This is a genomic window from Empedobacter sp. UBA6745 (assembly GCF_002453775.1).
GTDB classification, from domain to species: domain Bacteria; phylum Bacteroidota; class Bacteroidia; order Flavobacteriales; family Weeksellaceae; genus Empedobacter; species Empedobacter falsenii_C.
This window is the reverse complement of the sequence record NZ_DKHL01000038.1, coordinates 1-115,343: the sequence shown is the minus strand read 5'-3', so window position 1 is coordinate 115,343 and position 115,343 is coordinate 1. Positions and strand designations below refer to the sequence as shown.

107 protein-coding genes and 1 tRNA gene (1 of these 108 running past the window's edge) are annotated in these 115,343 nt (G+C 31.7%); 56 read left to right on the top strand and 52 right to left on the bottom strand.

Features of this window, described 5'->3' with window-relative positions:
• From B4H69_RS11385 to B4H69_RS11375, 3 genes are all read right to left on the bottom strand, one after another.
• Positions 1 to 237, bottom strand: the 5' portion of a protein-coding gene (locus tag B4H69_RS11385) for a hypothetical protein (RefSeq protein ID WP_180906173.1). The gene continues 153 nt to the left of window position 1, outside the view; 237 of the gene's 390 nt are visible here — the first part of the coding sequence; its start codon is at positions 235 to 237; the stop codon falls past the left edge of the window.
• A 6-nt stretch (positions 238 to 243) separates the two neighbouring features.
• Positions 244 to 522 carry a hypothetical protein gene (locus tag B4H69_RS11380; protein ID WP_038337307.1) on the bottom strand — a complete coding sequence of 93 codons (279 nt, stop codon included), beginning with the start codon at positions 520 to 522 and terminating at the stop codon, positions 244 to 246.
• Positions 523 to 625: 103 nt separating this feature from the next.
• On the bottom strand, positions 626 to 2,137 hold the full coding sequence (locus B4H69_RS11375) for a succinate CoA transferase (RefSeq protein WP_180906174.1): 1,512 nt from the start codon (positions 2,135 to 2,137) through the stop codon (positions 626 to 628).
• Positions 2,138 to 2,332: 195 nt separating this feature from the next.
• On the opposite strand from B4H69_RS11375, the gene B4H69_RS11370 reads away from it, so the two are divergent.
• Entirely contained in the window at positions 2,333 to 3,154 is an 822-nt protein-coding gene (locus tag B4H69_RS11370; RefSeq protein WP_180906175.1) for an AraC family transcriptional regulator, read from the top strand.
• 8 nt (positions 3,155 to 3,162) lie between these two features.
• Positions 3,163 to 3,825 (top strand): alpha/beta fold hydrolase, encoded by a 663-nt coding sequence (locus B4H69_RS11365; protein WP_114999497.1) that lies wholly within the window; start codon positions 3,163 to 3,165, stop codon positions 3,823 to 3,825.
• A gap of 39 nt (positions 3,826 to 3,864) precedes the next feature.
• On the opposite strand, the gene truB is transcribed toward B4H69_RS11365, so the two are convergent.
• From truB to B4H69_RS11345, 4 genes are read right to left on the bottom strand one after another with little or no spacing between them, the layout of a single operon-like run.
• Positions 3,865 to 4,575, bottom strand: a complete 711-nt coding sequence (gene truB / locus B4H69_RS11360) for a tRNA pseudouridine(55) synthase TruB (protein WP_180906176.1) — start codon at positions 4,573 to 4,575, stop codon at positions 3,865 to 3,867.
• Position 4,576: 1 nt separating this feature from the next.
• The gene (locus B4H69_RS11355) at positions 4,577 to 5,461 is read right to left on the bottom strand and encodes an undecaprenyl-diphosphate phosphatase (RefSeq protein WP_038332434.1); all 885 of its coding nucleotides are present in this window, start codon (positions 5,459 to 5,461) and stop codon (positions 4,577 to 4,579) included.
• Positions 5,461 to 5,763 (bottom strand): DUF3098 domain-containing protein, encoded by a 303-nt coding sequence (locus B4H69_RS11350; protein ID WP_052217597.1) that lies wholly within the window; start codon positions 5,761 to 5,763, stop codon positions 5,461 to 5,463. The genes B4H69_RS11355 and B4H69_RS11350 overlap by 1 nt, the downstream gene beginning before the upstream one ends.
• On the bottom strand, positions 5,763 to 6,656 hold the full coding sequence (locus B4H69_RS11345) for a cell division protein FtsX (RefSeq protein ID WP_291094020.1): 894 nt from the start codon (positions 6,654 to 6,656) through the stop codon (positions 5,763 to 5,765). Before B4H69_RS11345 ends, B4H69_RS11350 begins: the two co-directional genes overlap by 1 nt.
• Before the next feature lie 106 nt (positions 6,657 to 6,762).
• On the opposite strand from B4H69_RS11345, the gene rsmA reads away from it, so the two are divergent.
• From rsmA to B4H69_RS11330, 3 genes are read left to right on the top strand one after another with little or no spacing between them, the layout of a single operon-like run.
• A complete protein-coding gene (rsmA, locus tag B4H69_RS11340) occupies positions 6,763 to 7,530 on the top strand; it encodes a 16S rRNA (adenine(1518)-N(6)/adenine(1519)-N(6))-dimethyltransferase RsmA (RefSeq protein ID WP_038332430.1) in 768 nt (255 codons plus the stop codon).
• A gap of 3 nt (positions 7,531 to 7,533) precedes the next feature.
• Positions 7,534 to 8,889 carry a magnesium transporter gene (gene mgtE / locus B4H69_RS11335; RefSeq protein ID WP_038332427.1) on the top strand — a complete coding sequence of 452 codons (1,356 nt, stop codon included), beginning with the start codon at positions 7,534 to 7,536 and terminating at the stop codon, positions 8,887 to 8,889.
• A gap of 11 nt (positions 8,890 to 8,900) precedes the next feature.
• Positions 8,901 to 9,350 carry a GyrI-like domain-containing protein gene (locus tag B4H69_RS11330; RefSeq protein WP_185096031.1) on the top strand — a complete coding sequence of 150 codons (450 nt, stop codon included), beginning with the start codon at positions 8,901 to 8,903 and terminating at the stop codon, positions 9,348 to 9,350.
• Between the two features lie 83 nt (positions 9,351 to 9,433).
• On the opposite strand, the gene B4H69_RS11325 is transcribed toward B4H69_RS11330, so the two are convergent.
• From B4H69_RS11325 to B4H69_RS11315, 3 genes are all read right to left on the bottom strand, one after another.
• Complete coding sequence (locus B4H69_RS11325; RefSeq protein WP_038332425.1) at positions 9,434 to 9,727, bottom strand: type II toxin-antitoxin system RelE/ParE family toxin; 294 nt, start codon at positions 9,725 to 9,727, stop codon at positions 9,434 to 9,436.
• A complete protein-coding gene (locus B4H69_RS11320) occupies positions 9,717 to 9,953 on the bottom strand; it encodes a hypothetical protein (RefSeq protein ID WP_038332423.1) in 237 nt (78 codons plus the stop codon). The genes B4H69_RS11325 and B4H69_RS11320 overlap by 11 nt, the downstream gene beginning before the upstream one ends.
• A 91-nt stretch (positions 9,954 to 10,044) precedes the next feature.
• Entirely contained in the window at positions 10,045 to 11,196 is a 1,152-nt protein-coding gene (locus B4H69_RS11315) for a sensor histidine kinase (protein ID WP_291094016.1), read from the bottom strand.
• Positions 11,197 to 11,353: 157 nt separating this feature from the next.
• On the opposite strand from B4H69_RS11315, the gene B4H69_RS11310 reads away from it, so the two are divergent.
• The 3 genes from B4H69_RS11310 (at position 11,354) to B4H69_RS11300 (ending at position 16,955) form a co-directional block, all read left to right on the top strand.
• Positions 11,354 to 14,143, top strand: coding sequence for a 2-oxoglutarate dehydrogenase E1 component (locus B4H69_RS11310; protein WP_291094014.1), 2,790 nt, complete (start codon positions 11,354 to 11,356; stop codon positions 14,141 to 14,143).
• An 18-nt stretch (positions 14,144 to 14,161) separates the two neighbouring features.
• Entirely contained in the window at positions 14,162 to 15,394 is a 1,233-nt protein-coding gene (odhB, locus tag B4H69_RS11305; RefSeq protein WP_280046025.1) for a 2-oxoglutarate dehydrogenase complex dihydrolipoyllysine-residue succinyltransferase, read from the top strand.
• Positions 15,395 to 15,671: 277 nt separating this feature from the next.
• Positions 15,672 to 16,955 (top strand): T9SS type A sorting domain-containing protein, encoded by a 1,284-nt coding sequence (locus B4H69_RS11300; RefSeq protein WP_280046024.1) that lies wholly within the window; start codon positions 15,672 to 15,674, stop codon positions 16,953 to 16,955.
• Between the two features lie 41 nt (positions 16,956 to 16,996).
• Here the strand turns inward: B4H69_RS11300 and B4H69_RS11295 are convergent, their stop codons facing one another.
• The 4 genes from B4H69_RS11295 to mtaB all read right to left on the bottom strand — a co-directional run bounded on the left by B4H69_RS11295 (position 16,997) and on the right by mtaB (position 20,866).
• Positions 16,997 to 18,127, bottom strand: coding sequence for a carboxypeptidase-like regulatory domain-containing protein (locus B4H69_RS11295; protein WP_291094011.1), 1,131 nt, complete (start codon positions 18,125 to 18,127; stop codon positions 16,997 to 16,999).
• A 54-nt stretch (positions 18,128 to 18,181) separates the two neighbouring features.
• Positions 18,182 to 18,790: a porin family protein gene (locus B4H69_RS11290; protein ID WP_221855012.1), complete on the bottom strand. Its 609-nt coding sequence runs from the start codon at positions 18,788 to 18,790 to the stop codon at positions 18,182 to 18,184.
• A gap of 98 nt (positions 18,791 to 18,888) precedes the next feature.
• Positions 18,889 to 19,419 carry a DUF4136 domain-containing protein gene (locus B4H69_RS11285; RefSeq protein WP_114999525.1) on the bottom strand — a complete coding sequence of 177 codons (531 nt, stop codon included), beginning with the start codon at positions 19,417 to 19,419 and terminating at the stop codon, positions 18,889 to 18,891.
• Positions 19,420 to 19,528: 109 nt separating this feature from the next.
• Positions 19,529 to 20,866, bottom strand: a complete 1,338-nt coding sequence (mtaB, locus tag B4H69_RS11280; RefSeq protein WP_280046021.1) for a tRNA (N(6)-L-threonylcarbamoyladenosine(37)-C(2))-methylthiotransferase MtaB — start codon at positions 20,864 to 20,866, stop codon at positions 19,529 to 19,531.
• A gap of 59 nt (positions 20,867 to 20,925) precedes the next feature.
• Here mtaB and B4H69_RS11275 point away from each other — a divergent pair, with 59 nt between their 5' ends.
• Together B4H69_RS11275 and B4H69_RS11270 are read left to right on the top strand one after the other, a co-directional pair.
• Positions 20,926 to 22,509 carry an ABC transporter substrate-binding protein gene (locus B4H69_RS11275; RefSeq protein ID WP_291094008.1) on the top strand — a complete coding sequence of 528 codons (1,584 nt, stop codon included), beginning with the start codon at positions 20,926 to 20,928 and terminating at the stop codon, positions 22,507 to 22,509.
• Between the two features lie 232 nt (positions 22,510 to 22,741).
• On the top strand, positions 22,742 to 24,325 hold the full coding sequence (locus B4H69_RS11270) for an FMN-binding glutamate synthase family protein (RefSeq protein WP_280046019.1): 1,584 nt from the start codon (positions 22,742 to 22,744) through the stop codon (positions 24,323 to 24,325).
• A gap of 48 nt (positions 24,326 to 24,373) precedes the next feature.
• On the opposite strand, the gene B4H69_RS11265 is transcribed toward B4H69_RS11270, so the two are convergent.
• Positions 24,374 to 25,843, bottom strand: a complete 1,470-nt coding sequence (locus B4H69_RS11265; protein WP_180906186.1) for a helix-turn-helix domain-containing protein — start codon at positions 25,841 to 25,843, stop codon at positions 24,374 to 24,376.
• Positions 25,844 to 26,072: 229 nt separating this feature from the next.
• On the opposite strand from B4H69_RS11265, the gene B4H69_RS11260 reads away from it, so the two are divergent.
• Both B4H69_RS11260 and mtgA read left to right on the top strand, forming a co-directional pair.
• Complete coding sequence (locus B4H69_RS11260) at positions 26,073 to 28,385, top strand: outer membrane beta-barrel family protein (protein ID WP_291094005.1); 2,313 nt, start codon at positions 26,073 to 26,075, stop codon at positions 28,383 to 28,385.
• Between the two features lie 62 nt (positions 28,386 to 28,447).
• Entirely contained in the window at positions 28,448 to 29,119 is a 672-nt protein-coding gene (mtgA, locus tag B4H69_RS11255) for a monofunctional biosynthetic peptidoglycan transglycosylase (RefSeq protein ID WP_291094003.1), read from the top strand.
• A gap of 43 nt (positions 29,120 to 29,162) precedes the next feature.
• Here mtgA and B4H69_RS11250 read toward each other — a convergent pair whose 3' ends face one another.
• Positions 29,163 to 29,645, bottom strand: a complete 483-nt coding sequence (locus B4H69_RS11250) for an N-acetyltransferase (protein WP_180906188.1) — start codon at positions 29,643 to 29,645, stop codon at positions 29,163 to 29,165.
• A 33-nt stretch (positions 29,646 to 29,678) separates the two neighbouring features.
• A complete protein-coding gene (locus B4H69_RS11245) occupies positions 29,679 to 30,434 on the bottom strand; it encodes a glycerophosphodiester phosphodiesterase (RefSeq protein WP_052217751.1) in 756 nt (251 codons plus the stop codon).
• A gap of 169 nt (positions 30,435 to 30,603) precedes the next feature.
• Between B4H69_RS11245 and guaA the strand changes: the two genes are divergently transcribed.
• From guaA to B4H69_RS11210, 7 genes are all read left to right on the top strand, one after another.
• Positions 30,604 to 32,136, top strand: coding sequence for a glutamine-hydrolyzing GMP synthase (guaA, locus tag B4H69_RS11240; protein WP_180906189.1), 1,533 nt, complete (start codon positions 30,604 to 30,606; stop codon positions 32,134 to 32,136).
• Between the two features lie 73 nt (positions 32,137 to 32,209).
• Entirely contained in the window at positions 32,210 to 32,779 is a 570-nt protein-coding gene (gene xpt, locus B4H69_RS11235; protein WP_038334617.1) for a xanthine phosphoribosyltransferase, read from the top strand.
• Between the two features lie 74 nt (positions 32,780 to 32,853).
• Positions 32,854 to 34,026, top strand: a complete 1,173-nt coding sequence (locus B4H69_RS11230) for a hypothetical protein (protein ID WP_180906190.1) — start codon at positions 32,854 to 32,856, stop codon at positions 34,024 to 34,026.
• A 278-nt stretch (positions 34,027 to 34,304) separates the two neighbouring features.
• Positions 34,305 to 34,375: transfer RNA gene (locus B4H69_RS11225), tRNA-Gln, on the top strand.
• A gap of 162 nt (positions 34,376 to 34,537) precedes the next feature.
• Entirely contained in the window at positions 34,538 to 35,080 is a 543-nt protein-coding gene (locus B4H69_RS11220) for an RNA polymerase sigma factor (RefSeq protein ID WP_291093997.1), read from the top strand.
• A 44-nt stretch (positions 35,081 to 35,124) separates the two neighbouring features.
• Positions 35,125 to 35,682, top strand: a complete 558-nt coding sequence (locus B4H69_RS11215) for a C40 family peptidase (protein WP_038334631.1) — start codon at positions 35,125 to 35,127, stop codon at positions 35,680 to 35,682.
• Positions 35,683 to 35,690: 8 nt separating this feature from the next.
• Positions 35,691 to 37,517, top strand: a complete 1,827-nt coding sequence (locus B4H69_RS11210) for a hypothetical protein (RefSeq protein WP_291093994.1) — start codon at positions 35,691 to 35,693, stop codon at positions 37,515 to 37,517.
• A gap of 46 nt (positions 37,518 to 37,563) precedes the next feature.
• On the opposite strand, the gene B4H69_RS11205 is transcribed toward B4H69_RS11210, so the two are convergent.
• Both B4H69_RS11205 and rbfA read right to left on the bottom strand, forming a co-directional pair.
• Positions 37,564 to 38,748, bottom strand: a complete 1,185-nt coding sequence (locus B4H69_RS11205) for an ABC transporter permease (RefSeq protein WP_125349036.1) — start codon at positions 38,746 to 38,748, stop codon at positions 37,564 to 37,566.
• Positions 38,748 to 39,107, bottom strand: coding sequence for a 30S ribosome-binding factor RbfA (gene rbfA / locus B4H69_RS11200; RefSeq protein WP_038334637.1), 360 nt, complete (start codon positions 39,105 to 39,107; stop codon positions 38,748 to 38,750). The genes B4H69_RS11205 and rbfA overlap by 1 nt, the downstream gene beginning before the upstream one ends.
• 94 nt (positions 39,108 to 39,201) lie before the next feature.
• On the opposite strand from rbfA, the gene B4H69_RS11195 reads away from it, so the two are divergent.
• Positions 39,202 to 39,600 carry a group III truncated hemoglobin gene (locus B4H69_RS11195; protein WP_180906194.1) on the top strand — a complete coding sequence of 133 codons (399 nt, stop codon included), beginning with the start codon at positions 39,202 to 39,204 and terminating at the stop codon, positions 39,598 to 39,600.
• 56 nt (positions 39,601 to 39,656) lie between these two features.
• On the opposite strand, the gene B4H69_RS11190 is transcribed toward B4H69_RS11195, so the two are convergent.
• The 4 genes from B4H69_RS11190 to B4H69_RS11175 all read right to left on the bottom strand — a co-directional run bounded on the left by B4H69_RS11190 (position 39,657) and on the right by B4H69_RS11175 (position 45,387).
• On the bottom strand, positions 39,657 to 41,030 hold the full coding sequence (locus B4H69_RS11190) for an NAD-dependent succinate-semialdehyde dehydrogenase (RefSeq protein WP_180906195.1): 1,374 nt from the start codon (positions 41,028 to 41,030) through the stop codon (positions 39,657 to 39,659).
• 408 nt (positions 41,031 to 41,438) lie between these two features.
• Positions 41,439 to 42,998, bottom strand: a complete 1,560-nt coding sequence (gene dnaB, locus B4H69_RS11185; protein ID WP_115001280.1) for a replicative DNA helicase — start codon at positions 42,996 to 42,998, stop codon at positions 41,439 to 41,441.
• A 99-nt stretch (positions 42,999 to 43,097) separates the two neighbouring features.
• Positions 43,098 to 44,051: an acetyl-CoA carboxylase carboxyltransferase subunit alpha gene (locus B4H69_RS11180; protein ID WP_038334644.1), complete on the bottom strand. Its 954-nt coding sequence runs from the start codon at positions 44,049 to 44,051 to the stop codon at positions 43,098 to 43,100.
• 157 nt (positions 44,052 to 44,208) lie between these two features.
• On the bottom strand, positions 44,209 to 45,387 hold the full coding sequence (locus B4H69_RS11175; RefSeq protein WP_180906196.1) for a thiolase family protein: 1,179 nt from the start codon (positions 45,385 to 45,387) through the stop codon (positions 44,209 to 44,211).
• A 192-nt stretch (positions 45,388 to 45,579) separates the two neighbouring features.
• Between B4H69_RS11175 and B4H69_RS11170 the strand changes: the two genes are divergently transcribed.
• The 3 genes from B4H69_RS11170 to B4H69_RS11160 all read left to right on the top strand — a co-directional run bounded on the left by B4H69_RS11170 (position 45,580) and on the right by B4H69_RS11160 (position 48,484).
• Positions 45,580 to 46,884 carry a M28 family metallopeptidase gene (locus B4H69_RS11170; protein WP_280046004.1) on the top strand — a complete coding sequence of 435 codons (1,305 nt, stop codon included), beginning with the start codon at positions 45,580 to 45,582 and terminating at the stop codon, positions 46,882 to 46,884.
• 463 nt (positions 46,885 to 47,347) lie between these two features.
• Positions 47,348 to 47,920 (top strand): hypothetical protein, encoded by a 573-nt coding sequence (locus tag B4H69_RS11165; protein ID WP_280046002.1) that lies wholly within the window; start codon positions 47,348 to 47,350, stop codon positions 47,918 to 47,920.
• Positions 47,921 to 47,968: 48 nt separating this feature from the next.
• Positions 47,969 to 48,484 (top strand): hypothetical protein, encoded by a 516-nt coding sequence (locus B4H69_RS11160; RefSeq protein ID WP_286475897.1) that lies wholly within the window; start codon positions 47,969 to 47,971, stop codon positions 48,482 to 48,484.
• 60 nt (positions 48,485 to 48,544) lie between these two features.
• Here the strand turns inward: B4H69_RS11160 and B4H69_RS11155 are convergent, their stop codons facing one another.
• Positions 48,545 to 49,498 (bottom strand): isopenicillin N synthase family dioxygenase, encoded by a 954-nt coding sequence (locus B4H69_RS11155; RefSeq protein WP_280046000.1) that lies wholly within the window; start codon positions 49,496 to 49,498, stop codon positions 48,545 to 48,547.
• A 275-nt stretch (positions 49,499 to 49,773) separates the two neighbouring features.
• Between B4H69_RS11155 and B4H69_RS11150 the strand changes: the two genes are divergently transcribed.
• Entirely contained in the window at positions 49,774 to 50,214 is a 441-nt protein-coding gene (locus tag B4H69_RS11150) for a hypothetical protein (protein ID WP_280045998.1), read from the top strand.
• A 57-nt stretch (positions 50,215 to 50,271) separates the two neighbouring features.
• A complete protein-coding gene (gene hemF / locus B4H69_RS11145) occupies positions 50,272 to 51,174 on the top strand; it encodes an oxygen-dependent coproporphyrinogen oxidase (RefSeq protein ID WP_180906200.1) in 903 nt (300 codons plus the stop codon).
• 43 nt (positions 51,175 to 51,217) lie between these two features.
• Here hemF and B4H69_RS11140 read toward each other — a convergent pair whose 3' ends face one another.
• The 4 genes from B4H69_RS11140 to B4H69_RS11125 are packed head-to-tail and all read right to left on the bottom strand — an operon-like array spanning position 51,218 to position 55,557.
• Positions 51,218 to 52,663 carry an RtcB family protein gene (locus B4H69_RS11140; RefSeq protein WP_280045996.1) on the bottom strand — a complete coding sequence of 482 codons (1,446 nt, stop codon included), beginning with the start codon at positions 52,661 to 52,663 and terminating at the stop codon, positions 51,218 to 51,220.
• Positions 52,650 to 53,717, bottom strand: coding sequence for a DNA polymerase beta superfamily protein (locus B4H69_RS11135; RefSeq protein ID WP_280045994.1), 1,068 nt, complete (start codon positions 53,715 to 53,717; stop codon positions 52,650 to 52,652). The genes B4H69_RS11140 and B4H69_RS11135 overlap by 14 nt, the downstream gene beginning before the upstream one ends.
• Positions 53,714 to 54,469: a nucleotidyltransferase domain-containing protein gene (locus B4H69_RS11130; protein WP_280045992.1), complete on the bottom strand. Its 756-nt coding sequence runs from the start codon at positions 54,467 to 54,469 to the stop codon at positions 53,714 to 53,716. Before B4H69_RS11130 ends, B4H69_RS11135 begins: the two co-directional genes overlap by 4 nt.
• Complete coding sequence (locus B4H69_RS11125) at positions 54,466 to 55,557, bottom strand: slipin family protein (RefSeq protein WP_280045990.1); 1,092 nt, start codon at positions 55,555 to 55,557, stop codon at positions 54,466 to 54,468. Before B4H69_RS11125 ends, B4H69_RS11130 begins: the two co-directional genes overlap by 4 nt.
• Positions 55,558 to 56,434: 877 nt before the next feature.
• On the opposite strand from B4H69_RS11125, the gene B4H69_RS11120 reads away from it, so the two are divergent.
• Both B4H69_RS11120 and B4H69_RS11115 read left to right on the top strand, forming a co-directional pair.
• A complete protein-coding gene (locus B4H69_RS11120) occupies positions 56,435 to 57,454 on the top strand; it encodes a helix-turn-helix transcriptional regulator (protein ID WP_280045988.1) in 1,020 nt (339 codons plus the stop codon).
• Positions 57,455 to 57,494: 40 nt separating this feature from the next.
• Positions 57,495 to 58,244: a polysaccharide deacetylase family protein gene (locus B4H69_RS11115; protein WP_291093983.1), complete on the top strand. Its 750-nt coding sequence runs from the start codon at positions 57,495 to 57,497 to the stop codon at positions 58,242 to 58,244.
• A gap of 64 nt (positions 58,245 to 58,308) precedes the next feature.
• Here B4H69_RS11115 and B4H69_RS11110 read toward each other — a convergent pair whose 3' ends face one another.
• The 3 genes from B4H69_RS11110 to B4H69_RS11100 form a co-directional block, all read right to left on the bottom strand.
• Positions 58,309 to 58,650, bottom strand: coding sequence for a phage holin family protein (locus B4H69_RS11110; protein ID WP_180906207.1), 342 nt, complete (start codon positions 58,648 to 58,650; stop codon positions 58,309 to 58,311).
• A gap of 133 nt (positions 58,651 to 58,783) precedes the next feature.
• A complete protein-coding gene (locus B4H69_RS11105; protein ID WP_135836741.1) occupies positions 58,784 to 60,319 on the bottom strand; it encodes a glycine--tRNA ligase in 1,536 nt (511 codons plus the stop codon).
• Positions 60,320 to 60,457: 138 nt separating this feature from the next.
• On the bottom strand, positions 60,458 to 61,213 hold the full coding sequence (locus B4H69_RS11100) for a GH25 family lysozyme (protein ID WP_291093980.1): 756 nt from the start codon (positions 61,211 to 61,213) through the stop codon (positions 60,458 to 60,460).
• Positions 61,214 to 61,268: 55 nt separating this feature from the next.
• Here B4H69_RS11100 and B4H69_RS11095 point away from each other — a divergent pair, with 55 nt between their 5' ends.
• The 6 genes from B4H69_RS11095 (at position 61,269) to B4H69_RS11070 (ending at position 67,587) form a co-directional block, all read left to right on the top strand.
• Positions 61,269 to 61,787: a hypothetical protein gene (locus tag B4H69_RS11095; protein ID WP_291093977.1), complete on the top strand. Its 519-nt coding sequence runs from the start codon at positions 61,269 to 61,271 to the stop codon at positions 61,785 to 61,787.
• A gap of 100 nt (positions 61,788 to 61,887) precedes the next feature.
• Entirely contained in the window at positions 61,888 to 62,334 is a 447-nt protein-coding gene (locus B4H69_RS11090) for an HYC_CC_PP family protein (protein WP_180906210.1), read from the top strand.
• Between the two features lie 126 nt (positions 62,335 to 62,460).
• A complete protein-coding gene (locus B4H69_RS11085; RefSeq protein ID WP_291093974.1) occupies positions 62,461 to 64,710 on the top strand; it encodes a TonB-dependent receptor in 2,250 nt (749 codons plus the stop codon).
• A 21-nt stretch (positions 64,711 to 64,731) separates the two neighbouring features.
• Entirely contained in the window at positions 64,732 to 65,097 is a 366-nt protein-coding gene (locus tag B4H69_RS11080; RefSeq protein WP_286513485.1) for a heavy-metal-associated domain-containing protein, read from the top strand.
• A gap of 166 nt (positions 65,098 to 65,263) precedes the next feature.
• Positions 65,264 to 65,791 (top strand): tRNA methyl transferase PRC-barrel domain-containing protein, encoded by a 528-nt coding sequence (locus B4H69_RS11075; protein WP_180906212.1) that lies wholly within the window; start codon positions 65,264 to 65,266, stop codon positions 65,789 to 65,791.
• An 11-nt stretch (positions 65,792 to 65,802) separates the two neighbouring features.
• Positions 65,803 to 67,587, top strand: coding sequence for an endonuclease (locus tag B4H69_RS11070; RefSeq protein ID WP_180906213.1), 1,785 nt, complete (start codon positions 65,803 to 65,805; stop codon positions 67,585 to 67,587).
• Between the two features lie 307 nt (positions 67,588 to 67,894).
• Here the strand turns inward: B4H69_RS11070 and B4H69_RS11065 are convergent, their stop codons facing one another.
• The 5 genes from B4H69_RS11065 to B4H69_RS11045 all read right to left on the bottom strand — a co-directional run bounded on the left by B4H69_RS11065 (position 67,895) and on the right by B4H69_RS11045 (position 74,531).
• On the bottom strand, positions 67,895 to 68,287 hold the full coding sequence (locus tag B4H69_RS11065; protein ID WP_180906214.1) for a hypothetical protein: 393 nt from the start codon (positions 68,285 to 68,287) through the stop codon (positions 67,895 to 67,897).
• Between the two features lie 174 nt (positions 68,288 to 68,461).
• Positions 68,462 to 69,586 carry a molecular chaperone DnaJ gene (gene dnaJ, locus B4H69_RS11060; RefSeq protein ID WP_180906215.1) on the bottom strand — a complete coding sequence of 375 codons (1,125 nt, stop codon included), beginning with the start codon at positions 69,584 to 69,586 and terminating at the stop codon, positions 68,462 to 68,464.
• A gap of 14 nt (positions 69,587 to 69,600) precedes the next feature.
• On the bottom strand, positions 69,601 to 70,158 hold the full coding sequence (locus B4H69_RS11055; protein ID WP_038335626.1) for a nucleotide exchange factor GrpE: 558 nt from the start codon (positions 70,156 to 70,158) through the stop codon (positions 69,601 to 69,603).
• Positions 70,159 to 70,453: 295 nt separating this feature from the next.
• On the bottom strand, positions 70,454 to 72,892 hold the full coding sequence (locus tag B4H69_RS11050) for a TonB-dependent receptor (RefSeq protein ID WP_180906216.1): 2,439 nt from the start codon (positions 72,890 to 72,892) through the stop codon (positions 70,454 to 70,456).
• Positions 72,840 to 74,531, bottom strand: coding sequence for a M23 family metallopeptidase (locus B4H69_RS11045; RefSeq protein ID WP_180906217.1), 1,692 nt, complete (start codon positions 74,529 to 74,531; stop codon positions 72,840 to 72,842). The genes B4H69_RS11050 and B4H69_RS11045 overlap by 53 nt, the downstream gene beginning before the upstream one ends.
• Before the next feature lie 237 nt (positions 74,532 to 74,768).
• On the opposite strand from B4H69_RS11045, the gene B4H69_RS11040 reads away from it, so the two are divergent.
• The 7 genes from B4H69_RS11040 (at position 74,769) to B4H69_RS11010 (ending at position 82,092) form a co-directional block, all read left to right on the top strand.
• The gene (locus B4H69_RS11040) at positions 74,769 to 75,593 is read left to right on the top strand and encodes a hypothetical protein (RefSeq protein ID WP_180906218.1); all 825 of its coding nucleotides are present in this window, start codon (positions 74,769 to 74,771) and stop codon (positions 75,591 to 75,593) included.
• A gap of 121 nt (positions 75,594 to 75,714) precedes the next feature.
• Complete coding sequence (locus B4H69_RS11035; RefSeq protein WP_019975371.1) at positions 75,715 to 76,059, top strand: hypothetical protein; 345 nt, start codon at positions 75,715 to 75,717, stop codon at positions 76,057 to 76,059.
• A gap of 8 nt (positions 76,060 to 76,067) precedes the next feature.
• Complete coding sequence (locus B4H69_RS11030; RefSeq protein WP_038335658.1) at positions 76,068 to 76,358, top strand: cell division protein ZapA; 291 nt, start codon at positions 76,068 to 76,070, stop codon at positions 76,356 to 76,358.
• 251 nt (positions 76,359 to 76,609) lie between these two features.
• A complete protein-coding gene (gene rny / locus B4H69_RS11025) occupies positions 76,610 to 78,184 on the top strand; it encodes a ribonuclease Y (protein ID WP_180906219.1) in 1,575 nt (524 codons plus the stop codon).
• 383 nt (positions 78,185 to 78,567) lie between these two features.
• Positions 78,568 to 79,527 carry a ribonucleotide-diphosphate reductase subunit beta gene (locus B4H69_RS11020; protein WP_180906220.1) on the top strand — a complete coding sequence of 320 codons (960 nt, stop codon included), beginning with the start codon at positions 78,568 to 78,570 and terminating at the stop codon, positions 79,525 to 79,527.
• 79 nt (positions 79,528 to 79,606) lie between these two features.
• Positions 79,607 to 81,307, top strand: a complete 1,701-nt coding sequence (locus B4H69_RS11015) for a ribonucleoside-diphosphate reductase subunit alpha (protein ID WP_180906221.1) — start codon at positions 79,607 to 79,609, stop codon at positions 81,305 to 81,307.
• A gap of 590 nt (positions 81,308 to 81,897) precedes the next feature.
• On the top strand, positions 81,898 to 82,092 hold the full coding sequence (locus B4H69_RS11010) for a hypothetical protein (protein ID WP_180906222.1): 195 nt from the start codon (positions 81,898 to 81,900) through the stop codon (positions 82,090 to 82,092).
• Positions 82,093 to 82,126: 34 nt separating this feature from the next.
• Here B4H69_RS11010 and B4H69_RS11005 read toward each other — a convergent pair whose 3' ends face one another.
• The 3 genes from B4H69_RS11005 to B4H69_RS10995 form a co-directional block, all read right to left on the bottom strand.
• Positions 82,127 to 82,465, bottom strand: coding sequence for a DUF6150 family protein (locus tag B4H69_RS11005; protein WP_280045967.1), 339 nt, complete (start codon positions 82,463 to 82,465; stop codon positions 82,127 to 82,129).
• A gap of 112 nt (positions 82,466 to 82,577) precedes the next feature.
• Positions 82,578 to 83,240: a DUF2490 domain-containing protein gene (locus B4H69_RS11000; RefSeq protein ID WP_180906224.1), complete on the bottom strand. Its 663-nt coding sequence runs from the start codon at positions 83,238 to 83,240 to the stop codon at positions 82,578 to 82,580.
• A gap of 70 nt (positions 83,241 to 83,310) precedes the next feature.
• Positions 83,311 to 84,342 carry an Atu2307/SP_0267 family LLM class monooxygenase gene (locus B4H69_RS10995; protein WP_180906225.1) on the bottom strand — a complete coding sequence of 344 codons (1,032 nt, stop codon included), beginning with the start codon at positions 84,340 to 84,342 and terminating at the stop codon, positions 83,311 to 83,313.
• Between the two features lie 109 nt (positions 84,343 to 84,451).
• Here B4H69_RS10995 and B4H69_RS10990 point away from each other — a divergent pair, with 109 nt between their 5' ends.
• Entirely contained in the window at positions 84,452 to 85,096 is a 645-nt protein-coding gene (locus B4H69_RS10990; RefSeq protein WP_180906226.1) for an MgtC/SapB family protein, read from the top strand.
• A gap of 5 nt (positions 85,097 to 85,101) precedes the next feature.
• Positions 85,102 to 85,482 (top strand): hypothetical protein, encoded by a 381-nt coding sequence (locus tag B4H69_RS10985; protein ID WP_180906227.1) that lies wholly within the window; start codon positions 85,102 to 85,104, stop codon positions 85,480 to 85,482.
• A gap of 42 nt (positions 85,483 to 85,524) precedes the next feature.
• Here B4H69_RS10985 and B4H69_RS10980 read toward each other — a convergent pair whose 3' ends face one another.
• The gene (locus B4H69_RS10980; protein WP_115001228.1) at positions 85,525 to 86,106 is read right to left on the bottom strand and encodes a tRNA-(ms[2]io[6]A)-hydroxylase; all 582 of its coding nucleotides are present in this window, start codon (positions 86,104 to 86,106) and stop codon (positions 85,525 to 85,527) included.
• 70 nt (positions 86,107 to 86,176) lie between these two features.
• Positions 86,177 to 86,578: a hypothetical protein gene (locus B4H69_RS10975; RefSeq protein ID WP_180906228.1), complete on the bottom strand. Its 402-nt coding sequence runs from the start codon at positions 86,576 to 86,578 to the stop codon at positions 86,177 to 86,179.
• A gap of 98 nt (positions 86,579 to 86,676) precedes the next feature.
• Between B4H69_RS10975 and B4H69_RS10970 the strand changes: the two genes are divergently transcribed.
• Complete coding sequence (locus B4H69_RS10970) at positions 86,677 to 87,918, top strand: glycosyltransferase (protein WP_180906229.1); 1,242 nt, start codon at positions 86,677 to 86,679, stop codon at positions 87,916 to 87,918.
• A gap of 19 nt (positions 87,919 to 87,937) precedes the next feature.
• Here B4H69_RS10970 and B4H69_RS10965 read toward each other — a convergent pair whose 3' ends face one another.
• The 5 genes from B4H69_RS10965 to B4H69_RS10945 all read right to left on the bottom strand — a co-directional run bounded on the left by B4H69_RS10965 (position 87,938) and on the right by B4H69_RS10945 (position 92,058).
• Positions 87,938 to 88,456, bottom strand: a complete 519-nt coding sequence (locus B4H69_RS10965; RefSeq protein WP_180906230.1) for a hypothetical protein — start codon at positions 88,454 to 88,456, stop codon at positions 87,938 to 87,940.
• 34 nt (positions 88,457 to 88,490) lie between these two features.
• On the bottom strand, positions 88,491 to 89,003 hold the full coding sequence (locus B4H69_RS10960) for a hypothetical protein (protein WP_180906231.1): 513 nt from the start codon (positions 89,001 to 89,003) through the stop codon (positions 88,491 to 88,493).
• Between the two features lie 78 nt (positions 89,004 to 89,081).
• Complete coding sequence (locus B4H69_RS10955) at positions 89,082 to 90,521, bottom strand: MBL fold metallo-hydrolase (protein ID WP_180906232.1); 1,440 nt, start codon at positions 90,519 to 90,521, stop codon at positions 89,082 to 89,084.
• Between the two features lie 137 nt (positions 90,522 to 90,658).
• Entirely contained in the window at positions 90,659 to 91,246 is a 588-nt protein-coding gene (locus B4H69_RS10950) for a methyltransferase domain-containing protein (RefSeq protein WP_180906233.1), read from the bottom strand.
• Between the two features lie 8 nt (positions 91,247 to 91,254).
• The gene (locus B4H69_RS10945; protein WP_180906234.1) at positions 91,255 to 92,058 is read right to left on the bottom strand and encodes a sulfite exporter TauE/SafE family protein; all 804 of its coding nucleotides are present in this window, start codon (positions 92,056 to 92,058) and stop codon (positions 91,255 to 91,257) included.
• 221 nt (positions 92,059 to 92,279) lie between these two features.
• On the opposite strand from B4H69_RS10945, the gene B4H69_RS10940 reads away from it, so the two are divergent.
• Positions 92,280 to 93,602, top strand: a complete 1,323-nt coding sequence (locus tag B4H69_RS10940) for a M16 family metallopeptidase (protein WP_180906235.1) — start codon at positions 92,280 to 92,282, stop codon at positions 93,600 to 93,602.
• Positions 93,603 to 93,616: 14 nt separating this feature from the next.
• Entirely contained in the window at positions 93,617 to 95,662 is a 2,046-nt protein-coding gene (locus B4H69_RS10935) for a M16 family metallopeptidase (RefSeq protein ID WP_244958025.1), read from the top strand.
• Between the two features lie 214 nt (positions 95,663 to 95,876).
• Here the strand turns inward: B4H69_RS10935 and ccsA are convergent, their stop codons facing one another.
• Positions 95,877 to 99,167: a cytochrome c biogenesis protein gene (ccsA, locus tag B4H69_RS10930; protein WP_180906236.1), complete on the bottom strand. Its 3,291-nt coding sequence runs from the start codon at positions 99,165 to 99,167 to the stop codon at positions 95,877 to 95,879.
• A gap of 270 nt (positions 99,168 to 99,437) precedes the next feature.
• Between ccsA and B4H69_RS10925 the strand changes: the two genes are divergently transcribed.
• The 4 genes from B4H69_RS10925 to B4H69_RS10910 all read left to right on the top strand — a co-directional run bounded on the left by B4H69_RS10925 (position 99,438) and on the right by B4H69_RS10910 (position 102,204).
• Complete coding sequence (locus B4H69_RS10925) at positions 99,438 to 99,866, top strand: CC0125/CC1285 family lipoprotein (protein ID WP_180906237.1); 429 nt, start codon at positions 99,438 to 99,440, stop codon at positions 99,864 to 99,866.
• A gap of 93 nt (positions 99,867 to 99,959) precedes the next feature.
• Positions 99,960 to 101,216 carry a Y-family DNA polymerase gene (locus B4H69_RS10920; protein ID WP_180906796.1) on the top strand — a complete coding sequence of 419 codons (1,257 nt, stop codon included), beginning with the start codon at positions 99,960 to 99,962 and terminating at the stop codon, positions 101,214 to 101,216.
• Complete coding sequence (locus B4H69_RS10915; RefSeq protein WP_280045956.1) at positions 101,189 to 101,686, top strand: LexA family protein; 498 nt, start codon at positions 101,189 to 101,191, stop codon at positions 101,684 to 101,686. Before B4H69_RS10920 ends, B4H69_RS10915 begins: the two co-directional genes overlap by 28 nt.
• Positions 101,687 to 101,742: 56 nt before the next feature.
• Entirely contained in the window at positions 101,743 to 102,204 is a 462-nt protein-coding gene (locus B4H69_RS10910; protein ID WP_180906239.1) for a hypothetical protein, read from the top strand.
• A 34-nt stretch (positions 102,205 to 102,238) separates the two neighbouring features.
• On the opposite strand, the gene B4H69_RS10905 is transcribed toward B4H69_RS10910, so the two are convergent.
• Complete coding sequence (locus B4H69_RS10905; protein ID WP_244958026.1) at positions 102,239 to 103,627, bottom strand: hypothetical protein; 1,389 nt, start codon at positions 103,625 to 103,627, stop codon at positions 102,239 to 102,241.
• Between the two features lie 294 nt (positions 103,628 to 103,921).
• Between B4H69_RS10905 and B4H69_RS10900 the strand changes: the two genes are divergently transcribed.
• Both B4H69_RS10900 and B4H69_RS10895 read left to right on the top strand, forming a co-directional pair.
• Positions 103,922 to 104,170, top strand: coding sequence for a type B 50S ribosomal protein L31 (locus tag B4H69_RS10900; protein ID WP_180906240.1), 249 nt, complete (start codon positions 103,922 to 103,924; stop codon positions 104,168 to 104,170).
• A 132-nt stretch (positions 104,171 to 104,302) separates the two neighbouring features.
• Positions 104,303 to 105,475, top strand: coding sequence for a proline dehydrogenase family protein (locus tag B4H69_RS10895; protein WP_180906241.1), 1,173 nt, complete (start codon positions 104,303 to 104,305; stop codon positions 105,473 to 105,475).
• Positions 105,476 to 105,526: 51 nt separating this feature from the next.
• Here B4H69_RS10895 and B4H69_RS10890 read toward each other — a convergent pair whose 3' ends face one another.
• Together B4H69_RS10890 and B4H69_RS10885 are read right to left on the bottom strand one after the other, a co-directional pair.
• Positions 105,527 to 105,835 carry a hypothetical protein gene (locus B4H69_RS10890; protein WP_180906242.1) on the bottom strand — a complete coding sequence of 103 codons (309 nt, stop codon included), beginning with the start codon at positions 105,833 to 105,835 and terminating at the stop codon, positions 105,527 to 105,529.
• A gap of 67 nt (positions 105,836 to 105,902) precedes the next feature.
• Positions 105,903 to 106,214, bottom strand: a complete 312-nt coding sequence (locus tag B4H69_RS10885) for a hypothetical protein (RefSeq protein ID WP_180906243.1) — start codon at positions 106,212 to 106,214, stop codon at positions 105,903 to 105,905.
• Positions 106,215 to 106,362: 148 nt separating this feature from the next.
• On the opposite strand from B4H69_RS10885, the gene priA reads away from it, so the two are divergent.
• On the top strand, positions 106,363 to 108,822 hold the full coding sequence (gene priA / locus B4H69_RS10880; protein ID WP_180906244.1) for a replication restart helicase PriA: 2,460 nt from the start codon (positions 106,363 to 106,365) through the stop codon (positions 108,820 to 108,822).
• Between the two features lie 42 nt (positions 108,823 to 108,864).
• Here priA and B4H69_RS10875 read toward each other — a convergent pair whose 3' ends face one another.
• Positions 108,865 to 109,239 (bottom strand): membrane protein, encoded by a 375-nt coding sequence (locus B4H69_RS10875; RefSeq protein WP_038335690.1) that lies wholly within the window; start codon positions 109,237 to 109,239, stop codon positions 108,865 to 108,867.
• 412 nt (positions 109,240 to 109,651) lie between these two features.
• Positions 109,652 to 110,152, bottom strand: a complete 501-nt coding sequence (locus tag B4H69_RS10870; protein ID WP_180906245.1) for a GbsR/MarR family transcriptional regulator — start codon at positions 110,150 to 110,152, stop codon at positions 109,652 to 109,654.
• A 174-nt stretch (positions 110,153 to 110,326) separates the two neighbouring features.
• Between B4H69_RS10870 and B4H69_RS10865 the strand changes: the two genes are divergently transcribed.
• The 4 genes from B4H69_RS10865 to B4H69_RS10850 are packed head-to-tail and all read left to right on the top strand — an operon-like array spanning position 110,327 to position 114,717.
• Positions 110,327 to 111,016, top strand: a complete 690-nt coding sequence (locus B4H69_RS10865; protein WP_135836687.1) for an ABC transporter ATP-binding protein — start codon at positions 110,327 to 110,329, stop codon at positions 111,014 to 111,016.
• Positions 111,017 to 111,073: 57 nt separating this feature from the next.
• Complete coding sequence (locus B4H69_RS10860) at positions 111,074 to 112,303, top strand: ABC transporter permease (protein WP_038335694.1); 1,230 nt, start codon at positions 111,074 to 111,076, stop codon at positions 112,301 to 112,303.
• The gene (locus B4H69_RS10855) at positions 112,303 to 113,559 is read left to right on the top strand and encodes an ABC transporter permease (RefSeq protein WP_180906246.1); all 1,257 of its coding nucleotides are present in this window, start codon (positions 112,303 to 112,305) and stop codon (positions 113,557 to 113,559) included. The genes B4H69_RS10860 and B4H69_RS10855 overlap by 1 nt, the downstream gene beginning before the upstream one ends.
• A gap of 24 nt (positions 113,560 to 113,583) precedes the next feature.
• A complete protein-coding gene (locus tag B4H69_RS10850) occupies positions 113,584 to 114,717 on the top strand; it encodes an efflux RND transporter periplasmic adaptor subunit (protein WP_115001196.1) in 1,134 nt (377 codons plus the stop codon).
• Positions 114,718 to 115,343: the final 626 nt, after the last annotated feature.

Below are 115,343 nucleotides of genomic sequence, written 5' to 3'. Positions count from 1 at the left end.
ACGAAAAGCCATAAACCAAAGCAACGAACTTCCCATTCCGCCGTGATGTGAACCACCAGAATGCGACGAATAATTTGACGTAACATCTGTGTAAGGCGCAGTAGAATCTGCACGCATATATACCTTTTGCGCATTGTTCGTAACGGGTGCTTCTTCACGATTCATACATGAACTAAGAACCGAAGAAATTAACACTAAAGTTACAACTTTACTTGCTCTTTTTTCTTTTTTATTCATGGTAGATTATTGAATGGTTACGTAAATAGGAATTTTAGTAGAATCGGTAGGTGTATATTGTTTGTGCGTAATCAACGTATCTACTTTTTCTGCAATCATCAAATCGTTTGACCAAATTTTTTGTTTAGTAATATGTAAAACAGAATCGCCTTTTGTTTCGGTTGTTAAAACAACTTCACGAGCCGATTTTTTATCAATTTGTTCTAAATTCTGATTTTCGTTTTGATTAGATTGACACGCGAAAAAAGTTGTCAATGGTAGTGTTATTAAAAGTATTTTTTTCATGTTTCTTAGACTTCTAACAAAGTTACATTATTTCACAAAAAAAGCACAATCCAGAAATTCTGAATTATGCTTTAAAAAAAGTATAGTCTTATTATTTATTATTCTAATGATTTAAAACTAATAATTCTTCTTTTTTCATAGAACCTGTTTGTTTCAATCTTGTGTGCCAAGAGAACGCTTCTTCTAAGATATGTGGCGTTTGACCACCTCTTTCTGCACAAGCTCTTTCGAAGTAAGATAATAATTCTGCTTTATAATCTGGGTGAACACAGTTATTGATGATTTCGATGGCTCTTTCGCGTGGCGCTAAACCTCTCAAATCAGCTAAACCTTGCTCTGTTACAATAATATCTACATCGTGTTCTGTGTGATCTGTGTGAGAAACCATAGGAACGATAGACGAAATATTACCACCTTTTGCGATAGAAGCTGTAACGAAGATTGAGATAAATGCATTACGAGCAAAATCTCCAGAACCTCCAATACCGTTCATTATATGAGTACCAGAAACGTGAGTTGAGTTTACGTTACCATAAATATCACACTCTAAAGATGTATTGATTCCGATAATTCCTAAACGACGAATAACTTCGGCAGAGTTAGAAATAGATTGTGGACGTAAAACAATTTTATCTTTATAATTGTCGATGTTTCCAATTACACGATCGTAACATTCTTGTGAAACTGTCATAGAAGATGCTGAAGCAAATTTCATTTTTCCAGAATCGATTAAGTCAAATGTAGAATCTTGTAAAACTTCTGAATACATGACTAAATCTTCAAAATCAGAATGTTCTAAACCACCTAAAACAGCGTTTGCAACTTTACCAATACCACATTGTAATGGCATTAATGATTTTGTAAGACGACCTTCTTCGACTTCATTTTCGAAGAATTTTACAATGTTTTGAGCGATTGCAGAAGTCGCTTCATCAGCTGGTTGAATGTCTCCAGGAGCATCTTGAATGTCGTGAAAAACAATTCCAACAATTTTAGAAGGATCTACTTTTATTGTTTCTGTTCCAATTTTTGTATCACAAGCAGTGATGTTAATTGGAGTACGTTTTCCATATTCTTCTACACTATAAATATCGTGAATACCTTTGATATTTGTAGGAATAGACGTGTTAATCTCGATGATTAATTTGTCTGCATTTGCAGCAATTTCAGCATTATTACCGATAGAAGTTGTAGGTACTAAAGAACCATCTTCTAAAATTTCAGCAACTTCTAAAACACCTAAATTAATTTTAAATTGTCCATCTAAAATATGTTCAGCAGTTTCTCCTAAATGCTGATCGATAAATAAAACATTACCTGCATTTATATTTTTACGCATTACAGTGTCTACTTGGAATGGTAAACGTTTTTTTAATGCTCCACTTTCTACTAAAGCTGCGTCTGTACCATGTCCTAATGAAGCTCCTGTTACTAAAGTGATTTTTAAATTTTCAGATTTGGCACGCTCCGCAACAGCTTTTAATACAACTTTTGTATCGCCTCCTCTTGTAAAACCACTAGAACCAACAGTCATTCCATCTTCAAAAAATTTGGCAGACTCCTCTGCTGTCATTACTTTTGACTGTAAGTTAGTTAATTTTATTCTTTCCAACATAATGCAACTTTTTCTTTCTAATACTATTCAATAATTGTTCCCTTCTGAACGAAGGGAATTACAAATATTGGATTAATTAATAAAAAGTTAATATTAAAAATAGTCAAATAATTATCTATTTCGGACATTTTTATTTGTGTACATTATACATCATATCAAATAAATTATTATATTAGTTCGCAGATTAAAGAAACTATGAATATACATTTGGATAATAAGTTCGAAACACGATATTACCTAACCGAAATTGACAAATTACCAACCTCAATTTTCTGTTACCATAAGGAAATTTCGGAAGCATACGTGGTAGAACATAAACATAACAAAGCGCAATTTCTTTATTGTGAGGGAGGAATAGTTTATGTAAAAATAGGAAAAGATACTTTTTATTTACCTGCAAGACACTATATGTGGATACCGCCTCATGTGGAACATAGTATACACCCAAATACACCAGAGGTGATTATGAGAAATTTATATTTCCCTATTAATGAAAGTGATAATTCGTTTTATAAAAAAGTAGGAATCTATCCTGCTGATGGATTGTTGTTAGAGCTTTTATTATTTTCTAACCAATGGAAAGGAGATATTGTTCCAGAAAACAGAAGCGAATATGTAATTGCACAAGCTTTTAAAGAAATATTACCTAAAGTAAGCAAAAGTAGTTTACGATTAGCTCTTCCATTACCACACGACGAACGTCTGAAAAAAATCGTTCAATTCTTAGATGATAATATGGATTCTTCGATTACAATGAAGAAAATTACAGCCGAATTCGGTTTCTCTGAACGATCATTATCACGATTATTCCAAAAAGATTTGAATATGACATTTGTTCAATATTTCACTATTTTAAGAATGTTACGCGCTTTACAATTGTTAATTGATAATACGTATTCAATCAGTGAAATTTCGACAATGGTTGGTTACAATAGTTTACCAACATTTAGTAATACATTCCAAAAAGTAATTGGAGTTCGTCCAACAGATTACTCAAAGAAAAAAGATATATTATAAATTAAGGTATGAAAATTTATCAAGTAAGTGGATTAGGCGCAAACGCAAATGCTTTTCGAAATCTACGCTTGGAACAAGATTTTGAGCAAGTTTATATTCCTTGGTTAGATCCAGAGAAAGATGAAACTTTGGCTCATTATACCGAAAGATTATTAGATAAAATAAATCCCACAGAAGATTTTCTTTTGATGGGATTATCTTTTGGTGGAATAATTGTGCAGGAAATGAATCGTTTTATTAATCCAAAACATACATTTCTGATTTCGACAGTGAAGAATAGGGCAGAGCTTCCGAAGTTATTTCGATTCTCGGCTTCTATTAATGCACACAAAATAATTCCGATGAGTTTCTTAACTTCGGATCGGACATTTTCGTACATGATGATGCGAAAATTATATTATACTGATCGAGAAAAAGATAATATTGACGATATTTTTGAGTTTCGAAACAAAGAATATTTAAGTTGGTCGATTCATAAGATTGTAAACTGGGAACATTCTACAGCTTATCACGAAGAAAATATCACACATATTCATGGTACAAAAGATATTGTTTTTCCGATTGAATATATCAAAGATGCAATACAAATAGAAGGCGGAACACATATTATGGTGATGCAAAAGCCAAAATTAGTGAGCGATGAAATAAATAAAGTATTAATCACTTTATAACTAAAAAAAGCTTGAACATTTGTTCAAGCTTTTCTGATTTTATACTTCTTCTGTTGTATTTTCTTCTTCAAAATAGCTTTTTTCTAAAGCGAAATTTTCAGCATTGATGACATCAAATTCGCCAATTTTTGTACGACGAAGTGCTGTTAAATATCCACCAGAATTGACTGCTTTTCCAAAATCAAAAGCCAAAGAACGAATGTAGGTTCCTTTGCTACAATTCACTTCAAAATCGACAAAAGGTAAATCTATTTTTGTAATTTTAAAATCGTGAATCGTTATTTTACGTGCTTTACGTTCTATTTCTTGACCTTCGCGAGCTAATTCATACAAACGTTTTCCATCTACTTTTACTGCTGAATGCATTGGTGGAAATTGTTCAATCTCTCCAATAAATTGCTTCGTTGCTTCGTGAATGATTTCTTCTGTGATATGTTCAGTAGGAAAAGTATGATCTTCTTCCGATTCCAAATCATATGTAGGCGTCGTTACACCTAATTTAATTGTACCAGTATAAGTCTTTTCTTGCGCCTGAAATTCATCAATGCGTTTTGTCCATTTCCCTGTACAAACCAATAAAAGTCCAGTAGCTTTTGGATCTAAAGTCCCAGCATGTCCAACTTTTATTTTCTTTAAGTTATATGCTTTTCTAATGTTCCAACGAATCTTATTTACGACATCAAAAGATGTCCAATCAAGTGGTTTATCAATCAAAAAAACGTGACCTTCTTGTATTTTTTCTACGTTCATCTTATTTGTGCTGAATCATTGTAGTTTCTACTGAAGCGGCATTATCTTTTTCTGCTTGTGTTGGAGAATTGTATGAGAAATAAATCAGTAAAATAATACCGATGATAATTCTGTACCAACCCCAAAATTTGAAACCGTATTTTGTTAAAACTGCGATAAATGTTTTTACTGCGATTAATGCCACAATAAATGCGACAACATTTCCAATTACGAACAATATAATATGGTTTTGATCTTGCAAAATCATTTCGTAACCTTTCATTGGTGTTGCTGTATCTTCTCCCCAAGTTTTCACAAAAATAGAATAAACTGTAACCGCTAACATTGTCGGAACAGCCAAAAAGAAAGAAAATTCTGCAGCTGCTTTACGCGATAAACCTTGCGTCATACCACCAATAATAGAAGCGGCAGAACGAGAAGTTCCTGGCATCATCGCCAAACATTGCCAAAAACCGATAATAATGGCTTGTTTTAATGTAATATCTTTTTCATCATCAATTTTAGGATTTTTGAACCATTTGTCTACAAATAATAAAATGATTCCTCCGAAAACTAACATTCCAGAAATAGCAACTTGATTTCCTAAAACCGCCTCGATTTTATCATCAAATAATTTTCCTAAAACAAGTGCAGGAATAACCGCACAAGCTAATTTGATGTAAAAATTGAAATTGAAATTTTTGAAGTCAAAGAATTTTTTCCAATATAAAACGACAATTGATAAAATTGCTCCAAATTGTATAGAAACTTGAAACATTTTTAAGAATTCACTTTCTGGCATTCCCATCAAAGCTGCTGTGAATCCCATGTGTGCTGTAGAAGAAATTGGTAAATATTCGGTAAGACCTTCTATAATAGCAATAATAATTGCTTGTAAAGTATTCATTATTTTTCTTTATTCGGATTGATTAAAATGGCATAAATCTCGACTATGAAACCTACGACAACTAAAAATGGAGCTAATCTAATTCTACGAAAAGAATAGATTTCGTCGTTCCAATAATTTGCATCCCATGTTCCGTCTGGTCTTGTGTTCGCATCATGTCCTGTCATCAATAAAAATCCAAGACCAATTAGCGCAACACCAATTGCCATGAAAATGTAATTTCTTTTTCCAAATAAAAAAGTAAAACCAGCATCATTTGTAGATGCTGATTTTTTTGTTGTATCGATAGAATTTGATTTCATTAATAAAGTTGATCAGTTTTTAATCTTAAATAACGCCATGCAGCAAACAATGTACTGAATACGGCAATAACAACTCCAATTCCAATTAAAATAAGGATAAGTGGAGTAAAACTTGGATTCCAAAGTACTAAACCAACTTTTGTTGCTAAAATGTACCATAAGAAACCTAATCCTACAGCTGCAATAAATGCTGCTAAGAAACCTAAAATCGCAGCTTCTATCAAGAAAGGTTTTACAATAAAACGTCTACGTGCACCAACTAATTGCATTGTTTTGATGCTGAAACGTTTTGCATAAATTTTCAGACGAATAGAGTTGTTGATTAATACAACAACGATTACTAAGAAAATAACAGCAAAAATCATAATCCAGAAAGTAATTTTGTTGATGCTGTGGTAAATCGTTACCATCGCTTCTTTGTCACTTTTTACTTCGTCTACAATAGGATTTTTTGCCAATACCTTATTAATAGAATCAATTTGTTCAACTGATTGTATTAATGCAGGGTTCAATGTGATTTGAACTGATGCAGGGAAAATACTTTCTTCGAAGAAATCACTACCATCCGTACCCAAATCTTTTTTCGCAATTTTAGCTGCATCCTCTTTGCTGATATACTGTGTAGCTTCAACAAAAGAATACTTCACTTTCAACGAATCGATATAAGATTTCTGTAAATCAAGCTCCTTATCTTTTAATTTTGGATCTTCGACATCTTTAAAATATGCCTCGATTTTTAACTCTCTTTTTAGATGTTCTGCGTAACTTTGTGCATTAATGACAATTAAGCCGAAAATACCTAATAGAAATAAAACAAGCGAAATACTAATCACAACAGTGATGTTTGAAGATCGCAGTCTTTTTTTCTCAAATTTATCGTTCGTTTTTGACATTTGGGTTAATTTTGGGGCTAATATAAAAAAAACTTATTTCGCAAGAAAGATATTCCGTATATATTCTACGGTAAGTTGGTTAAAGAAAACTTAAAATTTAGAATTTTTGAAAGTAAAAGCTAAAAAACATTTAGGTCAGCATTTTTTGAATGACGAAAATATTGCACGAGACATCGCCGAAGGATTAACTTGGGAAGGCTATGATCGTGTCTTAGAAATTGGTCCAGGAATGGGCGTGTTGACAAAATATATTTTACAAGCAAAGAAAAATATAGAGGTTGTGGAGATTGATACAGAATCAGTCGAATATTTAAAAGAATATTATCAACCATTTTATCCAGGATTTAAAATTCATTCCGAAGATTTCTTGAAAATGGACTTTTCATCAAAGTTTGATGAACAAATTGCTATTTTAGGAAATTTTCCGTATAATATATCTTCGCAAATTATTTTTAAAGCTTTAGAAGAGCGTTACACTGTTCCCGAAGTTTGTGGAATGTTTCAGAAAGAAGTTGCCGAACGTATTGCCTCAAAAAAAGGGACAAAAGATTATGGTATACTTTCTGTATTAGCTCAAGCTTATTATCATTGTGAATATTTGTTCACTGTTCCAGAGCACGTTTTTACACCACCACCAAAAGTAAAATCGGGCGTAATTATTATGAAACGCTACCGAACAGAAATTGAAGGAGTTGAACAAAAACGATTTTTTCAAGTGGTAAAAGCTGGTTTTGGACAAAGAAGAAAAACGCTTCGTAATTCGTTGAAAGCTTTGGGGATTCCTGAGGATCTAAACGATCACGAGTTTTTGAACATGCGCGCAGAGCAATTATCTGTCGAAGATTTTATTGAGTTAACGAAAAGAATGAAATAGATTATGGAGGTAAAAATTACAAAAGATTTTATTGAACATTTAAACGAAAGTATTAATCAACAAAATGCTAAAGCGGTTAAGGAGATGTTGCAAGATTTGCACCCCGCTGATATTGCTGAATTGTTTGATGAGCTTTCGACCAAAGAACAATCTTTTGTAATTGATTTACTCGATAATGAAATTTCTGCAGATATCCTTCTTGAATTAGAAGAAGATGATCGACGCAAATTCCTGAAAACGCTTACTGCAAAAGAAATTGCTGAAGATGTCATTAATGAGATGGATACCGATGATGCTGTTGACGTTATTAATGAGCTTTCTGATGAAAAGAAAGATGAGGTAATTGCGCAATTAGAAGACCAAGAACACGCCCGCGAAATTGTAGATCTTTTACGTTATGACGAAGATACGGCTGGAGGTTTGATGGGAAAAGAGTTGATAAAAGTCAACAAAGATTGGTCGGTAATTACAGCGGTAAAACAAATGCGAAAACAAGCTGAGGATTTAGAAGAGGTTTTCTCAATTTATGTGGTTGATGAAGATGAAAAATTACTTGGAACTTTGAGTTTGAAGCGTTTGTTGACGACTTCTGCGAATACAAAAGTGGCAGATGTTTACAATGAAAAGATCCAATATGTAAAGACCTATACAAAAGATATGGAGGTTGCGAAAGTAATCGAAAAATATGATTTGTACGAAGTGCCTGTTGTAGATGAATTAATGCGTTTGGTTGGTGTAATTACGGTGGATGATGTGATTGATGTGATTCGTGAAGAAGCTGAAGAAAATTATCAATTAGCAGCCGGGATTACTCAAAATGTCGATTCTGATGATAATATCTTAAAATTAACTCGCGCTCGTTTGCCCTGGCTTTTATTGGCTTTGGTAGGTAGTTTTGTTGCAGTTAATGTGTCGCAAAGTTTTAGTGATGCGATGAATTTGTATCCGCAATTATTCTTTTTTACGCCGCTTGTTGCTGCCATGGCGGGAAATGTAGGTGTGCAATCTTCTGCGATTATTGTACAAGGTTTGGCGAATAGCAATATTTCGGGTTCTATTTGGAAAAGATTAGGAAAAGAAATGTTATTGGCTCTATTAAATAGTACATTATTAGCTTTTGTACTTTTATTGGCGACACATTTCTTAATGAGTACGAGTTACGAAATTTCCTCAACCATTGTATTAGCTTTAGTTATTGTGATGATTTTAGCAAGTTTGATTGGGACATTTATTCCAATTATGTTACATAAATATGGTGTTGATCCTGCGATTGCGACAGGTCCATTTATCACAACAAGTAATGATATTTTTGGTTTGTTGATTTACTTTTCGATTGCGAAAATGATTTTAGGATTTTAAAAACTTTATAAATGAATAAGTTGAAAATTATAGGAATAGCAACTCAAACGTCTAATAACGATAGTCAAGCGATTGAAGATTTAGGAAAATTGTGGCATCAATTTTTTGGTGAGAATATAATGACTAAAATTCCAAATGCAATTAGTTCTAATATTTATTCTGTTTACACAGATTATGAAAGTGATTTTACAGGAAAATATACGACAATCATTGGTTTAGAAGTTTCTTCATTAGATGAAATTCCAGAAGGTATGGTTGGTCGTGAATTTGAGCCACAAACATTCAAAAAATATATTGCCAAAGGAGAATTACATGAAGCAGTTGGAAAAACTTGGGCAGAAATTTGGAATGATGATGCAAACCTAAATCGCACGTATAAATATGATTACGAATTGTACACCGAAAAAGCTCAAAATCCAGCTGATGCAGAAATTGAGATTTATATTGGTGTGAAAGAATAGTAATTCGTACTGAGATGCTAGAATTTAGATATTAGAAAATGATATTTAAAAAATGAGTTGAAGTTTTACTTTCAGCTCATTTTTTATTTTGGATATTTTGTAGGATTTCTATGTGTATTAAAAACTGCATAAATAAATACAGTTTTTTCTTCTCCATTAGTTTCAAATAAAACCAAATAAGGAAAAGATTTAAAAGGTTTTGCACGCAAATTTCTATATTTTACTTGATAAAAAGGATTTATTTCCAAAGCTTCCAAAACTTTTGTCAATTCAGCTAAATATGATTTTGCAGCAGATGTAGAAAAGTTTGAATAATAAGAAATAGCTTGTTCAATATCTTGGGCAGCTTCGGAAGAAATTCTAATCTTATAAATCATATTTTCCGTGCAATTCTTTCAATACATCTTTTGCATTCAAAAAATTTTCTTTTGGCTCGTTAAGTCGATTATCCAAAATTTCCTTTTGTTCGTCACTTAACTCAAATTCAATTTCTTGATTGTGTTTATAAGTCAAAAAATCAATATAACGCTCAACTTCTTCCAAAAGTGATTCAGGAAGTTGTTTCAATTTAGAATTCACTTGTTCAATAGTCGTTGCATTCATAATTATTAATTTTACAAAACAGTTGTCGTTCTAACAAAGTCACAAAAAGTATACCTTATTATATAATCAAGATTTTGTGTAATATTTCTGATTATTTTTTCAATAAAATCTTAAACTCAGTTCCGATTTCTTTGGATGATTTGGCAACAAATATTTTTCCTTTGTGGTAATCTTCGATAATTCGTTTGGCTAATGATAATCCCAATCCCCAACCGCGTTTTTTGGTTGTAAAACCAGGTTGAAAAATCTTTTTTTGTAATTTGGTCGGAATTCCAGAACCTGTATCAGCAATAGAAATTTCGACAAATTTACCCTTCGTTTTTATATCGATATCCAAAACGCCCTTATTTTGCATGGCGTCAGCTGCATTTTTCATCAAATTTTCGATAACCCAACTATATAAAGAAGAATTAAGATTAATATTAAATTCTTCTACATCTGTAACAAAATTTACTTCAATTCCTTTAGAAATGCGTTGGGAAATATAATCCACTGTTTGTTTGGAAGTTGAAATAATATCAGTTTGTTTGAGTTCAGAAGTTGAACCAATTTTCGAGAAACGTTCGGCAATATGTTTCAATCGGTCCACATCTTTTTCAATTTCTATGACAGAAGTTTGATCGATTTCTTCCAATTTCAATAATTCGACCCAACCCATTAAAGAAGAAAGTGGAGTTCCAATTTGATGCGCTGTTTCTTTTGCCATTCCGGCCCATAAATAACTTTTTTCGGTGTCACGAATTGTTTTGAAATACCAATACGAAAATCCAAAAAACAATAAAATCAATAAAATAATGATGAGTGGATAATATTGTAATTGATTGAGAAGTTTTGAATTTTTGAAATAAACATAATTTTTAGTTCCGATTAATTCAACATCGATTGTTTGTTCGGACGATTTCATTTTGTTGACATATTTTTTTAATTGAACCGAATCTTTTACGATCGATTCATCAATATTTTTGGTGTCTACAATAATGCCTTTTTCGTCTACAAGTGCAACAGGAATTGATTTGTTGTCTTCAATTAATTTGAATAGAAAATCTTGCGTTTTCGGATCTAAAAATTCGGATGAGCTTATCAACTCTAACGATCGCGCATAATTCTCTACACGTTTGTGTTCTTCACGCTTTAGCTCTTGTACAATTTTGTTACTCGACCATATTGTAATAGCGAAAATCACAAATATTATAAAGAAGCCAATCCAACGTTTGTTTATTTTTTTTGTTAGAAAATTTATCATCTAAATGTAAAATCTTTCTTAAATTTATATCAAATGTAATGATTATTTGATTATAATATATTTTTATGGCGAGATAAGATAAATATGATGAAAGTAATTTTTTTTAAAGCCTTAAATAGTTTATTTTTGTAGCTAAATCTCATAGAGAGTAAAATTTATGGATCGTTTTTCGTTTTTAAATGCCGCTCATTTAGAGTTTATAGGCGACTTATATGATCAATACGTCCAATATCCGGATAGTATTGAACCAAGTTGGAAAGCTTTTTTCCAAGGGTATGACTTTGCGAATGCAACATATGATGGAGAGCCATTATTTGCACCAGCAACACAAACAGCTCCTAACAGAGCTAGTCAAACAACGCAAGCAGTAGTTAATCCTGCAGTAGTATCTCAAGTTCCAGACAACGTACAGAAAGAATTTAAAGTCATCAATTTGATTGATGCTTACCGTACGCGTGGACACTTATTTACAAAGACTAACCCGGTTAGAGCGCGTAGAACTTTTGAACCTACTTTAGACATCAAAAACTTTGGTTTATCTGATGCTGATTTAGATTTGACATTCAACGCTGGTGAAATTTTAGGTATCGGTGGACCAATCACTTTACGTGAAATCATTGGACACTTAGAAAACATGTACTGCGAATCTATCGGAATCGAGTATATGTATGTAAGAGAACCTCAAAGAATTAATTGGATTCAGAATTGGTTAAACCAAAACTTGAATCAACCAAAATTATCTAAGGAGGAGAAAGAGCGTGTTTTAGAAAAGTTGAATGAAGCGACTGCTTTTGAAAACTTTATGCACACGAAATATGTTGGACAAAAACGTTTCTCGGTAGAAGGAAATGAATCTTTGATTCCTGCTTTGGATACATTGATTAATCGTTCTGCAGATCACGGCGTACAAGAGGTTATCGTAGGGATGGCTCACCGTGGACGTTTGAATGTTTTGGCTAACATTTTTGGAAAATCATATTCTCAAATCTTTTCAGAATTCGAAGGAAAAGCTTTTGATACGGATTTAATGGCTGGTGATGTTAAATATCACATGGGATCATCTAATCAAATCAAAGCATTGAATGGAAAAGATATCCGAATCAATTTAGCACCAAATCCATCTCACTTAGAGACTGTAGATGCAGTTGTAGAAGGGATTACACGTGCAAAAGTTGAGGAAGATTATAAAGATGATTATTCTAAAATTATTCCAATCTTAATTCATGGTGATGCTGCTGTAGCTGGACAAGGAATCGTTTACGAGGTTGTTCAAATGGCAGGATTAGACGGATACAAAACAGGTGGAACAGTACACGTTGTGGTAAATAACCAAATTGGGTTTACAACAAACTATTTAGATGCGCGTACATCTACATATTGTACAGATGTTGCAAAAGTAACATTGTCTCCTGTAATGCATGTAAATTCTGATGATGTAGAAGCGGTAGTTCACGCTTTCCGTTTTGCAGCAGATTATCGTGCAGAGTTCGGTTCTGATGTATTCATCGATTTATTAGGATACCGTAAATATGGACATAACGAAGGTGATGAACCAAAATTCACTCAACCTAAATTATATAACTTAATCGCTAAACACCCAAATCCTCGTGAAATTTACAAGGATAAATTATTAAAAGAAGGTGTAATTGGTGAAGAAATCGTTAAACAAAAAGAAGCTGAATTTAAAGCTTTATTAGAAACGAATTTCGAAGCTTCTAAAGAAATTGAGCGTAATCACATTTTCCCTTTCATGCCAGAAGAGTGGGAAGGATTTGAAATTGCTGATGATGCAAAAGTTTTTGAACAAGCAAATACTGCTTACGATGAAGCAAAATTAAAAGAAATTGCAAAAGCTGTTTCTACCGTTCCAGAAGGTAAAAAATTAATCAAAAAAGTTTCTCGTTTAATTGAAGGACGAGGAAAAATGATTGAGGAAGATAAAATCGACTGGGGATTAGGAGAAGCTTTAGCTTTCGGTTCTATCTTAACAGACGGACGTAACGTGCGTGTTTCTGGTGAAGATGTAGAACGCGGAACGTTCTCTCACCGTCATGCAGTTGTAAAAACTGAAGACACAGAAGAAGAAATTATCTTATTAAACCATATTAATGATGAGCAAGGTCAATTACGAATCTATAACTCATTATTATCTGAATATGCAGTTTTAGGTTTCGATTATGGATATGCAATGGCAAATCCGAAAGCGTTAACTATTTGGGAAGCTCAGTTTGGAGATTTCGTGAATGGAGCGCAAATTGTAATCGACCAATATATTTCTGCAGCAGAAGATAAATGGAAATTACAAAACGGTTTAGTAATGTTATTGCCTCATGGATATGAAGGACAAGGAGCAGAGCACTCTTCAGCACGTTTAGAGCGTTTCTTACAAATGTGTGCCGGTAACAATATGTTTGTTGCTAACATCACAACTCCAGCCAACTTCTTCCATGCTTTAAGAAGACAGGTCGTAACAGATTACCGTAAACCATTGGTTGTAATGTCTCCAAAATCATTATTACGTCATCCATCAGCTGTATCACCATTAGCAGACTTTGCAAATGGAGGATTCCAAGAAATCATCGAAGATGTAACTGTAGATGCGAAAAAAGTGAAAAAAGTAGTATTCTGTTCAGGGAAAATCTACTACGATTTAGACAAAAAACGCCAGGAGTTAGGAGATACAGAAACTGCAATTATTCGTTTAGAGCAACTATACCCATTGAACGAAGAAAAAGTAGATGCAATCATCTCTAAATTTGGTAATGCTAAATTGGTTTGGGCGCAAGAAGAACCAGAAAATATGGGAGCTTGGATGTACATCTTACGTAAATTAAGAAAATATCCATTCGATGTCGTTTCTCCAGCAGAAAGTGCTGCCACAGCACCAGGTTCAAGCAAACGTTGGGCTGCAATTTACGAAGAGGTAATTAATAAAGTATTCAATTAAAAAATAAAGCTAATAGATATGTTAGAAATGAAAGTCCCATCACCAGGGGAATCAATCACAGAAGTAGAGATCGCTACGTGGTTAGTAAAAGACGGTGATTACGTAGAAAAAGACCAAGCAATTGCAGAGGTTGACTCAGATAAAGCGACATTAGAATTGCCAGCAGAAGAAAGTGGAATTATTACTTTAAAAGCTGAAGAAGGTGATGTTGTAGAAGTAGGACAAGTTGTTTGTCTTATTGATACGGATGCTCCAAGACCAGAAGGAGGTAGCGCACCAGCTGCGGAAGCTCCTAAGGCTGAAGTTAAAGAAGAAGTAAAAGCTGTTCCAGCTCCGGTTGCTACTCCAGCACCTGCTACTCCAGCCGCAACTTATGCTACGGGAACTCCATCTCCAGCTGCTAAAAAAGTTTTAGATGAGAAAGGCATTGATGCTTCTCAAGTAAAAGGATCAGGACGTGACGGACGCATCACTCAAGATGACGCTGTACGTTTTACTCCGGCTATGGGAACTTCTACTCAAGGAACTCGTGCTCAATCAGAGAAAAAATTATCATCATTACGTCGTAAAATTGCACAACGTTTAGTTTCTGTTAAAAATGAAACTGCAATGTTAACGACATTCAACGAAGTTGATATGTCTGCAATCTTTGCTTTACGTAACCAATACAAAGACGAATTCAAAGCTAAACATGGTGTTGGTTTAGGATTTATGTCTTTCTTTACAAAAGCAGTTACTCGTGCATTAGAATTATATCCGGATGTAAACTCTATGATTGATGGTGACTACCAAGTAAAATTTGATTTTGCTGATGTTTCTGTTGCTGTATCAGGACCAAAAGGTTTAATGGTACCAGTAGTACGTAATGCAGAAAATTTAACGTTCCGTGGTGTAGAGCAATCTATCAAAGATTTAGCAATCAAAGTACGTGACGGAAAAATTTCTGTTGATGAAATGACAGGAGGTACATTTACAATCACTAACGGTGGTGTATTTGGATCTATGATGTCTACACCAATCATCAACCCACCTCAATCAGGTATCTTAGGAATGCACAATATTGTTGAGCGTCCAGTTGTTAAAAACGGACAAATCGTTATCGCTCCAATGATGTATGTTGCTTTATCTTATGACCACCGTATCATCGACGGACGCGAATCTGTAGGATTCTTAGTTGCAGTTAAAGAAGCGGTAGAAGATCCATTAAATGTATTAATGGGAGGTGACGCTAAAAGAGCTTTAGAATTGTAATACATAAAAACATTCTAACAATCCATAAATTGAAAGCCGTTCGTAAGAACGGCTTTTTTGGTTTATGTAATTAATTTATAATATTATTTTTTTGTGTTTTTGTAATTGATTTAATGAAATTCTGTTTTTTTAACAATATGATTTTTAATAGATAATTTATTTATTATAAGCATTTTATATTTTCCTTTTTAAGGAAATTAATTCTTTAAATTATTACTGATTAATACATGTTGAAATATAATATAATTTTAAAGTAATGAATTAACACAATAAAATTATGAAGAAAATTTACTTTAGTGTATTAACGTTGTTAATACTTTTACAATCAAACGCTCAGGTGTATGATGTAGGTACTTGGGCTCAAGTTACAGATATTTCTAATGACGGTGTAGCTGTAGGAAATGCCGCAGGTGTCATACATTTTAAATGGACAAAAGAAGAAGGTCCTATAGTAATTGGAGAAATTGGAGGTAATAATGATTATATAGCAGGTAATACAACCATTTCTGCTGATGGAAAATTAGTATCAGGAACAATGACAAATCCGGCTACAGGAATCGATGAAATGGCTTTATATGATATAACTACGCAAACATGGGAGTACTTAGGAGCGAGTGCAAATGGTAGCGATACTTCTTCATGGGGAATGTCAAGCGATGGTAAAACGATCGTTGGATTAGGATGGAAATCTGCTTCTCAAGCTATAGGAGTTATTTGGAATAGAGCAAATGGAATGAAAGATTTGGGCTCTACAGTTGCAGGTAAAAGTTCAAGACCAAATTCTGTAAATGGAGATGGAACTGTTGTTGTAGGATGGCAAGATTCTGAAAATGGTTTCCGTAAAGGAGTTTATTGGAAAAATGGTGTACAAACATTTATTAAAGATAAACAAGGTAATCTTGTAGGAGAGGCGCTAGCAGTTTCTGCTGATGGAAATATTATTGTTGGTTTCAACGAACCTGAAGCATATATTTACAATGCAACAACTAATACTTATACAGAAATAGTTCATTCAGATCCAGATTATAACACGTCAATAGTAGCTGTTTCTGATGATGGAAATACAGCGGTGGGTTATTGGAAGCCTTGGTATGCTACAAATACAGAAGGAGAAGGTTTTATTTGGTTTAAAGATAAAGGAGTTGTTAAAATTGATGATTATGTAAAAGAGGTTGGATATGATAGCAAAAGTTTTACTTTTGTGTTGCCTACAGGTATTTCTCCGAATGGAAAATATATAGGAGGTATAGGAATCAATTGGGATGAAATGGATCTTAAAGGTTTTGTAATAGAATTGAAAGGAGCTTTATCTACAAATGAAAATGTTTTGGATAAAATTATTACAACAATTTCTCCAAATCCTGTTATGAATGAAATGACAATTCATACAAAAGCTATCATAAATTCTGCTGAAGTTTATAATTTAGCAGGTCAAAAAGTTTGGAATTCAGATAATATTATGAATAATAAAATTGATTTAAGTTTCTTAAATAAAGGAGTTTATATCGTAAAGATAAAAACTGATTCAACAAATGAATCAATTAAGTTTATTAAAAACTAATTCAGATAATTATAAAAAAAGTCACTCATTGAGTGACTTTTTTACTCAATTTTATAATCCATAGGAACCATGTTTGCTATTTTTTCCCAGCTCCAATATCCTTCAACAACCAAATTAGCAGGATGATAATACGTTCCATTTTCTTCAATTTTTAATAAATCGCTTTTTATAGCGAAAATAGAAAGTTGGTTCGAAATATATTTTGCTCCATTCTGTTTTGCATAGTCCAAATCCTCTTTTTCATTTTTATACTCTACAGAATACAAACCTTTAAAATTAAGATACTGATCATTATTATCAACGATTTTCAAACTATCAGATGGTACTTTTTGATTAACTAAGTAAGTAATAATTTTTGGAGGAACTTTACCTTCAATTCTACCTCCTAACAAAGTTTCTTCTTTAAACTTTATGTATTCAGGATTATCCTTGCGAATCAATCGCTTTACATCATATCCTTCTTCCTCAATTTTATTATCATAAACCGCTTTCATAAAATGAATCACACTTCCTAAATAAGATTTACGACGATTTTCTTGCCATTTTTTTTCTTTAGAAGCTGATGATTTTAGCTCAGTAAAAAGTGCTGTTCCAAGAGTTAAGACATAATTTGACTTGAAATTAATATTAAAATCAACCAAATCATATTCTATTTTATAACCTAAGTAATTGTTTGTAATGATTAAAGGATTTCGGGAAGTAGCAGATAATTGTCGTGTATTTTTATCATATTTAAACCTTAAATCTTTCGAATTTTCGATTTTACATTTTTTAGCAGCTTCATTACTTCCCAAAAACAATCTCAGAAAAGTCTGATAATAATACAACCAATCTTCTTTAGATATTGCTTGAACAACTGTTTCTTGTAATGCAACCACTTCAGGCTCTAAAACTACTTTATAAAAATTGGTTTGATTTGTATTGACATTCAAAATATAATTCTCAAACAAACTTGCTCGAATTATTAAATTATATTGTCCATTAGGAAGATTTAGTTCAAATTCACCTTTTTCGTTCGTTTTTGATTTAATCGTAGAATTATCGACATAGATTTCAGCATTAATAATTGGAAGCGATTTTTCATCAATCACTTTTCCTTTTATCATATTCTGTGCGAATAGATTACTACTAATTAAGAAAAAACCTAAAATAATAATTTGTTTAAAATTCATTGACTAAATTTTAAAACAAGATAATAAAAAAACCGCTATAAAGCGGTTTTGAATTTATTTGAAGAAATATGTAATTCCTAAAGTTAAAAATGATGAACGATTTGTTCCATTATCCCAACGTTTATAGTCGTAAGTATCTATTAAACCATATTGATAGCGTAAATTAATTTCGTATTTTCTATCAATAGAATATCCACCACCAATATTAAATGCTAAATCAAACGATTTTGGAACATTATTTTCTCTTTCAGGTTCATTTTCATCAAATTTTTCTGATACTTTGAAACCTAATTGAGGACCACCTTCAACGAAGAAATCTTTTCCTTGATCATCAAAATAGTATTTATACATAATTGGAATATTGATATAATTTAAGAAAGCTTTGTATTTCTCTCCACCTTCTTTATATAACGAATATTCACCTTGAGTAGTATATAAAACTTCGGCTTGTAAATAATGATTTTCGTTTCGAGTAGTTAATTGATATTTTGCAACTCCTCCAACTAAAAATCCAACTCTCTCTTTAGAAACTCCATGAACAATAGTTGTGTTACTAAGTCCAACACCTCCTTTAACTCCAAATTCGATTTGAGCAAAAGAAAAAGTAGATAAACTTAAAAGAAATAAACTTAATAGATTGGTTTTTAAATTTTCATAAGTTATTGTATAATTTTAACAAAATTAAAGCTTTTTTTAATACAAACTTCATTTCATAAAAAAAGCTCTCCAAATGAAGAACTTTCTATATTATTTTCGAAAATTTATTTTTTTGGTTGAGGAGGAAATTTAGCAAGAATTTCTTCAATTGCTTTCGGGATTCTTTCCGCTTTAGCACTGATATTACTCAAATTAAGATCAGAACCAACACCTTGCCAAACCAATATATTACGTTTATCATCAATAATGTCTATTACAATTGTTCCTGCTTGATAAGAAGAAACGCTATTTCCGCCGTAATATCCGCCATAGTAACCATAAGGACCGTAACCCCAATTGTTATTATTTACAGAAACTTGTTCTTTAGAACTTGTCAATAAATTAATGACTAAGTCTGCATCAGAACTTACTTTTGTAAATCCTTTTGTAGCCATTTGTGCGTCAATTGCTTTAATTAATCGATTCTTGTCCAAATCGTTAACCTTTAACTTATCTAATCCTTTTTGGTGAAAAGTATAAGTTTTATATGAAGCAAAATTTGTTGATCTGTCGTAATCTGTACTTACTTGAACTGTTCCACAGCTTGTTACAAATAATGACAACAAAATTATAAAAGTAAAGTGTATAATTTTCATGACCTTGATTTTTTATTTAAAACTACAATTATTATTCCTAAATGTAAAGGTAAATCAAAAAAAAGAAGCTCAAAATACTTGAACTTCTTTTTAACTAATATTTACAATTTTATTTTGCTAATTCTAACTCTTGAATTTTTACTTCAACAATTCCATTGTGATTGATTCTAACCAAATCTACAATTTGCGTTTCGTTGACTAATTCTGGATTAAAATCTGTCTGAACTTTCACATAATTCTCTGTAAAACCAAACATTTTTCCGTCTTTATTATCATGTTCCCACAAAACTTTCTGAGTCGAATTTAATTGCGATTGATAAAAAGCTTGACGTTTTTTCTCCGATAAAATACGTAACATTTTATTACGACGTTTACGTTCTCCTTGATCAACAATACCTTCAAATTCGATTGCTTCTGTATTATCTCTTTCAGAATAAGTAAATACATGTAAATAGCTAATTGGTAATTCGTTCAAGAAATTATATGTTTCCATAAATAATTCTTCTGTTTCTCCAGGGAAACCAACAATTACATCTACACCAATACACGCATTTGGCATCACTTCGCGAATTTTTGTTACACGATCTAAATAAAGATTAGATAAGTAACGACGTTTCATTTTTTTCAAAATCTCATCGCTACCAGATTGTAATGGAATATGGAAATGCGGAACAAATCGATTACTTTTTGAAACAAAATCGATCGTTTCATTTTTCAATAAATTTGGCTCAATCGAAGAAATTCTGATTCGTTCTATCGCATCAACTTGATCTAATTCTTGCACCAATTCCAAGAAAGTATGTTCGTGTTTTTTATTCCCGAATTCACCTTTCCCGTAATCGCCAATATTTACACCCGTTAATACAATTTCTTTGATTCCTTTGTGCGCAATTTCATTCGCATTTTTGATGACATTTTCAACTGTATCCGAACGCGAAATCCCACGAGCCAAAGGAATTGTACAATACGTACATTTGTAATCGCAACCATCTTGAACTTTCAAAAAAGCACGCGTACGATCACCAATTGAATAAGAACCAACGTAAAAATCGGCTTCTTCAATCTCACAAGAATGTACAATTGTTTCTTCTTTTTTATTGATATCGTCTAAATATTCAGCAATATTAAATTTTTCTGCAGCTCCTAAAACCAAATCAACACCTTCCATTTCCGCAATTTCTTGCGGTTTCAACTGCGCATAACAACCTACAACGACAACAAAACCTTCTGGATTTGCTTTCATTGCATTTTTCACAATCGTTCTGCACTCTTTGTCTGCATTTGCGGTTACCGAACATGTATTGATTACGTACACATTCGCAGAATCTGTAAACTCAACCTTCTGATATCCATTATCTTTCAAGTTTCTTGCGATCGTCGAAGTTTCAGAAAAATTAAGTTTACATCCCAATGTATGAAATGCAACTGTTTTAGTTTGATTATTCATAGCTGCAAATTTAAGAAATTATCCATAGTTTTGAAACATAAATAAATCAGCTATTCAAAATGACTAAATACTTTATCTACATTATGTTATTCGTTTCAATATTTTCGTGTTCTAAGAAAATTGAAATCGATGAAAACAAAGTATTTAAACTAAATCGTTACGATAATATTTCTTCTTTAGATCCAATTAATGCGCGAACACAAGCCAATACGTGGGCGTGTAATTTGATGTATAACAGTTTAGTGAAGATTGATAATGAATTAGAAATTCAACCCGATATTGCAAAATCTTGGACAATTTCAGAAGATGGAAAAACGTATTCTTTTACATTAAGAAACGATGTTTTTTTTCACAAACATGAAGCTTTCGGAAAAGATTCGACTCGAATTGTGACTGCTTCTGATTTTGAATATAGTTTTAACCGTTTAAAAGATCCGAAAGCTGGAGGTTCTGGAGGTTGGATTATGAATAATATCGATTCGTATAAAGCGATAAATGATACACTTTTTGAAATTAAATTGAAAGAGGCTTATCCTGCGTTTTTAGGTTTAATTTCGATGAAATATGCTTCGGTTGTTCCGAAAGAATTATTCAAAAATGGAAACGATGAATTCTTGAAACATCCAATTGGTACAGGTCCTTTTCAATTTAAGATTTGGGAAGATAACGTGAAAATGGTTTTCAGAAAAAATCCAAAGTATTTCGAATTTGATGAAAAAGGTCAACGTTTGCCATATTTAGAAGCGGTTAATTTATCATTTTTACCAGAGAAAAATTCAGAATTTTTAGAATTAATCAAAGGTAATTTGGATATGATGGCAGATTTGGATCCTTCTTATAAAGATGAAATTTTAAATCCAATCGGAGATTTGAATCCAAAATATTCAAATATTTTAACCACTCAAAAAGTTCCTTATTTAAGTACTGTTTATTTATGTTTTTACCTTGATGCACCAAATGCAGTTGATTTGAAATTGCGTCAAGCATTGAATTATGGAGTTGATAAAAACAAAATCATCAAATATATGATGAAAGGACAAGCTTTTGAAGCAGATGGAGGTTTCATTCCGAAAGGTTTACCAGGTTATTCGCCAGAAAGTGGTTACAAATATTCTCCCGAAAAAGCACGTGAATTAATCAATAGCTATAAAAAAACGAACGAAAAAATTACGCCAATCGAGCTGACAACAGTACAAGAATATGTAGATGTTTGCGAATATATTGCGGCAGAAATGGCAAAATTAGGTTTACCAATAAAAGTGAATGTTGTACCTGGACCAACGATGCGTGATGGAAAAGCAACAGGGAAATTTACGTTGTTCCGTGCAAATTGGGGAGCAGATTATCCAGATGCCGAAAACTTTTTGTCCTTATATTATTCGAAAAACTTTGCGCCAGAAGGTCCAAATTATTCACATTATAAAAATGGCGAATTTGATAAAATGTACGAACAAGCATTTTTGACCAATAATCCAGACGAACGTGCCAAACTTTATCAAAAAATGGATGCATTGATGATGCAAAACGCTCCAATTTTACCATTATTTTATGATCAAACAACGTTATTTTTGAATAAAAAAGTTAAGAATTTTTCGATGGGACCAATCAAATTATTAGATTTAACAAGAGTTTACAAAGAATAATTCTTTTGACATTTCTCAAAAAGTTTGAACATCTTTTAAAAAAATCTAAATAATATTTCATTTTATTTCACGACATTAGATAATTGTTAACTTATTTGAAATAATCAGTTTTCTCTAACGTTTGAAATCAATATTTTAAAAGAAATAATTTCAGAATTAAAGGCGTTAAACCGAGTTTTTTTAGATATATTTGACACCAAATTTTTAATCAAAATCATTTAAATTTTTACTTATGAAAGTAAGACAACTTTTCGTAGTAGGATCTATCGTTACTCTTGTTGCAATTGGAGTAATCTCTTATTTTTGGCCAGGTATCTTATGGTCTTTAATAATTATTCTTCCTTTGATTGCCTTAGGAATTGCTGATATCTCGCAAACAAAGCACGCTATCAGAAGAAACTTTCCTATTGTAGGACATGGTCGTTATTTATTAGAAAGTATTCGTCCAGAAATCATGCAATACTTTGTTGAAACGGATACTGAAGGAAAACCTATTGACCGTTTGATGCGTAGTATGGTGTATCGTCGTGCAAAAAATGTAATTGACACAGTTCCTTTTGGGACGCAATTAGATGTTTATGAACCAGGATATGAGTGGTTAAATCATTCGATGTATGCTGGAAAAATCAAACATGCTGATGATCCACGTGTAAAAGTTGGTGGAAGTGAATGTAAACAACCTTATTTAGCAAGTTTATTAAACATTTCTGCAATGTCTTTCGGTTCGTTAAGTGAAAATGCTGTATTAGCGATGAATAAAGGAGCTAAATTAGGAAATTTTGCGCACAATACAGGTGAAGGGGGAATTTCTCCATATCACTTACAGCCAGGTGGAGATTTGATTTGGCAAATTGGTACAGGATATTTTGGTTGTCGTGCTACTGATGGTGGTTTCGATCCAGATAAGTACGTTGAACGCGCTACTTTACCAAATGTAAAAATGATTGAGTTAAAAATTTCTCAAGGTGCAAAACCAGGTCACGGAGGAATTTTACCAGCAAATAAAAATACTCCAGAAATCGCTAAGATTCGTGCTGTAGAACCATATACAACTGTTGATTCTCCTCCATCTCACTCAGCTTTCTCTGATGCAGAAGGAATGTTACATTTCATCAAACAATTAAGAGAATTATCAGGTGGAAAACCAGTTGGTTTCAAATTGTGTATTGGGATTAAACGCGAGTTTATTGAGATTTGTGAAGCAATGATCAAAACTGGTATAAAACCAGATTATATCGCAATTGACGGTGGTGAAGGTGGAACTGGAGCTGCTCCTGTAGAGTTCTCTAACTCTCTAGGTATGCCTTTGTTAGATGGTTTAGCTTTCGCTGTTGATACTTTACGTGGTTATGGTCTTAAAAAAGATATTCGTGTTGTAGCTTCTGGAAAAATTATTTCTTCTTTCCACATTGCTCGTGCAATGGCTATTGGTGCGGATTTAGTTTATTCGGCTCGTGCTATGATGATGGCTGTAGGATGTATCCAAGCTTTACAATGTAATACAAATACATGTCCAGTTGGTGTTGCGACCCAAGATCGTGAATTGATGAAAGGATTAGATGTAGAAGATAAAGCAACTCGTATGTATAATTTCCACAAGAAAACAATGCATATTTTATCTGAATTAATTTCTGCAACAGGTGTTAAATCTCATAGAGATTTCAATCGTTCTCACGTAAATTTACGTATCGACAATACGCGTATTATGTCTTATGATCAATTGTACCCAATTGTAGAAGAAGGTGCATATGTAGGAATGTCTGTAGAAGATGTTTTACAAGAAATTAGAGTTCGTACATTAAGTAAAGTGAATTAATCAATTTGATATAATAATAAAAAAAGCAATCCAATTGGATTGCTTTTTTTATTTAATAATATTCCGTAAATATTGAGACGGTCGAAAACCTGTATGTTCCAAGAATGCATCCGAAAAAGTCTTTCTCGAATTAAAACCTGTTTCTTCTGCTAAAGCATCAATTGTATATTTTTTGAGATTTGGTTCATCTGCAAATCGTTTCAAAAGATGATTAATTCTTAATTCGTTGATATATTGGTTAAAATTTTTCGATCTCGAACGATTAATATAATTTGACACAATTGTTCGATTGGCGTTCAATTCTAGAACCAAGTCATTCAACGAAAATTTTGGATTTAGAAACAACTTTTGTTCTTCAAACAATTGCAAACTTTGCTCGAAATCTTCATCAATTTCAACTTCAAATTTTGTTTTTTCTACTTGATTTTCTTCCATAATATCTGCTTCAATTATTGAAATTTCATCAAGACATTTTTGTAAATAATTCTTCTTTTTTTGATGTTTTTGATTCATTTTATAAAAAACAATTCCACCAAAAATTAGAATTGCAACCAAACCAAAAAAAGAAGCTCTTTTGAAGTTTTGATTCTTTTCTTTCAATAAATTTCGTTCTGTTTTCAAGAATGTATTTTCGTATTTCTCAAGATTTGGTTTCAAAATAGTATGATCAGCCACATAAAATAAACTGTCAAAAGACAATAAATTATTTACAGATAATAATTTATCTCGATTATTTCCATACTTCTCATTATATTCAACCACTCGTTCATAGGAAAGTCGCAGTTCTTCATCAAGAATTTTATATTGTTTTGAGAATTCTACAACATTTTCAAAATATTGGATTGCTTCTTTATTTCGCTTTTGTTGATATAAAATTTCACCTAAAAATTGCTCTGAAATCACATACCATTTAATATCATTTTGCTTCCAGAAAGCTTGTTGTGCTTTTTTCAATGTATTAAATGCCGAATTATAATCTTTTTTGTAAAAATCAATAATTCCTTTATTCTTCAAAGCATATTGATAATTTGATGTATCAACCGTTTCAGACAACTCAATTTTGTTGTAATAATCGCTTTTGTTCAGATGATTTGTTTTACTATACAAATAAGACAATTTCCCAAGAATAGAAAGGTAAATACTAAACGATTTTGACTGATGTTTATATTTCTCGAAATATGGTAAAGAAGCTTCATACAATTCTATAGATTCCTTTATTTCATACAGATTTTCCTTTGTTTTTGCTATTCCAACAAGAGAAGAATAAAATGTATAATCATCTTTTATTTCTGTTGAAAGTTGTTTCGAAATCGTGAAATTTTTCAATGCATTATTGTAATTACGTTGCTCCAAAAAATAATTTCCTTTTTCGATATAAGCTTCACTCAAAACAACTTTATCATTCAATCGATAAGCTGTTGAAATCGTAGAATCAATAATTCGAAGATTTTCTTCAACCAAATCATTATTTTTTTTTCGTAAAAATTCAGCTTTATCATTTTGTGTTTTTCCAAACATATTTATTGAACTGAATATGAATAAAATAATTAAGATAAATTTAAGAAATCTATTTCCTGAAATTATAAAACGTAACATACTGTATTTGTTTAATTTGAATAACATTGTAAACAATTATCATTTGACACCAAGTTCATGAAAAACATTTAAAAATATAAATTAAAATTGTTCAAACAAAAATTTTACTTCCTCTAAATGTAAGTAAAACAATAATCAACACAATTTTATTATGAAATTTTTACAATTAATTCTCATTTTGATTAGTTCTTTTGCTTTTGCACAAGAAAAATATTCGATTACAGGAAATATTTCATCAAAAAATGAGTCAAAAACAATTCAAGCAAAAGTTATTTTACACGATGAATTTCAAAATGTTATTCAAACAATTGAAACTGAAAACTCTAAATTTAACTTTGAAAATTTAGAACAAAAAATATATTCAATTTCAGTTATTTATGATAATAAAATTCAAGATGAAGAACCTTTTTATTTGAACGAAAATAAAACATTTCACTTAAATATTGATGAAACTGTACAAATTAATGAAGTTGTAATCAATGGAAAAAAGGAAACTTTCAAAATAGAAAATGGCAATTATAATATTGATGTAGCTAATTCAAATTTTAATAAACTTGCTACAACCAAAGAATTATTTTCAAAATTACCAAGCGTCATGTTGGGAGCAGATCAAGAAACATTGACAATTATTGGAAAAGGAAATCCTTTGTTGTATTTGGACGATCAACAAGTTGATTTTTCTACCATTTCGAGTTTAGCAATTGAGGACATAAAATCGATTGAAATTATTAAAAATCCATCTGCAAAATATGAAGCAAATGGAAGATCTGTCGTAAAAATTAACCTTAAAAAAAGTAAAAAAGAAGGTTTAAAATTCTCTTTACAGGAAACATTATCGTTCAAAAGAAAGTTCAATAATTATTTCAATTCGACTTTTCAAATTCGTAAAAACAAAAGTGAATTTAAATTGAATGCATCTTATAATCAACTAAATCCTTGGGAAGGAAATGGATTCGATTATCGAGTAAAAGATAAAAATATTCAGTCCAATTATTTCATAAAATCGCAAACAAAGCGTCCGCATTTTATTGTAAATACAAGCTTTTTTCAAGAATTAAATGAATCTGGAGATTATCTTTCATTTGCTATTAATTCGAATTTCAGAAAAGATAAAGGTTTGATTGATACCAAAACAGAATATTCAGAAAACAATGAAAATCAATCTATTTTAACCTTAAATGATAATGAAAATCATCGAAATTTTGTGAATACCTTGATGAATTACAATAAAAATATTCAATCAATTGACGTAAGTATTTTAACAGGTTTGCAATACACGATTTATAATACAGGAACGACATACGATTTTTACAATAAGATAAATGAAAATGATATCGAATACAATCAATCGCGCTATCAAAAATATCGTCTTAAGGTTTTTGCTGGAAAATTTGATGTAGAGAAAAAGTTTGAATCTGATCAAAAAATTGAATTTGGAGGACGTTTTACGCATGCAAAATCAGAAACAACTAATCAAACGTTTTTTCCTCAAAAATCATCAGAAAAATTTCTTTACAACTTCAAAGAACTGAATCTTGCAGCCTATTTGCAATACACAAAAAACTATGAAAAATGGAATTATAAAGTTGGACTAAGAACAGAAACGACCAATTCTAAAGGTTTTGATGAAATAAAACAACTTTCGGATATTGATAAAAAATACATCGATTGGTTTCCAAATGCAGAAATTAATTACACTTTTGAGAATAAAAATGCATTGACAATTTATTATAAACGCACGATTGATAGACCGAATTACAGCACCCTTTCTTCAGGGAATTTGTACGGAAGTCCTTATATCGAATACAGCGGAAATTTTAATATTTCACCGACTTACACCGACACGTTTTCTGCGAATTATTCTTTAAAAAAATGGAATATGAATGTAACGTATTATCAAAGTAAAAACCCGATAAATTATACGTTAATTTATGATGATGAGCGAAATATTTCAACATTTACAACGGTTAATTTTGAAAAAGAAGAGAATTTTTCTGTTGGTTTAGATGTTCCGTTCGAATATAAATTTTGGTCAACACAAATTAGTTTAGCTATGATTTATAGTAAAATAATTGATGAAAAAGCTGTTCTTAAAAAATCTGTTCCATATATCTATTTATACTCTAATCATAATTTCAAATTGGGAAAAGATTTTAATTTTATGCTTGATGGATATTGGTTAAGTAAACGAACAGAAGGAATTTATGATCGAAATTCTCAAATTATCGTCAATCTTGGATTGACAAAGTCATACAAAAACTTTGATTTTTCTATTCGTTTCAATGATTTATTCAAGCAAATGAAATTCAGCGAAACATTGAATTATGATAAAATTAGTTCTAAAAACCTATTTTTAGTCGACTATCAAGAACTATCAGTTGGTGTTAAATATAATTTTGGTCGTTTAAATAAAACTATCTCAAAAGAGAATAAAGTAAATGAAGAAGAAGGGAGAATTAGGTAATACTTTTATTTCCAAAATTCAATAAATCGTATAACTTTGCTTTCATAATTTAAAGAAATAAAATGTTTAAATTTATTCGTAAGGTTATACTTTATCTTTTTGTAGCTCATCTTGTATACATTGTTGTGTTAAAGTGGATTAATCCGCCGTTCACGATTACGCAAGTTCAGCAAGGTTTTGAACAAGGAAAATTTAAGCGTGATTATATTTCCTATGACGAAATGGGACGAAATATAAAATTGGCTGTAATTGGTTCTGAAGATCAAAAATTTCCTGTGCACAATGGATTTGATATGGACGGAATACAGGAAGCGATCGAAAAAAATAAAGAAGGTAAAAAACTTCGTGGAGGTTCTACGATTTCTCAACAAGTCGCGAAAAATGTGTTTTTGTGGCAAGGTCGTTCTTGGTTGAGAAAAGGATTGGAAGTTTATTTTACGTTTATGATCGAAAAAATTTGGGGCAAACAACGTATTTTAGAAATGTATTTGAATACTTCTGAAATGGGAATTGGTGTTTTTGGTGTTGAAGCAGCTTCTGAATATTATTTTAATAAACCTGCTAAAGATTTAACCAAAAATGAAGCGGCTCGTATTGCAGCAGCCTTGCCTTTGCCACGAAAATATAATGTGAATCCGCCTTCGCCTTTTATCAGCAGACGTGCCAGTCATATCGAGCGACAAATGCGAAATATACAAGGAAGCGCTGATTTGGAAAAGGTTTTAGGAGAATAAAATAGAAAAGAGAAGTTAATAAGCTTCTCTTTTTTTATTTTTATTACTCTCTCCAATTAATTTTAACTGCAGAAATTTTCTCTAATTCCAAACGAGTTTCAGGAAGTAAATTGAAGTCATTTTTCATATAAAAAGCTAACGGAGAACGATAAGGCTCTCCATTCGCTTTTGTATCTTTTTCATGATCGATTACCCAACCATTTAGTTCTGTCGAAAATGTTTTTAATCGATTAAGAATTTTACGTCCCAAACCAATTTGATGCAATTCGCTATCTACAATTAATGCAAACCATTTCTCATAATCTCTTTCGAAAATCACCGCCCAAGCTCGCATTTGATTGTTTTCATCTACAGCAAAAAAATGTTTAGCTTCAATCAAACTATTCAAATAATTTTCGGTATCTTGTAAACTTTCAAAAGCTAGATTAATAGGATATTCATTGTTCCAAATTTTAAAAATATAGTCTTTATGAATTTGGTTTAACGTTGTAAATGAATAGATTTCTAATGAGTTAAGTTGAGGCATAAAATGATTTCTTATTTTGCTAAATATACTAAATTATTTAGTCAAAATTTCTTTTAAAATCAAAGGTTTGTCGGTTGTAATGTAATCCACTTTTAGATCAATCATTTCTTGCATCACTTTTGGGTCGTTAACCGTCCAAACATTCACCAATAAACCCAAATCTTTCGCTTCTTTTACCCAAGTCGGATTTTTCTGAAATACTTTATAATTATAGTCAATTCCGTTCCAATTTCTCGCTTTTACATCTTTTGGAGACAAATCGCCATTCAAATAAGAAACGTGAAATTTAGGTGCTAATTTCTTGAATTCATCACAAATATTTTGACTAAATGAAATGATTTCAACTTGTTTTTCTACTTTATGTTTTTTGATGATTTCAATTGCTTTTTTTACTGCACGATTTTCGTTTTCTTTTGATGAATGAGGTTTTAATTCGAAAATTAATTTAACTTTCTTATTCTTTTTTCCTTGTTCAAAATATTCTTCTAAAGTTGGCATGTTTTCGTTGTTAGCCAATTTCAACGTTTTTAAAAGAGAAGAATTAGTCATTTCGATTGCATGACCTTGAAAATTATCATCATGATTTACCATCAAAACATCATCAGCGCTAATTAATACGTCAAATTCAGAACCATAAGCACCAATTTCTTGTGCAGATTTTAAAGATTTGATCGAATTTTTTGCATTATTCTCGGTGTCCCAATAACCGCGATGAGCAATAATTTTTTGAGCATTTGCCATATTCGTAAGCATAAAAGTTGTTAAGGCAGTAAATATAAATTTTTTCATGATGAATTGTTTTTTCGAAGTAAAATTATTTTGTTTAAAGGATTTTGACGTTACCTAAAGATTAAGAAGTTGAATTTATAAAAGAATCTGTCGAAAAGCAGTAAATTTTGACTGGAATAAAATTGCGATTGCGCCGAATTTCACTTAATTTTGCACAAAGACAAACACAATGACGCAAGGAATTATTATTTTAGATTTTGGCTCGCAATACAATCAATTAATCGCGCGCCGAATTCGAGAATTTGGAGTTTACACAGAAATTATTCCCTACAACACTTCGATCGAAGAAATCAAAAAACACAATCCAAAAGGAATTATTTTATCAGGAGGACCTTCTTCAGTTTTTGGAGATGAAGCCGCTTTGGTAGATAAAGAATTATTCGAAATGGGCGTTCCTGTTTTAGGAATTTGCTACGGAATGCAATTGATTTCGCACTTATTAGGCGGAGAAGTTAAGAAAGGTGAAAAAGGTGAATATGGAAAATCTGAATTAACAGTTTTAGCTCAAAACAGTTTATTTGCAGGTGTTCCAGAACAATCTACAGTTTGGATGAGCCATTTCGACGAAGTAATGACAGCGCCAACTGGATTTACAATTTCAGGAAAATCAAACATAGATATTGCGGCAATCGCAAATGAAGATAAAAAGATTTTTGCAGTACAATTTCACCCAGAAGTAACGCATTCAGAATATGGTTCAACAATGTTAGAAAACTTTGTTTTCAATATTTGTCAGGCTGAAAAGAATTGGGTTTTAAAAGATTTTATCGAAACAGAAATTGCTCGTATAAAAGAAGTAGTTGGTGATAAAAAAGTAATTTTAGGACTTTCTGGAGGTGTTGATTCTTCTGTTGCTGCGGTTTTGATTCATCGTGCAATTGGCGATCAATTAACATGTATTTTTGTTGATACTGGTTTATTGAGAAAAGATGAAGGAAAAAAAGTAATGGAAAATTACGGAAAACACTTCAACATGAACATTAAAATGGTAGATGCTTCAGAACGTTTCTTAACAAACTTGAAAGGTATTGACGAACCAGAAGCAAAACGTAAATCAATTGGTAAAGATTTCGTGGCTGTTTTTGATGAAGAATCAAATAAATTTGAAGATGCAGCATTCTTAGCGCAAGGAACTATTTATCCTGATGTAATCGAATCGCAATCTGTAAAAGGACCTTCTGCAACTATCAAATCTCACCACAATGTTGGTGGATTACCAGAAGATATGAAACTTCAATTATTAGAACCATTACGCGAATTATTCAAAGATGAAGTACGTAAAGTTGGAGTAGAATTAGGAATTCCTCGTGAATTAGTTTACCGTCATCCTTTCCCAGGACCAGGTTTAGGAATTCGTGTTTTAGGAGAAGTTGACGAAGAAAAAGTACGTATTTTACAAGAAGCAGATCAAATTTTTATCGACGAGCTTTATGCACATAATTTATACGACGAAGTTTCTCAAGCTTTCGTGGTGTTATTACCTGTAAAATCTGTTGGAGTAATGGGAGACGAGCGTACATACGAATATACGGCGGTTGTTCGTTCAGCAAATACGATCGATTTTATGACAGCAACTTGGTCTAAATTACCTTACGAATTCTTAGAATTAGTTTCGAACAGAATTATCAATGAGGTAAAAGGAATTAACCGTGTAGCCTACGATATCAGCTCAAAACCACCAGCAACAATCGAGTGGGAATAAGCTAAAAAATATATCAAAGCCAGCCAATGTGCTGGCTTTTTTTCTATGTAAACTTTAAAAAACTAAATATTAAATGGAACTTTTAAAAGAAAGAATTCTGAAGGATGGAAAAAGTTTCGATGGTGGCATTCTAAAAGTTGATAGTTTTATCAACCACCAAATGGACCCTGTTCTGATGAAAGCAATAGCGTCGGAATTTGTCCAGCGATTTTCGGATTTAAACATTAATAAAATCATTACAATCGAAGCGAGCGGAATTGCACCAGCGATTATGGTTGGATTAGAATTGAATTTGCCTGTTGTTTTTGTGAAAAAAGCTAAACCTAAAACAATGGCAGATTTTTATGCGTCGCAAGTATATTCATTCACGAAAGACCGAACGTACGATGTTTGCGTAAGTAGCCAATTTCTGAATGAAAATGATAATGTTATTTTTATTGATGATTTTTTAGCGAACGGAAATGCAGCGTTGGGTGTTGAAGATTTGATAAAACAATCTGGCGCAAACCTTTTGGGAATGGGCTTTATAATTGAGAAATCATTTCAAGAAGGTCGTGATCGTTTACTGAATGAAAACATCAGAGTTGAATCATTAGTAAGATTAAAATCTTTAGGAGACAACTCGATTATTTTTGAAGAATAAAAAATATCAACCAAAAGCCAATTTATATTGGCTTTCTTTTTACTTTTAAAAAACAAAAAACTTACCTTGATAATATGAAAATAAAATTACTTGCTTTAACGCTCTCTTTACTATTCTTTACAAATTGTAATTCGTACAAATCGGCGAATTCTGCATTGGTTTCTGGTAATTTTCAGCAAGCTTTTGAGCAATCTACACAAGCCTATTTCAAAAACCCATCGGAGAAAAATGGAATCAAATATGTCCCATTAATTTTTGAAGCGTATAACAAAGGACAGCAAGAAGATGAAAATAGATTAAAACAAATTGAAACGTTGACTAATCCTTCTAAATATCAGGAAGCGTATCAAATTATTAATCGTTTGCAAGAAAGACAAAAAACGATTGCAGGAATTGATGGAAGATCGATTAGTGGGAAAACGTATAATTTCAAAACCAAAGATTATTCAGCAGCTTATAAAACGATTCAAGAAAAATATGCGCAATTTTTATATGATGAAGGAAAATCTTTTTTAAATCAAGGAGGAAAATTGAATGCGCAAACGGCCTATCAAAAGTTTCAAGTTTTAGAAAGTGTTTATTCTAATTATAAAGATACTCGTAGTTTGATGAATACCGCTCGTACAAACGGAATGTATAAAGTTTTGGTGCAATTGGTGAACAACACAGAAGTTGTTATTCCTAAACTACTAGAGAAAGATTTGTTAGATTTTAACTCATATGGATTGGATTCTAATTGGACTGAATTTTACACAGGAAAACTAAATAGCTCGTATGATTATGTGATTCAATTAAGTTTTGAGACAATAAATGTTTCGCCTGAAAGAGAAAAAATTGAGGTACATAATTTTGAGAAAAAAATTGTGGATGGTAAAGAAGAATTGGTGCAAAATGGAGTAGTGGTAAAGGATAAAGACGGAAAACCAGTGATGGTAGATCGTTATATTACGGTAAAAAGTAGATTCGAAGAAGTACAACGCATCAAAGAAGCTGCAATTACAGCGAGATATTATTTGATCGATAATCAAAAAGAACAAGCCATTGATTCTAAAAACTTAGCAAGTCAGTTTATTTTTAGAGATTCTTACGGAACTTACAAAGGAGATCGACGTTCTTTGGATCGAGATTACATAAATATGATTGGTAGAAGACCAGCTCCATTTCCATCAAATGAACAAATGATTTTTGATTGTGGACAAGATTTGAAACGTAAATTCAAGAACGAAATCATCCGTATGAAGCTTTGATAAAAAAAATGTAAAAAATTTAATCATTTTTTAAAATTCATTTTCAATAGCTTATCACATAAAACGTCTGTTTTAGCTAAAAACTTGTAAAATTAGTTTTGGTGAATTAAAAAACCTTTCTATATTTGCACAGCAATTAAGACATAGACCCATGGTGTAACGGTAGNNCGAATCCCTGTGGGTCTACAAAAGTCTTATGCCTCGATAAGCAATTGTTGAGGCATTTTTATCTAACCTAGTTAAGAGAAAAGTTGCAAAAATTGAAATAAAATTTAGTCAGACCCATGGTGTAACGGTAGCACATCGGTTTTTGGTGCCGCTAGTTGGGGTTCGAATCCCTGTGGGTCTACAATTTTTTCTTTTCAATTTTTAACATAATAATCATGGACAGACCCATGGTGTAACGGTANNTCGAATCCCTGTGGGTCTACAGATTTTAAGCTTCAATAATTTTATTGAAGCTTTTTTTATACTATAAATTTTGTTATATTTATCATAATTGATTTAGTAAATGACATTAGAAAACATAATTTTAGAAGCTAAAAAAGGGAAACGAAATGCTCAGAACGCAGTGATAGAGGTTTTGTGGAACAAAGTTTATCATTATGTTTTTTCTAAAATCAGAAACGAAGAAGAAGCCGAAGACATCGCTATCGAAACGTTTACAAAGGTTTTTACAAAATTAAAATTATATAACGAAGATTTTGACTTTACAACTTGGGTGATTTCTATCGCACATAATACGATGATTGATCATATCAGAAGATCTCCAAAACTGAATATTTCTCTTGATGATGAAACCAATTTTTTAGAAATTTTAGAAGATCATCCTTCGCCAGAAGAACATTTGATTTTAAAACAAGATAATGACACGCTGATAAAAGCTATTGCAAAATTGAGAGAACCTTATCAAAAAATTATAGAATTGCGTTATATCGAAGATAAAACATACAAAGAGATTGCTGAAGAACTCAATTTGACCTTACCAAATGTTAAAGTTCGTCTTTTAAGAGCCAAACAATTGTTAACAGAGGTGATGCAAGATAATATTTAGTAAATTTATTCGTTGAAAATTTGTTGAAGAAAACTGGATCGAAAATGAAGAAGCACATATACCTTACAACAATTATTATCGCAAGTTTATTCTTGACGTCTTGTGGAAGTAGTAAAGTAACTTCGTATAAGAAAACTGGTTCTAAAAAAGTTTATACTTCTTCCAAAAAAAACGAATCTACAGAGGTTTTTCGTTCTAAAAATGCTGATGATAGTGCGCCTCGTGATATAAATAAAATTCTAAAAACGGCAAAATCTTACTTAGGAACACCTTACAAATATGGTGGAGTTACGAAAACAGGTTTCGATTGTTCGGGACTGGTTTATGTAAGTTTCAAGGAAATGAATTTAGAATTGCCTCGTCGTTCGAGTGATCAAGCTGAATATGGAAAAGAAATTACAATCGAAAATGTTAAAATAGGTGATTTAATATTTTTTAATACTTCAGGAAATTCAATCTCTCATGTAGGTATTGTAGAAAGTATTAATCATGACGGATCAATCAGTTTTGTACATTCTTCAACTTCGAAAGGTGTCATCATTTCTTCCCTTGATGAAAATTATTGGAAAACTAGATTTGTAAAAGCGGTTAGACTTTTATAACTTGACGTGTGCTTAAAAAAAGAACTATATTATTAACTTTTTTTGGATTACTATTTTTTAGTTTATCCATAGTTGTTAATGCTCAAGAAGATAGTGTCAAAATTGATACAGTTAGAATTGAGAATAAAAATCATTCTAAGTTTAGAAAGTTTTACCAAAAATTATTATTCAAGAAAAAACCAACGAGTTTTCCTATTCAGCCCAATAATAATGTAGGTGATGGAAAATATCAAGGAAAAATTATTCGAAATATTTACTACAAAACACAAGACCCTTTCGGATATTCTTTGCAGGACACGACAAGAAAACCGACAAAATGGATTGAAAGAACTGGAAATACACTACACGGGAAATCTAAGCAATTTGTGTTGCGTCAAAATATGTTGCTGAAACTAGGAGATAAATATGATTCTGTAAAAGCAGCTGAATCTGAGCGTTTAATACGTACCAATCGTTCTATTCGTCGAGTAGAGATTAAGGAAGAAGCTGTCGGGAATGATTCGGTTGATTTATATGTCAATTCAATTGACTCTTGGAGTATGTTTATTACAGGTTCGGTTTCGAGTTCAAAAGCTGGAATTCGCATTAGAGAGCGAAATTTTTTAGGTTTAGGACATGTGTTTGATAATCGTTACCGTCACAATTACAAAACAGGAAATTCGTTATATCAATTTAATTATACGGTTCCAAATATTGCCCAAACTCGAATTATTGGGAATGTACGTTATTTCAAAAATGAAGACAATCATTATACAAAATCAATCAGTTTTGTACGACCTTTTTATTCGCCATTAGCGCATTATGCGGGTGGAGTTTCAGTTGGACAAGTGTATTTTAAAGATTCATTAGACTTCGAAAAACCTATTTTGGTTGATAATCATTTCAAATATAATTACCAAGATTATTGGTTGGCAAGAGCGTTTAGAATTGATGATGGTCATTCAGAAAATATTACCAATTTTATTGTCTCAGGGAGATTTTATGATCGATCTTATACCGAAACACCAACTCCGGAAAACGATCCTGTGAACTTTTTTTCTGACCAAACGAATTATTTAGTAGGGATAGGAATTTCTTCGAAACGATATATCAAAACAAAATATATTTTCAATTATGATATTGAAGAAGATATTGCGATAGGAAAATCATTGGGAATTATAGGAGGTATTCAAAATATTCGCCAAACTGATCGTTATTATCTTGGCGGAAAAGCTTCTGCTGGAGGTTTCTTAAATACTGGTTTTTGGGGATTTGGAGTAGAGTTTGGAGGATTTTTTAATAAAGGAAAATTTGAACAAAAAACGCTATCAGTAGAATTACAATATATGGCAAAATTGATAAGTTGGGGAAAATGGAAGTTCAGAAACTTCATGAAAACTAATTATCTTTTGGGACATGATCGTTTAGATTCTCCTGCAGATCAACTTTCGCTTCATGAACATGATTATTTGGGAATGGCAGGTTTCAAATCGGATAGAGGATTAACAGGTCAACAGAAATTAATGTTCGAGTATCAATTGCAATCCTATACACCTTACGAGTTTTTAGGATTTCGTATTTCGCCATTTTTCAATGCGATGGTTGCGGCAATTGGAGATAACAAAAAATTTATACTGAATAATAACCCAATTTATTCGCGTTTTAGTTTGGGGGTGATGTTGACAAATGATTATTTTGTGTTTAATAATATCAGGTTTTCATTGTCGTATTATCCTTCAATTCCTGGACAAGGTGATAATCTAATCAAGACAAATTTGATTGATAATAGAGATTATCAAATGATGGATTTCGACTTCTCAAAACCAAATTATATTCGTTGGAATAGGTGGGATTAAGACATAAAAAAAGCTTGANNTCAAGCTTTTTTTATGTCTTATATTTTTATTTCACTTGTCTGGAAACGATCCAAGAAACCAAGCTTCCCAGACCTAAAACAGTCACTATAACTGCAACAAAGTTTTCGACAGAAAAGATAAATGGAAACGGAACAGTTGGCGAAGCCATAACCAAACCAAAATCTATTTGTAATAATCCAATAACAGAGGCGATTAATAAACCTGTTGTCATCGCAATAAAGGTGATAATAAAACCAGTTTGGAAGAAAATATTACGAATGTTTTTTCGTGATAATCCAAAACTATACATCGTCTGAATTTCTTTCTTTTTATCCAAAATCAAGATAATAATTGTTCCTGCCAAATTGAAACATGCAATAATAATGACTAACGTGAAAATCAAATAACTGATTAAATTTTCCATATTCATTACTTTCAAGAAAGCTGAATCTAAATCTTGTCTGGTTTCGATTTTATAATGAGAACCCAATGCTTTTTGAAGTTGAATTTTCACTTCGTTAAACGATTTTTTTCCAGTCGTTTTTACTTCAATCGAATAACACTGATTTTCGTTTAACAACAATAATTCTTGCGCCAAACCTAAAGTTGTAAAGACGTGTTTGTCGTATTGTTCGTTCAAAATAAACACGCCAACGCTATATGCATCTTTGCGAGTAAAAGCATCGCTTTCTTGTTTTATTAAACCTGTTCCAGCTTTTGGCATCATCAAATCTGCTGGCGTTATCGGATCGATATAAAGTTGTAAACGCTCTGCAATTCCATTCGAAACAATAAAATTATCATCGCGATTAAAATCTAAATATTGTCCACCATAAATCACCGTATCTAAACGCGTAACTTTGGTAAAGTTTTCGTCAACACCTTTCAAATAGGCAATATCTTGCTTTCCTTTGTAATCGATGTAGACTTTTTCTTCGATGATTTTAGAAAAAGCTTTGACGTCTTTTTGTTGCTTTAATTGATCCACAACAAAAGTTAAACTATCTAATACTTTTCCTTTCGAAGGAGAAATTTTAATTTCAGGATTTACATTGCTATAATACTTTAAATTCATTTTTTCTAATCCCGAAAAAACGGATAAAATAATAAACAAAGCCGCTGTAGCTACCAAAATAGCACCAACAGCAATCGATGTAATAATGTTTACAGCGTTTGTATTCGTTTTCGAAAAAATGTAGCGTTTCGCAATGTAAAGTGAAATGTTTCTCATTATAAGATTGGATTATTTCCTTCTCCTCTTAGCGCTTTGTCGATTTTATCCATTTCGTCTAACGAATTATCTAAAATGAAAATTAATTCTGGTGTAATACGCATTTGTTTAGAAGCACTTTTTGATAAAATTCCTCTAAATAATGGTGTATTAACTCTAATTTCTTTAAAAATTTCGTCTTTTTGAGTACTTGGAAAAATACTTACATAGATTTTAGAAACGCTCAAATCTGGTGTTACTTTTACTTCTGTAACACTAATCAAATTTCCAGGGAATTCCTTTACAGCCCATTTTCTAAAAGCTTCTGCTAATTCTTCTTGAAATAATTTACTTACTTTTTGTTGTCTATTGCTATCCAATTCTATTCATTTTTATGAGACCGTAAAATTACTGCATTTTTTCGTGATTAAAAACATTGATGAATTGAATTAAGTTCTTTGTAAATTTGTTTTAATGAAAAAAGATATCGAAACTTCAGAAGATGTTGCTTTATTGGTAAATACGTTTTATGATAAAGTGCAAAAAGATGACGTAATTGGTTACTTTTTTTCGGAAGTTGCAAAGGTAAATTGGGACGAACATTTGCCACATATGATTCAGTTTTGGGAAACTGTTTTGTTAGGAAAAGCAACTTTTGAAGGCTGGCCAATGCGAACACATTTGGTTTTGAGTCAAAAGGAGAAATTAAAACCACACCATTTCGAGCGTTGGATTGAATTATGGTACGGAATAATTGACGAAAATTTTGAAGGAGAAATAGCAAATGAAGCAAAAAATCGAGCAAAAATTATGCGTGATTTAATTCTTTTCAAAATTGACCAAATGGAACAAAAACAAGGATTTATTCAATAAAAAAATGCAACTTCATAAAAGTTGCATTTTTTTATTATTAAGATATGATTGAAAAATTATTTCGCAATCATGATTAATTTTTTATTGATAAATTCCATAATTCCAGCTTTAGAAAGCTCTCGTCCGTAACCTGAATGTTTAACACCTCCGAAAGGTAAATCTGGGCTTGATGAAACTTGTTTGTTTACGTAAACCATTCCCGAATCTATTCTACGAGCGATTTTCTCCGCATTCGGAACATCTTCTGTGTAAATAGAAGCACCTAATCCATAAGGCGTGTCATTCGCAATTTTGATTGCTTCTTCTACATCTTTCACTTTCCAAATACAAACCACAGGTCCAAAAACTTCTTCGTCATAAGCCTTCATTCCAGGTTTTAAATCTGTCAAAATTGTTGGTTGTAAAAAGAAACCATCACGATTAATACGTTTTCCTCCTGAAACAATTGTTGCTCCTTTATTAGCTGAATCATTAATTTGATCCAATAATTTTTCTAATGCACTTTCCGAACTTACAGGTCCCATGTTGGTATCTGTCTGTGTAGGATCACCAACTTTCATTCCGTTTACATAATCCGTAATTTTTTTCAAATATTCGTCGTAAATACCTTCTTGTACAATAATACGTTTCGAAGAAGTACACGCTTGTCCAGCATTACGTAAACGACCATTAATTGTTCCGTTCATCACTTTTTCGATATCCGCATCATTCAAAACAATCATTGGATCAGAACCACCAAGTTCTAAAACCGAAGGTTTTACATTTTTACCAGCGATACTTGCAACCTCTGCACCAGCGGCTTCGGAACCAGTTAAAGAAACACCAACAATTTTTGGATTATTGATAATTGTATCTGTGTCTTTTCCTGACATCAACAAGTTTTTATACAAACCTTTTGGAGCGCCAGCAGCTGTAAACATTTCTTCGAAAGCGATTCCACATTGCGGAATATTAGAAGCCGTTTTCAAAACAACTGTGTTACCAGCCATAATGTGAGGTCCAGCAAAACGCGCAATTTGAGAAAAAGGAAAATTCCAAGGCATAACACCTAACAACACACCAATTGGTTCTGAAACCACATAAGCGTCACCTTTTTCTGTTTGTAAAGGAACATTTGCTAAGAATTCTTCTGCATTATCAGCGTAATATTCGATAATATTTGCACTGTAATCAATCTCGATTTCGCTCTCATACAATGGTTTTCCCATTTCTGTTGTAATCAAAGCAGCTAATCGAGTTTTTTGCTTGCGCATTTCGTTTGCGACACGTTTCATTACAGCTTTTCTTTCTTCGAAAGATTCGAATCGCCATGTTTGATATAATTCGTTTGCGTCGTCTATATATTGATTGATTTCTTCGCTTGTGTAGGCTTGAAATTCTTTTTCTATTTTACCTGTAGCAGGATTTAATGTTCTGATTGAACTTGCCATTTCACTCTTTATTTAATGTATACAAAGTTGTAGCAATTCTCGTTCCTAACAAAACTTTTAGGATAAATAAAACTGATAGTTTGTTGAATAAAACTAAATGTAGTTGATTGTTTAGTTTTTATATTAATTTGAGCTAGATGATTGTTTGCTGAATTAAGAAATTTCTATTTTCGAAATGCTTAAGGTTTTAGATTCCTTGACAAATTTGATAAAACAATTAATTGTAGCAGAAACCATTCTGAACTCGTTTCAGAATCACATATATAATTAATAAAATAAATTTAAAAAATAACGATTTCTACATCTAGTTTGTTGATTATCGTTAAATTATCTATTATAAAAAAATATAATGATCTCAAGCTGAAATAAATTCAGCTTGAGATAATATTTATTAATGAAAATTATTTTCTAAAACGGTAAATTATCGTCGTCGTTGTTCATTGAACTTGTGAATTCTCCGCCAAAATCTCCAAAAGCATCAGAAGGATCAATAGCAGATAAATTCATTGCACTTCCCATTTCTTGAGAACCATCATTCATCGAACTTTGAATTTCGAAATCTCCACCAAATGAAGTTTCTAAATCGGTAAATTTAGCTTGTTCATTAATGAATCGTAAACGTACATTTTCTAACGCACCATTACGGTGTTTAGCAATGATAAACTCGGCTTGTCCAGCACAAGGTTCACTTTCATCATCCCAATATTCTAATTTATAATATTCAGGACGATAAATAAAAGAAACGATATCGGCATCTTGCTCAATTGCTCCAGATTCACGTAAATCCGAAAGTAAAGGACGTTTACTTCCTCCGCGAGTTTCTACCGAACGAGATAACTGCGAAAGTGCAATTACAGGAATACTTAACTCTTTTGCAATTGCTTTTAAGGAACGCGAAATCATCGAAATCTCTTGCTCACGGTTTCCATTTGCTTTACCACCAGCAGTCATCAACTGCAAATAGTCAATCAAAATCATTTTTACACCATGTTGAGAAACTAAACGACGTGCTTTTGCTCTTAAATCGAAAATCGAAAGGGCAGGCGTATCGTCAATGTAAAGCGGCGCATTTTCAAGACCTTTTACTTTTGTGTATAATTGTTTCCATTCGTGATCGGCTAATTTTGCTTTACGCAATTTTTCACCCGAAATTCCAGTTTCACCCGAAATCATACGCGTAATCAACTGAACAGAAGACATTTCTAATGAAAAAACAGCAACCGGAATATTTTTGTCAACCGTCATATTTTTCGCCATCGAAAGGATAAAAGCAGTTTTACCCATACCAGGACGAGCGGCTAAAATAATCAAATCCGATTCTTGCCAACCCGAAGTAATTTTGTCAATTTCTGTAAATCCAGAAGATAAACCAGACATTCCTTCTTTTGTAGATTGGGCTTTAATTTTATCAATAGCTTCTGTTACCAAATCTCTTGCTTCCGAATAACTACGTTTGATTCCACCTTCTGTAATTTCGAATAATTTCGATTCAGAATAATCCAATAAATCAAATACATCGGCAGTATCATCGTATGATTTTTCAATGACTTGATTCGAAATTTCAATTAAACGACGAAGAATATATTTTTCTTGAATAACACGAGCATAATATTCCACGTGCGCAGAAGAAGAAACTTTTTGCGTTAATTGAATCAAATAATAATCACCTCCAACACGATCTAATTTGCCCTCACTTTTCAACTCATTCGAAACCGTTAATAAATCAATTGGTTCTGAATCGTTAAATAATTTTTGAATGACAGCATAAATCGCCTGATGCTCTGGACGATAAAAAACTTGCGGCGTAAGAATGTCAATGACTTCGTCCAACCCTTTTTTATCAATCATCATCGCGCCAAGTACAGCTTGCTCTAAATCAACAGCTTGTGGAGGAAGTTTACCTTTCTCTAAACCAATGACATTGTGCTTGTTAGCTGGTATTTCGGGATTATAATTTGCTTGTTCCATAAGAGTTCCAAAATTAAATAAAAAAACGAGATATAACTAATTTTATATCTCGTTTTAAAATCGTATATTCTACAATAAGTATTATTGTAAAATAATATTTTATCCTGAAAATTCTCCGAATTTGATGTAACGTTCTTGACGTTGTTGTTGTAATTCTTTTGGAGAAAGTTTTTTCAATTCGTTGTAAGTGTCTAAAACTTTATTTTTCAAGTTTGTGTATGCAACTTCTGGTTTGTAGTGTGCTCCACCAAGCGGTTCTTGAATGATATCTTCAATTAATCCTAATTCTAACATATCAGGACCAGTTAATTTCATTTGCGAAGCAGCTTGCTCTTTGTAATCCCAACTTCTCCATAAAATTGTAGAACAGTTTTCTGGTGAAATTACAGAATACCAAGTGTTTTCTAACATGAAAACTTTGTTTCCAACTCCAATTCCTAATGCTCCACCTGAAGCTCCTTCACCAATTACAATTGTAATGATAGGAACTGTAAGTTTCAACATTTCGTAGATGTTTTTAGCGATAGCTTCACCTTGACCTCTTTCTTCAGCTTCTAAACCAGGATATGCACCAGGAGTGTCGACTAAAGTCAAGACAGGAATATTAAACTTTTCTGCTAACTTCATCAATCGTAAAGCTTTGCGGTAACCATCTGGATTAGACATCCCGAAACGACGATATTGTCTTTCTTTGGTATTTTTCCCTTTTTGTTGACCAATAATCATAAAAGTTTGACCATTGATTTTTCCCATACCACCAACCATTGCTTTGTCGTCAGCAAAAGTTCTATCTCCGTGAATCTCGATAAACGTGTTATCTGTGATCGCGTAAGCGTAGTCTAAAGTATAAGGGCGAGAAGGGTGACGAGACAATTGTACACGTTGCCATGGCGTTAAATTACCATAGATTTCCTTCTTTTTATTTTCAATTGCAATTTCAATTTCAACGCAAGCCTGTTTGATGTTAACACCGCTTCCTTCGCCGACGATTTGACAGCTTTGTAACTGTTCTTCTAAATCTTTGATAGGTTGTTCAAATTCTAAATATTCCATACAAAAGTGTTTGTTCAATCCAACAAATATAGAAAAGGTTTTTAAGCCAATTATAATAAATGTCGAATGTTTTTCAGATTTTTTACAAGTATTTTAATTTCAAAAGATAAAAAAGCGTCTACAGATTAGACGCTTTCATCGTGTATTTGATCTAAAATTAAATTTTTTCGATAATCATTGCAGAAGCTCCACCGCCGCCATTACAGATAGCTGCACCTCCAATTTTTCCTCCGTTTTGCTCTAAAACGCTTAATAATGTAACCAAAATTCTTGATCCGGAATTTCCAAGTGGATGACCGATAGAAACCGCACCACCATTTACATTAACTTTAGAAGCATCAAGATTTAATAATTTAGTATTTGCAATTCCAACAACTGAAAAAGCTTCGTTAAATTCCCAGAAATCAACATCAGTAGCTTTCATATTTGCTTTTTTCAATAATTTTTCAACCGCTTTAGCTGGCGCAGTTGTAAATTTTGAAGGTTCTTGAGAAGCATCAGCATAAGCAATAACTTTTGCAAGAGGTTTTAATCCTAATTCGTTTGCTTTATCCAAAGACATTAATACTAAAGCAGAAGCTCCATCATTGATTGTAGATGCATTTGCAGCAGTTACAGTTCCGTCTTTAGAGAAAACTGCACGTAAACCTGGAACTTTATCAAAGTTTACATTTTTATATTCTTCATCTTCTTTAAAAATAACTGGTTCTCCTTTGCGTTGAGGAATTTCTACAGGAACAACTTCGTTGTTAAATTTTCCAGCAGCCCAAGCTGCAGCAGATTTTTTGTAAGAATTGATTGCAAATTCATCTTGTTCTTCACGAGAAATATTGAACTCAGTTGCACAAGTATCTCCAAAAAGTCCCATCATTTCTTTGCTGTAGTAATCTTGCAAACCATCGTTCACAATTCCATCTAACAAAACCGTATTTCCGTATTTATTTCCAGTTCTTGCATTTGGCGAATAAAAAGGAACCATTGACATGTTTTCCATTCCTCCAGCAACTACAACATCTGCATCACCCAAACGAATTGCTTGCGTAGCAAACATCACAGCTTTCATACCAGAAGCACAAACTTTGTTTACCGTTGTTGCAGGAATCGTATTTGGTAAACCTGCTTTTATCATTGCTTGCTTAGCAGGCGCTTGTCCTTCACCAGCTTGCAATACATTTCCCATATATACTTCATCAACCAAAGATCCATCTAAGTTGATTTTATCTAAAGCTCCTTTAATAGCTGTTGCGCCTAAATCTGTAGCTGGAACGTTAGATAAACTTCCCAAAAAAGATCCCATTGCTGTACGAACAGCTGAAACGATTACGACTTCTTTCATTTAATTGTGATTTGTTGTTTTTATTATGATAACTTAATAATGCAAGATATAAAATTTATAGTAGTATTAATTTGATTTACTTTTTAAAGATTTTTTAAATTTGTTGTTGACTTAATACAGATAATTGATTTTTTTTGTTAAAATGATAATTATCTTAGAATAGAATATTTTTTGGATGATAAAATGATTAAAATGCTGAAGATAAAAATGATATTATTTGGTTTGATTTCGTGTTTTGCAATTGCAATCGGAAATGCGCAAACCTTTGATCAAAAATATTTTAAAACAATTTTAGATTCACTTACGTCAAATTCGTTTGCTGGTAGAGGTTATGTAGAAAATGGAATGACAAATGCTGGAATTTATTTACAAAACGAATTTCAAAAAAATGAATTGAAATCTTTTTCTAGTAATTATAATCAAATGTTTACTTTTCCGATTAATGTTATTAAAGATGCAAAACTGAAAATTAATGGAAAAGAATTGAAATATGGAATAGATTTTATTGTAAAACCAAGTTCTAAATCAATTTCGAAAACGAATTTACCTTTTTATATTTTTGACACAAAAGCCTATATCGAATCTTTTCAATCGAAAGATAAAACGAGAGATTTTATTGTGAAAGATGATGAATTGCAAAAAGGGAAACATATTATTTTGCCGCCTTTAGTGACTTCTGTGGATTCTATTCAGAAATATTACAAACAATGGGCGAATATTTATGAGAAAGATGAGAATCAAAATCGGGCGATTTTTAGATTTACTTCAGATAAATTAACATCAAGTCTTAGTCAGCGACAATCTTCGATTTCAGAATTTATTATTTCAGATAAATTTTATTCTAAAAATTTAAAAATAAACGATTATTCTATTGATTCAGAATTGAATAATTCATTCGAGGCAAATAATATAATTGGTTATATTGACGGAAAAAATAATGATAGCTTAATTGTGATTTCGGCTCATTATGATCATTTAGGGAAAGTTGGACAAACTATTTTTCCTGGAGCGAGTGATAATGCGAGCGGAACAGCGATGATGATGACACTGATGAAGTATTATTCGAAACATCAACCTAATTACAGAACGGTTTTTATGGCTTTTGCTGGTGAAGAAGCGGGAATTTTAGGTGCAGATTATTATGTCAATCATCCACTTTTTCCATTAAGTCAAATCAAATTTCTTGTAAACCTAGATATTATGGGAGCTGGAGATCAGGGAATTCAGGTTGTGAATGGTAAAGTTTTTAAAAATCAATTTGAAAAATTAGTTGAATTAAATCTAACAAATAAATATCTAAAAGAAGTTAAAACTCGAGGAGAATCATGTAATTCTGATCATTGCCCGTTTTATCTAAAAGGAGTTCCGTCGTTTTTTATTTACACATTAGGAGGAAAAGGATTTTATCATGATCCCAATGATACAGCTGAAAGTTTGGATTTGAGTTACTCCGAAAAAGTATATAATTTGTTGAAAGATTTTATAAATAAGCTATAAAAAAATAATCCGTTCAAAGTGAACGGATTACTAACCAACCTAAACTACTATAAAAAACTCTAAAAAGTAAAAAGAGTGCGAGTAATTTCAAACTTCATAAATCAATTTCGTTATACTCGTTGCTACTCTTTGTCTTACTATCTATGAATAAATTATTTGACACTGCAAATGTCTAACTTTTATGTCTTATTTGGAGAAATTGTAAAAGATTTTATTTATAATAGATATAGAAAATATTTATATAAATCGTTTGTTGTCGGATATTAAACTTTATATTAACCCATTAAAAATAAACAATAATAGTTAAAATGTAATTACGTGAAAACGTACTTTAACACCTTTTTAACTATTTATTTACGAAAAGATGATGAAATGATAAGATTTGAAATCTTTTCAACTAAATTTGATTTTGAATCGTAAAGACTTCATAAATTTAAACAAATTTTAAACCAAAAACGCCAAAATGAGACTTTTTTTATTGGTTTTTTCCTTACATATTGTGTTATTTGTTGATGCGCAAAATGTTAACCCAAATCAAATTCGAGCTAAAATATACGATACTATTTCACAAGATATCCAAAAACAAAGTTTAGAATTTCCGAACAAAAAAATTGTGGTAGATCCTACAATTAATAAGTTTGAAGATTATAAAATGGACGAATTTGGACTGAAATTGGATTCGGTAAAATATGTACAAGACATTTCAATTTGTTCTAAGTTAACAACCTACAAATGTGTTTCGAAATTTGAGATTGATAATTATTCGATTACCAATGTTTACAAAGATGAAGCAGATGCGCTATATCCTGACTTTTATGGAATTTATGCACCAATTGATTCGTGGTACAATTTGATTTATTATGCGGCTGTCAATCACTTTGAAAAAGATAGAAAATTTCAATTTAACATCTTAATTCCAGTTCGAAATGTGCAAATGAAAAATAAAACGATGGAGGAAAAAATGTTCTTTTATAACGTTTTATTTGATGAGCAATTTATGATTCTAAAATTTGAAAAATTATTCTTAAAACATTAAAATTCAATCAGAAAAATTGTAAATTAGCAAGACTCAAATTTTTAATTGATGTTAAACGTTAGCGCTTACATAGACGAGCTTTTGCAATTATCAAAAGGTAATTTACGAATTTGCCGTATGAATTGGTGGCTTTTAAAGTATGAAGATGAATTTGAGAAAGCGATAGAAGAGACGTCTTGTAAAAAGTGGCAGAGATGGTTTTATAATGGCGAACACCCGTATCCGTGTGTTTGTCCAAAGCGCGAAAAATTATGTGTTTTTATTGACTTATATCGTGAATTGGATCGTTTGACACAAGTGCAACGTTTGGAGAATTTTTTTCAAGAATATTTTCAAAAATTTGAGTTGATTAAAGATTCAAAAGAATCTTTGAAAAATTGGATGAATGATATTCGTCCAACGATTTCTTCCATTTATCTATTATTGGATAAGAATGATAATCTAAAGATTAGATTTTATAATTCGGATCCAGTTTTGGAAGTGGATATCAATAAAAATGATTATAAATACACCTTGTTGTGTTTGGATATTTTTAACTACAACATGTACGTAAGAGGCATGTAAAAGAAAAGAGAGTTGATTTTGTCAACTCTCTTTTTTATGAAATAATAGATTAAATATGGCTTATTTAATTAAACCAATTTCTCTTAAACGCTGAGTCAAGAAATCTCCAGCTGTAATATCTTCAAATTGTTTTGGATTTTCTTCTGTAATACAATCATCTAAAACAGATAAGTCCATTTCAGAAACTGGGTGCATAAAGAATGGAATAGAAAAACGAGATGTTCCCCATAATTCTTTCTCTGGATTAACCACTTGGTGAATTGTCGATTTCAATCTGTTGTTTGTGTGACGAGATAACATATCACCAACATTAATTACCAATTCGTCGTCAGCAGCAATTGCATCAACCCAAGTTCCATCGTGACGTTGTACTTGTAATCCACGACCTTGCGCTCCCATTAACAATGTAATCAAGTTAATATCACCGTGAGCACCTGCGCGAACCGCATCTTTAGGCTCTTCCGTGATAGGAGGATAGTGAATTGCTCTCAAAATAGAGTTTCCGTTTTTTACTTTATCATCAAAGTAAAACTCGTCTAAACCTAAGAATAAAGCCAAAGCACGTAAAACGTAAACTCCTGTTTTTTCTAATTGTTTGTATGTTTCTTCACCATAAGTGTTAAAACCTGGAACTTCGTTTACATCAACATTTTCTGGATAGTTGTATTTAGCTTTATCTTCTTCAGATAAATACTGCCCAAAATGCCAAAATTCTTTCAAGTCACCAACAGTTCTACCTTTTGCATGTTCGTTTCCGAAAGCTGTATAACCGCGTTGACCACCAATTCCTTCTACTACATAACTTTGTTTTGTTTCTGTAGGTAAAGCGTAAAATTCGCGAACGCTTTTATATAAATTTTCAACTAATTCGTCAGATAAAAAATGTCCTTTCAAAGCAACGAATCCTATTTCTTCGTATGCTTGACCAATTTCGTTGACAAATTTTTGTTTTCTTGCAGGATCATCAGATAAAAAGTCTGCTAAATTAACCGATGGAATTCCGTTTTGTGACATTTATATATTGTTTTATAAAATTTCTTTTGCAAAGGTATAGAAAGATTTCTTTTGTGAATAATATTGTTAATAACTTTTTTTGATTGCTATTGGTTTGATTTAAAATTAAATCGTTTAAATGATTTTAATTGGATAAAACTTTTGTTATAAGTAAAATATGATTTTATATCTGAATTTTTTAAATTTTTATATTAATAAATATAATTTATTGAAATTAGATTATGAATAGCTATTAATAATAATAGTTTTAAATAATATGAATTAATTTTAACGATATGAAGAAATATTTATTTGTATTTTTTGTTTGTATTAGCATAATGTTGTTTTCGCAAGAACCTATAAAAACTCCTTTGATATATCTGAGTTGTAAAAAAGTTGAACAGAAGGGAAATGAAGAATTAAATAAATGCTTTAAACAAAATTTTAGAAAAGATTTTTATAAAATGGTAAGCATGGAATTAAGGTCGAGAAACTTAATTACGAATTACCTTCTTAAAGCTAAATTCAATTTTATTTTTGATGAAAATGGTATAATTTCTATTTCTGATTTTGAAGGAAGTGAGGACACGAAAGATATTGTAGAAAAGTCTTTATTTAGGTTAAATGAGAGAATTAAAGGAGGTAAATATAAAATTATTCCAGCAAAGAATAATGAAGGAGAATATATAGAAACCACTATAAAAATTCCATTTCAATATGCATTTGTGAGAAGTTAATTATTAATCTTCTTTCGAATCGTTATCAATCATTCTATATTTGCAAAAATATTTATGATGAAAGATCAATTTTTTCAATATATACAAGACTTACAAAATAAAATTATTGCCAAACTTGAAGAAGTTGATGGTAAAGCCAAATTTCTACGAGATAATTGGGAACGCGAAGAAGGCGGCGGAGGTCTTTCTTGTGTTTTAACAGACGGAGCTGTTTTTGAGAAAGCTGGCGTTAATATCTCGAAAGTTTATGGAGAATTACCAGAAACAATGCAAAAAGCGTTGAATGTTTCATCGGGTAAATTTTTTGCTTGCGGATTGAGTTTGGTTATTCATCCAACAAGTCCACATATTCCGACGACTCATGCGAATTGGAGGTATTTCGAAATGTATGACAAAGAAGGAAATATTGTCGATCAATGGTTTGGAGGAGGTCAAGATTTGACGCCATATTATTTGGATGAAAAAGATGTGATGCATTGGCATACGATCTGTAAAAAAAGTTGTGATGCGCATGATGCGGCTTTTTATTTGAAGTATAAAGAAGAATGTGATAAATATTTTTGGAATACGCATCGAGAAGAAGCGCGTGGAATAGGAGGTTTGTTCTTTGATTACTTGAAACCAACTTCAGAAAAAACAGTTGAACAATGGTATGATTTCGTAACAGAAGTAGGAAACTCATTTTTGGAGGCGTATATTCCGATTGTTGAAAAACATAAAAATGATGAATTTTCTGCTGAACAAAAGGAATGGCAAGAAATTAGACGAGGTCGTTATGTGGAATTTAATTTAATTCATGATAGAGGAACTTTGTTTGGTTTGAAAACTAATGGTCGAATTGAATCTATTTTGATGAGTTTGCCAAAACATGTGCAATGGCATTATAATCATCAGCCAGAAGAAGGTTCGGAAGAATATAAATTAGTCGATGTTTTGAAACATCCAAAAGATTGGATTTAATCTATAATATATAAAATGCCTGAACAATTGTTCAGGCATTTTTTTAATCTTCTCTCGATCCGTCATCAGCCATTCTGACCATTTTAGGTGTAAAAGTTGCCACAATATCTACCAAATCTTGTTGCGCAGCCATTACTTCGTGAATATCTTTGTACGCCATCGGCGCTTCATCTTTTCCGCCACCGATTAATGTAATTCCAAAATAATTCAAATAATCGTTTATCTTATTTTGAGACAATGATTTAATTGCTTGTGTTCGGCTCATTTGTCGACCAGCACCATGCGAAGCAGAATGAATCGAATTTTCTTCACCTTTTCCTCGAACCAAAAAACCTGGCGCAGTCATAGAACCTGGAATAATTCCCATTACATCTTTAGAAGCTGGCGTTGCACCTTTTCGATGAACAATTACTTCTTCGCCATTGTAAATTTCTTTCCAAGCAAAATTATGATGATTTTCTATTTTCGCTAAAACTTCTGCACTGATAGATTTTGCAATTTTTTGATGAATAATTTCGTGACAAGCCGAAGCATATTCGCCAGCCAAATTCATCGCAATCCAATATTCTTGACCTTCGGCTGAATCTAAATCCAAATAAGCTAAATTCTGCGCTTTGTATGGAAGTTTACAAATTTCTTTTGCAATTTTGGTATAATGTCCAGCGATTGTAGCGCCAAAACCTCTCGATCCAGAATGCGTTAATAACGCTAAATATGAACCTTTTTTGATGTTCAATTTTTCATCATCTTCCTTGAAATCAATCAAACCAAATTCTACAAAATGATTTCCTCCACCAGAAGAACCCAATTGCGACCATGCTTTATCTTTTAGATTCTGAATAAATGAATTTGTCTCAAATTTTGCATCATCCAAAATCTGATGTTCAGCTTTGTATTGACCATGAAAACCATGTCCTGCACCAAACTTTGTATTTTTTATCAAAGTTTCTTTTAACGAATCGTGATGTTCAAAATAATGAGAAGCAGGTAAATCATAAATCGATAAAGCCATTCTACAACCAATATCAACGCCGACGCCATAAGGAATAATCGCATTTTTTGTTGCTAAAACTCCGCCAATCGGTAATCCATAACCCTGATGTGCATCTGGCATAATTGCGCCAGCAACGGTAACAGGAAGTTTCATGGCGACTTTCATTTGTTCCAAAGCGCCGTCCTCAATTTTTTCTGCTCCATAAATTTTAAAATCGGTTGGATTTTCATTCAATTCAATCAAGTTTTCATCTTGTTGAGGTAAATGAATTCCATCGATAAAGCCTTTTGCAAGAGTTTTGAAAATTTTATCTTCTAAAAAATCTTGTGGCGAAGATAAAACTTGCGCATATTTATCAAGCATTTCGGCTTTTGTATAACCATTTCTTTTTTTGTTGATTTTTAAGGCAATTCCTAAAATTTCGTTTTCAGGATAACCCAAGGCAATTAAATCATTTCCATTGATTGGTTTATTTTGTTGTTCAGTTGTTTTCATATAATTTGGTTCTAAGGTTGATTAAAAATTTTTCTATTTTCGAAGAGTTTATTTTGGATGGAAGAAATTCTAGTTTAGATTTTTCTTCAATTTCTCGTTGTAAATTTTCAGCTTTTTCAATTACTTCTTCATAAGAAAAATCTCCTTTTTTTATCGCTAATAACTCGTCGCGATCTTCTGTTCGTTTTACATTTAGATTTCCTGTTTCCACTAATTCTTTCGCAACTTTTAATAGGCGAATCGTGTGCATCATATTTTTACTATCGTAATTTTTTTCGTGCGCAATATTTGTTGTGTAACGCTCTTCATTTCGCAATTTCATCCAATCCCAATATTCTTTGTATTGCTTGCAATAAGTGGAATATTCGTCTTTTTGAAAAATGAAATAGGCAATTGGTTTTTCATTTTTTGGAATTTCACTCAAGCGAATATCATCATTATTTTCATCTTTTACGATTCCTTTGTAATGCGATTTTTCGTTGTAATAAAGCGCAAATAAATCTTTTGAATGATTGATTTTACTTAATCCACAAAAGGTTTGTTTGTAAGAATTTGAACACATCCAATCAACAAAAGAAATGGTTTTGTTATCATCAATAATATAACAAAAATCAAGAACTGTTTTTCTAGTTTCATCTATTGGATTTAGAAATTTCTTGTTTAATCCTTTTGCTTTTTTGATTTGACTCAAGGCATATCCAACAAATGTTTTCTCAACCTCCGAAGTGATAAAATCTTTATAATTCAACTCATCTAGCATAGGCGATTTGTACAAAATAAATTCTTCTGTAGTCGCTAAAATTTCTAAACAACTCGGATTATTTTTTAATAATAATTCAATAAATCGTCCAATTTCATAATACACAATATCATTGGTTTCGTTGCTAATTTGTGTTTGATATTCGAAACCATAAAATTCATTTTTAGGTAAATAAAAAACGCCACGAATATCTGTATCCGAATTTTTTGTATTCAAATTATAGGCTCTACTTCCGCTTATACATTCAAATAGAATTAAATTTTGACTTTTTAGATCTTCTATTGTTAGTTTCATTTTGTTATGGTTTTAATGAAAAATGTATTGATTTTATTTTTATCAAATCCAATTTTAGGCAATTTTTCGGCTTCAATTTTTAATTCAGTTTTCAAATTAATTAACCAATTGAAGAGTTCATCATTCTTCGAGATTTTAAAACTTTCATCAACATTTGATTTGATTGCAAGATATTTATCTACTTTATTTTCGATTGTTTTATTTCCGATTAAATGTTTTAATTTTTCAAATTCCATTGGAGGAATTGTTTTATTTTCTACAATCCATTTCGCTGAAAGAACCGAACGTAACGCATAAAACAAACTTTTGAGTTTAATTTCGTTTTGATGTTCCATTTCAGCCATTCGCTTTGTTGTAATTCCTAAATAATGCATGGCAACTTTTTGAGAATTGAATTGTGAAGCAGCTAAATCGAACAATTCTTTTTCGAAAATTTCATCAGAAATATAATGAATTGGAGATTGTAAATATTCGTTGATACTCGAATTTGATTTCAATATTAAGCGCAAAACCTTTTGAATATCCCAACCTTTAAAATCCAGTTCATCTACAATTTCTAAATCAATAAAATCATCAATTGGATCAATTTTTAGATAATCTTCGACTTTTCGTTTGTAAATAAATCGAACATCGTAATCGCTGTCAGTAGAAGGAAAGCCCCAAGCGCGGCTCCCAGATTCTACAGCAAAAAGAATTTTGATGTTATATTTATCTTCTATTTCTTTTAATTTATTTATAATGATTGGTTTCATTTCGTAAACATTGTTTTTAGTTCATTTAATACATTCGATCCGCCAGAAATTGAGATTTCTCCCACTTTATCGGCGATTTTTTCGATGTATTCCATCTCTTTCAATTTCCATAACGTTTCGTTTTCTTCCATCAATTTCGCAGTGTTCAATAAACTTCTTGTTGAAGCAGTTTCCTCACGACGCGTAATCGAATTGGCTTGAGCTGTTTTTTCGGCAATCAAAACGCGGTTCATAATTTCTCTTATTTCTCCAGGAAGAATAATGTCTTTCATACCTGCGTCGATCAATTTTAGACCAATTTCTTGGAATTGAGCTTGATATTTTTGAATGATATAATTCGTTACCGAATTTTTATCCGACATCAAATCGTCAAAATTCATGTTTCCAATAAACTCTCTCAAACCTAATTGAATCGCTTGATAAATCATTTTTTCGAAATCTTTGTTCGATTGATAAGCATTTAACAAATCAATAATTTGATAATTTACCATAAAATTGATTCGCAATTGAGCTTTATCTTTTGTCAAAATTTCTTGTCCCGAAATTTCAATTGTTTGCGGACGCATATCAAAAGAAACCATCGAAATTTTTGTTTCGTTGTTGTAAAATTGGTATTCACCAGCTTTTAAAACTGAATCAAATTCATTGTCTTTAAACAAAATTCCTTCGAAATATGACGCAACAGAAATGATACGAATTGCACCAGCTTTTCTCAAAATATCAATTTCTCTTTTTGTTAAATTTTTAATTTCTTCAGTAGAATTCAAATCAAACTTTACAGCTTTTAATTGAGTCGAATTTTTCCAAATCATTACATTTTTATTATAAAATGAATTATAGATTTGATTGTTTTTGTAAATAATCAACACTTCGTTATGTAAAACTTCGATAAAATCTACCATCGATTTCAATGTTTCATTTTCTAAAAAGATTGTGTGGTATTTTTCATCAATTATTTCGTTGATGTTCAATTTTTCGATGTTTTTATTGAACAAAATCCAATAATTTCCTTTTGTGTAAACTTTTTCGATTTCGTTGTTTTTGATATAGATTCCAATTTCTTGGTTGTTAATTGCTAATTTTTTCATTTTATTATTTTTATAGGTTTTTACTATTTTATATTTCTCCTTTGTCGAAGAATCTTTAATTTTTTTTGTCAAGCTGAATTTATTTCAGCTTCTTATTCTCTATTTTAGTGATCCTGAAACGAGTTCAGGATGACCGTATTTCTAATTAAAAAAGCTAAATCATTTTCCTTTTTCAAAACGGAATTTGAAGTTTGAGCAGCTTGTTTTGATTTCTTGTTTTAATCATTTCTTTCAAATCATTTTGACTTGATTTTTAGTCTTAAACTTTTGAAATCAATCATCAACTAAAGTTTCAAATTCAGGTTTTAAACAAGTTTTTGTTCTTATTTCAAATTCATTTCTATGAAATAAATTCTCTATTCGAAAAGAAAACTTTTTAGCTTTTTTGTTTCCAATGGTGCCCTTTCGGGCGATAAAAAAACAGATTAAAAGTCTGATTTTAATGATTACTCTAACCAACTGAGTTATTTCAGTTTCCTGAAAGTAGGAATCGAACCTACGACCCATCATTAATGATTGCTATACCGCTCAGCTATTTCAACCTTGGTTGAAAATGGGATTCGAACCCATGTGCATCATTGGTATTTTAATTATTCAGAATAGAAGTGATGAAACATTTTCTACTACAATGCTATACTGAAACATTTGTCAAGGAACAATTAAAATCGTTTGGTTGTTAAACCTTTGACAAAGTTGGAGTAGAAGTGTGCGAATCAATTGCGCAATAAAATATTTTTTTCAAAATAATTTGTAAACGATGATGAACAGAGGGTTTTGTGTTGAAAATATTTTGAATAAAAGTTGAAATAAAAATTTCTACGCAAATAGATTGCGTACTTTGATTTGAAATTTGTAATATTGAACAAAGAAATCAACTATGGCAACCAATAAAATTGCATTAATACGTTATCAAACAATCGATAAATGTCTTCAAAATCATTTTAGAAAATGGACATTAGAAAATTTGATAGAAAAAGTTTCGGAAGCGTTGTATGAATACGAAGGAATAACTTCTGGTGTTTCGAAACGTACAATTCAGGGCGATATACAAGTGATGCGTAGTAATAAATTAGGTTATAATGCGCCAATTGTTGTTCGAGAAAAAAAGTTTTATGAATATGAAGATCATGATTATTCGATTCATAATTCGCCTGTTTCGTCTGCAGATTTAGATAAAATGAAAGAAGTGATTTCGGTGATGAAACAATTGAACGGTTTCAATTATTTTGATGATATGAACGAGATTATTACGCGTCTCGAAAATAATTTATCCAAGCAAACGCATCAACAACCAAATTATATTCAGTTCGAAGAGAATCCTTTGTTAAAAGGTTTAGAACATTTGAACCGGTTGTATCAAGCAATTGTGAAGAAACAACCTTTGCTGATTTCGTATCAATCTTTTACATCAAAAAGTAAAGAGCCAAAACAACAGGTTTATTATCCGTATTTGTTGAAAGAATATCGTAATCGTTGGTTTTTATTGGCAAAATCGAGAAAAGATAAAAATTTGTATACGTTGGCTTTGGATAGAATAGTTGAGTTTTATGAATTAGCAAATGAACCTTTTGTAGATGAACAAGAAATTAATTTTGATACGTATTACAACAACGCGATTGGTGTAACGAAAAGTGAGAAAGAAAGAGAGCAACGTGTTGTTTTTCGTGTGAATAAAAAATTGGCGCCTTATGTGGTGACAAAACCAATTCATGCGACGCAAAAAGTATTGGAAGTGACGGACGAAGGAACTTTATTTTCGATAGAAGTTATACATAATTTTGAGTTGGAACGAGAGCTTTTAGGTTTTGGAGAAGAAATAGAAATTCTTGCGCCAAGATTAGTGAAAAAAAGAATCAAAACACGATTAGAAAAAGCGTTAGAAAAATATAATAAATAAAATTTCTTTCATACATTTAATTCATTAAAAACTACCTTAAATGATATGGAATAAAAAAGTAATGACACTTTTGAGTGTCTTTTTATTAAGCTTTTCTACAAGTTTGTTTGCGCAGAAAACGAGTAATTCTGTGAAGAAATACATCTATTTAACTTTTGATGATGGACCTTTGAATGGAAGTGAAAATATTGATGAGGTTTTCAAAAATGAGAAGTTAAAAGTGACTGTTTTTCTTGTAGGAGAACATGTGGAGAAAAATAAAACAATGACGGATTATTTTAAATATTACGAAGATAACCCGTATATCGAAGAATGTAATCACAGTTGGACACATGCGAATGATCAGTACAAAAAGTTTTATAGTAACGAGCAAACGTCGGTTGCGGATATTTTGAAAAATCAATCGACCTTAAAATTACAAGATAAAATTGTTCGTTTACCCGGAAGAAACATGTGGAGATTGGATGGGAAATCGAAGAATGATGGAGCTTCAGGAGTGCAAACGGCTGATGGTTTAGCAAAGTTGGGTTATAAGGTTATTGGCTGGGATTTGGAATGGGCTCATCATGCAAAAGATGGAACGCCGGTGCAATCTGTTCAAGCGATTTATAAACAAATTGTTAATCAATTAGAATCGAATAAAACCTTTACAAAGAATAATATAGTTGTGTTGATTCATGATGAAATGTTTCAGAATAAATGGGAAGAGTCCGAATTGAAACAATTGGTTGATCTTCTTAGAAAACATTATAATTATATTTTTGAGCAAATAAAATTTTATCCTCAATAAACCTTTATAAAATACAAAAGCTGTCCAAATTGGACAGCTTTTTATATGTAATAATTTGTGTAAATTAGTCTCCCATCATTCCTCCAACTAAAGAATTGACAACCGCTAAAACAATACCAAATAATAATGCGTACCAGAATCCGTCAACATGGAAACTATCTCCCATAATTGCGCTTGCTAATAAGATAATAATTGCTGTAATCACAAAAGAAAATAATCCTAATGTTAAGATTGTTACAGGTAAACTAATAAAGTTTAAAACTGGTTTTACAATAGCGTTTAAAAGTCCAATAACAATTGCAACGATAATTGCAGAACCATACCCTTTTACAGATACTCCAGGTAAAATGTTAGCAAGTCCGAAAACAACTAATGCTGATACCAGAAGATTAATAATAAAGCCCATAATTTGTATTTTTTAGATTAATATTTCCAATTAAAATCAAAAGCTTTGCCAAATTGTTAAAAATTTTAATAAAAATAAAAAAAGCTCAGAAATTTCTGAGCTTTGATCTTATTGTATTGAGAAAATATTCTTTTTATAATTGTTCAAAAAGATATTTCATGTTCACTTCTTTGTCGATAATTTGAGCTAACTCATCAATATTAACACGTTTTTGTTCCATTGTATCACGGTAACGTAAAGTAACAGAATTGTCGTTTAACGAATCATGGTCAACAGTGATACAGAAAGGAGTTCCAATCGCATCCATACGACGATAGCGTTTCCCGATTGTATCTTTTTCTTCGTACATTACGTTGTAATCTAAACGTAATTTTTTCAAAATTTCTTTCGCTAATTCAGGTAAACCATCTTTTTTAACTAATGGTAAAACAGCCGCTTTAATTGGCGCTAATGCAGCTGGTAAAGACAATACTACACGTTCTGATCCATCTTCTAAAACTTCTTCTTTCAATGAATTTGAGAAAACTGCTAAGAACATACGATCCAAACCTACAGAAGTTTCTACCACGTAAGGTGTGTACGATTCGTTTGTTTCGTTATCGAAATATTGAATTTTTTTACCTGAATGTTGTTCGTGAGCTTTCAAATCGAAATCTGTACGAGAGTGAATTCCTTCTAATTCTTTGAATCCGAATGGGAATTTAAACTCAATATCAGCAGCAGCATTTGCATAGTGCGCTAACTTTTCGTGGTCGTGGAAACGGTAATTATCATTTCCTAAACCTAATGTTTGGTGCCAACGTAAACGTGTTTCTTTCCATTTTTCGTACCAATCTAACTCAGTTCCTGGTTTTACGAAAAATTGCATTTCCATTTGTTCAAACTCACGTTGACGGAAAATAAATTGACGTGCAACAATCTCATTACGGAAAGCTTTACCAATCTGAGCAATTCCGAAAGGTAATTTCATACGTCCAGATTTTTGTACGTTCAAGTAATTTAAGAAAATACCTTGAGCCGTTTCTGGGCGCAAATATAAATCCATTGCCTGATCAGCTGTTGCACCTAATTTTGTTCCGAACATCAAGTTGAATTGACGAACTTCTGTCCAGTTTTTAGAACCAGTTACAGGATCAGCAATTTCTAATTCTTCAATCAAAGCTTTTACATCATCTAAATCTTCGTTTTCCAAAGATTTTCCCATGCGCGCTAAAATTGTATTGATTTGATTTTGATATTCTACAACACGAGGATTTGTCGCAACAAATTGATCTTTATCAAAAGCATCTCCGAAACGTTTTGCAGCTTTTGCAACTTCTTTCTCGATTTTACCTTCAATTTTTGCACAATGATCTTCAATTAAAACATCGGCACGGTAACGTTTTTTAGAATCTTTGTTATCAATCAAAGGATCATTAAACGCATCAACATGGCCCGAAGCTTTCCAAGTAGTAGGGTGCATAAAAATAGCAGAATCAATGCCGACAATGTTTTCGTGCATTTGTACCATTGCTTTCCACCAATATTGTTTGATGTTATTTTTTAGCTCAGCTCCGTTTTGACCATAATCGTAAACGGCTGATAATCCATCATAAATCTCACTCGATTGAAAAATGAAACCATATTCTTTCGCATGAGAAACTACTTTCTTGAAAATATCTTCTGACATAATTAATTGTGTGTTCTTATTTAAAGTGCAATTTTAGTGATTTTTGATGACTATTGAGGTATATTTTGATAAAATCATAAAGCTTTAATCACTTGATAAAAAAATAAATTCAAATTGTTAGGCTAGTAAGAAAAATAATTATTCAACTAATTTATTAAAATCTTCTTGGTTTCCATTGAAAACATTCAAATCAACATAAGTATTTATCCCTTTTATGTGCGCTCTATTTGCAAATTGCCAAAAATCCCAATGTCTATTATCCTTAATAGTTGGTTTTTTATATATATCCCTAAACCATATCATATTTTCCTCAAATTGACCTATTAAATAATCATTATAAAATTCTTCAGTTACATAAAGAATAGGCTTTTTGTTGTAATGTGAATGAATAATATTTTCAAATATCTTGATTTCAGAAATCAATTCATTTTTCGATTTTACAAGTTTACAATTTCCACCATATTCCAAATCAATTACAGGGGGCAAATTATTTTGTTCAATAGGAACTGTTTCTATAAAATTATTAGCCTGCTCTTCACCTGTTTTGCAAAAAGTAAAAAAATGATATGCGCCAACAAAAAAACGATTTTTTTTAGCGTTTTTCCAATTATAATCGAAACGTTTATCTTTAAAATCTCCTCCTTCTGTAGCTTTTATATATACAAAATGAATTTTAGTTTTGTCTATTTTTTCCCATTCAATTAAATTTTGATGATTAGAAACATCAATTCCTTGTATAGGATATTTTTTAGATGATGGATAATTAAATCTCAAAATTCCTATATAAAATAAAATACCAATTAATAAGATTAATGTAAATGGTAAAAGTTTGATATATTTTTTTCTACTTGAATGCATGCCATTATAATAAAATATTTTATCTAAATTAATCATTTATATTTCAATCAAAAAAACATACTTTTAAATCATAAAAAAAAATGATAATCTTATGAAAAAGTTTATTCTTCCTGTTATATTATTAAGTTTTGTTACAAGTTGTAATTCTAATAATTCATCTAGTTCATCAACGGAAAATAAAGTTGAAAATGAAGTGAAAGATTCAGTTAAACCATCAGATGTTAATTATAATGTTGCGCTTGATTTTATGAATAATTATGTCGATTATATTATGGATACAATTGGTAAAATAAATCAAGATGAGTATATTAAACAAAACGAATTATTGACGCAAAGTTTTAAAGATCGATACAAATTTGTGCAAGATTCTGCTTATAAAGTTGAGCCAGAAGTTGGTTTGGATTTTGATCCGATTGTCGATGGGCAAGATTTTCCGGATAAAGGATTTAAAATAAAATCGATTGATAAGGCAACAGGTTTAGTGACTTTGCAAGGAATAGATTGGCAAGATTTTGAAGTCATTTTGAAAGTTGTTAACGAGAATAATAAATCGCTAGTAAATGGTTCTGGGATTATTAATATTCCGACGGACAAACAGGCAAAAAGATAAAGTGATGAAAACTGAAAATTCTATAATAAACTTGGAAAATGATATAAATTTTCAGTTTGTTTTGATTTGAATTTTTTGTTTATTTTTGTCCAACATGAAAATGCAACATTACATAAAGTATGTTTTGTCGGTGGTTTTGATTTTCTCAAATCTTAACTACGCATTTTCTATGCATTTTTGTCAAGGAGAAATGGAGCAAGTGAAGTTGAATCATTTGGATAATAATTCGTGCGAAATGGAAGTTTCTACTTCGTGCTGCCCTCCAAAAACAGAAAAAAAACATTGCGAATTACCAGAAAACAATAAATCTAAAAAAGACGATTGTTGCAAAGATATTTCATATTCGGATAAGTTTGTGGAAAAGCAAATTGTCAAAATTCAGAAACTTGTTCCAATTAGTTTTATAGCTTCTGAAATTCTTCAAATTAGAATTCCGATTCAAGATGAAGAGGTAAGTAATCAATCAAATTTTCTTGACTTTTATGTTGCGTCAAATGCGCCGCCAAATTATATACTCAATTCTCAATTAACATTTTACGAAGGATAATAACCGTTGTTTTTGATTAAATCAATCAGAAAACAATAAGCTATTATCTAAATATTAAAGTATTTGTTAAAAATTTAATCAACAAGTACACAATAATAAATAGGCATTGAGCCTTAAATCGTAAAAATGAAAAAAATATTCACTTCAGTATTTATACTAAGTGCTGCGTTATCTTACGCGCAATCTACATTAAAGGGAAAAATTACAGATCAAAATAAACAACCAATCGTTGGAGCAGAAGTGTTTTGGCAATCGTCAGATATTTCAGTTATTACAGATGAAAAAGGAAATTTTGAGATCGAAAATTATCAACCAACTTCAATTTTAGGTGTTTTTTATGACAATGAGACGACAACTTTTAAGGAATTAAAAGACGAATTTCAGAATATCACTATCAATGTAAGAGATCATTTTGGTGATACTTCGTTGAATGAAGTTGTGGTTCGTGATACAAGTAGTTCGCTTAAAAAATCGAAGTTTGCAACTAATATGACGACAATGACAGGAAAGGAATTGTTGAAAGCTGCATGTTGTAATTTAGCCGAATCTTTTGAAACAAATCCTTCTATTGATGTCAATTTTTCGGATGCTGTAACGGGAAATAAGCAAATTAAAATGTTGGGTTTAACCTCTCCTTATATTTTGATTGCAGAAGAAAATATACCAAATGTTCGTGGAGCTTCGCAAGCTTTTGGGCTTAGTTTTACGCCAGGAACTTGGGTAGAAAGTATTCAGGTGACGAAAGGTGCAGGAACGGTGATTAATGGTTACGAAAGTATTTCTGGGCAGATTAATACAGAATTAATCAAACCTTCAAATGATATTCCGTTGTTTGTAAATCTTTATGGTTCGACAGATTCGCGCTTCGAAGGAAATGTACATTTGAACAAAAAATTGAATGATAAATGGAGTACTTCTTTGTTTATGCATGGAAATGCACGTGTTTCGAAAAATGACATGAACGATGATGGATTTTTAGATAATCCGCTTGGACATCAAGTTAATGTGATGAATCGTTGGCAATATCAAAACTTAGAAAAAGGTTGGGTTGGATTTTTATCAGCACGTTATTTGAATGATACAAAACAAGCAGGACAAGTTGATTTTGATAAAGATCGTGATAAATTAACAACAAATTATTGGGGATCAGAAATCAATACAAATCGTGTAGATGTTTCATCAAAAATTGGGTATGTTTTTCCAGAAATGCCTTATCAAAGTATGGGATTACAAACGGCTTTTAGTTATCATAAACAAGATTCTTACTTCGGATTGAATCAATATGATATTGAGCAACAAAGTTTTTATTCCAACTATATTTTCAGTTCGATTATTAGCAATACAAAAAATAAATTCTCTACAGGAGCGAGTTTTACGTACGATAAATTCAAGGAATTTGTAGCGCTTCCAACTGATGCAAATTATGATCGAATTGATAATTCTGCAGGAGCATTTTTTGAATATACATTTGATAATATGAAGAATTTCAATATGATTGCTGGGCTTCGTGGAGATTATCATAACCGAATGGGATTTTTCTTAACACCTCGTTTGCATACACGTTATACGCCTGTAAAAGGAACAACGATAAAAGCGTCGGTTGGTCGTGGAAAACGAATCAATAATGTATTTGCAGAAAATCAGAATTTATTTGCATCTTCAAGACAATTTAATATTTTGGGCGATGGAAATGGAAAAATATATGGTTTAGATCCAGAAATTGCATGGAATTATGGATTTAGTGTAACACAGGAATTCAAATTATTTGGCAAAAATGCAGATGTAACTGCAGATTTTTATCGAACAGATTTTCAAAATCAAATTGTAACGGATATTGATTATTCGGCTCGTCAGGTGAGATTTTATAATTTAGAAGAAGATTCGTATGCAAATTCGTTCCAATTTGATTTTAATTATAATCCATTTACACATTTCAAAATTAGAGCATCATACAAATATTATGATATCGCAACGGATTATGAAAACGGAAAATTAGAGCGTCCATTGCAAGCGAAACATCGTTTCTTTACCAATATTGAATATGAAACACATGAAAAGAATGGTAAAAATTGGCGTTTTGATGCGACGTATAATTGGATTGGAAAACAGCGTTTACCAAATACATCGGATAATTTGCCAGAAAACCAATTGAATGATTATTCGAATCCATTTGGAACAATTAATTTCCAGATTACACGTGTTTTTTCAAAACGTTTTGAAATATATGTTGGAGGAGAAAATGTAACGAATTATCAACAACATCGCGTAATTTTAGGAGCCGATAATCCTTTTGGTTCAAATTTCGATAGTTCGATTGTTTATGCGCCAATTTTTGGACAAATGTATTACGCTGGATTAAGATTTAGTTTAAAATAAAATCATAAAAATAATAAAACAATGAAAAAATTATTAGCCTTTGCTTTGGTTGCGACTTTAGGAATTAGCGCGCAAGCACAAAATAAAAATGCAAAACACGATTTACATGTCAAAGGAAATTGTGGGCAATGTAAAGATCGTATAGAGAAAGCGGCTTATGGTGTAAAAGGCGTAAAATCTGCTGAATGGGATAGTAATACACAAAATTTACATATCATATTGAATGAGAAAAAGAATAAAGTTGATGATGTAGAAAACGCTGTAGTAGCGGTTGGACACGATACTGATAATAAACGTGCAGAAGAAAAAGTGTACGGAAGTTTACCTTCTTGTTGTTCGTATGACCGTGAAGGTTCAGCTGGGGAAGCTAACACACATAGTCACTAAAATAAAATTATTAAACAAAAAAGGGATTTCTAATTGAAATCCCTTTTTTGTTTATAAGATGTTAATATTTTAAAAATAAAAATTACATTTTTAACTTTTAGTTAACATTAACATTCTATCTTTGTTGTCTTTCCTTTTTTGGAAAGGAGCAAATAAATTAATTGAAGTGAAAATAGGTCAAATTGTAGAGATTCCAAAAAATTCTTCTATTTATAATAAAGAAAAACCATCTTTTCGATCAAAAGAAGAAGAACTTTCGTGGAAGGTAAGCCAAAGAAGTTATTCTTTGTTTGATGGTTTTATTGTAGGAGAACATACTGGAATAGATAAATTTGAAATAGGACAACGAAAAGGTTTAAATGTTAGCGGAAAAGAATTTCCGGTTTATGTGATTGGAATTGATAAACGCGAGAACAGAATTTTTGTAGGACAAGGAAAAAATCATCCAGGTCTTTTTACAGATGTATTCTCTTTTGAAGAACAAAATATAAGTTGGTTAGAAAAACCATTTTTAATAGATGAGATAGAAGTGAATGTTACTTCTATACATTTGAAAGAAGAAATAAATGCGAGATTTTATCAATTTGGAAAAATCTATTTTTTGGAGTTTGAAAAACAAATTCCTTTGATAATGAAAAATTACACATTAAGGCTTTCTTATGAAAACAAGGAAGTTATACTATTAAATAAATAATTGTTATAAAAATGAAATTGAAATTTACTTTTTTATCATTTGCTTTAGCATTATTCGCACAAGCTCAAAAAGCACCTGCGTATTACTCGAGCATTAATTTTAGCAAGACGAAGAATGAGTTGAAAAATGATTTTGCTAAATTAATTACAGATACACATAAACAAAATGTATCTTATTCAGAAGGTTTGAAAAATCTATTTCAAACAAGTGATGCCGATCCTCAAAATCCATCTAACTTATTGTTGATTTATGGATCTCAAAGTTCAGGTACACATCAAAGAAGTCGTGCTTTTTCAGGATCTTGGAATAGAGAGCATGTTTATGCAAAATCTAAAGGAACGCCAAATTTAGGAACTTCTGGACCTGGATCAGACGGACATCATTTACGTCCTGCTGATGTTACATTGAATAGTACTCGTGGAAGTTTGCTTTTTGATGATGGAGTAGGAGTAATGGCAATGAAAACGAGCCGTGGTGGTTGGTATCCAGGTGATGAATGGAAAGGAGATGTTGCGAGAATTTTAATGTATATGTATGTACGTTATGACAAACGAACTTTACCTCTTAATATTACTTTTGGACCAAGTACGTATTCGTCAGATTTCCCTGATATTCTTTTGAAGTGGAATGTAGAAGATCCTGTTTCACAATTTGAAATTCAAAGAAATAACGTTGTAGCGAATGTTCAAGGAAATAGAAATCCGTTTATTGATAATCCATATTTAGCAACTGTTATTTGGGGAGGTCCTAAAGCGCAAAACAATTGGCCAGAATCTTTTGGTGAAGGCGGAGGTTCTGAAGAGGATACTGAAAAACCTACTGCACCAACAAATTTAGCTTCAACAACGATTACATCTTCAAGTGTGTCGTTAACTTGGACGGCTTCTACAGATAATGTAGGTGTTAATAGATATGATATTTATGTAGATAACACTTATAATACAACTGTTTATAGTAATAACGGAACAGTTTCTGGATTAAATCCTTCAACAACTTATTCTTTTTATGTTGTTGCAAAAGATGCAGCTGGAAATAAATCGGATAATAGTACAGCAATTCAAGTAACAACAAAAGAATCTAATACAGGAGGAGGTTCAGGAGAAGGAACAAGCTGTGGAACAGAGGATTTTGAAAATATTCCATCTACAGGAAGTACGCCTCCAGCATCATCTTATACAGATAGAACTTGGTCGAATAGAGGAATTGTGTGGACTGCAACAAATGCAAGAACAGACAAGCAAATTTATATCGATGGAGATAGTAATAAAGCAATTTGTATTAGAAAAGGAAATTTAAAATCATCTACAATTTCTGGAGGAATAGGATCTTTATCAGTAAAAACATATCTTCCTTTTGCAGATTCTGATGGATTTTATACATTAAAAATTAATGGAGAAGTAAAAGGACAAATACCTTATTCTAAAACAGCTAAAACAACAAAAATTGATAATATTAATGTTGAAGGAGATGTTGTAATTGAGTTGATTGATGAAACTTCAAATAATCGTGTTTCTTTCGATAATTTATCATGGACTTGTTACGAAAAATTAGCAACAGATGAGGTTAAAAAACAAAATAATAAATTAGTTATTTATCCTAATCCAGTTAAAAATCATGAATTTGTTGTCAATGGAATTGAAAATAAAGAAACAATTCAAATTTTTACTATCAATGGACAATTGGTTCAAACGATTCAAAATGTAACAAATAATTCTAAAGTTAGATTAAATAAACTACCTAAAGGAGTTTATATCGTTAAAACGAAAAATCAATCTAATAAAATTATTGTTGATTAATAAGTATCAAAATTCTAGTCTTGAAAAATAGACATATATTTGCCATGATTAGAAATATACAAATTAAACAGTAGTAGCTAACAAGTTGCTACTGTTTTTTAGGTTTAATAATTGCCATCAGATTATTACGATAACATTTGTTGAGAAAGATTAATTATAAAAGCGATTAAAAAAGCTAAATCAACTCATTAATAATTAGAGTAAACACTCAGTAACGGACATTTATATATTGAACTGAATTAATAAATAGTTAATTTTTTAAATAAAAGATAATTGTAGAGGAAAAATACAATTGAAATATTAACCACTAATTATATATCACTAACCAATCTATACTATCTAATTGCTCTTCCGTGAATTTTAACATTTTAATATTATCAATTTGTTTTTTCATTATAGAATCTGTATTGTTCCAAAATTCTTCTCTTTTATTACAGGGAAGAAAATAAATATACAGAATTCCATTATATTTTTCATTATTAATTTTACTTCGGATAGAAGTCTTAACAATAGGAGATTTTATTTGTTCTGTAGCTAGTTTATCACTAGCTGGACCTAAATAATACATACTATCTTTTATATTAAAGATTACAGTCTCATAACATAAAGAAGAACTCGAATTGTTAAGAATCTTTAACTCATCATTTTTATAATGACATGAAGTTAAAACGATTATTGATAAATAAATTATTTTTTTCATATAAGTATATGTTTGTCATATTCGATGGTGTTTAATTCTACAATCAAAGATATCATATTTTTCAATTAAGTTGATACTATGCTTCGGCCAGTATAAAATCGGATTAGCTTATACAAATCATAATAAAAAATCCATCTCATTTGAGATGGATTTTTTTTGATATATATTTTTCAATTACTGAAACATATCTTTTACACGTTCAAAGAATGATTTTTCATTTTTCGAAGGTTCTGGTGAGAAATGATCATCGTCTCTCATTTTTTCAAAATACGCTTCTTGGTCTTTCGATAAATGAGTTGGTGTCCAAATGTTAACATGCACAAATAAATCACCTTTTCCGTAACCATTCAAATCTGGTAAACCTTGGCCTTTTAAACGTAATACTTTTCCTGATTGAGTTCCTTTGTCAACTTTAATTTTTACTTTTCCATTAACAGTCGGAATTTCTTTTGAAGCACCTAAAACAGCATCCGGAATAGAAACATACAAATCAAAATGTAAGTTGTTTCCATCACGTTTTAATGTGTCGTGTTCTTCTTCTTCAATCAAAACAAGTAAATCACCAGGAATACCATCAAAAGGCGCATCGTTACCTTTTCCGCGAACTTGCAATTGAATTCCTTCTCTTGCTCCAGCTGGAATTTTAAGGTCGATTGTTTCCTCAACTTTGATTAATCCTTGATTATTTGCTCCTGAAGGAATTTTATCTGCAACTTTTCCTACTCCTTGACATGTTCCACAAGTTGTAGCCGTTTGCATTTGTCCTAAAAATGTGTTGGTAACACGAACTTGTTGTCCAGAACCGCCACAAGATGGACATGTTTTAGATGTAACGCCATCTGCTTGTTTGAAACGTTTAACTTTTACTTTCTTTTCGCAACCGTTCACCATTTCTTCTAAGTTCAATTTTACGCGAATACGCAAATCAGAACCTTTCATTCGACGTGGACCACGAGATTGACCTCCAAATCCACCACCGAATCCTCCGCCTCCAAAGATATCGCCGAAATGAGAGAAAATATCCTCCATATTCATTCCGCCGCCACCGCCGAATCCTCCGCCAGCAGCTCCGCCCATTCCTGCATGTCCGAATTGGTCGTAACGTGCACGTTTGTTGTCGTCGCTTAAAACTTCGTAAGCTTCTGCAGCTTCTTTAAATTTATCTTCTGCCTCTTTGTCACCAGGATTTTTGTCAGGGTGATATTTGATGGCAAGTTTACGATAAGCTTTCTTGATATGCTCTGATGTTGCAGATTTTTCGACCTGCAATATTTCGTAATAATCTCTTTTTGATGACATTTTCTTAATCTAAATTATAATCCAACAACAACTTTCGCGTAGCGAACTACTACATCATTTAATAAATATCCTGTTTCTACCACGTCTACAATTTTACCTTTCAAATCCTCTGTTGGAGCAGGAATTTGAGTAATTGCTTCGTGTAAATCTGTGTTGAAATCGTCTCCAGGTTTTACTTCCATTTCTTTCAAACCTTTTGCACGTAACGTTTCTACTAATTTATTATTGATCAATTCAACTCCTTGAAGTAAGTTGTCGTCTCCAGATTTTTCAATTTGATTGATTGCGCGTCCAAAATCATCTAAAACAGGCAATAATGAAGTAATCACCTCTTTGTTTGCTGTCTTGAAAATATCCATGCGTTCGCGCGAAGTACGTTTTTTGAAGTTATCAAACTCTGCAAATAAACGTAAATATTGGTCTTTTTCTTTTGCTAATTGTTCCTTAACAATTTCTAATTCTGACTTTCCAGCAGTTTCTTCTTGTGGTTGTTCTACAGTGTTATCACTTTCTTGAACGTTTTCTTGAAGATTCTCGTTCTCTAATTCTTCGTGTATATTTTGGTCAGACATATTCTTATTAGTTTTTTTGTTTCTGATTGAATCAAATAGTTTGCCAATGCCCATTATGTGTCGTTTTGTCAGATTTTAAATAAAAAAGAAGCACTTCTGTCGCGAGAAGTGCTTCGGTAAATGTATAAAGTTTTTTTGATTTGAGGTTCGATAGATTATATTAATAGTTTAACAACTATCTTTTTTATGTTTCTAAGTGTCATTCTGAACTTGTTTCAGAAACACATCTTGTTAGCTTTACTGAGGATGCGAAGTTGAAATGAATTCAACTTGACATAGGGTTTTAAAAATTATATTAAAACTTAAAATTAATTTTTCCATTCAAGAAACGTCCTGTCAAATAATTTGGCATCGTATAAACTGCACTCGAATTTACATCACGAATCCATGAATTACTGATTTCATTTTTGATATCAAACACATTGAATACATCTACACCAATCGAAATTTCTTTGAAATTACTCCAAAATGTTCCTTTTGATGGTTTCAATTCTTTTTGATTAATCAATTCTTTCACAAAACCAATATCTACACGTTTGTAATCTGTCAGCGTTGTTTGATAATTATATGGATCTGCAAATTGTGGTGCTCCGTTTGGTAAACCAGAAGCATAAATTAAATTCACATTCACCTTGAAGGAAGGTAAAAACTCCATATAATCTTGGAAAAATGCCGATAATTTGAAACGTGGATCTGTCGGTAATGGAATATTTCCTTTATCATCAATATTTTGATAAGCACGCGCATATGAAGCCGAGAACCAAGAATCAATACCAGGAACAAACTGCCCAAATAAACGCATGTCAAGTCCATATGCGTAACCTTTCGAGTTGTTATCTGCTGTATAACGAATTCTCACATTGTCCACATAATACGGATTCAAATCATTTAAGATTTTGTAATAAACCTCAGTTGTTAATTTGAACGGACGATCCATCCATTTAAATTCGTAATCGTTTCCAAAAATAAAGTGTATAGATTGTTGCGATTTTACTTTATCATTTAACGAACCATCTAAACGACGAATCTCGCGATAGAAAGGAGGTTGATAATAAACACCTGTCGAAAAACGGAACAACATATCGCTTTCCCAATCTGGTTTGATCGCGATTTGAGCACGAGGCGAAACGGTTGTTTCTTCATTAAAATCCCAATAAGCCGCACGTACACCAGCATTGAACATCACTTTCGCATCATTCCACATAAATTTGCTCGTGTATTGCGCATAACCAGAAATACGATTAGTTTTTAAATTATTTTTAGAATTCACATAATAACTTAAATTCAGACCATTATTAGGATTTGGATTCACAACATATCCTGTCGAATCAATCGCTTGCCATTCACCCAATAAATCACGAATATCTTCTTGTTGAAATTTTGCACCCCACTCAATATCATTGTTTCCGTTGATTTTGTATTTTCCTTTGTGTTGAATTCCGGCAACTAATGCATCAAAATTATTTCGTGCATGATCGATTTGCGAACCAACATCATTCGTAGAAGTTGCAAAGCCTTTTTCGTCTACTTCGGAAATGAAATAAGAACCTTGAATATCAAAATATTCGCGCTCTTTCGAATGATAAGCAAAAACATCTAACCCTAAATCTACTTTAGAATTTGGTTGATACGTAAACGATAAACTTCCTGTTTCTGTCGCAAATTTATCATCTTCTTTTCCGTCATAAAAAACAGTTAGCAACAAGGGAGTATCCATTGTATTGATATAAGTTTCACGTTTTATAGGGAACATTTCGTAGCGCGAACGCGACATTGTTCCCAAAAATGCAACATTCCATTTATCATTTAATTTATAATTGATATTGGCTTGCACATCGTAATATTCAGGATTGAAATTGGTATCACCTTTTAAGGTATTTAATACTAAATTTCTGTTTTGATAACGCGCTCCAACAATTGCCGAAAGTTTTTTGTCTTTAGAACCTCCGCCTAATGTCAAGCTTCCGCCCATTAAACTAGCTTCTAATTGACCTTCAAATTTTGTTGGACGTTTGTAGGTAACATCTAAAACAGAAGACATTTTGTCGCCATATTTGGCTTCCCAACCACCAGCAGAAAAGTTGATAAATTGCGTCATCGCAGGATTTACAAAGCCTAAACCTTCTTGTTCACCAGAACGAATCAATTGAGGTTTGTAAACTTCGATTCCGTTAACGTAAATTAAATTTTCGTCATAATTTCCTCCGCGAACCATGTATTGCGAACTCAATTCTGTATTCGAATTTACGAAAGGTAATGTTTTTAATAAATCGGCAACTCCGCCAGTTAAACTTGGTCCTTGTTGCATTTGCGCAGCACTCAAAACGGTACTTTGCAAAGGTTTATTTTTATTGGATTGAAAAGAAATTGTTGCTTCACCTAATTCTATCGCATTGGTTTGATCAGGAACTAATTGAACAAAAATTTCTTTTTTGTTTTTATCTTTTAGCGTAAACGTTTGTGCAAACGAATGATAACCATTATTGTTAAAAGTTACGGTAACGGAAGAATTTGATGGAATATCAATTTTGAAATTACCATTTTGATCTGTAAAATAAGATTGATCGTTGACAATAATCTCAGCTTCACTAATTGGAATTCTATTTTCGTCGACAACTTTACCATTAATTTGCGCTGTTTGAGCAAATAAAATTCCACCCAAAAGAGATAAACTTATGGTACTAAGAAATCTTTTTGAATGTTGTAGAGTACGTTGCTGTGTTGTTTTTTTCATCTTTCACGTTTAATTCTAATTGATGGTCACCAACCGAAATCTGTTCTTTGTTCAAATTAATTGATAATCGTTTAATTTTTTGATCATATTCGGCTAAAACCCACTTACCATCGATATAAGCTTTATAGTCTTTTATCCCAGATTGTGCATCATCAATTGTAAATTTGATAATAGCATTAGCTTGAGTAAATTGACTATCTGATTTGATATTTAACGGAGTAATTGTCGGTTTAGTATTGTCAATTAAAATAGAAAAAACGCCAAAATCTTTTGGATTCGCAACAAGCTTCCCATTTTTGAGGTCTGTTGTTAAATAATCTTTTTTCCAAGCGCCTCTTTTTTGATATTCTCGCACAATAACAGCTTTGTCCAATTGTGCAGTAGGAATATCAGCAGTTGGCTCTATCGCTAACGTGTAAGTTTGATGAACTGGCATATAATAATCGCCAACCCAATGTTTACCATTCGAGAATTTATAAGCTAAATCAAAATCTTCATAGAAGATATTTTTAGGGAAAAATATTTCGATTCCATCAGATTTGAAATGATTTTCTTTGTTCCACAACATTGGATTTGTTTCAGGAAGTTTCGCAGAATCTACAAATGCTTTTCCATTAACAGTAAACGATTGCGAAGATAAATTGCCAGCATAATCAGAAACATCAATTTTTACTTTGTACGATTTTCCGTCTTCAAGCTCTAAAATTCCATTGTTTTTTAGGTTAGAATACATTCTGACAGGATTTCCATCTTTTACAAAACCTTGATACACCCAACTATTATTTTTCTGAATATCGGCATAATCGCAAACTGTATTTATAGCTCGCGCTTCATCAAACGAAAAACGATTAGAAGTAAACGTATAAATCGGGTCATCATTTACATAAATATTTATTTGATGAATACCATTGTTGTTTTCAACTCCATTCAGTTTGTCATATGCTTTTACACCAAAACCTATTGCGCCAGAAGCAGAAATTGTTCCGCCATTTGCTACAACAATTCTATTTGTTTTTTGATTCACATCACCATAAATTGGATAAGCGTACAAACCTAAAATAGATGGTTTTCGTGTGTCAGGTAAATCAAAACCAAAATAAAAAGGATTAATTGGTTCTTCCGTTTTGGTATCACGAATTTCGAAATGTAAATGTGGACCTCCAGAACCTCCAGAATTCCCTGAAAGCGCAATCAAATCACCTATTTTAACAGGAAGTTCGTTTGGTTTTGGATGTAATTCGATCTTAAACGTTTCATTCGCATATTGTTGTTTACGGACATATTCCTGCAATTCTGGCGTAAATTCTCTCAAATGCGCATAAACAGAAGTATATCCATTTGGATGATCGATATAAAGTGCATTTCCGTAACCAGTTGGCGAAATATTAATACGAGATATATAACCATCTCCAACCGCTTTTACTTTCAGACCTTCGCGTTGTTGAGTTTTGATATCAAGCCCAGCGTGGAAATGATTGGCACGTAATTCTCCAAAATTTCCAGCCAAATAATTGGTAATTTCTAAAGGATTTTGGAAGATATTTTTTGGATATGTTTCAGATTTTGGTTGTTCAGTTCGTTGTCCAAAAACAACAGAACTTAGTAATAAGTTTAGTAAAATTGGCTTAATCACTTTCATTTTTTCTTTTCAATAATTAACAAATCAGTTAAAAGTAAACTAATTCTTTTACAAACATCTTTAATCTTTTGAATTTCTGAAAATTATTTGAAGATAAATCTTTGTAAAATAAAATTAAATAATTGATTATAAGTATTTTGTATTTGTAAAATAATAAACAAGTAAAAGAAAAGGATTTTGGTGAATGATTGAAAAATGATGCAACTAATTTTAAATCAAACATTAAAAAACATCATTATGAGAAAAATTATTTTAGCACTTTTTATAGTTGCTTCTATCACAAGTTGTAAACAATACAAGAGTTCGGAAAGTAATGCAGAATTGGCTGCGGATGCGAAAGAAGAAGTTGCAGTTTCTAATGCCGCAAATCCAGAAGTAGAAGGGAAGACTTTCAAATCGAATGCGTTGATTGAAATGAAAGTAAAAGATGCGATGAAAGATGCGGTTCAAATTGAAGAAAATGCGATTGCACTGAATGGTTTTGTGTTGAATAGCGAAATGAATAATCAAATTTTAGATTCGGATAAAATTGAATTATCGGAAGAAAGTGTTAAGAAAATAGATAAAATTCAACGTTCTTATTTGATTGAATTAAAAGTTCCGTCAAATAAATTGCGCGAGCATGTCAAATTTGCAGTAGAGAAAGGAATTATTATCGATCATATTTTAATTAATAATGAAGAAATGACCTTCGAGAAATATGAGAATGAGTTGAAAAATGAAAACAATAAAGCAGTTAAAATTTCGCAACAAATCGAAAATAAAGTCAACAAAGCGTTGATAAATGATGCGACTTCTTATGCGACTATTGCGTATCAATTATCAGAAGAACCACGAGTTGTAACGAATATTTTACCACAAACCGATCTGAAAGCTTATAGAGAAATCAACTTAGGATATGAGTTAAAACAAAGTTGGAAAGATGGAATGTATTATTTCAAATCAATTTTGATTATTTTCTGTCAATTTCTGCCAACTATTCTTTCGGTATTGTTTTTGTTTTTTAGTATCAAGTATGTTGTGAAAGTAGTGAAGAATAGAGAAACGAAACAAAAAATATAAGTAAATCTCTATTTGTCAAATGAATAAGAAAAAACTGATAATATTTAGGTTTTTGTATTGATTAGAAGTAAAAAAATACTATTTTTGCAATAGAAGCTAGAATAATTGAAATTCTCAGGAGATGGAAAAAATGGTAAAATTTAATGAACTTGAAAACAAAGTTTTAAGTGTTTTAGGCCAACTTGGGAATTATAAAGATATATTGAAGGGCGCTGAAAACTCGATACAAGAATTGGAAAAATTGCAAAATGAAATCAATTCTCTAAAAGAAGAAAATGCCCGATTGAAAAATAAATTGAGAGATTCGCAAGCGAATAACTTAAATTTAAATGAGGAGGTAAAACGATTAAAAGTCGTTAATGCAATGAGCGGAAATCAGGAGTACAAACAAATGATGAAGCAAAGAATGAACAAATTAATAAAAGAAGTCGATACGTGCATCGCTCAAATTAAAACTAATAATTAATAAAAAGAATGTCAACTCAACGAATTGAGATAAAAATTGCTTCACGTCATTATCCAATGACGATTAATTCTGACGAGGAAGAAATGTTACTTTCTTGTGCAGAAGAAATAAATGGTATTTTGAAACAATTTGAACAAAAGTACGCTGTTTCTGACAAACAAGACGCGCTTGCAATGGTGACAATTCAGTTAGCTTTACGCGAAGCAAAGCTGAAAAAGCAAGTGAAAGATAACGAAGAAATGACTACAGAGCGCATTTCGAAGTTATTAGAATTGATTGATCAGTCAATTGCAAAATAAGAGAAGTTCTGACAGTTGTGAAACTGTCCACTAAACAATATTCCTACATTAGTTCTAGCTATTTTGGTTAACTCAACACTAGTTTTGTTACCGAGTGAACACCGTTCGGAAAGCGGGCCGCAACCTTTTAGGTTCATTTATTTGACAGCGGATACTTGATTGACGGACTAACTCAAATCCTGTTTACAGGAGTTAACTCAAAACATACTTTACTAATGTAGGTTTTTTTATATATAAACATTACATAATCTATGGACCCAATTATGACAATAATTATTGCAATTGTTACATTAATCATAGGTGCAGCGGTGGGATATTTCTTATCAAAAAAATCAGTTGATAAACAGAATCAAGAACTGATTGACGAAGCAACTCGCAAAGCACAAAATTTGATTAATGATGCTGAGAAAGATGGTGAAGCCATTAAAAAAGAGAAAATTTTTCAAGCCAAAGAGAAATTTTTAGAATTAAAATCTAAACACGAAGAAGTTGTTAATCAACGTGAAAGAAAAGTAGCTGATGCTGAGCTTAAAGTAAAAGAACGTGAAGAGAGAATCAAAACGGACTTAGCAGAAATTCAGAAACAAAAAGATCAGATTAAATCTGAGAAAGGAAATATACAAGCACGTACAGAAAAGCTTAATATTAAGCAAAAAGAAGTGGATACGATGCACAAAAAACAAGTAGAAATCCTTGAAAAAATTTCGAATTATTCTGCTGATGAAGCACGTGCCGAACTGATTGAAGTCTTAAAAGACGAAGCAAGAACTAAAGCACAAGCTCATATCCAAGAAATTATGGAAGAGGCTGAATTAGATGCGAAAAGCGAAGCGCGTAAAATTGTGATTTCTTCTATTCAACGTATTGGTACAGAGCAAGCTATTGAGAATGCGGTTTCTGTATTTAATATTGAGTCTGACGAAATTAAAGGACGTATCATTGGTCGTGAAGGACGTAACATTCGTGCAATTGAGGCTGCGACTGGAGTTGAGGTGATTGTTGATGATACGCCAGAAGCGATTATCCTTTCTTGTTTCGACCCTGTTCGTCGTGAAATTGCTCGTTTGTCTTTGCATCGCTTAGTAACGGACGGACGTATTCACCCAGCACGTATTGAGGAAGTTGTTGCGAAAACAACAAAACAAATCGAGGACGAAATTATCGAAGTTGGTAAGAAAACAATTTTAGATTTAGGAATTCATGGTTTACACAAAGATTTGGTTCGTATCGTTGGACGAATGAAATATCGTTCTTCTTATGGTCAAAACTTATTGCAACACTCTCGCGAGGTGGCAAACTTAGCAGGAACGTTGGCTGCGGAATTAGGATTGAATCCTAAGTTAGCGAAACGTGCAGGTTTATTACACGATATTGGTAAAGTTCCGGAGCAAGAATCTGAATTGCCTCACGCAATTTTGGGTATGCAATGGGCAGAAAAATATGGGGAACATCCAGATGTAATTAACGCGATTGGAGCTCACCACGACGAAATTGAGATGACTTCTTTAATTTCACCACTTGTACAAGTAGCCGATGCAATTTCTGGTGCTCGTCCAGGTGCTCGTCGTCAAGTTGTGGAATCGTATATGCAACGTTTAAAAGATTTAGAAGCTACGGCTCTTAACTTTGATGGTGTAGAAAAAGCATACGCGATTCAAGCTGGTCGTGAGTTGCGTGTGATTGTAGAAAGTGATAAAGTTGATGATACAAAAGCAGCTGAATTATCGTTCTTAATTTCAGATAAAATTCAAAACGAAATGACTTATCCAGGTCAAGTTCGTGTAACTGTAATTCGTGAAACGCGTGCAGTAAATATTGCAAGATAAAATTTAGAGCTTAATCATATTCTTTAGGCAAGTCTACAACAAGGCTTGCCTATTTTTTTGTGTTAAATTATAGAAAATTAATCCAAGTTATAGTTGTTATTTTGATAAAAATTATTAAATTATAACGAATAAAAATATGAAAATAATCGATTAATAATCAGGTAATTAACAACTTGTTGATAACCTTTTTAATTTTTAAGATTACAAAATTTTTAATTGTAAAATCTTATCTTAATTTTGAAAGAATCGATGAGTAATTGAAACGAAAATGTAACCCTATTGAGGTTCAAATTTCTAAATAAAATAAAAGAACCAACTTTAATTTATTTGGAAGAAAAAATCGTTTTTACCAAAGTTTATTAATCTAAAAAGTCCAAAAAACTATGTCTATTTTTGATAAAAGGGTAAATTATAAACCATTTGAATATCCTGAAATTTTAACCTTTACAGAAGCAATCCAAAAAGCATATTGGGTACATGGAGAAGTAGATTTTACTTCGGATATCCAAGATTATCATGCTAATTTAGATGATGCGAAACGCGAAATTCACAAACGTTCTATTTTATCAATTGCGCAAGTTGAGGTAACGGTAAAAGGATTTTGGGGAGATTTGTATCACTATTTTCCAAAACCAGAATTGAATGGATTAGGTGCTACTTTTGCAGAATGTGAGTTTAGACACAGTGAAGCATATTCGCGTATTTTGGAGGTAAATGGTTATTTGGATGAGTTTAATGTAGCCTTACAAAATCCAATTTTCAAAAGCTATAATACGTTTGTTGGCGAAATTATGCGCGACGAGAGCAAATCAATTGTAGAGAAATTATTGTTCTTTGCATTGGTGATCGAAGATAGTTCGTTGTTCTCGAAATTTGCAAATATTTTGGCATTTACACGTTTTGACGGTTTAATGAAAAATACAGCAAACATCATTGCTTGGACATCTACAGATGAGCAAATTCACGCAAATGCTGGGATTTATTTGATTAATAAAATTCGTGAAGAAGGTTTATTACCAGAAGAGTTAGATCAAAACTGGGTAGAAACTGCTGTTCGTGGTTATATCGATCAAGAAGAAATGATGTTGGATTGGATTTTCGAGAAAGGAGAATTTGGTTATTACTCAAAAGCAGATTTATTAAACTATATGAAATACCGTATTGATGAAGCGATTGCTAAAATTGGATATAAAAAAATATTTCATATTTCACAAGAACAATATAAACAGATGGCTTGGTTTGAGGAAGAAGTTTTTGCAAGTAGCTTGGACGATTTCTTCGCAAAAAGACCAGTAGATTATACTAAACACGACAAAAGTATTTCAGCAGACGATTTATTTTAAACCGCCGAAACTTTTCATCAAAAACACAACTATAAATAAAATTATTTAACAATATCACATCATTATAAATTCTAAAGCTATGGAGAATCCAATACCACACGACGACATTCAAAACATATTTTTTGACGGTGAAGCACCAAAATTATGGTGGAAAAACTCTGAATCTGAACAAATTTTGAATAGAGGTTATTTATTGAAAGGAGAAACAGTTGAAGGAGCTATAGATCGTATTACAGCTGCGGCTGCAAAGCGTTTATACAAACCAGAATTGCAAGAATCTTTCAAAGAAATGATAGAAAGAGGTTGGATGAGTTTATCATCTCCAATTTGGGCAAACATGGGAACAGAGCGTGGTTTACCAATTTCTTGTTTCAATGTTCATATTCCAGATAGTATCGAGGGAATTACGCATAAATTAGGAGAAGTTATCATGCAAACTAAAATCGGTGGTGGTACTTCTGGTTATTTTGGTGAATTGCGTGAGCGTGGAGCAGCAATTACAGATAACGGAAAGAGTAGTGGTGCTGTTTCGTTTATGGAATTGTTCAATTCGGCGATGAATGTGGTTTCTCAAGGTTCTACACGTCGTGGAGCTTTTGCTGCTTATTTAGATATTGACCATGATGATATCGAAGAATTTTTGAAAATTAAATCGATCGGAAGTTCAATTCAGAATTTATTTTATGGTGTTTGTGTGCCAGATTATTGGATGCAAGAAATGATTGATGGAGATGCGGATAAACGTCAAATTTGGGCGAAAGTTTTAGAGTCTCGTCAAGAAAAAGGATTACCATATTTATTCTTTACAGATAATGTAAATAAAAATAAACCACAGGTTTACAAAGATTTAGGAATGTCAATTAATGCTTCTAATCTTTGTTCAGAAATTATGTTGCCTTCATCTGCGGACGAATCATTTATTTGTTGTTTATCTTCTATGAATTTAGAATTATACGACGAATGGAAAGATACAGAAGCAGTACGTTTAGCAATTTTCTTCTTGGATGCAGTTTTACAAGAATTCATTGAAAAAACAGAAGGAAATCATTATTTAGAGTCTGCTAATCGTTTTGCAAAACGTCACCGTGCATTAGGTTTAGGTGTATTAGGATGGCACTCTTATTTACAACGCAACATGATTCCTTTCGAAGGAATGGAAGCGAAATTACGTACAACAGAAATTTTCAAGCATATTCAATCTAAAGCAGATAAAGCTTCGGAAGAATTAGCACGTATTTATGGCGAACCAGAAGTTTTAAAAGGTTACGGACGTCGTAACACAACAACTTGTGCAATTGCGCCAACTACATCTTCTTCTGCAATTTTAGGACAAACTTCTCCAGGAATTGAGCCGTTTGCTTCTAATTATTACAAAGCAGGTTTATCGAAAGGTAACTTTATGCGTAAGAATAAATATTTGACTAGATTATTACGTGAAAAAGGAATCGATAACGAGGATATTTGGCGCGAAATCATGTTGAATGGAGGATCTGTGCAACATTTAGAGCAATTGACAAAAGAGGAAAAAGATGTATTCAAAACATTCAAAGAAATTTCTCAATTAGAAATTGTTCAACAAGCAGCGATTCGTCAAAAATATGTAGATCAATCGCAATCATTAAACTTAAATATTCCACCAGATTTACCTGTGAAGGAAGTTAACCGTTTGATGATCGAAGCTTGGCAATTAGGAGTTAAAACATTGTACTATCAACGTTCACAATCAGTTTCTAAGGAATTAGTTGCAAACTTAGTTTCTTGTTCTTCTTGTGAGGCTTAATAGGAAATGATATATGTTATTACAAATCTAAAAATCCGCTCATTGAGCGGATTTTTAGATTTTATGAATTTTTAGATTTAATTATTATCGAACAAAAATTTACTGATTTAAAGTTGTTGAGAAGAACAGCTTTATTAATTAATATTATTGGATGCATTTTAGGTTTGAGTACATTCGTTTCTCAGCTTTTCAATGAAATTTTAATTTATTTATCTTTTGTTTATCCTATTTTTTGCATCATTTTAGTTAGATATTATCGAGGTTTGATCTCAATCGAGCCTGAAATTAGACCAAATCTTCCAACAATTTCTATAGGTTTTATGTGCTCTTGTTTTGGGTTAATCATTAGAACCGCTATAGATTTTAATGTTTTAGATTATAAAAATGTATGGATTCCTTCCATTGTTATCGCGTTATTAATTTTAACAATCTATTATTTAAATCAATTTAAAATATTGATTTGCAACAAGAAAATTTTCGTTTATAATGTTTTTATCATAATATTAATCGAAGTATTTTCTTTTTATTCTGTCATATTCATTAATTGTAAGTATGATAGATCGGCTCCTCAAATTTATGAAACTCAAATTTTGAAAAAAAAAGAATATAGAGTAAAAGGAGGAACAAACTATTATTTAATTATTGAAGATTGGAACAATACATTTATAGAAAAAGAGATTAAAGTAGATTATAGAAAATATTACTCAAGTTTTGAAGGAGAAAGGCTTAAAGTAGCAGAAAGACGAGGAAGATTTGATATAGCCTGGTCTTATTTTATAGAGTAATTAGTAAGCTATTTTTAATAAAGTTATTGATTCATCAATAAAAATAATACATTTTACTTTTGTTTCGCCATCCAGCTTGGCTTTCATATTTCACAAAGTATACTTTTACATCTGCTTGACTGGCTAAATCTACAAAATAGATGTTGAATTTTGCTTGACTTTCATATTTTGTGAAAAACCATTTTCCGTTGTTACTGTCTGCTTTGGAAGAAGAATTTAATTTGAAAACTTTCAAATCTGCTTGTGCTTCTGTCTTTACCACAAATACTTTTACATCAGCCTTACTTTTTAGATTTACACTAAAGACGGTTTGTGCATTTGTTTGTGCAGAAAAAAGTAGAAATGTTATTAAAAGACTTAGTGAAATTTTCATATAATTAAGTGTAAATCAAGTTAACTAAGATAAACTATTTCAGAACAAAAATTAAAAAGAATTACCATTAAATAGAAAATCGATTACATAAGTTTTCGTTATTTCTTAAAATCTAAAACGGATTATTAATCGTCAATCCAATCATCAAATGATCGGTATGCGATGTTTTCTGACTTTGAAGCATATAACCAGCTTCCAAACTAAAAGTTGGCGAAATAACGTATCCAAAGCTTAAACCAAGTCGATTTCTATCAAACGTTTTGTCTTTTACAGCTTGTAAAAAAATTTCGTCATACGCTTTCAAATACCAAGTATTTTCGATTAATTTTGCATTATTTAGCGGAACAGTTGCAGTCAATTGATAACGAAATCTAAATTGTGTATCATTTTCTAAAAAGCGTTCTTCAACACGAAATCGATGCGCAAAATTAAAACGTTGTAACGCATGTTTTGTATTAAATTGTTGATACAAACGATGTTCGTGACTATGAGCATAATCATCTGTAGCAGTAGGAGTTCTGTTTTGAATGTAGGCGTAACCAGCTAAAATTGTATTGTTATTTTCGGTTAAATTGTATCCTATTCCTCCTCGAATCAAAAGTTGTTGTAATTGATCTAAATCTTCGTACGAACGATATTGTATATCCGATTGAAAATTAAAATCTTTATTGATTTTTTGATTGATATTTAAGGTACTCCAAGTCCTAAAATTACTTTCTTGCGCCTGTACACCGAAGTTGGCTAAAACAATAAAACTGGCTAATATTTTCTTCATTCATTCAATTTTAACGAAAATAAAAAAAGACACGAAAACGATTCGTGTCTTTTGTCAGTATATTTAAAATTTATTTTGTTGCCTCTTTAACTTTTGGTAAAATATCTTTCCCAAAAATTTCGATAGATTTCATCATATCCAAATGATTTGGTGCTCCAACATCCATATGAGCAGAAAAGCGAGTTAAACCAAACATTTCTTGATATTTCAAAATACGATCAACCGCTAAAGAAGCGTCTCCAACAATCAAATGTCCATTCGTAGAACGTCCATAGTCAAACTGTGGTTTTGTATATTTTGGCCAACCTCTACTTGCTCCAATTCTATTCATTTGTGCACCATAAATTGGAAAATATTCTTCAGCAACTTTTTCGCTATCCTCTCCAAAAAAAGAGTGCATGTGAACGCCAATTTGCATCGTTTTAATATCATGACCATTTTCGATATAAACTTGTTTATAAATTTCGAACAGATAGTTAAAATCGGCTGGATTGCCTCCAATAATCGCAAAAATAATAGGTAAACCTAATGTTGCAGCACGTACAATTGATGATTTTGTTCCGCCAACAGCAATCCAAATAGGTAGTTTTTCTTGCACAGGTTTTGGATAAACACTTTGATTAATAATTGGCATTCTAAAATTTCCGCGCCAATTGATTACTTCGTTATTATTTAAATCTAAAAGTAAACGAAGTTTTTCATCAAAAAGAGCATCGTAATCGTTTAAATCATAACCGAAAAGAGGGAAAGATTCGATGAATGAACCGCGTCCAGCCATAATTTCAGCACGACCATTCGATAAATTGTCAACACTTGCAAAATCTTGATATAACTTTACAGGATCTGTAGAACTGATGACAGAAACGGCACTTCCCAACTTAATATTTTTTGTAACTGTAGACAAAGCAGCCAAAATAATTTCTGGAGATGAAACTGCATAATCAGGACGATGATGCTCTCCAATTCCAAAGAAATCTAATCCAATTTCGTCCATCAATTTTACTTCTTCTATAATCTCGCTCATACGTTGTTGAGGAGTTTGCGTATAACCAGTTTTAGAATCAATATGTAGATCGCCAAACATTCCTATTCCTAATTCCATACTATTTTAGATTTAGTCAAATTTACGTATAGAATTTTAGATTTAAATTGATGTAGGATAGTTAATAAAATATCAAATTTGTATATTTAATTAATGTATATATTCTGTTATGGAAGAATTTTTAGCAAAATCGGTTCAAAATGATTTGATTTTAATTTGTATATCGATTATAATTGGCGTTTTGATCGGTACGGAAAGAGAATATCGCAACAAATCTGCCGGATTAAGAACATTCATTTTAGTTAGTTTTGGATCTTGTTTGTTTACAATTCTTTCGATCCGAATTGGAGTAGGAAACCCAGATCGATTAGCAGCAAATATTATTACGGGAATTGGATTTTTAGGAGCCGGAGTAATTTTTAAGGACGATAATAAAGTTGCAGGAATTACGACCGCAACTACTATTTGGGCGACCGCGTCGTTGGGAATGTGTATTGGCGCGGGTTATGTCTATTTAGGTTTATTGGGAAGTGTTATCGTTTTGATTATTTTGGTTGGATTAACTTATCTTCAAAATTATATTGATGATTACCATAAAATTAAAAATTATACAATTCTCACAAAGTCGAAAGAGGAATATGAATATTGCCAAACATTATTTAAAAAATTTGATTTAAAATTTTCGGTTGCTAAGCAACATGCTACAGATGGAAATGTTTCTACAACTTGGTTGGTTAGAGGTAAAAGTAAACAACATAAAATGTTGATGAAACAATTATTAGATGATAAAATTATAAAAACCTATCAATTTTAATTAGAATGATAAACCTAACAGATGACAAAAATATTTGGTTAGATGAACCAGAAGACCACGATTTTCCTGCTGCGCAAGATTATTTGGAGTTAATTTTTAAGCCTGAAATAGCTGCTTCACTTGCTCAAAAATTATCGGAAGCCGAAACAATCATAAAAAAATCCAAAGATATTTTCAGAGCGAGTAAATTGAGTTTACTTCCTTTGGAGAATAGGCATGTTCAAGAGAATTTCAAAAAAATAAAAGCAAATAAAAAGCTTTCTCCAATTTTATTGGTGCGATCTGCAAACGAATTAATCATTGCAGATGGTTATCATCGCTTGTGTTGTAGTTATTATTTGACGGAAGATTTGGACGTTCCTTGTCGATTGATTTATGTCGAATAAAAAAGTGAAATCAAACCTTGATTTCACTTTTTTATCTAAATTCTATCCGTGTATTGCTTCTTTATTTCCGTAAGATTGAATCAAATTTCCTTCAAAATCCAACCATTCTTTCCAACGTTTGTCCACATCAACATCAGTGGAAAGTTTTCGAGCAAAATTTAAGAAAGTTGTGTAGTGATTTGCTTCCGAAACCATCAAATCATAGTAAAATTTTGCTAATTCTTCGTCATTAATATTTTGAGATAATGTTCTGAAACGTTCACAACTCCTGGCTTCAATCATCGCTGCAAATAACAAACGATCCACAAAAGCCATATTACGAGAACCATCTTTTTTACAAAATTTCATCAACTGACCAACGTAATCATCTTTGCGCTCGCGACCTAATTTGTATCCACGACGCTCGATAATTTCTACAACCATTTTGAAATGTTGCATTTCTTCGATGGCAATATCTGACATTTCTTGAATAAATTCGTCATGTTCAGAATTATACGCAATCATTGTAATCGCGTTTGTTGCCGCTTTTTGCTCACACCACGCATGATCTGTTAAAATTTCTTCTAAATTTCTTTCCGCAATATCAGCCCAACGTGGGTCTGTCAAAAGTTTTAATCCAAGCATTTTTCGAAAAATATTAAGTCCAAATTTACGAAATTATATTGTTTAAAGATTGAATGTGAAAAATCGTCTATTAAATGATTTTCTTTTCAATCATTTCTAACATCACATCCGATGCATGTTTGAAAGTTGGTGCTTGTTCCGTTAAACTTGCTGCATTTTTTTTGTTCACTTTAAAAATCAAATCTTTTTCAGTTGTAAATAATAAAGCGTTTGTAAATGGATTTTTGATGTAAGAACTCAAAATTAAAAAAGTCTGGTCAACACTATGAAATTGCTCAACTTCTTCAGTTTTATAACGAAAAGTGAAGGCAAAATTGTACTCATTATTTTCTAAAAGATGTAAACGAACAAAAATATTTTTAAGATCAGTATCTCCAATAGTTTTGGCCATTGTCAATTTTGCAAAAGTTCCTTCTTTGATACTTGATTTTACTTGCTCGAAAAATTCTTCAAAAACAGTTTGATAAGACATTTTATATAATTTTAGCTGCAAATTTACATTAAAATAAGCCAATTGGGCGCATAATATTTAATCTTCCGATTAACAAACAGAAAGCGTAATTTTGTGGGATGAAAAAACTTTTAATCATCGGTCAAGTTTGGCCAGAACCAACTTCTTCTGCGGCAGGAACTCGAATGATTCAGTTAATTGATTGTTTCAAAAAAGCTGAGTTTGAGATAACTTTTGCGTGCGCTGCTTCAAAATCTGATTATAGTTTTGATTTGATTTCGAAAGGTGTAAAAGAAGTTGAAATTCAGTTAAATGATGAAAGTTTTGATGATTTTGTCAAAGAATTAAATCCCGAAATTGTTCTTTTTGATCGTTTTATGATTGAAGAACAATATGGTTGGCGCGTTTCGAAAGAATGTCCAAATGCGTTGAAAATTTTGGATACAGAAGATTTACATTTTCTACGAAATGCGCGACAAGAAGCAACCAAAAAAGGAATTGAATTTACAGAAGATATATTGTTTTCAGATTTAGCAAAACGAGAAATTGCTTCAATTTTACGTTGTGATTTATCATTGATAATTTCGAAAAAGGAAATAGAAATTCTACAAAATCAATTTAAAATTGATGAAAAAATCTTGTATTATTTGCCTTTTTTAGAAGAAGAAATTACAGAAGAAAAAATCTATTCTTGGAAAAATTTTGAAGAAAGAGAACATTTTATGTTTATCGGAAATTTTATTCATGAACCTAATTTTAATTGTGTTCAAACCTTAAAAAAAGAAATTTGGCCAATTTTGAGAAAGAAACTTCCAAAAGCTGAATTACATATTTATGGTGCTTATGCAACGCAAAAAGTTTTGCAATTAAATAATCCTTCCGAACGATTTTTTATCAAAAATAGAGCTGAAAATGCACAAGAAACGATGTCAAATTACAAAGTTTTGTTGGCGCCGATTAATTTTGGTGCTGGTGTAAAAGGAAAGTTTGTAGATGCGATTCAAACCGGAACGCCTTCGGTTACAACGACGATTGGAGCAGAAGCAATGAAAGGTAATTTTGATTGGAATGGCTTTGTAGAAGATGATTTTGAAGCGTTTGTAGAGAAAGCTGTTTTGCTTTACAATAATGAGAAAGAGTGGAAAATTGCTCAACAAAATGGAGTCAAAATTCTGAACGAAAATTACAATAAAACTAAATTTGAAACTGATTTTTTAGAGAAAATTAAATCGATTGAAGCAAATTTAATCCAACATCGAAATCTAAATTTTATTGGTCAAATTTTGCAACATCATCATCATCAAAGTACAAAATATATGTCACTTTGGATAGAACAAAAAAACAAAAACCTTCCGAAATAGGAAGGTTTTTTTATGATTTTTAAAGAGGTAAATCGATATTATTGATAATGTAATCTGTATATTCTTTTGAATTTTTTAAGAAATCGTCACTACCAAAATTGACTACTTGATAGATGAAATTTTTTGTCTTAAAAATATTGATTTGTAGATAAACATTAGACTCTAATTCTTCATTGTAATAACTAATTTGTTTTTGAAAAGTTTCTTTTCCTTTACTTGTTTTAAATTGTTTTGTATTTAAAGATTTAAACTTAGGATTACTAGAATAATTTGAAACCGTTATATCCATGTAAGAAGCTAAATCATCAGAAATATTACCTAGTTTTAATTCATCAATATTTTCAGTAATGATAAAACCATAAGCTGTACTGTCGTTATTTTCCCATTGTACTATAGAAAAATCATTTGTACCAATTGTTCGCTGATATCCAGCTGGTAAATTTACAGAGAAAGTTTCAGAGCCAATTATTGTTGACTGCGCATTTGTATTGTTCATAAGACATAACATTAGCGTAAAAGCCAATAAAATTTTCTTCATATAAAGTATTGTTTTTTTTAAAAAATTATAAGTTTTATTCTACTTTGAAGCTATTTACAATTTTGACAAAATCGCTTTTCATTATTTCTTGATTTTCGAAACTGCAATATTGTAAAATCTGATAGACAAATTCTTTCGTTTCGATTACAGTTTGTAGGAAATAAATATGTCCAGATTCGGGATCATTTGTTTCAAATTCGGTATAGGCATAATTGAATCCCTGTTCGTAAGCAACATAAGGTTTTTTGATGTAATTAAACCCTTTTTGTGTTTTATATGGCTCGATAGAATTTAGCGTATAATCAATCATATCCAAATTAGAATCTGCTAATTTTAATTCATCTTTGTGTTCAAAAATCACAAAACCATACGAATTTGGCTTTGGAGCAAGACTTTCAAACTGAATAGTTGCATAATCATTTAACCCAACTGTACGCTGAAAATCTTTCGGAATAGTTAACGCAAATGATTCAGCTCCATGTATTTTCTGTTGAGCAAAAGCGGTAATACATGTAAAAAGAGAGGCGATGAATAACAATTTTTTCATTGGATGAATTTAGATGACGAATATAAAAAAAGCCTTGATTATCCCAAGGCTATAACGTTATTATTTAAAATAAATTGTTTATTTCGTTGAACAAGAATTATTTCCTGATTGACAAGGAGAAGTTCCTTCTACAATTTTAACACCTTCAACTTCTTTTATTTTACCAAAACCTCCAGCAACGTCAATCAAATTTTCGTAACCACGAGCGCGTAAAATTGAAGTAAAAATCATCGAACGATATCCTCCTGCACAATGTACTAAATAGGTTTCCTCTGGATCGATTAATTTCATTGATTCATTGATAAAATCTAATGGAGCTGTAATTGCACCTTCTACGTGAGAAGTTTCGTATTCACCTGGTTTACGAACGTCCAAAACTTTTAATTCAGTTTCGTCAACTAACTCTACAAACTCTTCTGGAGAAACCGAAACAATTTCATCGAAATCTTTTTCAGCTTCAACCCAAGCTTGGAAACCATTGTTCAAAAATCCGATTACATTGTCGTATCCGACGCGAGCCAAACGTGTTACTGCTTCCTCTTCTTCACCAATTTCTGCAATTAACAAAATTGGTTGTTTGATATCTGTAATTAATGTACCAACCCATGGTGCAAAATTTCCTCTAATTCCGATATTGATAGAATTTGGAATAAATCCTGCTGCGAAAGTTTGCGGGTCGCGAACATCTAAAATTAAAGCATTTGTATCTTCCGCAACTTGAATAAATTCGTCAGGAGATAAAGCTTTATTCGCACGTTCTTTCACTACATCCAAAGATTCAACACCCAATTTATTCATCATCACATTTTCTGGAAAATAGAATGGAGGAGGCATTAATCCTGAAGTTAATTCAGTAATAAATTCCTCTTTTGTCATAGTAGGATTCAAAGCATAATTCACTTCTTTTTGATGTCCTAACGAATCAAAAGTTTCTTTACTCATGTTTTTTCCACAAGCAGAACCCGCTCCATGTGCAGGATATACGATAATATCATTAGCTAAAGGCATAATTTTGTTTCGTAAAGAATCAAATAAATAACCTGCTAATTTTTCTTGCGTTAAATCTGTATTTAATTTTTGAGCTAAATCTGGACGACCAACATCACCAATAAATAAAGTATCTCCTGTAAAAATTGCATAATCTTTACCGTTTTCATCTTTCAATAAATACGTTGTACTCTCCATTGTATGACCTGGCGTGTGTAAAGCTGTAATAGTTATATTTCCTAAAGAAAAAACTTCGCCATCAGTTGCGATGTGTGCATCAAAATTTGGTTCAGCAGTTGGACCATAAATAATTGTAGCACCAGTTTTTTGAGCTAAATCTACATGTCCAGAAACGAAGTCTGCATGAAAATGCGTTTCGAAAATGTATTTGATTTTTGCATTGTCTTTTGTCGCTTGATCGATATAAGATTGTGTTTCTCTCAACGGATCAATAATTGCAACTTCACCATTGCTTTCTATATAATAAGCACCTTGCGCAAGACATCCGGTGTAAATTTGTTCAATTTTCATAAGAATGATTTAGTGTGTAAAAATACAAATATTTAAATTTAGAATTTTCCTCTGATGGATGAATTCTGATACTTTTCTTCTATTTAAACTCAAATAAGATTGATAGTTAGCCTAAAATTTATGAATGAAATCATAGGTTATTTGGCAATCTTTTTTAGATTAATAAATAATTCAGTTTTTGCTCTTGGTGGAATAGAATTGTAACAATTTTCCATGACTTTGAAATCAAAATAATCGTTGAAATACGTCTGATATTCAGTTTTATCACCTCCAAAAGGCGGCGTGTCATTTCCGAATTCTCTGTTGAATAATACACCAACTAATTTTCCGTTTTCGGCTAGTAGTTCATTCATTTTGATGCTATAACTTTGACGTAATTTTGGATCTAACGCACAGAAAAAAGTTTGTTCTAAAATCAAATCAAACTCACCATCTAACTCAAAAAAATCTTGATGAAGAACTTTGATATTGGGATTATGTTTAAATTTTTCTTTAATTTTTTCGACTACAATTTCCGAAATGTCAATCAACGTAATATTTGTAAAACCTTGTTCCAAAAGGTATTCTGCTTCGTAAGCATTTCCGCAACCAGGAATCAAAATACGGATATTTTTATCTTCTAATTGATCGATATACTCTTTTAGCGGAGTAGAAGGAGCTTTTAAATCCCAACCAGTTTGATTTGTGGTGTATTTATCGTTCCAAAAATTTTCGTTCAGTTCCATACTTTAAATTATTGAATTATAAATTCTTCGATGAACATAAAAATTGCCATTAAAATAATAAAGATAGCAAATGTTCGCTTTAGAAATTGTACCGGTAAAAATTTGTTGATGTAGGTTCCGACAAGAATTCCAACCATAGAAATTCCAATGAAAACACTCAAGAAACTCCAGTCAATTTTGATGTGTAAAGCATCACCAATAAAAAATCCGATAAGTGAATTGATGGCAATAATTACCAATGAAGTTGCCGAAGCTCTTTTCATATCTAATTTTGCAACCATCATTAATGCCGGAACAATCAAAAAACCTCCGCCAGCACCAACCATTCCTGTTAATCCTCCGATTAAAAATCCTTGAATTAATAAAACAGGATTTAGCTTATCATTTTTCTGATCAATTTGCTCTTCTTTCTTGCCTTTTAGCATAGAAATAGCTGCGAAAACCATTAGAATAGCGAATAAACCAAACATTGCCATTCGACGTGTGACGATAAAATCGCCTATAGAAAATAAATTACTTGGTAGAGCAGGAATTAAAAATGCCCGAACCAATGTAATTCCAACAACAGCTGGTAATCCAAATTGAAAAACGACTTTCCAATCAACCATTTTTTGCGAAGCTTGCTTTATTCCTCCAATCAATCCTGTTGATCCAACGATGCATAATGAATAAGCAGTAGCAATTTTTTCGTCGAAATGAAAAATATACGCTAAAATAGGAACGGCTAAAATAGATCCACCACCACCAAGAACTCCCATAATTAGTCCGATGAAGAAGGCGCCTACAAAACCAAAAAACTCTATAAAATCCATTTTTTTTCTCTCGATTTTTACAAATCTATAGCAAATACAATAACAATTACTATAGGTATATTATGAAATATTGTTGTAAATTAATACAAATGCCTACTAAATCAATAGACGTGTATTATTTTACTTTTTTTAATTATTATGCAAATTTGGTGTAACATTTTCAAAAAAACTGCTACTAATGTTACATAAGCATAATAGATAAAAAACTTAAAAACTACTAAATGAAGAAAATTTTTATGTCTATCTTATTTGCAGGATCAGCGTTATTTGGTCAGCAAATAAAATTTGATGAGTATACTCTACCAAACGGATTGCATGTTATCCTTCATCAAGATAATTCTGCTCCAGTTATTACAACAGGTGTTATGTATCACGTAGGTTCGAAAGATGAGCAAGTTGGTAAAACAGGTTTTGCACACTTTTTTGAGCATTTATTATTCGAAGGAACAGAGAACATCAAAAGAGGGGAATGGTTCAAAATTGTTTCTTCTCACGGAGGTTCTAACAATGCGAATACAACAACAGATAGAACATATTATTACGAAACTTTTCCATCAAATAATTTAGAATTAGGATTATGGATGGAATCTGATCGTTTGCGTCAACCAATTATCAATCAAATTGGTGTCGATACACAAAAAGAAGTTGTAAAAGAAGAAAAACGTTCTCGTTTAGACAATCAACCTTATGGTAAATTTTCGTACGGAGAAGCAGTTAATCCTCACGTTTTCAAAAAACACCCTTACCGTTGGAGTGTAATTGGTTCTTTTGAGGATTTAAGTAATGCGAAATTAGATGATTTCAAACACTTTAGTCAAACTTTTTATGTGCCAAACAATGCTGTATTAGTTGTTGCGGGTGATTTTAATAAAGACGAAGCAAAGAAATTAATTGAGAAATATTTTGGTGTAATTCCAAGAGGAAAAGATGTTGTGAAAACGGTTGTAAAGGAAGATCCAATTACATCAGAAATTCGTGCAACAGAATATGATGCAAATATTCAGATTCCTTTATTGGCGATTAATTATCGTACGCCAGATAACAAATCAAAAGATGCTTATGCATTAGAAATGTTATCAAGCTATTTAACAGGTGGAAAATCATCAGTTTTATATAAAAAATATGTTGACGAGAAAAAAGAAGCATTACAAATTTTTGCTTTCAATCGTCAAATGGAAGATTACGGAATTTATTCAATCGGAATTTTACCACAAGGAGAAGTTTCTTTGGATAAATTAGAAGGAGATTTACAACAAGATATAGAAAAAGTTCAAACAAATTTGATTTCTGAAGAGGATTACCAAAAAATCTTAAATGGAATTGAAAATAGTTTTGTGGCTTCAAAATCGGGTGTTCAAAACATTGCACATGCTTTAGCGGATGCTTATATGTTGGGCGGAGATACAAATAAAATCAACGAAGAATTGAAAATTTATCAATCTGTAACAAGAGAGGATATTCGTAATGTTGCTAAAAAGTATCTAAACAAAAACCAACGTGTAATTATTCATTATTTACCAGAATCTAAAAAAGCTGCAAAATAAAAAACAACCGAATTATGAAAACAAAAATATTATCTCTTGCAATCGCTTTTATGGCAGTTAGCTTAAATGCACAAGTGGCGATTCCAATGCCAAAACCAGGTCCAGCACCAACGGTTAATTTAGGAAAATCGAACGAATTCAAATTAAAAAATGGTTTAACAGTTATCGTTGTTGAAAATCATAAATTACCACGAGTTTCTGCGACATTAACAATCGATAATCCTCCATTTGCATTAGGTGCAAAAAAAGGAGCAGAGTCTTTGTTAGGCGAAATGTTGGGAACAGGAACAAAAACAAAATCCAAAGATGATTTCAATAAGCGTATTGAGTTTTTAGGTGCTCGCGTTAATTTTTGGGAAGAAGGAGCTTCTGCAAGTTCTTTGACTAAATACTTTAACGAGATTTTTGGTTATATGGCTGATGGAGCTATGAATCCAAACTTTACCGAAAGTGAATTTGCTGATGTTAAAAAACGTTACATCGAAGGTTTAAAAGCTGACGAAAAATCTGTAGAAGCTGCAGCATCTCGCGTTTCGAATATATTAGTTTACGGAAAAAATAATCCTTTCTCAGAATTTGATACACCAGCCCAAATTGAGAAAATTACATTGCAAGATGTGAAGGATTACTACAATACCTACTACAAACCAAACAATGCTTATTTGATTGTTGTTGGAGATATTTCGACAAAAGATGTAAAAGCATTGGCGGAGAAAAACTTTGATTCTTGGCAAACAGGAAAATTAAATATTCCAGCATTTCCAAAAGTAGAAGAAGTTACAAAAACGGAATTAAATGCGATTAACATGCCGAATGCAGTGCAATCTGTGGTTTCGGTTTCGTATCCAGTTCAGTTGACAAAGAAAGATCCAGATTATTATGCAGCGTTAATTGCGTCATCTATTTTAGGAGGAGATTTCAATTCAAAATTGAATATGAATCTTCGTGAAGCGCATGGTTGGACATATGGAGCACGTGGAGGAGTTTCTGATTCTCGTTACGTTGGGCGTTTCAATACTAATGCAACTGTTCGTAATGAAGTAACTGATTCTGCAATTGTTGAGACGATGAAAGAAATCAAAGGAATGACGTTAAACAAAATTGATCAACAAACGTTGAATGATGTAAAAGCGAAATTCTTAGGAAACTTTATTTTGACTTTAGAAAGTCCTTCTACAGTTGCGAGTCAAGCTTTAACTAAAAAAACAAATCAATTATCAGATAGTTTTTATGCAGATTATATCAAAAATATTAATGCAGTAACAATTGATGATGTTTTACGAGTTTCGAAAAAATATTTCCGTCCAGATCAAGCAAAAATCAATGTAACAGGGAAATTAGAGCAAATTGCTCCAGCTTTAGAAAAATTAGGCTACCCAGTTAATTATTACGATTCTTTCGGAAATAAAATAGATAAACCAACTTCTGGTGCAAAAACTACAACAGTTACTGTCGCTCAAATTACAGATAATTATTTTAAAGCTATTGGTGGTGCGGACAAAGTGAAAGCTGTAAAATCGATTGCTCAAAAAGGAAAAATTGAGACAATGGGAATGAGTGGAGATTATGCCATAAAAAATGCGGCACCTAATAAAACTGCAACTGAATTCACGATTATGGGAATGACTATTAAACAAGTTTTTGATGGTCAAAAAGGTTATATGTCTCAAGCAGGTCAAAAAATGGATTTACCAGCAGATATGACAGCTCCTTTGTTTAAGACAAATTCATTATTTACACCTTTGTCAGAGGGTTATAAAACAGCTAAAGTAGAAGGAATCGTTTCTGAAAATGGAGTTGAGTATTATAAAGTTGTTGCTGCTGATATTGATCGTACTGATTTTTATGATGTAAAAACAGGTTTGTTAATGAAATCTGAGCAAAAAATGAAATCTCCACAAGGAGATATGATTGCAACGACAATTAACAAAGGATATAAAACGTTTGATGGAATATTAATGCCTTCTGAAATGATAACGGAAACAGGTCAGCAAACGATCAAAATTGTTATTGATACAACAGAAATTAATAAAAACGTTTCTGACACAGATTTTAAATAAACAATTCTTTTAAATATTTTTCAAATTAAAAAGGTAATCCGAGTTTTTGGATTGCCTTTTTTAGTTTTATAAAATATAAGCTTCTTCTAAGAATCTATTTAATATAGATTTCTCTAACGTCTAGGTTTTAAAAATTATATTTAATGATTATTAAAACCAAAATAAAAAAGCTCACCTTTCGATGAGCTTTTAACATTTATAATATTCAAAGAAATTAATCTTTTGATTTTACATGGTAAACTTTGTTTTGGAAATACCAAGCTGCAATAGATAAAACTAACATTGCGACTGCTGTTGCAGGAACCCAAAATGGAATTGGAATTGGATCTCCGGCTGCGTATGAATGTAATCCAGATAAGTAATAGTTAACGCCAAAATACGTCATAATTACTGTCCAAACAGCCCACATTGCAGCGATGTTAAAAGTTAATTTCCCTCTTAATCCTGGAACTAAACGCATGTGTAAAACAACTGCATAAACAATTACAGAAACGAAAGCCCAAGTTTCTTTTGGATCCCAAGACCAGTAACGTCCCCAAGATTCGTTTGCCCACATACCACCTAAGAATGTACCAACAGTAAGTAAGAAAATTCCAATTGTTAATGACATTTCAGAAACGTAAGTCATTTCTTTTAGTGAAATTTCAATCTTTTTATTTGGTTTAATCATCATGATAATTAATGAGAAAACTCCTAAAATAGCACTTAATCCAAAGAAACCATAAGATGAAACGATAATCGCAACGTGTACAATTAACCAATACGATTTTAGAACTGGTACTAATGGTGTAATTTGTGGATCTAACATAGAACCTCCGTGCGCAAATCCCATCATAATTACAGCAACCATAGCTCCTGTTGTTGGAATAAATGCGTTTCGGTTTTTGTATAATAACAATCCAGCTAAAACACTAATCCATGAAATAAATACAATGGCTTCGTAACCGTTAGACCAAGGTGCGTGTCCCGTTAAATACCAACGAACACCAAGTCCTGCGGCTTGTATGATAAAGACAATAAATATTAATCCCAAACAAACATTGATAATTCGATGCAGTGCTTTGCTTTCTGAAAATAACTGAATGAATGATAAAATCATTAAGACTCCACCAACCATACAATAAGCAATCATCACCCAAAAGAAAACGTTGTATTTATTGTATAACACCTCAATCTCAACTTTTGTTGGAGAAGGCACAACATTTTTACCCCATTTTTGTTGGTATTTATCGATATAATCTACTGCATTATCTGCAGGCGTCCAATTACCATTTTCTAATCCTTTCGAAACCATGTTAAAATAAACACTAATCATTCCAAGTGCCATTGTATCGATTTCTACAGGATTTTCTTGTGTTTGATAAATCCAAGAAGTCCAACGCTCTGAAGGATCATTCTGAACTGGAATTATTTTTAATTGATAACCTTTTGCAGTTTGATCTAAAATATTGAAACGCTCTGTAACTTTAATCACTTCCTCATCAAATTTAGAACGCTCTGAAGGTTTTCTTGAGAATGCTTCGTTATAGGCTTTGTCTAATTTGAAACGAGTCGTTTTTGGATCAATCAAATTCATTAAAGATGTGTAACCATCTTCGTTTGCGCTTGTAATCTTCTTTAAACGATCACCTCCTTTATCACCAACTTCAATCATTGGAGCATTTACCCAATAAGCAGGATCTAATTGCAAAGAAATAAACCATTTATTGGCAGATAATCCGTGAAATTTATCTTTTTTGTAAACTTTTCTAAGAATTTCTAAAGCTTGCGTATTAACAGGTTTTATACGTCCTTCGATATCTTGTGTAAGTAAATGACCAAATTTATCAGCGTGTTCGTCCGGAATTTTTACATTCTTTGCTAATTCATCTCCATCAGCCATTTTTGTAGAAAAACTACCAATGTGTTCTGATGAATGAACATTACCTTTTTCCGAATCAGTCTGAATTTTTTGATGTCCATTTTTTCCTCCATCAGTAGTACTAGGATTTTGAGCAAATGCTAATCCAGAAAGTAAAAATAGTGGAAGTAAGATATTTACTTTTTTGGTATGTAAACTTTTTAATAAAGAGTTTAATTGTGTAAAACGAGTTCCTTTCCAGAATAATGAAACAAACATTCCTCCAAATAATAAGAAGTATCCTAAATAGGTAATGTTAGTTCCCCACCAGTCTTGGTTAACTTGTAAAATAGTTCCGTCTTCTGTTGGGAAATAACTCGATTGGAAGAAACGGTAACCTTTATAATCCATTACATTGTTCATATAAATGTGATGTTTTGTTTCTTTTCCTTCGTCGATAACTGTAATGTTAGATTCGAAAGAAGAAGGATTTGTAGAACCAGGGTAACGATCTAAAATAAAGTCATCTAAACGAATACTAAATGGAACTTTTACTAATTTAGAACCGTAACCTAACGAAATATTCATTCCGTCAATTTGTACGTCAGCAGAATAATTTGTGACACCTTTTCCTCCAACAATTGTTACTGTATCGCGTTTATCACCAACAATAACTTCGGCTCTAATTGCACCAGGAAGATTTTTTTCTTCTGCTTTAAATTTAGAACCTTGTCGATATAAAACTTCACCTTTGAAAGCCGGATTTGGAACTACAAATTGCGCTCCGTTGATTGTATATAACGAACGTAATTTTAATGGAGCAGGGACATTAAACTCAACTTTTCCAGCACCTTCTTGCAATTTCTGCATGTCTGTAATTTGTCCAACTTGTTGTCCAGCCATTTGCACATATTCTCCTTCGAAAGGCGATTTGATAACCAAATTTTCTCCTTCTCCAGTAATTTGTACCGCACCATCTTGTGGTCTATTGTACGAAACTAAAGTTCCATTAACACTTTTGATTTCACCATTTCTGATGAAAACAGAATTACGTCCAGTTTGTCCAACTGTCACGATTTCTAAAACATTAATTCCTTCTTTTTTTCTTACAACTGTATCTAAAGCGTGAGGTACGTAATCAAAAGTTTTTAATTTAATGACTTTATCTTTGAACTGATATTCACCTTCAAAGTGTCTACGGAACAAAGAACTTGTACTATCTTTTCTGTCAAAATACGTCATGTTGTATTGATGATTATCGTATGCTAAACGTTGTGTACCATCATCAACCATCATCTTGAAATAAGATTTGTACGATGTAATTTCGTTACTTGTTCCTCCTTCTGGAATAGGCATTTCACCCTCGAAACTGATGTAACGAGTAATTCCTCCTCCAATAAAAATAAACAAAAATGCTAAGTGGAAAACCAATAAAGGCAATTTTTCCTTTGACCATAATCGGTATCGTTTGATATTCATTAAGAACAAAACGATCAACCAAATCATTAATACCTCAAACCACTTTGCCTCGTAAATAACAGCTTTTGCAGTAGCCGTATCGTAGTCATTTTCAATGAAAGTGGCATAACCCATGGCGATTGCGTAGATGAATAGCAAGACCGTCATGGTTCTGGTAGAAAATAGATATTTTTCTAATTTACTCATTACTTATAATTGATTTACAAAAATAGGTGAGTTTATCAGATAAAGCATTAAAACTTAAATGATTTTTATTAGAATCAATGAGTTAATAGAATGTTAAATATATTGCACCGAAATTGATTTTAAATATGTGAAAAACATACTATTAATCAGAAATGTTTATAAAAAAGTATTTTCTTCAAAAATAATTTGTTAAGAAAATATTTAGAAATATCAAAAACATATCTTAAAAGGAATAACTTTTGTTAAAGCACAATAACCAATTATAATGATATGAAAAAATTAACTCAAATTTTATGTGCTGGAGCTTTCATTTTTGCTTTAGCAAGTTGTCATAACAGCAAGGCTGTTGCATACCAAAAAGATAATGGTACAGGCGGTTATACCGAAGAAAAGGTAAACAATGATACGTATATTGTTAGTTTTGATGGAAACGAATACAATAAAAAAGACAAAACGTTTGACTATGCTTTGTTGAGAGCAGCAGAAATTGGTCAGCGTAATAATTTTGATTATTTTGCAATTTTAAGTACGGTGAACGATAAAGTCTTGGAAAAAAGTAACAGCTATACAAAGTTAGATAATAATGATACGTGGCTGAAAGTACAATATTTCAAAAACAGTAAACCAATAAAATTTCAAACGGTTTATGAACCAGCTGTTGTAATAAAAGATTTGCATAAAAAATATAAAATTAAATAAGGATACAAACCACTCATTTGAGTGGTTTTTTTTTTGAATAAATTAACATTTTCGATGACACAATGTGGCGTTTTAACTTCTCAACTTTGTATTATGTTCGCATTGATAGATTGTAATAATTTTTACGCCAGTTGCCATCGTGTTTTTCAACCGAAGCTTCTTCATCAGCCAATTGTAGTATTGTCTAATAATGATGGTTGTGTAATTTCGCGTTCTGCCGAAGCGAAGTTAGCTGGAATTCCAATGGGTGCGCCTGCGCATCAATTTCAACGTATTTTTGAACAGAAAAAAATCAAAGTTTTTTCGTCAAATTATCAATTATATGCGGATATGAGCAATCGTGTAATGTCGATTTTATCGTTGTATTCGCCCGATCAAGAAATTTATTCGATAGACGAATGTTTCTTAAAATTGAATGGATTTGATCGTTTTGATTTGAAAAATTACGGATTAGAAATCAAATCTAAAATTTATCAGTTTACAAAATTGCCAGTTTGTGTTGGAATTGCACCAACTAAATCCTTGGCGAAATTAGCGAATCATATTGCGAAAAAATTTCCAGAAGTTCATCAAGGAGTTTATGTTATTCAGACTCAAGAACAAATCCATAAAGCGTTAAAATGGTTAAATATCGAAGATGTTTGGGGAGTTGGTAGACGAATGTCACGACGTTTGAGAATGATTGGTGTCAATAAAGCGTTGGACTTTGTACAATTAAAAGATGATTTTCTTCGGAAAGAATTTTCGATAGTAGGTTTGCGTTTGAAAAAAGATTTGTTAGGTGAAGCGGTGTTAGATTTAGAAGCGATTTCGGCAAAGAAAAGTATTGCAACGACGCGTAGTTTTGAAGAATATACCAACGATTTTGAATATGTAAAAGAGCGTGTTGCTACTTTTGCGGTTTCGTGTGCAGAGAAACTTCGGAAACAGAATTCGTCTTGCAATTTGGTTACAGTTTTTATTCAGACCAATAATTTTGATAGAAATAAACCGCAATATTACCGTACAATTTCGGTCCATTTACCTTACGAATCGAATTCAAGTATTACGTTGTCCAAATTTGCAATTAAAGCGTTTGAGCAAATTTATAAAGATGGTTATGAGTACAAAAAGGCTGGAGTAGTGGTATCTGGAATTGTTTCGTCAGATCAAAAACAATTATCGCTTTTTGAAGAAGAAAATCCAAATCATCCAGATTTGATGAAAGTCATCGATTTGTTGAACAAAAAATTTGGTGCAGCAAAAATAAAATTAGCTTCGCAAGATTTGAATAAAACGTGGAAAATGCGTCAAAATAATTTATCACCTTGTTATACAACGAAGTGGAAAGATTTGTTGGTGGTGTATTAAATGATAGAAAAATGAATGGAGAGATAAAAATGTTAGACAAAGAACTCAATCTTTTTGTGATAAATACAGATGGTGAGAAAAAATATATTCCGAATTTTGGTCATGTAAATGCTGGATTTCCTTCACCTGCAGAAGATTTTGTAGATGATAAAATAAGTTTGGATGAACGTTATTTAACGCATCCCGAATCTATTTTTTTGATTGTCGTTGGTGGAGATTCGATGTATCCTGTTTATCAAAAAAATGATATTTTGGTGATTCGGACAGATCTTATTCCGTTGCATCATGATGATATTATTGTTTCCGTTAATAATGAAGATTATACGTTGAAACGTTTTGATAAAATAAACAATAAATTAATAGCAATAAATCCAAATTACAAAGATTGTGTACAAATACACGAAAATGATGAGGTGGTTATTTTAGGTGTTGTGGGTGTTTTGGTACGAGAAAAAACGAATAGAATTTAAACCTTTGTTGTAACTTTTTTATAAAACATGCATCTTAATAGTAAAGATATGATGTTATGAGAAAATTTATTTTATTGTGTTTTGCAGTGATGTTGGTACAATCTTGTGTGACAATTTCAACTGTTTCTAATGTGTCAACGAATGCGTCAAGATATTTGAGTATTGATGGAATTTATAAAACAGAAGGAACAACATATTCGGCAACAAAAGTGATTAGACGAAATAATAATCAAATCGTTTTGGACTTTACACAAATGCAAGGAGAAGTTTATTATTTCTTGAAAACAAATCAAGATATAGAACTTGAATTAGATTATGAAGTGAAACAAAAAAATGGTTTAATGGATTTCTCGATAGTAGATTATACAGGAAAAGAATTAACTCAAATAGGTAGTGCTTCGAAAGGAAAAATGAATAAAAAAGAATCTATTCATTTAGAATCTTATAAAAGTTATAGAATCAATTTTAAAGGAGATGAGTTTAAAGGAAAAGTATCTGTTCAGTTAAATAATAAATAAAAATAAATAAGGTCGANNTCGACCTTATTTATTTTTATTGAAATGCTCCAATTGTAGGAGTTGTTCCTCGTGGTTGTCCATTGTAATCTAACGGATATTGTTGTGCAAAAGTTACTTTTCCTTTCCCTTTTGCTGGCGATTCGTTTTTCACCGCTAATTTATTTGCAAAATATTCTGTATTTTCAAACATCGGATCCAACGTAATACTTGCCAAGAAATTTGGCGCAGTTGTGACATTTAACGTTGAAGTATCTACATTATGAATAATATTGGTATCAAATAAATAATTGAAAGCCGCACCATCTTTTTTATCCAATAAAATAGCATTCGGCGTATTATCATTATAAAAAATACAATTCCCGAAGGTTGCTTTTGTTAAAGCCGAAACATTTTTATCATTGTTTTCATTACTCAAGAAAAGTGAATAAGCTGGACCAGCACCTGTCGCAAAATGGTAATAATTGGCAAAAGTAGAATGATAAAATTCGTACGAACCTCCATATTCTATTGCTAAAGTTGCCAAATTACTATTATTCATCACTAAATTGTAACCTGTAATTGTAGCGTTTGTAGCTAAAATTCCATACGATTGATTATTGACAATTTTGGCGTTACTAATATCTAATTTCGAGTTATTTACGTGTAAACCAGTATCCGCACCAATAATTTTTGTATAATTGATTTTCGATGTACTATTTGGAGCTAATTCGATTTTGTTCCATTGATCAGGAATCGAATCGTATTTGTTGTCATGACGCGCCGAACGAAATTTTACTTCTTCATTCAAAGCTCCATTCACAGTAAGTTTTGCATTGTTTCCAATTGTTAAACTTGCTCCTTTTTTGAAATAAACTTTAGCTCCTTTATCAATTGTTAAATCACTTGTAACCGTTAAATTTCCATCAATTACTTGGGCTTCGTTCACATTCCAATTTGCAGAAGAAATTGTAGCATCTTTTGTATGAATTTTAGCTTTTTCTATCCAAGAAAGTAACTTAATTTTTTTAGAAGAATTAGTTGTTTCAAAATTAATTTCGTCATCGTAAAGTGGATTAAGAGGCGCTTCTTGTGCATTTACTTCAACAAAAATAAATAAACTATCTTTTTTGCGAATCGGTACATTTTCGAAACTTGTTCCTGCTTTTCCGTCTACATTTATATTGAAAAATGAATTATTTCCACGTGTCAAATATATTTTTGGAATTACGCGATCATCATTCTCAGGATTATAAATTTTAAGAAGATAAGTTTCAGATTTAGAAAAATTATATACGGTATCTACGGAAACGGTATCTTTGCTAAAACGCAATTCAGAACTAATAGGATCATAGTCAAAATCATCGCGACAAGATTGAAAACCAATCAAAGAAGCAATACCAAGTCCGGCGATTAATGTTTTTACGTTCATAAAGTTATGATTCATTATATAAGTTTAAACAGCAAATAATAGGTTTTATTGTAGATGGACAAAGATAAAAATTAGATTTTTATGAATAGATTCACCAAAAATATTTGTACGAATTACTAAAATGTTTATATTTGCACCACGAAAAATGTGTACAAGAAGTGCAGGTTTAATTTTAAGAAGCCCATTACACTCGAAATTAAATTTGCTTAACGTATTGTTTTAAATGTTTTTTCAATAAAATTGATTGTAACATTCTGTAAATAATATTATCTTTGCACTCCAATAAAGTTAACAAAGAAGATTAAAAAAATGAAAAAAGATATCCACCCAACAAATTACCGTTTGGTAGCATTCAAAGATATGTCTAACGAAGATGTATTCATCACAAAATCTTGTGCTGATACTAAAGATACATTAGTTGTTGACGGAGTAGAGTACCCATTAATCAAAATGGAGATTTCTTCTACATCTCACCCATTTTACACAGGTAAATCTAAATTGGTTGATACTGCAGGACGTATCGACAAATTCAGAAGCAAATACGCTAAAAAAGGATAAGAATAGGCAACTATTTGCAATCTTTAAAATATATCAAAAACCTACAAGAATTTCTTGTAGGTTTTTTTAGTTTAATCAGGTTTTAATTATAAATTTGTAACGTTATATTAACACAAAAAATAGTTAACTCACATGTCTTTATTCGACAATACACAGTTTGCTTTCGAATCGAAATCAGATAAAGATTTAAAGAAAGCGTATTACTTATACAAGTTAATCGGAAGCCCCGCATTGACAAGTTTTGGAACTAAGTTTTTTAATTTACCATTTGCGGTAGATATCCCATTTGTAAAACCTGTAATTCGTGAAACAATCTACAAACAATTTGTAGGAGGAGAAACGGCAGAACAAGGTGTGGTTGTCGCAAATGAATTATTTAAATATCACGTAAGTTCTATTTTAGATTATTCTATCGAAGGATTAACAGAAGAAAAACAATTTGACGAAGTTCGTGACGTTATGTTACACTTGGTTGATTTAGCAAAATCTAATCAATCAATTCCATTTGTAGTTTTTAAACCAACTGCATTTGGTCGAATCGAATTATTTGAAAAAGTAGGAAAGAAACAAACGTTAACTGCAGAAGAAGAAAAATCTTGGGCAAATATTCGTCAACGTTTCGAGGCTGTATGTCAAAAAGGATATGAGTTAGATGTTAATATCATGGTAGATGCAGAAGAAACTTGGATGCAAGGTTCTGCAGATGATTTGACTGACGAAATGATGGTGAAATATAACACAAAGCGTGCTTTAGTTTGGAATACGTTGCAAATGTATCGTCATGATCGTTTGGCTTATTTGAAAGAAATGTATGCAAAAGCAGAACGCGAAGGATATTTCTTAGGATTCAAAATTGTGCGTGGAGCATATATGGAGAAAGAACGTGCACGTGCGCAAGCTGAAGGTTATCCATCTCCAATTCAACCAAACAAAGAAGCTTCGGATAGAGATTATAACTTAGCGTTAGAATTTATTGCTTCTCATCATGAACGTTTTGGTTTATTCGCAGGTTCGCACAATGAAGAAAGTTGCGAATTGTTAATCAAATTGATGAACGAAAACGGAATCGAGAAAAATAATCCAAATTTTTGGTTTGGACAATTATTCGGAATGAGTGATAATATTTCATTCAACTTGGCGCATTTAGGATACAATATTGCTAAATATTTACCATATGGACCAATCAAAGAAGTAATGCCTTACTTGGTTCGTCGTGCGCAAGAAAATACATCTGTTGCAGGACAAACTGGACGAGAATTGATGTTGATCGAAAAAGAATTAGAGCGTCGTAAAAAATCGAAATAATCGTGTTTTTATATCAAGCAAAAATCCACTCAATTTGAGTGGATTTTTTAATTAATTATTATTTTTCTTGATTTTAATCTTGCCTTTATGTTCGTGATACATCATACAAGTTGCTTTATTTTCTAACTCTTTGCATGTTTTTTCAAAATCATAAATAACACTTACTATTTCACCTTCTTTTTTGTCCGAAAGCATTTCATTATTACAAACCAAATAATCCTCTTTATCATCAACACGAATGTAAGTTCCTGTACAATCTCTCACAATTGTTCCTGTAAATAATCGATCGTGTTTGATATTTGTACTACAAGAAGATAGGGCTAAAGTAAAGAGAGTAGTTAATGTGAAAAGTAGTTTCATATTTTGATAAATTAATAATCATAAATATAAAGTTTTTTATAGAGTAAATAAATAGAGCTTAACTATTTTAAAAACTTTTTTCATTAAAATTTAGAATAACCAACATCATCGAATCTTGTAAAGAAGTCACTTGATGAATAACTTTTGGCGGAAGAATATATTCGTCAAATTCTTTTAGATTGACAATCTCAATTTTTGAGTCAATTTCTATTTCACCTTTCAACATCAAAATTTTTGCATTTACAGGTAATTGATGATCGATTAATTTCAAACCTTTTTTCAGTCCAAAAGCAACAACACGCGTATCATCATTTCTGAAAATGATTTTTATAATTGGTTTTTCCGATTCCGAAATCTGATCTAAAATGGCATGTAACATAATGATAGTTTTTGAATTCTCTTAAAATTAGTATTAATTCTTCAAACTGTCTGAAAATGAAATATTAATAATTTGTGAAATTTTAAGCAATGGTAATCTTCATTCTTAACACAAAAAAATGTTTAACTTGCGTTTTTAATCCTATAAAATGACAATTAATTATTTTGCCGAAATTATTTTACCCCTTTCATTAAATGGAACATTTACGTATCATCTTTCTGAAATTGATTTACAGCAAATTAAAGTTGGTCAGCGTGTTTCCGTGCCTTTCGGAACGCAAAAATTATATACAGGAATTGTACATTCTATTCATCAAAATGCACCAGAGTTATACAAAACAAAGGCGATTCATGCTTTTTTGGATGACGTACCTTTGGTCACGCAAACACAAATTAATTTTTGGGAATGGATGGCAAATTATTATATGTGTTCGTTGGGTGATGTTTTCAGAAATGCTTTTCCTTCTGCGTTAAAATTAGAATTTCAAACTTTTGTTCGATTAATTAATCCAAATTATGAAACAATTGAAGAATTAAATGATTATGAATTTTTAGTTTTTGAAGCATTGAAATTAAGAGAAATAATTTCGGTTGAAGAAGCAGCTTTAATTGTGGATGAAAAATCAGCAATTCCAACACTTAAATTATTAATTGATAAAGGAATTATTCGATTAGATGAAAAACTTAACGAAAAATATACGCCAAAAATTGATAATTATGTCAGATTACATCCTGATTTAAAAGGAAATGAAACTGCTTTTATTGAGATTTTAAATCAATTAAATAAAGCGCCAAAACAGCGCGAAACTTTGTTGCAATTGATTACATTAGAGACGCAATTACAAGAAAAACCGCTAAAAGTGGCAGATTTTGTAAAACAAGGAGCGACAAATGCAGTACTTAAATCGTTAGCAGAAAAAGGAGCGGTCGAAATTTATCAACATCAAACTTCTCGTGTAGAAGAACAGGAGAAAGATGTAACTGAGATTTCAGAATTGACATTGAAACAAACTGCTGCTCTAAATCAAATTAAAGAAGATTTTAAAGATAAATCGACTGTTTTGTTGCATGGTGTAACATCAAGTGGAAAGACAGAAATTTATCTAAAATTGATGGAGCAAGTAATTGCGAAAGGAAATAAAGTGTTGTATTTATTGCCAGAAATTTCGGTCACAACGCAAATTGTTCATCGCATTAAAAAACATTTTGGAGAAAGAGTAGGAGTTTATCATTCGAAATTCAATCAAAATGAACGTGTCGAATTGTGGCAAAAAACCTTGAATGGTGATTTCGATATTATCATTGGTCCACGAACAGCGTTGTATTTGCCTTTTGATAATTTGGGAATGATTATCGTCGACGAAGAGCACGAATCGTCTTACAAGCAGATGGATATAAAACCATTTTTTCATGCACGCGATATGGCGATGTTGCTTGGAGGAATGATGAACGCAAAGGTTTTGTTAGGTTCGGCGACGCCTTCGGCTGAAAGTTATTATAATGCAAAAAATAAAAAATATGGTTATGTCGAATTAACGGAACGTTTTGGAAACATAAAATTGCCCGAAATTAATTTGGTTGACCTCAAAAAAGCGCAAAAGGAAAAAGAAATTACAGAAGATATTTCACATACACTTCGTGATGAAATTTTCAATCAATTGCATCAAAAAAAACAAGTCATTTTGTTTCAGAATCGGCGTGGATATGCACCGATTATGGAATGTAATACGTGTGGTCATACGCCCGAATGTCCAAATTGTGATGTCAGTTTAACATATCATAAATTCTCGAATCAACTAAAATGTCATTATTGTGGTTATGCGCAAGCGAAACCCTTGCGTTGTCCAAGTTGTGGTTCGCACGAATTGAATACAAAAGGTTTGGGAACGGAGCAGATAGAACAGCAAGTTCAAACGATTTTTCCTGATGCAAAAGTTCGAAGAATGGATGTAGATTCGATGCGCGGGAAATTTGCTTACGAAAAATTAATTGAAGATTTCGAGAATAAAGAAATTGATATTTTAATTGGAACGCAAATGATTACAAAAGGTTTTGATTTTGGAAATGTTAATTTTGTTGGTGTTATTCGAGCGGATTCTTTGTTGAATTTTCCAGATTTTAGAGCGCACGAAAAAGCATTTCAATTGTTAACGCAAGTTTCTGGTCGTGCAGGTCGTAGACAAGAGCAAGGAAAAGTATTGATTCAATCTTTTCAACCTGAACATCAGATTTTGCAAAATGTTACAACTTACAGTTATGCGCCAACGATGAAGGATATTTTGTATGAGCGCAAAGAATTTTTGTATCCGCCTTATTCTCGGTTAATCAAGTTGCGTTTCAAGCATAAAAATAAAGAACGTTTGGATAAAACAGCGGCTCAATTGGTTGTTTTGCTTAAACCAAGTTTTGATGCAAAATGTTTACTTGGTCCTGAAGCGCCTTCGATTGGACGAATCAATAATTTGTATATCACAGATGTGATGATTAAAATTCGACCAAATCAATCACCTCAAAAAGTAAAAGATTTAATTCAATCAAAAATAGATCAACTGCATACAATTGCGGCTTTTCGCTCTGTACGAATTGATGTAGATGTAGATCCAGTTTAAAATAAAAACCTCCCAAAAGTTAACTTTTGGAAGGTTTTTTTGTTAAGATTCTAGGCTTCTTAAATATTGTTGTTGCAAAGATCGACGTCTACCTTTCATAAATAAGAATAGATTTAGCATTAACATTATTCCTAAATAAATGGCGAATCCTCCAATTTTTGTGCTTAATCTTACAATTAAATCTTCGGTTGTTGCGATAGAAGTCATGTAAACAATTAGCATGGCGAAACCAATATTCAAAAGATAAAAACCAATTTTGAACAATGAATTTGTTGCGCTTGCAATATCTTCTTTTTGATGAAAAATATCGTACATAAATATTTTTCCATTTTTGAATAAAACGTTAGAAACTGCGATTGTCATTAATATTGCCACTGGTAAGTAAACCAAATATGCAATTAGATTGTAATTTGTCATAATTTGTTGTGTTTAAGTGTTTATTTTTTTGCTTTTTCTTGCGATATAAATAATCGATAAATTAATAAAATGTAATATTCCGAGAATTAATAATATAAATCCAATTTTGTAGGACAAGGACGAAAACATAATGGTAATGGAATCAACTCGCTCCCAATTTTGTAAACTTATTGCCGAAAATCCAAGATTGACCAAGTAATAACCAATCAATAAAAGATTATTAATAGATTGACAAACAGAATGATTGTCGATTAAATTTGTCAGGTATATAAAACCAATTTTATACACTTTCCAACCAACAAAAATGGTGATGTAGAAAGTAATAATTAGATAAATGATATACGAAATAATATTATGCATATTGAATTTTCAATAATTTTTGAAACTTATAATTCAAAAAAATACGAATTGATTATTTCATCAAATTCGTGATTTTTCCTACCAACCAATGTTCATCAGACTTTATGGCAAGGTCCATTATATTATTGATTTTTGTCGAAACAGAAGATAAATCTTGTAACAATTTTGCAAATTCTTTTGCATCATCAGATTGATCGTCAATGTTTTTTAATGATTCTAAAAAATCAATTACCGGCTCTATTTCACGCTTTCTGCGTTCTTTTGTAATTTGTTTGAACAAATACCAAACATCTTTATCGGCAACAAAATATTCTTTACGTTCTCCTTTTATCAATTCTTTTCTCACAATTCCCCAATCCATCAAAGCACGCAAATTCATGTTTGCATTTCCTCTCGAAATTTGCAGTTCTTCCATGATTTGATCAGTAGAAATTGGTTCGTTGTACGTTAATAATAATGCATGAACTTGTGCCATTGTGCGATTTATTCCCCAATTAACAGCGAAAGTTCCCCAAGTTTGAACAAATTTTTCTTTTGATTCTTCTAATTTCATTGCAATTATTATTTACACAAATATATATAAATTTCTAAACTTTCAAAAATTATTGAAAATTAATTTTAAAAAATATTTCATTAACAGATTCTTAGATAAATCTTAAACTTGCTTGTAACATTTTTCTGATAATTTCGACTTATCTGTTATCTTTATTGAAATTTACAACAATCTATGATATCTATTCGAGATTTAAATAAATCCTACATAATGGGAAAAAATAAACTTCACGTACTCAAAGGAATTAACCTTGAGATTGCGGAAGGTGAATTTGTTGCGATTATGGGATCTTCGGGTTCAGGGAAATCAACTTTATTGAATATCATTGGGATGTTGGACGAGCATGATACAGGTATTTATGAATTGGATGGCGTTAGAATCGAGAAATTAAACGAAACTAAAGCGGCTAATTATCGAAACAAATTTTTAGGATTTATTTTTCAATCGTATAATTTAATTGGTTTCAAAAATGTCTTAGAAAATGTTGCCTTGCCGTTGTATTATCAAAAAGTAAAACGTTCGGATCGAAATAAAATTGCGCTTAGTTATCTGGAGAGAGTAGGGTTGGAGCCTTGGGCTACTCATATGCCAAACGAACTTTCGGGTGGACAAAAACAGCGTGTTGCAATAGCGCGTGCTTTGGCTGCAAAACCAAAATTGTTATTGGCAGATGAGCCTACGGGAGCATTGGATACGAAGACGTCGCAAGAAGTAATGCACTTGATTCAAGAAATTAATGACGAAGGTAAAACTATTGTAATGGTGACGCACGAAGATGATATTGCAAATATGTGTAAACGTATTGTTCGTCTGAAGGATGGTGTAATAGTAAGTGACGAAAAAGTAGAACAAGTAAGAGTTTAATGATTTTCGGATTTCAAACTTCGTCAATCATAAATCAAAGAATCGTAAATATAAAATATGTTTGATACAGACCGTTGGAGCGAAATATGGTCGTCCATTGCAAGTAATAAATTGCGTACGGCATTGTCGGGTTTGACAATCGCTTTAGCGCTTTTTGTGTTTATTACATTGTATGGATTGGGAAATGGTTTGCAGAACGGATTTCAACAAGAATTCTTTAAAGCAAATTCATTAAATATTACTGTTAACGGCGGAACGACAACTGAGCCTTACAATGGTTTCAAACAAGGACGTACCATAGAATTGGACGTAAAAGATTTTGATTTTATTAAACATTCTTTTCCAGATGAAATAAAATCGATTGTAAGTACAATTTCAAAAAGTGATACAATTCGAAATGAAGCTAATTCAGGAAGTTATTCGATTACTGGAGTTTATCCAGAATATGAATCAATGATTAATGAAAATGTAACGCTTGGTCGATTTATCAATAAAAAAGATATGGAAAATCAATCCAAATCAATTGTTATTGGACGATTGGTTGCGCAAGATTTTTTTCCAAATCAAATTGCTATTGGTAAGTATTTGCAATTAGGTTCAAGTATGTATCAAGTGGTTGGTGTTTTCGAAAGTAAAGATGGTGGCGATAATGCTGAGCGTGCTTTGTATGCGCCTTTTACAACATTTAGAACGATTTATGCGACGGATAAAGTTTCATCAATTATTGTAACGCCAAAAGATGGAATGGCTTTGGCTGATATATCTAAACTAGCAAATGCAATCGAATATAATATAAAAGGCCGACACAATGTTGCGCCTTCTGATTATGGTGGAATTTGGGTGCGAAATGCAGCCGATGCAATGGAAGATACCAATCAATTTTTCTTGATTTTGACAATTATTGTATTTGTAATTGGTGGAGGAAGTTTGATTGCAGGAATCGTAAGTATCGGAAATATTATGGTGTTTAGTGTAAAAGAGCGTACCAAAGAAATTGGTATTCGAAAAGCTTTGGGCGCAACACCAGCCAATGTTTTGGGATTGATTTTACAAGAAGCAATTATGATTACAATTATTTTCGGAGCAATAGGAATTGCTTTAGCGGCACTTGTTGTAGAAAATATTGGTGATAGTTTAGAAGAATATTTTATTTATAATCCAGGCGTAGAAACCAATTCGTTGGTCATGGCTTGTATTATTTTATTTGTTGCAGGAACAGTTTCTGGATTAATTCCAGCTTTGAATGCAGCACGTATTAAACCTATTGATGCTTTAAGAGACGAATAATGAACTTTATAAAATTTGTTTTTGATCCAGATGCTTGGAGCGAAGTCTATGCGGCGATTCGTAAAAATAAATTGCGCACTATTTTGACGATGATTGGTGTCGCATGGGGAATGTTTTTATTTGTCTTATTGTTAGGCGTAACACGTGGTTTGCAAAATGGTTTTGACCGAAATTTAGCAGATGCCGCAACCAATTCATTATTTGTTTGGGGAGGAACAACATCGATGCCGTATCAAGGATTTCAGAAAGGTCGCACAATTGAATTGAAAATGAGTGATGTTCGTCAAATTCAGGCTCGTTTTCCTCAAATTTCGTTGTTAGCACCTCGAAACTCTAAACCAAATTCTATATTAACTTACGGAACAAAATATAATTTTTACACGGTTAATGGAGATTATCCAGATCAAAACCGAATGTTTGGGAAAGATATTATTCAAGGTCGTTTTATCAATGAAGATGATATCAAAACTGAATCGAAAGTTTGTGTAATTGGAATTGAAGTAGCGGAACAATTTTTTGGTGATAAACCAAAACCTTTGGGAAAAGAAATCAGAATTAGCGATAGTTATTATACAATTGTCGGCGTTTACGACACACCTTCTTCACCTGTAGAGAGCAAAGATCAAGTGTTTATTCCGTTTACAACATTTCAAAAAATATACAATCAAGGGGAAACGATTCAATATTTAAGTTTGAGTTTGCCTAATAATTATGATATTGTTGCATTCGAAAAAGAATTAAAAACATATCTGAAACAGATTAAAAATATTTCGCCTGATGACGACCAAGGAATTGGAGGTTTTAATTTAGGTGAAATGCTTGGGAAGATTATGAAATTCGTAAAAGGAATGCAATTCCTAGCAATTGTTGTAGGAGGAATGACATTATTTTCTGGAGTTATTGCGATTGCAAGTATTTTATTGATTACGGTTTCAGAACGTACAAAAGAATTTGGAATTCGAAGAGCATTAGGTGCGATTCCTGCTCAAATTCGCGGGCAGATTTTGTTAGAATCAGTAGTTTTAACATTAATTGCAGGTTTAGGCGGAATTATTTTTGCAGCACTCTTGCTAATGGTTCTCAACGAAGTCATCATTCCATCAAATAAAAACATACCTTTATATAATGCATCAATCGATTTGTTTACACTTTTTACAGCTTTAGCGGTGATGGTGGTTATGGCAACTTTAGCGGGATTGATTCCTGCTCAACGAGCAATTCAAATCAAACCTATTGATGCATTGAGAGATGAATAACTAAAACTTAACAGATATAAAAGAATGAAAAAATTTCTAAAGATTTTGATGATTGTCGTTTTTATCGGTGCTGTAATCGGTGTGATTGCGTATTTCGGTAAAAAGAATAGCCAAGACAATGAAGTTTATGAAACGACAACACCTTTTATGGGAAATATCGAGGTGAAAGCTGTTGCAACTGGTGAAGTAAAACCGTTGGAAACAATTGAAATTAAGCCAAATATTTCAGGTGTTATAAAATCGATTAATGTTGCAGAAGGACAATATGTAGAGCGCGGTCAGTTGATTTGCGAACTGAAAGTTGTTCCTAATGTTCAATCGTTAAATGCAGCTCGTCAGTCTATTCAAGCGGCACAAATTACGGTCGATCAAGAACGTCGTAATTTTAATCGAACATCTACTTTATACAATCAAGGTGTTTTGCCTCGTGCAGATTATGATAATGCAAATGCAACATATAAATCAGCTCAACAACAATTAAAAGCTGCCGAAAACGATTACAAAGTTGCGCAAACAGGTATTGCTCCTGGTTTGGAAGCTTATGCAACAACGCGTATTACGGCAACAACTTCGGGAATGATTTTAGATATTCCTGTTGAGGTTGGGAATATGGTTCAGGAGATCAATAATTTCTCTACAGGAACGACGATCGCTACGATGGCTGACGTTAAGAAAATGATTTTCCAAGGAAAAGTTGATGAAGCTGAGGTAGGTAAATTAAAAGAAGGAATGAAAATTAATGTATCGATCGGTGCGATTCCGAACAAAACTTTTACAGCGATTCTTGATTTTATTTCCCCTCAAGGAGTTGCAACGAATGGAGTAGTGCAGTTCGAAATTAAAGCGCCGGTTCAATTAGATTCTGATAATTTTATTCGTGCAGGATATTCTGCAAACGCTGAGGTTGTGACGCAAGAAGCGAAAAATGTATTGTTGGTAAAATCAGCGCATGTTCGTTACGACGAAAACCAAAAACCATATGTTGAGATTCTCACTTCTGGTAAAGGACAAGATGCGAAGTACGAAAAGAAATACATCACTCTTGGAATTACAGATGGTGTGAACGTTCAAGTAAAATCTGGCTTGAAAAAAACAGATAAAATCAAAATTTGGAATACCGATTTAGAAAAAGACAAAAACGGTAACGGTCCACATTAATAAGATAAAAAAGGAGAACTAAGTATTCTCCTTTTTTATTTCTGTTATTCCGATTTTATAAAAACTTAATTATGATGTCATATTGAATTCGTTTCAATATTATATATTAACTATATTGAATAACCTATTCTCACTTTGCGACAATTCTTCCCGAGTAGATAACCACAAAGTANNAAACCATCATCGTCTAATCATTTCATTGCTGTAAAAATTATATAACATCGACCCAAATATAAAAAAAACAAATTCTCCTGTATAATCGAATTTAAGAACGACCTTTCAATAAAAAGGCGTTCATAAATGAAGAAATTCGAAGCGAAGAAAAAGATTTAGCCGATAGGTTTTTAAATCTTTTCGCGCAGAATGATTCATTTTAGCCTTTTTGTTGAGGTCTTGATTTTTTTGTTTCGTTTTTTTATCAAGAAAAAAATGAAAGTAAATATTAATTTTTCACATAAATCTCTCTATTTCGTCTACCGTTTAGCGTAAACCGTCAAATATTTCAAAAAATATTTCCCATCGTACCAGCAACTTAAGAGAAGAATGTAAAATAAATGTAAATTATGTTTGGAAAAACGAATAATGCAGGCGTATATTTGCAACCGCAATACGAAAGACGAGTAGTA

Excerpts from the sequence above, each read along its gene's own strand:
- mtgA (WP_291094003.1), top strand. The coding sequence starts at position 28,448 with ATGTTTAAATTTATTCGTAAGGTTATACTTTATCTTTTTGTAGCTCAT.
- B4H69_RS10955 (WP_180906232.1), bottom strand. The coding sequence starts at position 90,521 with ATGAAAATTGAACAAATTTACACCGGATGTCTTGCGCAAGGTGCTTAT.
- B4H69_RS11175 (WP_180906196.1), bottom strand. The coding sequence starts at position 45,387 with ATGAAAGAAGTCGTAATCGTTTCAGCTGTTCGTACAGCAATGGGATCT.
- B4H69_RS10960 (WP_180906231.1), bottom strand. The coding sequence starts at position 89,003 with ATGAAAAAATTGTTATTCATCGCCTCTCTTTTTACATGTATTACCGCT.
- xpt (WP_038334617.1), top strand. The coding sequence starts at position 32,210 with ATGGAACTTTTAAAAGAAAGAATTCTGAAGGATGGAAAAAGTTTCGAT.
- B4H69_RS10945 (WP_180906234.1), bottom strand. The coding sequence starts at position 92,058 with ATGGATTTTATAGAGTTTTTTGGTTTTGTAGGCGCCTTCTTCATCGGA.
- B4H69_RS10980 (WP_115001228.1), bottom strand. The coding sequence starts at position 86,106 with ATGCTTGGATTAAAACTTTTGACAGACCCACGTTGGGCTGATATTGCG.
- B4H69_RS11325 (WP_038332425.1), bottom strand. The coding sequence starts at position 9,727 with ATGATTTATAAGATTAGAATTTCTTCCGAAGCTGCCCAAGATATTGAA.
- B4H69_RS11345 (WP_291094020.1), bottom strand. The coding sequence starts at position 6,656 with ATGTCAAAAACGAACGATAAATTTGAGAAAAAAAGACTGCGATCTTCA.
- B4H69_RS10865 (WP_135836687.1), top strand. The coding sequence starts at position 110,327 with ATGATATCTATTCGAGATTTAAATAAATCCTACATAATGGGAAAAAAT.
- B4H69_RS10885 (WP_180906243.1), bottom strand. The coding sequence starts at position 106,214 with ATGTTACATGCCATTTTAGATCAGATTTCGGAATCGGAAAAACCAATT.
- B4H69_RS11270 (WP_280046019.1), top strand. The coding sequence starts at position 22,742 with ATGAAAGTAAGACAACTTTTCGTAGTAGGATCTATCGTTACTCTTGTT.
- B4H69_RS11295 (WP_291094011.1), bottom strand. The coding sequence starts at position 18,127 with ATGAATTTTAAACAAATTATTATTTTAGGTTTTTTCTTAATTAGTAGT.
- B4H69_RS11370 (WP_180906175.1), top strand. The coding sequence starts at position 2,333 with ATGAATATACATTTGGATAATAAGTTCGAAACACGATATTACCTAACC.
- B4H69_RS11275 (WP_291094008.1), top strand. The coding sequence starts at position 20,926 with ATGACTAAATACTTTATCTACATTATGTTATTCGTTTCAATATTTTCG.
- guaA (WP_180906189.1), top strand. The coding sequence starts at position 30,604 with ATGACGCAAGGAATTATTATTTTAGATTTTGGCTCGCAATACAATCAA.
- B4H69_RS10860 (WP_038335694.1), top strand. The coding sequence starts at position 111,074 with ATGTTTGATACAGACCGTTGGAGCGAAATATGGTCGTCCATTGCAAGT.
- B4H69_RS11065 (WP_180906214.1), bottom strand. The coding sequence starts at position 68,287 with ATGAAAAAAATAATTTATTTATCAATAATCGTTTTAACTTCATGTCAT.
- B4H69_RS11195 (WP_180906194.1), top strand. The coding sequence starts at position 39,202 with ATGAAAAAAGATATCGAAACTTCAGAAGATGTTGCTTTATTGGTAAAT.
- B4H69_RS11090 (WP_180906210.1), top strand. The coding sequence starts at position 61,888 with ATGCAACATTACATAAAGTATGTTTTGTCGGTGGTTTTGATTTTCTCA.
- mgtE (WP_038332427.1), top strand. The coding sequence starts at position 7,534 with ATGGAGGTAAAAATTACAAAAGATTTTATTGAACATTTAAACGAAAGT.
- B4H69_RS11350 (WP_052217597.1), bottom strand. The coding sequence starts at position 5,763 with ATGAAATCAAATTCTATCGATACAACAAAAAAATCAGCATCTACAAAT.
- B4H69_RS10985 (WP_180906227.1), top strand. The coding sequence starts at position 85,102 with ATGATAAACCTAACAGATGACAAAAATATTTGGTTAGATGAACCAGAA.
- B4H69_RS11040 (WP_180906218.1), top strand. The coding sequence starts at position 74,769 with ATGAGAAAAATTATTTTAGCACTTTTTATAGTTGCTTCTATCACAAGT.
- B4H69_RS10910 (WP_180906239.1), top strand. The coding sequence starts at position 101,743 with ATGAGAAAATTTATTTTATTGTGTTTTGCAGTGATGTTGGTACAATCT.
- B4H69_RS10920 (WP_180906796.1), top strand. The coding sequence starts at position 99,960 with ATGTTCGCATTGATAGATTGTAATAATTTTTACGCCAGTTGCCATCGT.
- B4H69_RS11055 (WP_038335626.1), bottom strand. The coding sequence starts at position 70,158 with ATGTCTGACCAAAATATACACGAAGAATTAGAGAACGAGAATCTTCAA.
- B4H69_RS11050 (WP_180906216.1), bottom strand. The coding sequence starts at position 72,892 with ATGAAAAAAACAACACAGCAACGTACTCTACAACATTCAAAAAGATTT.
- B4H69_RS11000 (WP_180906224.1), bottom strand. The coding sequence starts at position 83,240 with ATGAAGAAAATATTAGCCAGTTTTATTGTTTTAGCCAACTTCGGTGTA.
- B4H69_RS11030 (WP_038335658.1), top strand. The coding sequence starts at position 76,068 with ATGTCAACTCAACGAATTGAGATAAAAATTGCTTCACGTCATTATCCA.
- B4H69_RS10900 (WP_180906240.1), top strand. The coding sequence starts at position 103,922 with ATGAAAAAAGATATCCACCCAACAAATTACCGTTTGGTAGCATTCAAA.
- B4H69_RS11045 (WP_180906217.1), bottom strand. The coding sequence starts at position 74,531 with ATGAAAGTGATTAAGCCAATTTTACTAAACTTATTACTAAGTTCTGTT.
- B4H69_RS11155 (WP_280046000.1), bottom strand. The coding sequence starts at position 49,498 with ATGTCACAAAACGGAATTCCATCGGTTAATTTAGCAGACTTTTTATCT.
- B4H69_RS11125 (WP_280045990.1), bottom strand. The coding sequence starts at position 55,557 with ATGAAAAAATTAGCAATTAACAACCAAGAAATTGGAATCTATATCAAA.
- ccsA (WP_180906236.1), bottom strand. The coding sequence starts at position 99,167 with ATGAGTAAATTAGAAAAATATCTATTTTCTACCAGAACCATGACGGTC.
- dnaJ (WP_180906215.1), bottom strand. The coding sequence starts at position 69,586 with ATGTCATCAAAAAGAGATTATTACGAAATATTGCAGGTCGAAAAATCT.
- B4H69_RS10935 (WP_244958025.1), top strand. The coding sequence starts at position 93,617 with ATGAAAACAAAAATATTATCTCTTGCAATCGCTTTTATGGCAGTTAGC.
- odhB (WP_280046025.1), top strand. The coding sequence starts at position 14,162 with ATGTTAGAAATGAAAGTCCCATCACCAGGGGAATCAATCACAGAAGTA.
- B4H69_RS11265 (WP_180906186.1), bottom strand. The coding sequence starts at position 25,843 with ATGTTTGGAAAAACACAAAATGATAAAGCTGAATTTTTACGAAAAAAA.
- B4H69_RS11140 (WP_280045996.1), bottom strand. The coding sequence starts at position 52,663 with ATGAAAACAACTGAACAACAAAATAAACCAATCAATGGAAATGATTTA.
- B4H69_RS11375 (WP_180906174.1), bottom strand. The coding sequence starts at position 2,137 with ATGTTGGAAAGAATAAAATTAACTAACTTACAGTCAAAAGTAATGACA.
- B4H69_RS11205 (WP_125349036.1), bottom strand. The coding sequence starts at position 38,748 with ATGAGAAACATTTCACTTTACATTGCGAAACGCTACATTTTTTCGAAA.
- B4H69_RS11020 (WP_180906220.1), top strand. The coding sequence starts at position 78,568 with ATGTCTATTTTTGATAAAAGGGTAAATTATAAACCATTTGAATATCCT.
- B4H69_RS11095 (WP_291093977.1), top strand. The coding sequence starts at position 61,269 with ATGAAAAAGTTTATTCTTCCTGTTATATTATTAAGTTTTGTTACAAGT.
- B4H69_RS11310 (WP_291094014.1), top strand. The coding sequence starts at position 11,354 with ATGGATCGTTTTTCGTTTTTAAATGCCGCTCATTTAGAGTTTATAGGC.
- B4H69_RS10950 (WP_180906233.1), bottom strand. The coding sequence starts at position 91,246 with ATGGAACTGAACGAAAATTTTTGGAACGATAAATACACCACAAATCAA.
- B4H69_RS11120 (WP_280045988.1), top strand. The coding sequence starts at position 56,435 with ATGGCAACCAATAAAATTGCATTAATACGTTATCAAACAATCGATAAA.
- mtaB (WP_280046021.1), bottom strand. The coding sequence starts at position 20,866 with ATGAATAATCAAACTAAAACAGTTGCATTTCATACATTGGGATGTAAA.
- priA (WP_180906244.1), top strand. The coding sequence starts at position 106,363 with ATGACAATTAATTATTTTGCCGAAATTATTTTACCCCTTTCATTAAAT.
- B4H69_RS11115 (WP_291093983.1), top strand. The coding sequence starts at position 57,495 with ATGATATGGAATAAAAAAGTAATGACACTTTTGAGTGTCTTTTTATTA.
- B4H69_RS11215 (WP_038334631.1), top strand. The coding sequence starts at position 35,125 with ATGAAGAAGCACATATACCTTACAACAATTATTATCGCAAGTTTATTC.
- B4H69_RS11380 (WP_038337307.1), bottom strand. The coding sequence starts at position 522 with ATGAAAAAAATACTTTTAATAACACTACCATTGACAACTTTTTTCGCG.
- B4H69_RS11005 (WP_280045967.1), bottom strand. The coding sequence starts at position 82,465 with ATGAAAATTTCACTAAGTCTTTTAATAACATTTCTACTTTTTTCTGCA.
- B4H69_RS11365 (WP_114999497.1), top strand. The coding sequence starts at position 3,163 with ATGAAAATTTATCAAGTAAGTGGATTAGGCGCAAACGCAAATGCTTTT.
- B4H69_RS11110 (WP_180906207.1), bottom strand. The coding sequence starts at position 58,650 with ATGGGCTTTATTATTAATCTTCTGGTATCAGCATTAGTTGTTTTCGGA.
- B4H69_RS11130 (WP_280045992.1), bottom strand. The coding sequence starts at position 54,469 with ATGAAACCAATCATTATAAATAAATTAAAAGAAATAGAAGATAAATAT.
- B4H69_RS11315 (WP_291094016.1), bottom strand. The coding sequence starts at position 11,196 with ATGATAAATTTTCTAACAAAAAAAATAAACAAACGTTGGATTGGCTTC.
- B4H69_RS11330 (WP_185096031.1), top strand. The coding sequence starts at position 8,901 with ATGAATAAGTTGAAAATTATAGGAATAGCAACTCAAACGTCTAATAAC.
- B4H69_RS11245 (WP_052217751.1), bottom strand. The coding sequence starts at position 30,434 with ATGAAAAAATTTATATTTACTGCCTTAACAACTTTTATGCTTACGAAT.
- B4H69_RS10875 (WP_038335690.1), bottom strand. The coding sequence starts at position 109,239 with ATGACAAATTACAATCTAATTGCATATTTGGTTTACTTACCAGTGGCA.
- B4H69_RS11355 (WP_038332434.1), bottom strand. The coding sequence starts at position 5,461 with ATGAATACTTTACAAGCAATTATTATTGCTATTATAGAAGGTCTTACC.
- B4H69_RS11260 (WP_291094005.1), top strand. The coding sequence starts at position 26,073 with ATGAAATTTTTACAATTAATTCTCATTTTGATTAGTTCTTTTGCTTTT.
- B4H69_RS11320 (WP_038332423.1), bottom strand. The coding sequence starts at position 9,953 with ATGAATGCAACGACTATTGAACAAGTGAATTCTAAATTGAAACAACTT.
- B4H69_RS10870 (WP_180906245.1), bottom strand. The coding sequence starts at position 110,152 with ATGAAATTAGAAGAATCAAAAGAAAAATTTGTTCAAACTTGGGGAACT.
- B4H69_RS10905 (WP_244958026.1), bottom strand. The coding sequence starts at position 103,627 with ATGAATCATAACTTTATGAACGTAAAAACATTAATCGCCGGACTTGGT.
- B4H69_RS10940 (WP_180906235.1), top strand. The coding sequence starts at position 92,280 with ATGAAGAAAATTTTTATGTCTATCTTATTTGCAGGATCAGCGTTATTT.
- B4H69_RS11300 (WP_280046024.1), top strand. The coding sequence starts at position 15,672 with ATGAAGAAAATTTACTTTAGTGTATTAACGTTGTTAATACTTTTACAA.
- B4H69_RS11100 (WP_291093980.1), bottom strand. The coding sequence starts at position 61,213 with ATGATTAATTTAGATAAAATATTTTATTATAATGGCATGCATTCAAGT.
- dnaB (WP_115001280.1), bottom strand. The coding sequence starts at position 42,998 with ATGGAACAAGCAAATTATAATCCCGAAATACCAGCTAACAAGCACAAT.
- B4H69_RS11015 (WP_180906221.1), top strand. The coding sequence starts at position 79,607 with ATGGAGAATCCAATACCACACGACGACATTCAAAACATATTTTTTGAC.
- B4H69_RS10855 (WP_180906246.1), top strand. The coding sequence starts at position 112,303 with ATGAACTTTATAAAATTTGTTTTTGATCCAGATGCTTGGAGCGAAGTC.
- B4H69_RS11035 (WP_019975371.1), top strand. The coding sequence starts at position 75,715 with ATGGAAAAAATGGTAAAATTTAATGAACTTGAAAACAAAGTTTTAAGT.
- B4H69_RS11180 (WP_038334644.1), bottom strand. The coding sequence starts at position 44,051 with ATGGAATATTTAGAATTTGAACAACCTATCAAAGATTTAGAAGAACAG.
- B4H69_RS10850 (WP_115001196.1), top strand. The coding sequence starts at position 113,584 with ATGAAAAAATTTCTAAAGATTTTGATGATTGTCGTTTTTATCGGTGCT.
- B4H69_RS11080 (WP_286513485.1), top strand. The coding sequence starts at position 64,732 with ATGAAAAAATTATTAGCCTTTGCTTTGGTTGCGACTTTAGGAATTAGC.
- B4H69_RS11105 (WP_135836741.1), bottom strand. The coding sequence starts at position 60,319 with ATGTCAGAAGATATTTTCAAGAAAGTAGTTTCTCATGCGAAAGAATAT.
- B4H69_RS11285 (WP_114999525.1), bottom strand. The coding sequence starts at position 19,419 with ATGAAAATTATACACTTTACTTTTATAATTTTGTTGTCATTATTTGTA.
- rny (WP_180906219.1), top strand. The coding sequence starts at position 76,610 with ATGGACCCAATTATGACAATAATTATTGCAATTGTTACATTAATCATA.
- B4H69_RS10975 (WP_180906228.1), bottom strand. The coding sequence starts at position 86,578 with ATGTCTTATCAAACTGTTTTTGAAGAATTTTTCGAGCAAGTAAAATCA.
- B4H69_RS11165 (WP_280046002.1), top strand. The coding sequence starts at position 47,348 with ATGAGACTTTTTTTATTGGTTTTTTCCTTACATATTGTGTTATTTGTT.
- B4H69_RS11170 (WP_280046004.1), top strand. The coding sequence starts at position 45,580 with ATGCTGAAGATAAAAATGATATTATTTGGTTTGATTTCGTGTTTTGCA.
- B4H69_RS11150 (WP_280045998.1), top strand. The coding sequence starts at position 49,774 with ATGAAGAAATATTTATTTGTATTTTTTGTTTGTATTAGCATAATGTTG.
- B4H69_RS11085 (WP_291093974.1), top strand. The coding sequence starts at position 62,461 with ATGAAAAAAATATTCACTTCAGTATTTATACTAAGTGCTGCGTTATCT.
- B4H69_RS10995 (WP_180906225.1), bottom strand. The coding sequence starts at position 84,342 with ATGGAATTAGGAATAGGAATGTTTGGCGATCTACATATTGATTCTAAA.
- B4H69_RS10890 (WP_180906242.1), bottom strand. The coding sequence starts at position 105,835 with ATGAAACTACTTTTCACATTAACTACTCTCTTTACTTTAGCCCTATCT.
- B4H69_RS11070 (WP_180906213.1), top strand. The coding sequence starts at position 65,803 with ATGAAATTGAAATTTACTTTTTTATCATTTGCTTTAGCATTATTCGCA.
- B4H69_RS11190 (WP_180906195.1), bottom strand. The coding sequence starts at position 41,030 with ATGGCAAGTTCAATCAGAACATTAAATCCTGCTACAGGTAAAATAGAA.
- B4H69_RS11250 (WP_180906188.1), bottom strand. The coding sequence starts at position 29,645 with ATGCCTCAACTTAACTCATTAGAAATCTATTCATTTACAACGTTAAAC.
- B4H69_RS10990 (WP_180906226.1), top strand. The coding sequence starts at position 84,452 with ATGGAAGAATTTTTAGCAAAATCGGTTCAAAATGATTTGATTTTAATT.
- B4H69_RS10965 (WP_180906230.1), bottom strand. The coding sequence starts at position 88,456 with ATGAAGAAAATTTTATTGGCTTTTACGCTAATGTTATGTCTTATGAAC.
- hemF (WP_180906200.1), top strand. The coding sequence starts at position 50,272 with ATGAAAGATCAATTTTTTCAATATATACAAGACTTACAAAATAAAATT.
- B4H69_RS10895 (WP_180906241.1), top strand. The coding sequence starts at position 104,303 with ATGTCTTTATTCGACAATACACAGTTTGCTTTCGAATCGAAATCAGAT.
- B4H69_RS11160 (WP_286475897.1), top strand. The coding sequence starts at position 47,969 with ATGTTAAACGTTAGCGCTTACATAGACGAGCTTTTGCAATTATCAAAA.
- truB (WP_180906176.1), bottom strand. The coding sequence starts at position 4,575 with ATGAACGTAGAAAAAATACAAGAAGGTCACGTTTTTTTGATTGATAAA.
- B4H69_RS11220 (WP_291093997.1), top strand. The coding sequence starts at position 34,538 with ATGACATTAGAAAACATAATTTTAGAAGCTAAAAAAGGGAAACGAAAT.
- B4H69_RS10925 (WP_180906237.1), top strand. The coding sequence starts at position 99,438 with ATGAAAAAATTAACTCAAATTTTATGTGCTGGAGCTTTCATTTTTGCT.
- B4H69_RS11230 (WP_180906190.1), top strand. The coding sequence starts at position 32,854 with ATGAAAATAAAATTACTTGCTTTAACGCTCTCTTTACTATTCTTTACA.
- B4H69_RS11135 (WP_280045994.1), bottom strand. The coding sequence starts at position 53,717 with ATGAAACTAACAATAGAAGATCTAAAAAGTCAAAATTTAATTCTATTT.
- B4H69_RS10970 (WP_180906229.1), top strand. The coding sequence starts at position 86,677 with ATGAAAAAACTTTTAATCATCGGTCAAGTTTGGCCAGAACCAACTTCT.